General features: G+C 67.1%; 111 protein-coding genes, 2 pseudogenes and 1 riboswitch (2 of these 114 cut by a window edge). Of the genes and pseudogenes, 46 read left to right on the top strand and 67 right to left on the bottom strand.

What is annotated here, in order from left to right; all coding sequences use genetic code 11:
- Positions 1–479, top strand: the 3' portion of a protein-coding gene (locus tag K3U94_RS06290; RefSeq protein WP_220695943.1) for a class I SAM-dependent methyltransferase. It extends 343 nt beyond the left edge of the window; the window shows 479 of its 822 coding nt (coding positions 344–822); its start codon lies beyond the left edge, outside the window; it ends in the stop codon at positions 477–479.
- Here K3U94_RS06290 and K3U94_RS06285 read toward each other — a convergent pair.
- A complete protein-coding gene (locus K3U94_RS06285; protein WP_220695942.1) occupies positions 476–859 on the bottom strand; it encodes an Rv1152 family transcriptional regulator in 384 nt (127 codons plus the stop codon). The genes K3U94_RS06290 and K3U94_RS06285 overlap by 4 nt on opposite strands.
- A gap of 28 nt (positions 860–887) precedes the next feature.
- Here K3U94_RS06285 and K3U94_RS06280 point away from each other — a divergent pair, with 28 nt between their 5' ends.
- Positions 888–1,604: an SIR2 family NAD-dependent protein deacylase gene (locus K3U94_RS06280; protein WP_220695941.1), complete on the top strand. Its 717-nt coding sequence runs from the start codon at positions 888–890 to the stop codon at positions 1,602–1,604.
- Between the two features lie 6 nt (positions 1,605–1,610).
- On the opposite strand, the gene K3U94_RS06275 is transcribed toward K3U94_RS06280, so the two are convergent.
- Positions 1,611–2,249 (bottom strand): methyltransferase domain-containing protein, encoded by a 639-nt coding sequence (locus K3U94_RS06275; RefSeq protein ID WP_220695940.1) that lies wholly within the window; start codon positions 2,247–2,249, stop codon positions 1,611–1,613.
- A 177-nt stretch (positions 2,250–2,426) separates the two neighbouring features.
- Here K3U94_RS06275 and K3U94_RS24065 point away from each other — a divergent pair, with 177 nt between their 5' ends.
- The gene (locus K3U94_RS24065) at positions 2,427–2,552 is read left to right on the top strand and encodes a hypothetical protein (RefSeq protein WP_096867583.1); all 126 of its coding nucleotides are present in this window, start codon (positions 2,427–2,429) and stop codon (positions 2,550–2,552) included.
- Between the two features lie 52 nt (positions 2,553–2,604).
- On the opposite strand, the gene K3U94_RS06270 is transcribed toward K3U94_RS24065, so the two are convergent.
- Genes K3U94_RS06270 through K3U94_RS06255 form a run of 4 tightly spaced genes read right to left on the bottom strand, consistent with a single transcriptional unit; the run spans position 2,605 to position 7,043 of the window.
- Positions 2,605–3,636, bottom strand: a complete 1,032-nt coding sequence (locus K3U94_RS06270) for an amidohydrolase family protein (protein WP_220695939.1) — start codon at positions 3,634–3,636, stop codon at positions 2,605–2,607.
- Between the two features lie 13 nt (positions 3,637–3,649).
- A complete protein-coding gene (locus tag K3U94_RS06265) occupies positions 3,650–4,666 on the bottom strand; it encodes a VOC family protein (protein WP_220695938.1) in 1,017 nt (338 codons plus the stop codon).
- Positions 4,663–5,517, bottom strand: a complete 855-nt coding sequence (locus tag K3U94_RS06260; RefSeq protein ID WP_220695937.1) for an alpha/beta fold hydrolase — start codon at positions 5,515–5,517, stop codon at positions 4,663–4,665. The genes K3U94_RS06265 and K3U94_RS06260 overlap by 4 nt, the downstream gene beginning before the upstream one ends.
- Complete coding sequence (locus tag K3U94_RS06255) at positions 5,514–7,043, bottom strand: bifunctional 3-(3-hydroxy-phenyl)propionate/3-hydroxycinnamic acid hydroxylase (RefSeq protein ID WP_220695936.1); 1,530 nt, start codon at positions 7,041–7,043, stop codon at positions 5,514–5,516. Before K3U94_RS06255 ends, K3U94_RS06260 begins: the two co-directional genes overlap by 4 nt.
- A 93-nt stretch (positions 7,044–7,136) precedes the next feature.
- Here K3U94_RS06255 and K3U94_RS06250 point away from each other — a divergent pair, with 93 nt between their 5' ends.
- From K3U94_RS06250 to K3U94_RS06240, 3 genes are read left to right on the top strand one after another with little or no spacing between them, the layout of a single operon-like run.
- A complete protein-coding gene (locus K3U94_RS06250) occupies positions 7,137–7,769 on the top strand; it encodes a TetR/AcrR family transcriptional regulator (RefSeq protein WP_220695935.1) in 633 nt (210 codons plus the stop codon).
- A complete protein-coding gene (locus K3U94_RS06245) occupies positions 7,766–8,872 on the top strand; it encodes a VOC family protein (RefSeq protein WP_220695934.1) in 1,107 nt (368 codons plus the stop codon). Before K3U94_RS06250 ends, K3U94_RS06245 begins: the two co-directional genes overlap by 4 nt.
- Entirely contained in the window at positions 8,869–9,819 is a 951-nt protein-coding gene (locus tag K3U94_RS06240) for a fumarylacetoacetate hydrolase family protein (protein WP_220695933.1), read from the top strand. The genes K3U94_RS06245 and K3U94_RS06240 overlap by 4 nt, the downstream gene beginning before the upstream one ends.
- 58 nt (positions 9,820–9,877) lie before the next feature.
- Here K3U94_RS06240 and K3U94_RS06235 read toward each other — a convergent pair whose 3' ends face one another.
- The 3 genes from K3U94_RS06235 to K3U94_RS06225 are packed head-to-tail and all read right to left on the bottom strand — an operon-like array spanning position 9,878 to position 12,765.
- Positions 9,878–10,876 (bottom strand): NAD(P)H-dependent flavin oxidoreductase, encoded by a 999-nt coding sequence (locus K3U94_RS06235; RefSeq protein ID WP_220695932.1) that lies wholly within the window; start codon positions 10,874–10,876, stop codon positions 9,878–9,880.
- A gap of 8 nt (positions 10,877–10,884) precedes the next feature.
- Positions 10,885–11,637 carry a 3-hydroxyacyl-CoA dehydrogenase gene (locus tag K3U94_RS06230; protein ID WP_220695931.1) on the bottom strand — a complete coding sequence of 251 codons (753 nt, stop codon included), beginning with the start codon at positions 11,635–11,637 and terminating at the stop codon, positions 10,885–10,887.
- A 42-nt stretch (positions 11,638–11,679) separates the two neighbouring features.
- Positions 11,680–12,765, bottom strand: coding sequence for a CaiB/BaiF CoA transferase family protein (locus tag K3U94_RS06225; protein ID WP_220695930.1), 1,086 nt, complete (start codon positions 12,763–12,765; stop codon positions 11,680–11,682).
- Positions 12,766–12,816: 51 nt separating this feature from the next.
- On the opposite strand from K3U94_RS06225, the gene K3U94_RS06220 reads away from it, so the two are divergent.
- Positions 12,817–13,626 carry an enoyl-CoA hydratase gene (locus K3U94_RS06220; protein WP_220695929.1) on the top strand — a complete coding sequence of 270 codons (810 nt, stop codon included), beginning with the start codon at positions 12,817–12,819 and terminating at the stop codon, positions 13,624–13,626.
- Between the two features lie 78 nt (positions 13,627–13,704).
- On the opposite strand, the gene K3U94_RS06215 is transcribed toward K3U94_RS06220, so the two are convergent.
- The 4 genes from K3U94_RS06215 to K3U94_RS06200 form a co-directional block, all read right to left on the bottom strand.
- Positions 13,705–14,424 carry a CPBP family intramembrane glutamic endopeptidase gene (locus tag K3U94_RS06215; protein ID WP_047317182.1) on the bottom strand — a complete coding sequence of 240 codons (720 nt, stop codon included), beginning with the start codon at positions 14,422–14,424 and terminating at the stop codon, positions 13,705–13,707.
- 80 nt (positions 14,425–14,504) lie between these two features.
- Positions 14,505–15,023 (bottom strand): gamma carbonic anhydrase family protein, encoded by a 519-nt coding sequence (locus K3U94_RS06210; protein WP_047317638.1) that lies wholly within the window; start codon positions 15,021–15,023, stop codon positions 14,505–14,507.
- 5 nt (positions 15,024–15,028) lie between these two features.
- Complete coding sequence (locus tag K3U94_RS06205) at positions 15,029–15,817, bottom strand: crotonase/enoyl-CoA hydratase family protein (RefSeq protein WP_047317183.1); 789 nt, start codon at positions 15,815–15,817, stop codon at positions 15,029–15,031.
- Between the two features lie 14 nt (positions 15,818–15,831).
- On the bottom strand, positions 15,832–16,977 hold the full coding sequence (locus tag K3U94_RS06200; protein WP_220695928.1) for a thiolase family protein: 1,146 nt from the start codon (positions 16,975–16,977) through the stop codon (positions 15,832–15,834).
- A 106-nt stretch (positions 16,978–17,083) separates the two neighbouring features.
- Between K3U94_RS06200 and K3U94_RS06195 the strand changes: the two genes are divergently transcribed.
- The 4 genes from K3U94_RS06195 (at position 17,084) to K3U94_RS06180 (ending at position 25,617) form a co-directional block, all read left to right on the top strand.
- A complete protein-coding gene (locus K3U94_RS06195) occupies positions 17,084–17,743 on the top strand; it encodes an SDR family oxidoreductase (RefSeq protein WP_220695927.1) in 660 nt (219 codons plus the stop codon).
- A 44-nt stretch (positions 17,744–17,787) separates the two neighbouring features.
- Positions 17,788–17,993: riboswitch (cobalamin riboswitch) on the top strand.
- Positions 17,994–18,127: 134 nt separating this feature from the next.
- A complete protein-coding gene (metE, locus tag K3U94_RS06190) occupies positions 18,128–20,407 on the top strand; it encodes a 5-methyltetrahydropteroyltriglutamate--homocysteine S-methyltransferase (protein ID WP_220695926.1) in 2,280 nt (759 codons plus the stop codon).
- A gap of 75 nt (positions 20,408–20,482) precedes the next feature.
- Positions 20,483–21,373: a mycobacterial-type methylenetetrahydrofolate reductase gene (locus tag K3U94_RS06185; RefSeq protein WP_220695925.1), complete on the top strand. Its 891-nt coding sequence runs from the start codon at positions 20,483–20,485 to the stop codon at positions 21,371–21,373.
- 287 nt (positions 21,374–21,660) lie between these two features.
- A complete protein-coding gene (locus K3U94_RS06180) occupies positions 21,661–25,617 on the top strand; it encodes a cation-translocating P-type ATPase (protein ID WP_220695924.1) in 3,957 nt (1,318 codons plus the stop codon).
- Between the two features lie 8 nt (positions 25,618–25,625).
- Here the strand turns inward: K3U94_RS06180 and K3U94_RS06175 are convergent, their stop codons facing one another.
- From K3U94_RS06175 to K3U94_RS06165, 3 genes are read right to left on the bottom strand one after another with little or no spacing between them, the layout of a single operon-like run.
- Positions 25,626–26,105 (bottom strand): hypothetical protein, encoded by a 480-nt coding sequence (locus K3U94_RS06175; RefSeq protein ID WP_220695923.1) that lies wholly within the window; start codon positions 26,103–26,105, stop codon positions 25,626–25,628.
- A 1-nt stretch (position 26,106) separates the two neighbouring features.
- A complete protein-coding gene (locus K3U94_RS06170) occupies positions 26,107–26,457 on the bottom strand; it encodes a VOC family protein (RefSeq protein WP_220695922.1) in 351 nt (116 codons plus the stop codon).
- Positions 26,458–26,478: 21 nt separating this feature from the next.
- Entirely contained in the window at positions 26,479–27,285 is an 807-nt protein-coding gene (locus K3U94_RS06165; RefSeq protein ID WP_220695921.1) for a MerR family transcriptional regulator, read from the bottom strand.
- Positions 27,286–27,349: 64 nt separating this feature from the next.
- On the opposite strand from K3U94_RS06165, the gene K3U94_RS06160 reads away from it, so the two are divergent.
- Entirely contained in the window at positions 27,350–28,231 is an 882-nt protein-coding gene (locus tag K3U94_RS06160; protein ID WP_220695920.1) for a crotonase/enoyl-CoA hydratase family protein, read from the top strand.
- Here the strand turns inward: K3U94_RS06160 and K3U94_RS06155 are convergent.
- The 7 genes from K3U94_RS06155 to prpD are packed head-to-tail and all read right to left on the bottom strand — an operon-like array spanning position 28,228 to position 36,339.
- Positions 28,228–29,055 carry a sterol desaturase family protein gene (locus tag K3U94_RS06155; RefSeq protein ID WP_047317210.1) on the bottom strand — a complete coding sequence of 276 codons (828 nt, stop codon included), beginning with the start codon at positions 29,053–29,055 and terminating at the stop codon, positions 28,228–28,230. The two genes, K3U94_RS06160 and K3U94_RS06155, sit on opposite strands and share 4 nt — an antisense overlap.
- Positions 29,056–29,059: 4 nt before the next feature.
- Positions 29,060–29,776 carry a FadR/GntR family transcriptional regulator gene (locus tag K3U94_RS06150; protein ID WP_220695919.1) on the bottom strand — a complete coding sequence of 239 codons (717 nt, stop codon included), beginning with the start codon at positions 29,774–29,776 and terminating at the stop codon, positions 29,060–29,062.
- 58 nt (positions 29,777–29,834) lie between these two features.
- Entirely contained in the window at positions 29,835–31,568 is a 1,734-nt protein-coding gene (locus K3U94_RS06145; protein ID WP_220695918.1) for a DUF3556 domain-containing protein, read from the bottom strand.
- 49 nt (positions 31,569–31,617) lie between these two features.
- Positions 31,618–32,778: an acyl-CoA dehydrogenase family protein gene (locus K3U94_RS06140; RefSeq protein WP_064890981.1), complete on the bottom strand. Its 1,161-nt coding sequence runs from the start codon at positions 32,776–32,778 to the stop codon at positions 31,618–31,620.
- Between the two features lie 26 nt (positions 32,779–32,804).
- Positions 32,805–33,923 (bottom strand): bifunctional 2-methylcitrate synthase/citrate synthase, encoded by a 1,119-nt coding sequence (locus K3U94_RS06135; protein ID WP_220695917.1) that lies wholly within the window; start codon positions 33,921–33,923, stop codon positions 32,805–32,807.
- Positions 33,920–34,837 carry a methylisocitrate lyase gene (gene prpB, locus K3U94_RS06130; RefSeq protein WP_220695916.1) on the bottom strand — a complete coding sequence of 306 codons (918 nt, stop codon included), beginning with the start codon at positions 34,835–34,837 and terminating at the stop codon, positions 33,920–33,922. The genes K3U94_RS06135 and prpB overlap by 4 nt, the downstream gene beginning before the upstream one ends.
- Complete coding sequence (prpD, locus tag K3U94_RS06125) at positions 34,834–36,339, bottom strand: 2-methylcitrate dehydratase PrpD (RefSeq protein WP_220695915.1); 1,506 nt, start codon at positions 36,337–36,339, stop codon at positions 34,834–34,836. Before prpD ends, prpB begins: the two co-directional genes overlap by 4 nt.
- 120 nt (positions 36,340–36,459) lie before the next feature.
- On the opposite strand from prpD, the gene K3U94_RS06120 reads away from it, so the two are divergent.
- On the top strand, positions 36,460–37,905 hold the full coding sequence (locus K3U94_RS06120) for a short-chain fatty acyl-CoA regulator family protein (protein WP_220695914.1): 1,446 nt from the start codon (positions 36,460–36,462) through the stop codon (positions 37,903–37,905).
- Here the strand turns inward: K3U94_RS06120 and K3U94_RS06115 are convergent.
- Genes K3U94_RS06115 through K3U94_RS06105 form a run of 3 tightly spaced genes read right to left on the bottom strand, consistent with a single transcriptional unit; the run spans position 37,869 to position 40,546 of the window.
- On the bottom strand, positions 37,869–38,387 hold the full coding sequence (locus K3U94_RS06115; protein ID WP_047317218.1) for a DoxX family protein: 519 nt from the start codon (positions 38,385–38,387) through the stop codon (positions 37,869–37,871). The two genes, K3U94_RS06120 and K3U94_RS06115, sit on opposite strands and share 37 nt — an antisense overlap.
- Positions 38,388–38,396: 9 nt before the next feature.
- Entirely contained in the window at positions 38,397–39,656 is a 1,260-nt protein-coding gene (locus K3U94_RS06110) for a WS/DGAT/MGAT family O-acyltransferase (RefSeq protein WP_434084905.1), read from the bottom strand.
- Positions 39,656–40,546, bottom strand: coding sequence for an alpha/beta fold hydrolase (locus K3U94_RS06105; protein WP_220695913.1), 891 nt, complete (start codon positions 40,544–40,546; stop codon positions 39,656–39,658). The genes K3U94_RS06110 and K3U94_RS06105 overlap by 1 nt, the downstream gene beginning before the upstream one ends.
- A 72-nt stretch (positions 40,547–40,618) precedes the next feature.
- On the opposite strand from K3U94_RS06105, the gene K3U94_RS06100 reads away from it, so the two are divergent.
- Positions 40,619–41,470 carry an alpha/beta fold hydrolase gene (locus tag K3U94_RS06100; RefSeq protein WP_220695912.1) on the top strand — a complete coding sequence of 284 codons (852 nt, stop codon included), beginning with the start codon at positions 40,619–40,621 and terminating at the stop codon, positions 41,468–41,470.
- Positions 41,471–42,298, top strand: coding sequence for an adenylate/guanylate cyclase domain-containing protein (locus K3U94_RS06095; RefSeq protein ID WP_220695911.1), 828 nt, complete (start codon positions 41,471–41,473; stop codon positions 42,296–42,298).
- A 6-nt stretch (positions 42,299–42,304) separates the two neighbouring features.
- On the opposite strand, the gene K3U94_RS06090 is transcribed toward K3U94_RS06095, so the two are convergent.
- Positions 42,305–42,466 carry a hypothetical protein gene (locus K3U94_RS06090; RefSeq protein WP_109519456.1) on the bottom strand — a complete coding sequence of 54 codons (162 nt, stop codon included), beginning with the start codon at positions 42,464–42,466 and terminating at the stop codon, positions 42,305–42,307.
- Between the two features lie 11 nt (positions 42,467–42,477).
- Here K3U94_RS06090 and K3U94_RS06085 point away from each other — a divergent pair, with 11 nt between their 5' ends.
- Positions 42,478–43,182, top strand: a complete 705-nt coding sequence (locus K3U94_RS06085; RefSeq protein ID WP_220695910.1) for a guanylate cyclase — start codon at positions 42,478–42,480, stop codon at positions 43,180–43,182.
- Here the strand turns inward: K3U94_RS06085 and K3U94_RS06080 are convergent.
- Positions 43,179–43,502, bottom strand: a complete 324-nt coding sequence (locus K3U94_RS06080) for a putative quinol monooxygenase (protein WP_220695909.1) — start codon at positions 43,500–43,502, stop codon at positions 43,179–43,181. The two genes, K3U94_RS06085 and K3U94_RS06080, sit on opposite strands and share 4 nt — an antisense overlap.
- Positions 43,503–43,507: 5 nt before the next feature.
- Positions 43,508–44,020: an OsmC family protein gene (locus K3U94_RS06075; protein WP_047317223.1), complete on the bottom strand. Its 513-nt coding sequence runs from the start codon at positions 44,018–44,020 to the stop codon at positions 43,508–43,510.
- 101 nt (positions 44,021–44,121) lie between these two features.
- Here K3U94_RS06075 and K3U94_RS06070 point away from each other — a divergent pair, with 101 nt between their 5' ends.
- Together K3U94_RS06070 and K3U94_RS06065 are read left to right on the top strand one after the other, a co-directional pair.
- Positions 44,122–44,475, top strand: a complete 354-nt coding sequence (locus K3U94_RS06070; protein WP_046283854.1) for a hypothetical protein — start codon at positions 44,122–44,124, stop codon at positions 44,473–44,475.
- A gap of 170 nt (positions 44,476–44,645) precedes the next feature.
- Entirely contained in the window at positions 44,646–45,728 is a 1,083-nt protein-coding gene (locus K3U94_RS06065; RefSeq protein WP_220695908.1) for an IS110 family RNA-guided transposase, read from the top strand.
- 316 nt (positions 45,729–46,044) lie between these two features.
- On the opposite strand, the gene K3U94_RS06060 is transcribed toward K3U94_RS06065, so the two are convergent.
- The gene (locus K3U94_RS06060) at positions 46,045–46,359 is read right to left on the bottom strand and encodes a hypothetical protein (RefSeq protein WP_220695907.1); all 315 of its coding nucleotides are present in this window, start codon (positions 46,357–46,359) and stop codon (positions 46,045–46,047) included.
- 98 nt (positions 46,360–46,457) lie between these two features.
- Here K3U94_RS06060 and arr point away from each other — a divergent pair, with 98 nt between their 5' ends.
- Positions 46,458–46,868: an NAD(+)--rifampin ADP-ribosyltransferase gene (gene arr / locus K3U94_RS06055; protein ID WP_220695906.1), complete on the top strand. Its 411-nt coding sequence runs from the start codon at positions 46,458–46,460 to the stop codon at positions 46,866–46,868.
- Here the strand turns inward: arr and K3U94_RS06050 are convergent.
- From K3U94_RS06050 to K3U94_RS06025, 6 genes are all read right to left on the bottom strand, one after another.
- Positions 46,805–47,116, bottom strand: coding sequence for a hypothetical protein (locus K3U94_RS06050; protein WP_220695905.1), 312 nt, complete (start codon positions 47,114–47,116; stop codon positions 46,805–46,807). The genes arr and K3U94_RS06050 overlap by 64 nt on opposite strands.
- Before the next feature lie 204 nt (positions 47,117–47,320).
- A complete protein-coding gene (locus K3U94_RS06045) occupies positions 47,321–47,641 on the bottom strand; it encodes a HigA family addiction module antitoxin (RefSeq protein WP_220695904.1) in 321 nt (106 codons plus the stop codon).
- A complete protein-coding gene (locus tag K3U94_RS06040; RefSeq protein ID WP_220695903.1) occupies positions 47,616–47,897 on the bottom strand; it encodes a type II toxin-antitoxin system RelE/ParE family toxin in 282 nt (93 codons plus the stop codon). The genes K3U94_RS06045 and K3U94_RS06040 overlap by 26 nt, the downstream gene beginning before the upstream one ends.
- Before the next feature lie 66 nt (positions 47,898–47,963).
- Complete coding sequence (locus K3U94_RS06035) at positions 47,964–48,227, bottom strand: type II toxin-antitoxin system RelE family toxin (protein WP_220695902.1); 264 nt, start codon at positions 48,225–48,227, stop codon at positions 47,964–47,966.
- Positions 48,224–48,508: a type II toxin-antitoxin system Phd/YefM family antitoxin gene (locus K3U94_RS06030; protein ID WP_047317649.1), complete on the bottom strand. Its 285-nt coding sequence runs from the start codon at positions 48,506–48,508 to the stop codon at positions 48,224–48,226. Before K3U94_RS06030 ends, K3U94_RS06035 begins: the two co-directional genes overlap by 4 nt.
- A 250-nt stretch (positions 48,509–48,758) precedes the next feature.
- Positions 48,759–49,766, bottom strand: a complete 1,008-nt coding sequence (locus K3U94_RS06025) for an alpha/beta fold hydrolase (protein ID WP_220695901.1) — start codon at positions 49,764–49,766, stop codon at positions 48,759–48,761.
- 224 nt (positions 49,767–49,990) lie between these two features.
- Between K3U94_RS06025 and K3U94_RS06020 the strand changes: the two genes are divergently transcribed.
- The 5 genes and pseudogenes from K3U94_RS06020 to darG all read left to right on the top strand — a co-directional run bounded on the left by K3U94_RS06020 (position 49,991) and on the right by darG (position 54,190).
- Positions 49,991–50,596 carry a hypothetical protein gene (locus K3U94_RS06020; protein ID WP_220695900.1) on the top strand — a complete coding sequence of 202 codons (606 nt, stop codon included), beginning with the start codon at positions 49,991–49,993 and terminating at the stop codon, positions 50,594–50,596.
- 58 nt (positions 50,597–50,654) lie between these two features.
- A pseudogene (locus K3U94_RS24345) lies at positions 50,655–50,834 on the top strand (helix-turn-helix domain-containing protein); the annotation flags it as partial.
- A gap of 168 nt (positions 50,835–51,002) precedes the next feature.
- Positions 51,003–51,851 (top strand): ImmA/IrrE family metallo-endopeptidase, encoded by an 849-nt coding sequence (locus tag K3U94_RS06015; RefSeq protein ID WP_230987446.1) that lies wholly within the window; start codon positions 51,003–51,005, stop codon positions 51,849–51,851.
- A 529-nt stretch (positions 51,852–52,380) separates the two neighbouring features.
- Positions 52,381–53,073, top strand: a complete 693-nt coding sequence (gene darT, locus K3U94_RS06010; RefSeq protein ID WP_220695898.1) for a type II toxin-antitoxin system toxin DNA ADP-ribosyl transferase DarT — start codon at positions 52,381–52,383, stop codon at positions 53,071–53,073.
- Positions 53,074–53,086: 13 nt separating this feature from the next.
- Positions 53,087–54,190 carry a type II toxin-antitoxin system antitoxin DNA ADP-ribosyl glycohydrolase DarG gene (gene darG / locus K3U94_RS06005; protein ID WP_220695897.1) on the top strand — a complete coding sequence of 368 codons (1,104 nt, stop codon included), beginning with the start codon at positions 53,087–53,089 and terminating at the stop codon, positions 54,188–54,190.
- 700 nt (positions 54,191–54,890) lie between these two features.
- Here the strand turns inward: darG and ychF are convergent.
- The gene (gene ychF / locus K3U94_RS06000) at positions 54,891–55,964 is read right to left on the bottom strand and encodes a redox-regulated ATPase YchF (RefSeq protein ID WP_047317230.1); all 1,074 of its coding nucleotides are present in this window, start codon (positions 55,962–55,964) and stop codon (positions 54,891–54,893) included.
- Positions 55,965–56,035: 71 nt separating this feature from the next.
- Here ychF and K3U94_RS05995 point away from each other — a divergent pair, with 71 nt between their 5' ends.
- Entirely contained in the window at positions 56,036–57,157 is a 1,122-nt protein-coding gene (locus K3U94_RS05995; RefSeq protein WP_220695896.1) for a DUF6542 domain-containing protein, read from the top strand.
- On the opposite strand, the gene K3U94_RS05990 is transcribed toward K3U94_RS05995, so the two are convergent.
- Complete coding sequence (locus K3U94_RS05990; protein WP_047317232.1) at positions 57,154–58,170, bottom strand: 4-hydroxy-3-methylbut-2-enyl diphosphate reductase; 1,017 nt, start codon at positions 58,168–58,170, stop codon at positions 57,154–57,156. The genes K3U94_RS05995 and K3U94_RS05990 overlap by 4 nt on opposite strands.
- Positions 58,171–58,266: 96 nt before the next feature.
- Here K3U94_RS05990 and K3U94_RS05985 point away from each other — a divergent pair, with 96 nt between their 5' ends.
- The 5 genes from K3U94_RS05985 to K3U94_RS05965 all read left to right on the top strand — a co-directional run bounded on the left by K3U94_RS05985 (position 58,267) and on the right by K3U94_RS05965 (position 64,808).
- Positions 58,267–58,869 carry a lipid droplet-associated protein gene (locus K3U94_RS05985; RefSeq protein ID WP_220695895.1) on the top strand — a complete coding sequence of 201 codons (603 nt, stop codon included), beginning with the start codon at positions 58,267–58,269 and terminating at the stop codon, positions 58,867–58,869.
- Positions 58,866–60,122 carry an exodeoxyribonuclease VII large subunit gene (gene xseA, locus K3U94_RS05980; protein WP_220695894.1) on the top strand — a complete coding sequence of 419 codons (1,257 nt, stop codon included), beginning with the start codon at positions 58,866–58,868 and terminating at the stop codon, positions 60,120–60,122. Before K3U94_RS05985 ends, xseA begins: the two co-directional genes overlap by 4 nt.
- Positions 60,112–60,354 carry an exodeoxyribonuclease VII small subunit gene (locus K3U94_RS05975; protein ID WP_047317235.1) on the top strand — a complete coding sequence of 81 codons (243 nt, stop codon included), beginning with the start codon at positions 60,112–60,114 and terminating at the stop codon, positions 60,352–60,354. The genes xseA and K3U94_RS05975 overlap by 11 nt, the downstream gene beginning before the upstream one ends.
- Before the next feature lie 54 nt (positions 60,355–60,408).
- Positions 60,409–61,518 carry a 3-beta-hydroxysteroid dehydrogenase gene (locus tag K3U94_RS05970; RefSeq protein WP_047317236.1) on the top strand — a complete coding sequence of 370 codons (1,110 nt, stop codon included), beginning with the start codon at positions 60,409–60,411 and terminating at the stop codon, positions 61,516–61,518.
- A gap of 101 nt (positions 61,519–61,619) precedes the next feature.
- On the top strand, positions 61,620–64,808 hold the full coding sequence (locus tag K3U94_RS05965; protein WP_230987576.1) for an adenylate/guanylate cyclase domain-containing protein: 3,189 nt from the start codon (positions 61,620–61,622) through the stop codon (positions 64,806–64,808).
- On the opposite strand, the gene K3U94_RS05960 is transcribed toward K3U94_RS05965, so the two are convergent.
- The 3 genes and pseudogenes from K3U94_RS05960 to K3U94_RS05950 form a co-directional block, all read right to left on the bottom strand.
- Complete coding sequence (locus K3U94_RS05960; RefSeq protein WP_220695893.1) at positions 64,789–66,306, bottom strand: PE-PPE domain-containing protein; 1,518 nt, start codon at positions 66,304–66,306, stop codon at positions 64,789–64,791. The two genes, K3U94_RS05965 and K3U94_RS05960, sit on opposite strands and share 20 nt — an antisense overlap.
- Positions 66,307–66,477: 171 nt before the next feature.
- On the bottom strand, positions 66,478–69,060 hold the full coding sequence (locus K3U94_RS05955) for an ABC transporter permease (RefSeq protein WP_220695892.1): 2,583 nt from the start codon (positions 69,058–69,060) through the stop codon (positions 66,478–66,480).
- Positions 69,060–69,646, bottom strand: a pseudogene (locus tag K3U94_RS05950) (ABC transporter ATP-binding protein). The gene K3U94_RS05955 and the pseudogene K3U94_RS05950 overlap by 1 nt, the downstream one beginning before the upstream one ends.
- Here K3U94_RS05950 and K3U94_RS24290 point away from each other — a divergent pair.
- Positions 69,551–69,892 (top strand): hypothetical protein, encoded by a 342-nt coding sequence (locus K3U94_RS24290; protein WP_275564550.1) that lies wholly within the window; start codon positions 69,551–69,553, stop codon positions 69,890–69,892. The pseudogene K3U94_RS05950 and the gene K3U94_RS24290 sit on opposite strands and share 96 nt — an antisense overlap.
- On the opposite strand, the gene K3U94_RS05945 is transcribed toward K3U94_RS24290, so the two are convergent.
- Positions 69,826–70,011, bottom strand: a complete 186-nt coding sequence (locus tag K3U94_RS05945) for a hypothetical protein (RefSeq protein WP_220695891.1) — start codon at positions 70,009–70,011, stop codon at positions 69,826–69,828. The genes K3U94_RS24290 and K3U94_RS05945 overlap by 67 nt on opposite strands.
- A 183-nt stretch (positions 70,012–70,194) precedes the next feature.
- On the opposite strand from K3U94_RS05945, the gene K3U94_RS05940 reads away from it, so the two are divergent.
- Together K3U94_RS05940 and K3U94_RS05935 are read left to right on the top strand one after the other, a co-directional pair.
- Positions 70,195–71,538 (top strand): cytochrome P450, encoded by a 1,344-nt coding sequence (locus K3U94_RS05940; RefSeq protein ID WP_220695890.1) that lies wholly within the window; start codon positions 70,195–70,197, stop codon positions 71,536–71,538.
- A 6-nt stretch (positions 71,539–71,544) separates the two neighbouring features.
- Positions 71,545–72,828: an acyltransferase gene (locus K3U94_RS05935; RefSeq protein ID WP_220695889.1), complete on the top strand. Its 1,284-nt coding sequence runs from the start codon at positions 71,545–71,547 to the stop codon at positions 72,826–72,828.
- Positions 72,829–72,834: 6 nt separating this feature from the next.
- Here the strand turns inward: K3U94_RS05935 and K3U94_RS05930 are convergent, their stop codons facing one another.
- The 4 genes from K3U94_RS05930 to K3U94_RS05915 all read right to left on the bottom strand — a co-directional run bounded on the left by K3U94_RS05930 (position 72,835) and on the right by K3U94_RS05915 (position 79,444).
- Positions 72,835–73,371, bottom strand: coding sequence for a hypothetical protein (locus K3U94_RS05930; RefSeq protein WP_220695888.1), 537 nt, complete (start codon positions 73,369–73,371; stop codon positions 72,835–72,837).
- A complete protein-coding gene (locus K3U94_RS05925) occupies positions 73,368–73,565 on the bottom strand; it encodes a hypothetical protein (protein WP_131721448.1) in 198 nt (65 codons plus the stop codon). The genes K3U94_RS05930 and K3U94_RS05925 overlap by 4 nt, the downstream gene beginning before the upstream one ends.
- Positions 73,566–73,685: 120 nt before the next feature.
- On the bottom strand, positions 73,686–76,259 hold the full coding sequence (locus tag K3U94_RS05920) for a helix-turn-helix transcriptional regulator (protein ID WP_220696694.1): 2,574 nt from the start codon (positions 76,257–76,259) through the stop codon (positions 73,686–73,688).
- Positions 76,260–76,309: 50 nt separating this feature from the next.
- Entirely contained in the window at positions 76,310–79,444 is a 3,135-nt protein-coding gene (locus K3U94_RS05915) for an adenylate/guanylate cyclase domain-containing protein (RefSeq protein ID WP_220695887.1), read from the bottom strand.
- A 192-nt stretch (positions 79,445–79,636) separates the two neighbouring features.
- Here K3U94_RS05915 and K3U94_RS05910 point away from each other — a divergent pair, with 192 nt between their 5' ends.
- Positions 79,637–80,764, top strand: coding sequence for an NAD-dependent epimerase/dehydratase family protein (locus tag K3U94_RS05910; protein WP_220695886.1), 1,128 nt, complete (start codon positions 79,637–79,639; stop codon positions 80,762–80,764).
- Entirely contained in the window at positions 80,761–81,954 is a 1,194-nt protein-coding gene (locus K3U94_RS05905) for an AI-2E family transporter (protein ID WP_220695885.1), read from the top strand. The genes K3U94_RS05910 and K3U94_RS05905 overlap by 4 nt, the downstream gene beginning before the upstream one ends.
- Here the strand turns inward: K3U94_RS05905 and K3U94_RS24340 are convergent.
- Entirely contained in the window at positions 81,879–82,070 is a 192-nt protein-coding gene (locus K3U94_RS24340; protein ID WP_350355355.1) for a hypothetical protein, read from the bottom strand. The two genes, K3U94_RS05905 and K3U94_RS24340, sit on opposite strands and share 76 nt — an antisense overlap.
- 736 nt (positions 82,071–82,806) lie before the next feature.
- Positions 82,807–82,968, bottom strand: a complete 162-nt coding sequence (locus K3U94_RS05895; RefSeq protein ID WP_157864224.1) for a hypothetical protein — start codon at positions 82,966–82,968, stop codon at positions 82,807–82,809.
- Positions 82,969–82,994: 26 nt separating this feature from the next.
- On the opposite strand from K3U94_RS05895, the gene K3U94_RS05890 reads away from it, so the two are divergent.
- Both K3U94_RS05890 and K3U94_RS05885 read left to right on the top strand, forming a co-directional pair.
- Positions 82,995–83,774, top strand: coding sequence for an ATP-binding protein (locus K3U94_RS05890; RefSeq protein ID WP_220695883.1), 780 nt, complete (start codon positions 82,995–82,997; stop codon positions 83,772–83,774).
- 25 nt (positions 83,775–83,799) lie between these two features.
- Positions 83,800–85,701, top strand: a complete 1,902-nt coding sequence (locus K3U94_RS05885) for a LuxR C-terminal-related transcriptional regulator (protein WP_220695882.1) — start codon at positions 83,800–83,802, stop codon at positions 85,699–85,701.
- On the opposite strand, the gene K3U94_RS05880 is transcribed toward K3U94_RS05885, so the two are convergent.
- Complete coding sequence (locus K3U94_RS05880) at positions 85,646–87,004, bottom strand: FAD-dependent oxidoreductase (RefSeq protein WP_220695881.1); 1,359 nt, start codon at positions 87,002–87,004, stop codon at positions 85,646–85,648. The two genes, K3U94_RS05885 and K3U94_RS05880, sit on opposite strands and share 56 nt — an antisense overlap.
- Before the next feature lie 109 nt (positions 87,005–87,113).
- On the bottom strand, positions 87,114–87,743 hold the full coding sequence (locus tag K3U94_RS05875) for a DUF4245 domain-containing protein (protein WP_220695880.1): 630 nt from the start codon (positions 87,741–87,743) through the stop codon (positions 87,114–87,116).
- 65 nt (positions 87,744–87,808) lie between these two features.
- Here K3U94_RS05875 and glpX point away from each other — a divergent pair, with 65 nt between their 5' ends.
- From glpX to K3U94_RS05860, 3 genes are read left to right on the top strand one after another with little or no spacing between them, the layout of a single operon-like run.
- Complete coding sequence (gene glpX, locus K3U94_RS05870; RefSeq protein WP_200900595.1) at positions 87,809–88,840, top strand: class II fructose-bisphosphatase; 1,032 nt, start codon at positions 87,809–87,811, stop codon at positions 88,838–88,840.
- Positions 88,841–88,863: 23 nt separating this feature from the next.
- On the top strand, positions 88,864–90,258 hold the full coding sequence (locus tag K3U94_RS05865) for a class II fumarate hydratase (RefSeq protein ID WP_220695879.1): 1,395 nt from the start codon (positions 88,864–88,866) through the stop codon (positions 90,256–90,258).
- A gap of 15 nt (positions 90,259–90,273) precedes the next feature.
- Positions 90,274–91,620: an MFS transporter gene (locus K3U94_RS05860; RefSeq protein WP_220695878.1), complete on the top strand. Its 1,347-nt coding sequence runs from the start codon at positions 90,274–90,276 to the stop codon at positions 91,618–91,620.
- Here the strand turns inward: K3U94_RS05860 and K3U94_RS05855 are convergent.
- From K3U94_RS05855 to K3U94_RS05825, 7 genes are all read right to left on the bottom strand, one after another.
- Entirely contained in the window at positions 91,577–92,164 is a 588-nt protein-coding gene (locus K3U94_RS05855) for a TetR/AcrR family transcriptional regulator (protein ID WP_220695877.1), read from the bottom strand. The two genes, K3U94_RS05860 and K3U94_RS05855, sit on opposite strands and share 44 nt — an antisense overlap.
- Positions 92,165–92,176: 12 nt before the next feature.
- The gene (locus tag K3U94_RS05850; RefSeq protein WP_220695876.1) at positions 92,177–93,133 is read right to left on the bottom strand and encodes an oxygenase MpaB family protein; all 957 of its coding nucleotides are present in this window, start codon (positions 93,131–93,133) and stop codon (positions 92,177–92,179) included.
- Between the two features lie 168 nt (positions 93,134–93,301).
- Complete coding sequence (locus K3U94_RS05845) at positions 93,302–94,117, bottom strand: polysaccharide deacetylase family protein (protein WP_220696693.1); 816 nt, start codon at positions 94,115–94,117, stop codon at positions 93,302–93,304.
- A gap of 53 nt (positions 94,118–94,170) precedes the next feature.
- Positions 94,171–95,478: an RNA 5'-3' helicase PhoH2 gene (gene phoH2, locus K3U94_RS05840; RefSeq protein ID WP_047317255.1), complete on the bottom strand. Its 1,308-nt coding sequence runs from the start codon at positions 95,476–95,478 to the stop codon at positions 94,171–94,173.
- A 192-nt stretch (positions 95,479–95,670) separates the two neighbouring features.
- A complete protein-coding gene (locus tag K3U94_RS05835) occupies positions 95,671–96,498 on the bottom strand; it encodes an acyl-ACP desaturase (RefSeq protein ID WP_220695875.1) in 828 nt (275 codons plus the stop codon).
- Positions 96,499–96,556: 58 nt separating this feature from the next.
- Positions 96,557–97,831, bottom strand: coding sequence for a serine hydroxymethyltransferase (gene glyA, locus K3U94_RS05830; protein WP_047317257.1), 1,275 nt, complete (start codon positions 97,829–97,831; stop codon positions 96,557–96,559).
- Positions 97,832–98,016: 185 nt separating this feature from the next.
- Positions 98,017–99,216: a DUF885 domain-containing protein gene (locus K3U94_RS05825; RefSeq protein ID WP_220695874.1), complete on the bottom strand. Its 1,200-nt coding sequence runs from the start codon at positions 99,214–99,216 to the stop codon at positions 98,017–98,019.
- A gap of 45 nt (positions 99,217–99,261) precedes the next feature.
- Here K3U94_RS05825 and coaA point away from each other — a divergent pair, with 45 nt between their 5' ends.
- Complete coding sequence (gene coaA / locus K3U94_RS05820; RefSeq protein ID WP_047317659.1) at positions 99,262–100,200, top strand: type I pantothenate kinase; 939 nt, start codon at positions 99,262–99,264, stop codon at positions 100,198–100,200.
- 10 nt (positions 100,201–100,210) lie between these two features.
- On the opposite strand, the gene K3U94_RS05815 is transcribed toward coaA, so the two are convergent.
- The 4 genes from K3U94_RS05815 to K3U94_RS05800 all read right to left on the bottom strand — a co-directional run bounded on the left by K3U94_RS05815 (position 100,211) and on the right by K3U94_RS05800 (position 103,520).
- Positions 100,211–100,783: a DUF732 domain-containing protein gene (locus K3U94_RS05815; protein WP_220695873.1), complete on the bottom strand. Its 573-nt coding sequence runs from the start codon at positions 100,781–100,783 to the stop codon at positions 100,211–100,213.
- Positions 100,784–100,837: 54 nt separating this feature from the next.
- Entirely contained in the window at positions 100,838–101,245 is a 408-nt protein-coding gene (locus K3U94_RS05810; RefSeq protein WP_220695872.1) for a hypothetical protein, read from the bottom strand.
- A gap of 99 nt (positions 101,246–101,344) precedes the next feature.
- A complete protein-coding gene (locus tag K3U94_RS05805; protein ID WP_109519436.1) occupies positions 101,345–102,712 on the bottom strand; it encodes a hypothetical protein in 1,368 nt (455 codons plus the stop codon).
- A 7-nt stretch (positions 102,713–102,719) separates the two neighbouring features.
- The gene (locus K3U94_RS05800; RefSeq protein WP_047317261.1) at positions 102,720–103,520 is read right to left on the bottom strand and encodes a (2Z,6E)-farnesyl diphosphate synthase; all 801 of its coding nucleotides are present in this window, start codon (positions 103,518–103,520) and stop codon (positions 102,720–102,722) included.
- Between the two features lie 75 nt (positions 103,521–103,595).
- On the opposite strand from K3U94_RS05800, the gene trhA reads away from it, so the two are divergent.
- Positions 103,596–104,309 (top strand): PAQR family membrane homeostasis protein TrhA, encoded by a 714-nt coding sequence (gene trhA, locus K3U94_RS05795; RefSeq protein ID WP_047317262.1) that lies wholly within the window; start codon positions 103,596–103,598, stop codon positions 104,307–104,309.
- 21 nt (positions 104,310–104,330) lie between these two features.
- On the opposite strand, the gene K3U94_RS05790 is transcribed toward trhA, so the two are convergent.
- Both K3U94_RS05790 and K3U94_RS05785 read right to left on the bottom strand, forming a co-directional pair.
- The gene (locus K3U94_RS05790) at positions 104,331–104,714 is read right to left on the bottom strand and encodes a nuclear transport factor 2 family protein (protein ID WP_047317661.1); all 384 of its coding nucleotides are present in this window, start codon (positions 104,712–104,714) and stop codon (positions 104,331–104,333) included.
- 10 nt (positions 104,715–104,724) lie between these two features.
- The gene (locus tag K3U94_RS05785) at positions 104,725–106,743 is read right to left on the bottom strand and encodes a thioredoxin domain-containing protein (protein ID WP_220695871.1); all 2,019 of its coding nucleotides are present in this window, start codon (positions 106,741–106,743) and stop codon (positions 104,725–104,727) included.
- 180 nt (positions 106,744–106,923) lie between these two features.
- Between K3U94_RS05785 and pstS the strand changes: the two genes are divergently transcribed.
- Together pstS and K3U94_RS05775 are read left to right on the top strand one after the other, a co-directional pair.
- On the top strand, positions 106,924–108,033 hold the full coding sequence (gene pstS / locus K3U94_RS05780; RefSeq protein WP_220696692.1) for a phosphate ABC transporter substrate-binding protein PstS: 1,110 nt from the start codon (positions 106,924–106,926) through the stop codon (positions 108,031–108,033).
- 29 nt (positions 108,034–108,062) lie between these two features.
- Positions 108,063–109,175 (top strand): PPE family protein, encoded by a 1,113-nt coding sequence (locus tag K3U94_RS05775; protein ID WP_220695870.1) that lies wholly within the window; start codon positions 108,063–108,065, stop codon positions 109,173–109,175.
- Positions 109,176–109,181: 6 nt separating this feature from the next.
- Here the strand turns inward: K3U94_RS05775 and K3U94_RS05770 are convergent, their stop codons facing one another.
- The 3 genes from K3U94_RS05770 to mca all read right to left on the bottom strand — a co-directional run bounded on the left by K3U94_RS05770 (position 109,182) and on the right by mca (position 110,853).
- Positions 109,182–109,550 (bottom strand): DUF732 domain-containing protein, encoded by a 369-nt coding sequence (locus tag K3U94_RS05770; RefSeq protein WP_230987445.1) that lies wholly within the window; start codon positions 109,548–109,550, stop codon positions 109,182–109,184.
- A 116-nt stretch (positions 109,551–109,666) separates the two neighbouring features.
- Entirely contained in the window at positions 109,667–109,954 is a 288-nt protein-coding gene (locus K3U94_RS05765; protein ID WP_047317664.1) for a hypothetical protein, read from the bottom strand.
- Positions 109,955–109,980: 26 nt separating this feature from the next.
- A complete protein-coding gene (gene mca / locus K3U94_RS05760) occupies positions 109,981–110,853 on the bottom strand; it encodes a mycothiol conjugate amidase Mca (protein WP_220695869.1) in 873 nt (290 codons plus the stop codon).
- Between the two features lie 155 nt (positions 110,854–111,008).
- Here mca and K3U94_RS05755 point away from each other — a divergent pair, with 155 nt between their 5' ends.
- On the top strand, positions 111,009–111,431 hold the full coding sequence (locus tag K3U94_RS05755) for a DUF4307 domain-containing protein (protein WP_220695868.1): 423 nt from the start codon (positions 111,009–111,011) through the stop codon (positions 111,429–111,431).
- A 134-nt stretch (positions 111,432–111,565) separates the two neighbouring features.
- Positions 111,566–112,060: a transcription elongation factor GreA gene (gene greA, locus K3U94_RS05750; RefSeq protein ID WP_024441085.1), complete on the top strand. Its 495-nt coding sequence runs from the start codon at positions 111,566–111,568 to the stop codon at positions 112,058–112,060.
- 15 nt (positions 112,061–112,075) lie between these two features.
- On the opposite strand, the gene K3U94_RS05745 is transcribed toward greA, so the two are convergent.
- Positions 112,076–112,801: the 3' portion of a cystathionine gamma-synthase gene (locus K3U94_RS05745; protein WP_220695867.1), read on the bottom strand. 435 nt of this gene lie beyond the right edge of the window; only the last 726 of its 1,161 coding nucleotides appear in the window; its start codon lies beyond the right edge, outside the window — the gene reads right to left on this strand; it ends in the stop codon at positions 112,076–112,078.

The raw sequence follows: 112,801 nt of genomic DNA, 5'->3' as shown, positions 1-112,801 counted from the left end.
CGATCATCGACATCCGCACCCGGCTGCTGCCAGCGTCGCCGCAGGTTTCGGTCTGCGCCCAGTCCGCGCTGGACTACAGCTGGATGGACCAGGTCGACCCGGACAAGGGCGTGTTCGTCAGCGCGGAGGGCCTGCTGATGTACCTGCAGCCCGAGCAGTCGCTGGGACTGATCGCCGAGTGCGCCCGCCGTTTCCCCGGCGGTCGGCTGCTCTTCGACGTGCCGCCTCCCGTGCTGGCCATGCTGATGCGCCGCGGGATTCGGACGTCGCTGCGCTACAGGGTTCCGCCGATGCCGTTCAACCTGTCGGTGAACGCCGCCGCCGATCTGGTGAATACCGTGCCAGGCATCCGGGCCGTCCGTGACCTGCAGCTACCGGCCGGCCGCGGGTGGCTGTTCAACACGCTGCTCTCGAGCGCCTACCGACTGCGCTTCCTGGATCCGGTCCGCCCGTCCCTGACCCTGCTGGAGTTCGGCTAAGATACACCGCTCCCGGCGCTGTCGAAGGCCGCGTCGAGGTAGCGCAGCGCATCGGCCTTGCCCAGCCCGACCGCGCGGGCTGCGGCGGCGAAAGCGCCTGCGGCCTGCGTCATGACGGCGTCAGCCGGGTCGCTGCTGGCCACGAAGGTGCCGAAACGTCCCCGGGTTTCGACGACGCCGCCGGCCTCCAGTTCGCGGTAGGCCCGCGCGACGGTGTTCACCGCCAGGCCAAGCTGATTGGCAAGGTCGCGCACCGTCGGCAGCCGGGTTCCCGCGGGGAGTGACCCGGCCCGGACCGCCTCGATCAAGGCCACTCTGATCTGCTCGAACAGCGGCACGTCTTGATGCACGTCGGTTTTCAGCAGGTCGGAGAAGTTCATTCGGCCAGTATCCCGCTATGTTGGTGGCGTGCGGGTGGTGGTGTTCAGTGGCGCAGGGATCTCGGCGGAGAGCGGGATACCGACCTTCCGCGATGACGAGAAGGGGCTCTGGTCGCAATACGACCCCTACGAGGTGTCGAGCATCGATGGCTGGAACCGGCAGCCAGAACTGGTCTGGGGCTGGTATGTGTGGCGCTGTCAGCTGGCCCGCCGCTATGAGCCGAACCTGGGCCATACCGCGATCGCGGACTGGGAACAGCACGTCGACGACGTTCAGGTCATCACCCAGAACGTCGACAATCTGCACGAGCGCGGCGGCAGCTCCACCGTTCACCATCTGCACGGCCGGATGTTCACCTTCCGCTGCTCGGACTGCGATCAACCGCACGACACGCAGCTTCCAGAGCTGGCAGAGCCCGTCCTCGAAATAATGCCGCCGCAGTGCGAGTGTGGCGGCTTGATCCGCCCGGACGTGGTCTGGTTCGGCGAACAGTTGCCCGACGAGCCGTGGAACGCAGCGGTCGAGGCAATTGACGCCGCCGATGCGCTGATCGTGGTCGGCACGTCCGGGGTGGTCTATCCGGCGGCCAGCCTGCCCGAACGGGCGCTCGAGCTGGGCAAGACCGTCATCCAGGTGAATCCGGAGCCGACGCCGCTGTCGGAGCGGGCCACGGTGTTCCTGCGCACTACCGCCTCAGCTGCACTACCGGGAATGGCGCAGCGGCTGCCGTTCCTGCTGGGCTGACCCGTCTCAGGCCGGGCGGCTGGCCGATCCCAGCGCGAATTCCGACACCGGAACCGGGGCCCACGCCGGGAATTGGTGCCCGCGCCGCGACCTATCGACGACGAAGCCGGCAGCGGTGATCATCTGCTCGGTCTCCCGGTGGGTGTGGCAGTTGCCGAACAAGCGGGGCCAGAAGGTGGCGTCGGCCAGCCGCTGCAGGCCGCCGCGCACCCCGGCGCTGGCGACATGCTCGAAGTAGCGCAGCTCGCCGCCGGGCTTCAGCAATGTGAAGAGCTGGCGCAGCACGTCCTCGGGCTGGCCCACCGAGCACAACACCAGCGAGCACACGATCGCGTCGAAGGGCTCGCCGGAGTCCAGGGCCTCAACGGTGCTCGCCACCACGGCAACCGGGACCGGTGCCGCTGCCGCGGCGTCCTGGGCGGCGTCGCGAAGGTGCGACTCGGGTTCGGCGGCCACCACCTCGGTCACGGTATCTGGATAGAAGCCGAAGTTGCTTCCGGTACCCGCCCCGACCTCCAAGACGCGCCCCGACAAGCCCTCCAGGTTCTCCCGGCGGCGGTCCCGCAGCCAGTCGGTCTCGTGGCTGGACATGAAGGTCCAGATCCGGGCGAACAGCGGGTGGTCCAGGGTGTTCGGTGCGGTCATGGGAGCCACCCTAGCGGCGATCGCAAGCGCGGCGGAGCCGGGCGCTGGTGGGTCGCTGCCGTCAGCACAGCGGAACGCCGGAGCCGGCCCCGCAAACGCTACCCGTCGGTAGTATTGCCACCATTTCCCGAAACGTGACTCAATGATTCCTTAATAGTGACCAATAAGCTCAGGGTCATGTGGATCGACGACTCAAGTGCCGACGTCATCAAAGTCGACTTCGAGGCCCTGTACCACGGCGATTTCCTCGTCGAGGGCGACACCTCGGAGCAGTTCGACGGCCTGCATTCGCTGGCCAGCTGATTGATCGGCGCCGCGACAGCGGCGCCCTTCAATGTGGCGCGGTTTCGCGCAGTCAGCTTTGGCTGATCATGCGTGCCAGGGACCGCACCACGTGGCGACTGGCGCAGTGCCGCAGCCTCTGAATCATCGGTTGGCGGATCTGGGCGGCACCGACGCCGAACCGAGGAAAAAGCCCCACAGCATTTGTCCGGTCAATCGCATCGCGGCCAGCTCGATCCAGACCGGCATACGTCTCCAGACCAGCAGCGAACAATCTCCCGGCGGCGCTCGGCGCGAACGGCCAGTCCGAGCCGAAGGTGAGATGCCCAGGCCGCGCGAAAGCCAACAGACTCGGCAACGCAGCGGCACTGGATGACAACGCGGTATCAAAGTAGAAGCCGGCGAAATCATCGAGGCTGTCGGCGGGACTCCGTCCGGTCTCGGCCATGATCGCGACCGCCATCCGATGGCTCGCATACGGCACGAATCCCCCGGCGTGGCTCAACAGGAAGCGAATCCTCGGATAGCGGCGCCGAATACCGTTGCGCACCAACAGGTAAGCGGCCCGTGTGGTATCCAACAGGAAATCGGTGGCGAACGGGGCAACCCCGGGTACGGCCGGTCCCGGCAGGTCGGCGGGGTGAATGAACACCACTGCCGCGCGCTCATTCAGTGCGCTGAACAGCTCGTCCTGCCCGTCTTGACCCAGGTACACCCCGGCACTGTTGGCCAGCAGCACCACGCCGTCGGCCGCGAGTTCGTCCAGTGCGCGGATGGCTTCGGCTACTGATTCATCCAGGTGCGGCATCGGGATGGTGGCGAAGAAGCCGAACCGGTCGGGATGGGCGGCGGCCAGCGCCGCCGCGTAGTCGTTGAGGTCGCGTGCCCACGCCGCCGCATCGGCCGGGCCACGCACGAAGGTGGTGCCCGGAGTCGACACCGACAGGATCGCGGTGCCCACATCCAGTTCGGCCATGGCCTGCAACGACGCGTCCGCGCTCCACTCCGGGAGCGCCCGTCCACCCGCTTCGTCGATCCCGGCTTTCCGCAGGGCTTTGCGGTAGTCGGGTGGGATCAGGTGGTGATGGGTGTCGATTCGCAGCATCGAGCTCCTTGGGTCAGTGGTCGGGAATGCCTGTTCCCGACAGGGCGGCGACCATGTCTTCGCGGTGGAGCAGCGACGCCGCGCCCGCCCCGAATTGCCTGAGCTTGTTGATGACGGTCTGGCCTTCGGGAGTGTGGCCCCAGATGCTGATGCCCTGATACGTGCTGGGCTCCCAGGTGGTTTCGTCGACGACCAGGGGGTTCCAACCGACCTCCCATTCGAAGCCGGACGGCGTCTTGGCGTAGAACGACAACTGCCGGTCATTGGGGTGCTGCCCGACGGCCAGCGCCATGCCGAAGCCCAGCTGCTTGACCCGCTGATAGGACGCGATCATGTCGTCCAACTCCGCGACCTGGATGTTGACGTGCTGCACGCGAGTGCGAATCGGGTTGATCGGCAGGCGGTTCACGGCGACGATCGCCACCGAATGGTGGCGTTGGTTGACCCGCAGGAACCGGATCTTGACCTTGACACCGCTGATCGTCTCGTCGATGAAATCGGAGAGCCGCGCGTCAAACACCGTGGCGTAGTAGCCACGCATCTGATGCGGTCGTTTGGTGCTGATCGCGACGTGGCCGATTCCGCCCTCACCGGTGACAAATCCGCCGCCCACCGCGACTTGCAACGGCACGTCTGCGGCCCGGGGCCGGGCGAAGATCTCCTGCACCAGGCCATTGGGGCCGGGGAATCGCGCCAGCCGCTCCACCCCGCGCAGTGCGGCCTCCTCCGCGGTTACCTCGGCAACCGGCACACCGTGCCCGGCGACCCGAGCGACGACCTCGTCGAAACTGCTGTGGTCATCCAGTTGCCAACCGAGCGCGGTGACGTCTTCGGCCGGCCCGCGCTGCAGCAGGAATCGGCAGGCGTTGTCGTCGAGCCGAAACCGCATCACGTCGGGCAGTGTGTCGTCGACGTGCATGCCGATGGCGTCGCGGCCGAATCGTCGCCAATCGGCGAACCGTTGCGTCTCGACGGCGACGTACCCCAGCCGGACGTTGCCGAATATCGAGGGCGCCGCGTTGGTGGTCATGACGCGAGGAATTCGGTGACGATGCGGTTGAACAGTTCGGCACGTTCCCACTGCATCCAGTGCCCGGTGCGGGCAGTCATCACCAGATCGGCGTTGGGCATCAGGTTCACCAGCAGCGGGCCGCCGGTGGGCCTGTTGACCTTGTCGTCTCGTCCCCACAGCACCAGAGTCGGGGTGGGCAATTCCTTCAGCCGCGTATCGCGGGTCAGGTCCATCCGCCACAGCGTCCGCAACGCCGTCGGTCCCGAGGGCCGGCGAAGCGGCGGATTGGCCAACACCTCTGGATCGACGGAGGCGGCGTAGCGCAGGTCGATCAGATCGTCGGGGACCGAGTCGCCGTCGTAGACCAGATAGGTACGGATGAAGGCCTCCAGTTTGGCGCGGCTGGGACCGTCGCCGCCGTAGTAGGCCAGCAGGCTTCGTAATCCCGGAGTCGGAAGGCCGCGGGTGGTCCCGATGCCGCCCGGGCCCATCAGGACGAGCTTGCCGACCCGTGCCGGGTTGTCCAGGGCCAGCCGCAGCGCGCATGACCCGCCGTAGGAGTTGCCGACCAGGTGCGCGGTGTCCACGCCGAGTTCGTCGAGCAGGCCGAGGATCGCGGTGGCGAGGTAACCGAACGGATCGGCCTGGTCGACGTATTTCGCCGAGCGGCCGTAGCCGGGCATGTCGGGCACGATGACGCGGAAGTGCTGCGCCAGTGCGTCGATGTTGCGCGAATAGTTGGACACCCCGCTGGCGCCCGGTCCCCCACCGTGCAGGAGCACAACCGCGGGGCCGCTGCCGGCCTCGGTGACGAATATCGGTCGGCCGCCCACGGTCAACGTGCGCTCGACTATCTCGGTGGCGGTCATGCGGCTACCTCATTTCGTACGGCGACGGTGTAGCCGTCCGGAGGCCCGGGCAGCGGTTTTCCGGATCCGGCCGCGGCATAGATGAATCCGTCCGGGCGAAGCACCACCGTGGTTGCGTTTCGGCTCCGCAGCCAACGCACCAACCCGGGTTCGGAGATCCGGTGTGCGCAGACCCCCAGTTCCCTCCAAGCGTCCGCGCCCGGTGGCAGCTGGCCGGTGTGCAGGATGGCCCAGCCTCCGCCCAGCAGGTCGTCGAGGCGCATGCTGCCGCCGTCACTGGCGGTGATCCACGGTTGCGGGATCTGCCATCCGACGGCTCGATGCCGGCTCTCGGAGAAGAAGCCCTCCGCATAGCGAGCCTCGGGAACCCACATCAGCCGTTGCGAGGCGGCCCGCGCAGCGGGCACCCACGTCACCATGCGCATCACGTGATTGCGTATAGCGGCGATCGCCCGGTTGCGTTCCGTGATGATTCGGCCAACCATGCGGGCGCGCCGGGTGGTTTCGGTGACGTGCGGCTTGCGCTCAACTTGGTAGGAGTCCAGCAACCCTTCCGGCGCCAGCCCGTGGAGCACCGCTGCGAGCTTCCAGCACAGGTTGGCCACGTCACGCACGCCGGCGGACATGCCCTGCCCGATCCACGGCGGCATGGCATGCGCGGCGTCGCCGGCCAGAAAGACCCGGCCCACCCGCCAGCGATCGGCAACGCGGACATGGTGGCTGTAGATGACCGCCCGCAGGATCTTGACGTGCTCGTCAGTGATGCCCTGGCTGCCGAGGACTTTCCAGATCTCCTCCTCGCACAGCAGCTTCTGCTCGTCTTCCCCGGCTCGGGCGGGAAACTCCCAGCGGTGGTGGCCCAGCGGGGTCGGGCAGTCGACCACCGGCCGGGCGGGATTGCAGTGGAAGCGCAACCGGTCGTGGGCGTCCCACTCCTGCAGGACTTTGGTGTCTATGACCACCCAGCGCTCACCGTAGGTGCGGCCCGAATAGCCGATCCCCAACTGCCCCCGGGTCGGCGATGCTCCCCCGTCGGCGGCGATCACGTAGCGGGCACGAAGCCGATTGAGGGTGTCCTGGCTCAGATCGGCACAGAGCAGTTCGACGCCGTCGTCCTGAGGCAACACCCGCAGACATTCGTGCTCCAGCAACACCTCAACGCCCGGGTAGCGTTGCACGCCCTCGCGCAGGACGCGATCAACGGCCGGCTGGTACAGGAACTGCTGCGGCGGATGGCCGAAGCCGCGTGATGTGATCTTCAGGTCGATGAAGGGCACCCCTGCCCGGTCGACGAAATTCAAGGGCCGATCCGGCAGCATGTCCTGCTGCAGCCGCTCGGCCAGACCGACCGACTGCCACACTCGCATGACCTCTTCGTCGGTGGAAATCGCGCGGGCGCGTCCATATACGTCCGGATCGCGCTCGACCACAATCACTTTCAGACCGAGCCGGCCCAAGAGGTTGGCGGCTGTGGCCCCGGTGGGCCCGTAGCCGATCACCGCCACGTCGTAGGTATCTGTAGTCACGATGCCCGCTCTCGCCTGCGAGAAATTTGTTCTGTAGTGATCGATACGGTAATGTAGCGATCACTACAGAGTCAAGACCCGAGGAGGGCCGCGATGACGAAGACGAGCCATCCGACACGGCGCAAACGGGTTGACGGCGAGCTGTCTCGCGAGCGCATCCTCGATGCCGCCTCCGAGATCGCCGCCGAGCGCGGCTACGAAGGCACCAGCATCGCCCTGGTCAGCGCCAAGTGCGAGCTTCCGGCGAGCTCGATCTATTGGCACTTCAAGAACAAGGACGACCTGATCGCCGCCGTCATCGAACGCAGTTTCGCCAGCTGGCTCAGCGCCTGGCAGGTCCCCGACGAAGGCACGGCACGCGAGCGAGTTCAGGGGCTGGCGATGCAGATCGCCAGGGCCCTGCTGGAATCACCGGACTTCATCCGGCTCGGGCTGATGCTGGCACTGGAACGCCGGCCCGTCGAAGCACGGGCACGGGCGATGTTCATCCAGGCCCGAACTCAGACGGCCATTGCGCTGACCCAGACCCTGGGCGAACTCACCCCGGGACTCACCGAAGCTCAGATGCGTCAGCTGGTCACCTATGCCATCGCCGGCGCCGACGGCCTGTTCATCGCCAACGAAGTCGACCACGAGGCGCTGGATCTGATCGAGATGTTCGACATGCACGCCAACGCCCTCTACAGCACGGCACTGCGCCTGCTCTCCGAGAACGCCGGACAATGACCCTGCACAGCACGCAGGGCGCGCACCGAGGTGAACACGTCGGCAGGTCGACCAAGCCGATCATCAAGGTCGAGGACCTGGCGTGGCTGGAGTTCGACAAGCCCGACCTGGCGCGGGCCGAGGAATTTGCCCACGCATTCGGGTTCGCCACCGCGCTGCGGACCGAGCACGAACTGCATCTGCGCGGCGCAGACGCCGCCGAACCGTGCGTGATCATCCGGCAAGGAAGTCGGAACCGTTTTCACGGCATGGCTTTTCGCGCCCAAGACACCGCGGACCTGGCCCGGCTGGCATCCGCGACCGACAGCCGCATGACCCCGCTGCCGGAATCGCTCGGCGGGGTGAGCGTCGACCTGCGCGATCCCAACGGCATGGCGGTTCGGGTCATATCGTCCACGCACGAGCTCGACGCCCTACCGGCGCAAATCCCGCAGAGCTTGAACGTCGGTCACGCGGTGCGCAGGTCCAACGCCACCCAGCGCCCGACGCGCACACCGGCGATCGTGCAACGCCTCGGCCACCTGGTGCTGCAGAGCACCCGATACCTTCAGACTCTCGACTGGTACCTGGACACCCTCGGGATGATCGTCAGCGACTTTCTGTACTTCCCCGGGCAGCGCGATCGCGGACCGACAATGAGCTTCATCCGCTGCGATCGCGGCACCACCCCGGCCGACCATCACACCCTGGCACTGGCGCTGGGCCCGGCTAACCGCTATGTTCATTCGGCATATCAGGTCTGCGACCTCGACGCCCTGGCCGCCGGCGGCGAGTACCTCAAAGACCGCGGATACCAACGATCTTGGGGCGTGGGCCGCCATATCCAGGGCAGTCAGATCTTCGACTACTGGCGCGATCCCGACGGCTTTCTGGTGGAACACTTCACCGACGGTGACATGTTCGACAACACCGTGGAGCCGGGCTGGGCGCCCTTCACCGCGTCCGGGCTGGCCCAGTGGGGGCCGCCGGCCAGCAAGAATTTCCTCGGCACCGAGGTGCGGACGGCGCCCCACGAGGCGCGCACGATCCTGGCCGCACTGCGCGCCGACAACGATTTCGACGTCCGGCGCCTGGCCGGCCTACTGAAAGTTGCCTATTCATGACGGTTTCGGTACTCCGCACCGCGGACGGCTGGTGGGTGCGCACGCCGTCCGGAGCGGCCCGGATCGATACGCACGCCACGACCACCGGAGAGCTGTTGGCCGATCGGGCCGCGATCGCAGGCGCTGCCGGCAGTCACGACACCGTGCCCGTGGACGATCTCGCCCTGCTTTCCCCGGTGACAGCGCCGTGTCGGGTGATAGCTCAGATGACCAACTTCGTCTCGCATATCAAAGACGCCGGCATGAACCCTGCCTCGGTGCCGCTGACCTTCTTCCGCAAGGCCTCCGCGTCGATCACCGGCCCGTTCGATGACGTGGTCAAGCCCAGCCATGTCCGCCTGCTCGATTACGAAGTCGAGATCGGCCTCGTCATAGGCCGTGACATCCCGGTCGGTGCAACGATTCCCGAGGCCGACCTGCCCCAGCTGATCGCCGGCCTGGTCGTCACCAACGATGTGTCGGCCCGCGACGTCCAACTGCCCCAGACCCAGTTCTACGAAGCCAAGTCGTACCCTGGTTTCACCCCGGTCGGCCCGGCCCTGGTGCTGCTCGACGCCGCAGACTGGGCACGCTTCGGGGAATTGCGGTTGCGCCTGGCGGTCAACGGCGAGATCCGTCAGGACATGACTGTGGATGGCGACATGCTGTATCGGCCGCTGCGGGCCGTGCAGAGTCTGACCCGGTTCCAGAACCTCTCCGCCGGTGATCTGATCCTGACCGGCACTCCGGCCGGCACCGCGCTCAGCGCCCCGCCCAAGCCGATCGAGATACTCGGCTCCCTGCTGCCGCCGCCAGTGAAGTGGAAGGTCTTCTTCAAGCGGCAGGCCGGCAATCCCCGCTATCTGCACGACGGCGACATCGTCGAAGCCGGCGTGGCGACCGACGACGGTGCGATCGACTTGGGCACCCAACGCAACACCGTGCGATATGCCGCATCCACCGGATAACGCAAAGGGCTGCGACCCGAATCGGATCGCAGCCCTTGACGCAAACTCAGGCGGCCGATTAGGCGACGTTCTCCTCGTCGTCGTCCTCGACCATGTTGCCCAGGCGCCCGAGGATGATCTCTTCGGCCTCCGAAACGATCCGTGACACCAGCTCGTCGACGGTCGGGATGTCGTTGATCAGCCCCATTGCCGTGCCCACCGTCCAGATTCCGGCGTCGACGTCGCCTTCGTCGAAGACGCGGCGGCCGCGCACGCCCGCCACCAGCTCCTGCACGTCCGGGAACTGACCGCCCTTGTTGAGGATCTCGACCACCTCGCGGGACACCGCGTTGCTGGCGACCCGAGCGGTGTTGTGCAACGACCGGAAGATCAGCTCGGTGCCGCGCTCGTCACCGGCCACGATCGCTTCCTTGACGTTCTGGTGGATGCACGACTCCACGGTGCACATGAACCGCGATCCCATGTTGATGCCGTCGGCGCCCAGCGCCAGCGCCGCGACCAGGCCGCGGGCATCGGCGAAACCGCCGGAGGCGATCATCGGGATCTCGATCTTGGCGGCAGCGGCCGGGATCAGCACCAGGCCGGGGACATCGTCTTCGCCGGGGTGCCCGGCGCACTCGAAACCGTCGATGCTGATGCCATCCACGCCCAGGCTCTGCGCCTTGACGGCGTGGCGCACCGAGGTGCACTTGTGCAGCACCTTGATTCCGTTGTCATGGAACATCGGCAGGTGCGGAGCCGGATTGGATCCGGCCGTCTCCACGATCTTGATGCCGGCGTCGACGATGACCTGCCGGTACTCGTCGTAGGGCGGTGGGTTGATCGCGGGCAGGATGGTCAGGTTCACCCCGAACGGCTTGTCGGTCAGATCCCGCGTCTTGGCGATCTCGTTGGCCAGGTCGGCCGGCGTCGGCTGGGTGAGCGCGGTGAGGAAACCCAGCGCCCCGGCGTTGGCCACCGCCGCCACCAGCTCCGCGCGACCCACCCACTGCATGCCGCCTTGAGCGATGGGGTGCTCGACCCCGAATACCTCGGTGAACTTCGTTGTAATAGCCATCGTCTCTCCTACCTCGGGGCCATCCGGATCGCACCGTCGAGGCGGATGACCTCGCCGTTGAGCATCGGGTTGTTGATGATGTGCTCGGCCAGTGCGCCGTACTCGTCGGGGTCACCGAGCCGCGACGGGTGGGGCACCTGCGCGCCCAGCGACTTCTGCGCCTCCTCAGGCAGCGAGCCCAGCAGCGGCGTCTTGAACAGGCCCGGAGCGATGGTGCAGACCCGGATCAGTTCACGCGACAGGTCACGGGCGATCGGCAGCGTCATACCGACCACGCCGCCCTTGGACGCCGAGTAGGCGGCCTGCCCGATCTGGCCCTCGAACGCCGCCACCGAGGCGGTGTTGATGATGACGCCACGCTCACCGTTGATCGGCTCGGTCTTGGCGATCCGCTCCGCTGCCAGCCGCAGGACGTTGAACGTGCCGATCAAGTTGACCTGAATGATCTTGGTGAAGGCATCCAGCGGAAACGCGCCATCTTTGCTCAGCGTCTTGATCGCATTGCCGATGCCGGCGCAGTTCACGTTGATCCGCACCGGGCCGAGCGACTCCGCGACGTCCAGGGCCGCGCTGACCGCATCGGGGTCGGCCACGTTGGCCTCCACGAAGCGGGCCCGGTCACCGAGCTCCTTGACGGTGTCCTCGCCCTTGAGGTCGATCACCACGACCTGGCCACCCGCATCCAGCAGGCGTTTGGCCGTCGCCAACCCCAACCCGGAGGCACCGCCGGTGACAACGGCTACCGCGTCCTTGATCTGCACTCCCTTGGCCCCTCTCAGTCCCAACCGTCTGGTTGGTCGGGACTATACCCAGTCGTTCAGGATGGTCTCGTTGTCGGCTCCCAGAACGGCCGGCGGCGTCGGGACGTCGGGAACGCTGCGGGAGAACCGCGGCGCCGGCATCGGCTGCAGATAACCGTCGACGTCATAGAAGGTGTCGCGTTCGGTGATGTGCGAGTCGGCCTGCACCTCGTTGAAGGCCAACACCGGCGCCACGCAGGCATCGGAGGTGGCGAACACCTGAGCCCAGTGGTCACGGTCGTGGGCGGCGAACGCCGCGGTCAGCTTCTCCCGCAGCACGGGCCAGCCGCTGACGTCGTTCTGCGCCGGCAACTCGGCGGGGTCCAGCTCCAGCTTGGCCAGCAGTTCCGCGTAGAACTGCGGCTCGATCGAGCCGACCGACACATACTTCCCATCGGCGCACTCGTAGGTGTCGTAGTAGGGCGCACCGGTGTCGAGCATGTTGACGCCACGCTCGTCACTCCACAGCCCCTGCGAGCGGAAGCTCCACATCATCGCCGAGAGCACACTGGCCCCGTCGACCATCGCCGCGTCGATCACCTGACCCTTGCCGGAACGCTGCAGCTCCCACAGCGCGGCCAGGATGCCGACCAGCAGGAACATCGACCCGCCGCCGAAGTCGCCGGTCAGGTTCAGCGGCGGCACGGGACGTTCGCCCTTGCGGCCGACGGAGTGCAACAGCCCGTTCAGCGAGATGTAGTTGATGTCGTGGCCAGCCTGCTGAGCACGCGGGCCGGTCTGCCCCCAGCCGGTCATGCGGCCATAGATCAGCCGCTCATTGACCTTGGCGCAGTCCTCGGGGCCGAGGCCGAGCCGCTCGGTGACGCCGGGCCGGAAGCCCTCGATCAGCACGTCGGCCTTGGCCACCAGCTGCAGCACCAGGTCGCGGCCTTCCGGCGACTTCAGGTCGGCGGTCACCGAGCGCCGGTTGCGCAGCATGGTGTCCTTGCTGGCCCCGCCACCGAATTTCTGCGGCCGCTCCACGCGGACCACGTCAGCGCCCAGGTCGCCGAGGATCATCGCCGCGTGCGGTCCCGGTCCGATCCCGGCCAGCTCGATGACCCGCAGCCCCGCCAGTGGTCCCGCCATATCTGCCTCCTCGTCGTGTGCCTGTGTGATCTGCATCCTAAGGTGACACCCATGACTGCAATCGACTCCGGCATCGACACCCTCGCCCCGACGGCGGGTGTGTCCGTCACCCTGGCCGACGGGGTCCTCTCGGTGACCATCGACCGCCCGGACAGCCTCAACTCGGTGACCACGCCGGTGCTGGCCGGTATCGCCGACGCGATGGAAGCCGCCGCCCGCGACCCGCGGGTGCGCGCGGTGCGGCTCGGCGGCGCCGGGCGCGGGTTCAGCTCCGGAGCCGGGATCGGCGCCGAGGACGCAGCCGACGAGCTGCCGACCGAGATCATCGTCGAGGCCAACCGCGCGATCCGGGCGATCGTCGCGCTGCCGCGGCCGGTGGTGGCCGTGGTGCAGGGTCCGGCCGCCGGCGTCGGGGTATCCCTGGCCCTGGCCTGCGACCTGGTCGTGGCCTCGGACAAGGCATTTTTCTTGTTGGCGTTCACCAAGATTGGGCTGATGCCCGACGGTGGCGCCTCAGCGCTGGTCGCCGCGGCCGTCGGCCGCACCCGCGCCATGCGGCTGGCGCTGCTGGCCGAACGACTGTCGGCTGCCGAAGCACTGGAGTGGGGGCTGATCAGCGCGGTGTACCCGGCGCAGGAGTTCGACGCCGAGGTGGACAAGCTGCTGGCCACCTTGCTGGCCGGCCCGGCCAAGGCGTTGGCCAAGACCAAGCAGGCCATCAACGCCGCGACCTTGACCGAGCTGAACGCGGCCCTGGACCGTGAGTACGTCGGGCAGTCAATCCTGTTGAACTCCCACGACTTCCGCGAGGGAGCCCGCGCTTTTCAGGAGCGTCGTTCGGCCAATTTCACCGACTTCTGATTTGGCGAGCGTGCGCAGAATGCCACGCGCGACGGCGTGTCGCGGGGCAAACACGCACACTCGCGCGGAATTTGGGGGCTACATCCCGAAAATCGGGGGCAGCGCCAGCACCATCATCAGCCCCCACACCAGGTGGGTCAGCACGGGCGCCAGTATCCCACCGGTGGCTCGACGCTCGATGGCGCAGACGGTGCCGAGCACCAGCGCAGCCAATCCCACCATGAGGTTGCCTGCGGCCATCATCGCCGCAACGTAGAGCAGGGTCGAAAACACCAGCGGGGAGCGGCGACCGAACGCGCTGAACAGCGCGCCGCGGAAGAACAGCTCCTCGGCGATCGCGTTGACCAGGGCGATCAGCACCACCAGCCGCCACGAGACCTCGGTGGTGTAGGCCAGGATCGCGACCACCTGATCGGCCAGCGGCGGAATGTCTTGCACCGCAAGCCCGCCCAGCAGGAACACCCCGCCGAGTACCAGGCCGACGCCGGTGCCGGTGAACACCGGCCGCTCGTTGCGCCCGCGGAACCGCAACACCCCCAGGTGCAGCGGTCCGGCCACCACGGCCCCCACGGTCCAGACCGCGGCCAAGACCAGCGACAGCCAGTAGAACGCCGGGTCGCCTGGAAGCTTGCTGTGCATGGCGACCAGCACCGCGGCACCGATCAGCACCACCACTCCGACGACGACGCGACGCCGCTGCACCACTGCCCGCGGTTCGTGATAGGGCAGGGCGACCCTGGTCATGATGTCGGTGATCTCGCGCAGCAGGCCGGGGCGGGATGGACTGATCTGGGTCATAGGAGGACGTCCCCTCAGCGGCGGGTTGAGCAACGTCCCTAAAACGTAGCGGCGAAACGGCGGCCGGTGGCCCGAATGCGTTAGTTCGCTCGATGGACTTCGATCAGTCGCCGGTACGCCGCGGCGTTGTACCGATTGTTGCGGACCTCGGCCTCGCTCAGGTCTCGTCGTACCCGGCCCGGCACCCCCGACACCAGTGACCGCGGCGGCACCACCATCCCCTGCGGGATGACGGCACCGGCCGCGACCAGCGACCCCTCCCCCACCACGGCGCCATTGAGGACGATCGCTCCCATCCCGATCAGGCAGTCGTCCTCAATTGTGCAGCCGTGCAGCACCGCGTTGTGCCCGACGCTGACGTGCGCCCCGACTCGACAGGGGAACTCCTTGTCGACGTGGACGGTCACGCCGTCCTGGATGTTGGTGTCGATGCCGATCTCGATCGGCTCGACCTCGGCACGTAGCGTCGCCGAGTACCAGACGCTGGCCCGGGCGGCCAGGCTGACCTGGCCGATCAGGCTGGCGTTGGGCGCCACCCAGGCCTCCGGGTGCAGCTGCGGGGCGCGCCCGCGGATGGAGATGAGAAGCGGCTCGGGCACGCCGCTCAACGCGCCTTCCACACTGGTGCGCGCTTCTCGGCGAACGCCCGGGGTCCCTCCTTGGCGTCCTCGGACCGCAGCAGGGCGGAGAACTCTCGGCCGGTTCGGGCCCAACCGTCCACTTCGCCGGGGATGGCCCCGTCATCGACGCCGTAGGCGATCCGCTTGCTGGCCCGCACGGACAGCGGCGCGTTGCCGGTGATCCGTTCGGCCAGCTCCAGGGCTGCCTCCAGCGCCCCGCCGTCCTCGACCACGCGGTTTACCAGTCCCCAGCGGGCCGCGTCGGCCGCCGAGATGGGCTCCCCGGTGTAGAGCAGCTCCAGGGCAACTTTGCGGGGCAGCTGATCGATGATGCGGAACACCCCGCCGGCGCCGGCGATCAGGCCGCGCTTGACCTCGGGCAGCCCGAACTGGGCACGCTGCTCGGCGATCACCAGATCGCTGGCCAGCGCGATCTCGGTGCCGCCTCCCAGCGCGGTGCCGTTGACCGCCGCGATGACGGGTTTGTCGATGAAGTGCTGCACGAAGCCGGCGAAACCCCACTCCGGGTGTTCGGGGTGGTAGATGTTCTCCCGGTTGGCGATCGCCTTGAGGTCGGCTCCGGCACTGAACGATTTGTCGCCGGCTCCGGTGAGAACGACCGCGCGCACCTCGTCGTCGTCTTGAGCCGCCGCCAAGGCGTCGCCGATGCCGGCGCTGACGGCGCCGTTGATCGCATTGCGGGCTTCGGGCCGGTTGATCGTGATCAGCAGGACGTTTCCGCGCCGTTCTACCAGAACGGCCGCGTCACTCACAGCAGCTCCAGCACTCACAGCAGCTCCAGGATGGTCGCGTTGGCCTGGCCGCCGCCTTCACACATGGTCTGCAGTCCGTAGCGAATCCCGTTGGCGCGCATGTGGTAGAGCATGGTGGTCATGATCCGGGCGCCGGAGCCGCCGAGCGGGTGGCCCAGCGCGATCGCACCGCCGTTGGGGTTGAGCTTCTTCGGGTCGGCACCGATGTCGGCCAGCCAGGCCATGGGCACCGGGGCGAACGCCTCGTTGACCTCGAACACCCCGATGTCGTCGACACTCAGACCGGAGCGCTGCAGCGCCTTCTGGGTTGCCGGGATCGGCGCGCTCAGCATCATCACCGGGTCAGCACCGGCCAGCGTCGCGGTGTGCACCCGCGCCAGCGGGGTCAGACCCAGTTCGCGTGCCTTGGCCGCCGACATGAACAGCAGCGCCGCCGAGCCGTCGGAGATCTGGCTGGAGTTACCCGCGTGGATCACGCCGTCCTCTTTGAAGGCGGGCTTGAGCTGTGCCATCTTCTCCAGCGTGGTGCCGCGGCGGATGCCCTCGTCCTCGCTGACGACATTGCCCTCGGAGTCGGTGATCGAGACGATCTCGTCCTTGAAGGCACCGGAGTCCTGTGCGGCACCGGCCTTTTCGTGCGAGGCGAGCGCGAACTCGTCGAGCGCGGTGCGGCTCAGGCCCCACTTGGTGGCCATCATCTCCGCGCCGATGCCCTGGTTGGGGGTCTGGCTGTAGCGCGCCTTGAAGGACTCCCCGTACGGGCGCCCGCCGTTGGCCAGCGAGGAGCCCATCGGGGTACGCGACATCGACTCGACGCCGCCGGCGACCACGACGTCGTAGTGTCCGGCGATCACGCCGGCGGCGGCGAAGTGCACCGACTGCTGGCTGGACCCGCACTGGCGGTCCACGGTCACCGCGGGCACCGTCTCCGGCCAGCCCGCGCTCAGCACGGCGGTACGACCGATGTCGAGGGCCTGCTCCCCGGCCTGCATGACGCAACCCCAGATCACGTCGTCGACCAGCGCCGGGTCCACGCCGGCCCGGTTGACCAGCCCGTTGAGCACCTGGGCGGACAGCTCGGCCGGGTGTACCCCGGACAGTCCGCCGTTGCGCTTGCCGACAGGCGCGCGCACCGCTTCGACGATGACGGCTTCAGCCATGGGTGCTCCTTAAGTTCGTTTGGGGTCTTGTTGCCTCGATTGTCGACCGGCGCGCTCGGCCGGCGTCAGCGGGGGTCACTCCGGGCTTCCGCGTACCGTCGATTCCATGGCACGCACCGTGATCATCGGCGGCCACGGCAAGGTCGCCCTGCTGCTCGCCCGCCTCCTCGCCGGGAGCGGCGACCAGGTCACTTCGGTGTTCCGCAACCCCGACCACGCCGAAGAGGTCGCGATCACCGGCGCGGTCCCGGTGGTGGCCGACATCGAGCAGCTCGACACCGACGGCCTGGCCCGGCTCGTGGCCGACCATGACGCGGTGGTGTTCTCCGCCGGCGCCGGCGGTGGCAACCCGGCACGCACCTACGCCGTGGACCGCGACGCGGCGATCCGCAGCATCGACGCCGCCGCGAAAGCCGGTGTCCGGCGGTTCGTGATGGTGTCCTATTTCGGCGCCGGCCCCGACCATGGTGTTCCCGAAGAGGATCCGTTCTTCCCGTACGCGCAGGCCAAGGCCGCCGCCGACGCCCACCTGCGGGCCACGGATCTGGACTGGACGGTGCTGGGGCCGAGCCGACTCACCGACGATCCTGCGACCGGCCGGATCGCCGTCGGCCCGGACGCCAACAAAGGACAGGTGTCACGCGGCAACGTCGCGTTAGCGATCGCGGCCTGCCTGTCCAACGACTCGACGGTCGGGCGCACCATCGAGTTCAACGACGGCCGGACGCCCATCCCGGAGGCACTTGCGGCCGGTCGGCCAGGGTAATCTCGATCACGCAACTGGTTTGCCGTCGTCGCCGCAAGGCGGTTTCGGCATCGAGCGCAACGCGGTTTTCCGCGGAGCGCGAGAGGGAACCCGGTGAGAATCCGGGACTGTCCCGCAGCGGTATGCAGGAACGACCGCCGTCACAAAGCACTGGTCACGGGTTCGCCCACCGGCTGGGAAGCGACGGCCACTAGGAGCACCTCGGTGCGCGCCTGCGAGTCCGAATACCTGCCCGTTGTGCCGGGCGCGCCGCGCCCGGCGGATCAACGCCTCGCGGAATGGGCGTCTGGTTTTGAGGGTTATAGTGCTTTATATAGGCACGGGACCGGATCAGCTGGGCGGCTGCTGGCGTTGACCCACCCTCGTCAATTGAAGGACCACATCGTGACCGTTCAACCTTTTACCGCAACCGTTCTCGGCTCGCCGCGAATCGGGCCTCGACGTGAACTCAAGCGCGCCACCGAAAGCTACTGGGCCGGCCGGATCGGCCAGGACGAACTGAAGAAGGTGGCCGCCGGCCTGCGCCGCGACACCTGGGCTCAGCTGACCGCCGCCGGGCTGGACTCGGTGCCGGTGAACACGTTCTCCTACTACGACCAGATGCTCGACACCGCGGTGCTGCTGGGTGCTCTCCCGGCCCGGGTGGCCGGCGTCGCCGACGAGCTGGACCGTTACTTCGCCGCGGCCCGGGGCAACAAGGAGATCGCCCCGCTGGAGATGACGAAGTGGTTCGACACCAACTACCACTACATCGTTCCCGAGATCGCCCCGGACACGACGTTCACGCTGAACCCCGCCAAGGTGCTCTCCGAGCTCTCCGAGGCCCAGGGACAGGGCTTCGGCGGAAACGTGGCCCGTCCGGTGATCATCGGACCGGTCACGTTCCTGCTGCTCAGCAAGGCCGTCGACGGTGCGCCTGCGCCGATCTCCCGCCTCGACGAGCTGACCGATGTCTACGCCGAGCTGCTGGGCAAGCTGGCCGACGCCGGCGCCGAGTGGGTACAGATCGACGAGCCGGTGCTGGTGACCGACATCTCTGCCGACGCCCCCGCGCTGTCCGAGCAGGTGTACAACCGCCTCGGCGGGCTGAGCAAGCGGCCGTCGATCTTCGTGGCCACCTACTTCGGCGACCCCGGCGCCGGGCTGCCGGCCCTGGCCCGCACCCCGGTCGAGGCGATCGGCGTCGACCTGGTCTACGGCCCCAACACCGCCATCGCCGCAGTGCCGGAGTTGGCCTCCAAGACGCTGGTCGCCGGTGTCGTCGACGGCCGCAACATCTGGCGCACCGACCTGCAGGCCGCGCTGGCCAAGCTGGCGGCGCTGCTGGGTCCAGCCGGTGCCGTAGCTGTGTCTACGTCGTGCTCGACGTTGCACGTGCCCTACTCGCTGGAGCCCGAGACCGGTCTGGACGACGCGCTGCGCAGCTGGCTGGCGTTCGGCGCCGAGAAGGTGACGGAGGTGGCCACCTTGGCCCGCGCGCTGCGTGAGGGCCGCGAAGCGGTGGTCGACGAGATCGCCGCGTCCAACGCCGCGGTCGCCTCCCGCAAGTCCGACCCGCGGCTGAACAACGCGGCGCTGCGCTCCCAGATCGCCAAGATCAAGGAGGCCGGGATCCAGCGCGGTTCGGCCGAGGCGCGCCGCGCCGCGCAGGACGAGCGGCTGCACCTGCCGCCGTTGCCGACCACCACGATCGGCTCGTTTCCGCAGACCGTGGAGATCCGCAAGGCCCGTGCCGCGCTGGTGGCCGGAGAGATCGACGACGCGGAGTACACCAACCGGATGAAGGCCGAGATCGCGGCCGTCATCAAGCTGCAGGAGGAGCTGGGCCTGGACGTGCTGGTGCACGGCGAGCCGGAGCGCAACGACATGGTGCAGTACTTCGCCGAGCAGCTGGACGGCTTCTTCGCCACCAGCAACGGCTGGGTGCAGTCCTACGGCAGCCGCTGCGTGCGCCCGCCGGTGCTGTTCGGCGACGTCACGCGGCCGCACCCGATGACGGTCGACTGGGCCACCTACGCCCAGTCGCTGACCGACAAGCCGGTCAAGGGCATGCTCACCGGTCCGGTCACCATCCTGGCCTGGTCGTTCGTCCGTGACGACCAGCCGCTGGCCGACACCGCCTACCAGGTGGCGCTGGCCATCCGCGAAGAGACGGTGGACCTGGAGAAGGCCGGCATCGCGGTGATCCAGGTCGACGAGCCCGCGCTGCGCGAGCTGCTGCCGGTGCGCGACGCCGACAAGGCGGCCTACCTGGACTGGGCGGTCGGCTCGTTCCGGATGTCCACCTCGGGGGTCTCCGATGCGACGCAGATCCACACCCACCTGTGCTACTCGGAGTTCGGTGAGGTGATCGGTGCGATCGCAGACCTGGACGCCGACGTCACCTCGATCGAGGCGGCACGCTCGCACATGGAGGTGCTCGACGACCTCAACGCGATCGGTTTCTCCAACGGGGTGGGCCCGGGTGTCTACGACATCCACTCGCCGCGGGTGCCGAGCACCGACGAGATGGCTACGTCGTTGCGCGAGGCGCTGGATGCTGTTCCGGCACAACGGCTCTGGGTCAACCCGGACTGCGGCCTGAAGACCCGCAAGACCGACGAGGTGAACGCGTCGTTGGCCAACCTGGTCGCCGCTGCGAAGGAAGCTCGCGCCAGCCTGTGACCGTCTGACATGTTGCGCCCCAGAGCTGTCTCTGGGGCGCAACATGTCCGTTCTAATGAGATACGGAGTCCCCTGGTGCCGTTGAACACCATCGCACTGGAATTGGTGCCGCCCAACACCGATCGCGGAGTCGAGCACGCCCGCGAAGAGGCCCACAAGGTCCTGCAGTTATCCGAGCAAGCGGGTATCGCGGGCCGGATCGGTCATGTCATGATCCCCGGGTTGATCCCCGAGGATGACGACCGGCCGGTCGAGATCCAACCCAAACTCGATGTCTCCGACTTCTGGTCGGTCATTCACCCCGAACTGCCCGGCGTACACGGGCTGTGCACGCAGGTCACCGCCTTCCTCGACGAGACGGCACTGCGGACGCGACTGTCGGGTCTGCGCCAGGCCGGGTTCGACGGAATCATCTTCGTCGGCGTCCCGCGCACGCTGAACGACGGTGAGGGCAGCGGCGTCGCACCCACCGATGCCCTGTCGAAATTCGACGATCTGGTCGACAACCGGGGTGTCATCCTCATCCCGACACGAGACTCAGAGCAGGAACGCTTCGCCTTCAAATGCGACCGGGGCGCCACCTTCGGGATGACACAGCTGCTCTACTCCGATGCGATTGTGGGATTCCTCCGCGACTTCAAGCACGCCAGTGACCACCGGCCGGAGGTCCTGTTGTCGTTCGGCTTCGTGCCGAAGATGGAGTCCAAAGTCGGGCTGATCGATTGGCTGATCCAGGACCCGGGCAACGAAGCCGTCGCCGCCGAGCAGGCCTTCGTGCGGACTCTGGCCGCAGGCGAACCCGACGTCAAACGCCGCCTGTTGCTCGATCTGTATAAGCGGGTGATCGACGGGGTGGCCGAATTGGGCTTCCCGTTGAGCCTGCACTTCGAGGCTCCCTACGGCATTTCGAAACCGGCATTCGACACCTTCGCCGAGATGCTCGCCTATTGGTCGCCGGGCGCCTGAACCTGGAACCGTCTGCGACGCAGAGCATTCACCGGCATTTCAAGTCGGGTCTCGCCGGCGTTCAGCTGTCCGCTGCCTGCCGGCCCTAGGTTCGATCGGGAAGGGGAGTAGTTCCTACCCGCCACACCGGTGGCGGATGTGAATGGTCGTCAATACGGCGGTTCGACCCGCCCGGTCATTCAGCGGACCCAGGACTTTCGCGAGCGAGACCTTCGGACGATTCACCATGTCGACCGAAGGTCCCGCGGGCTATCTCCAAGGATTCGGTCGCCGAGCGAAGGAGACCGATGCCCCCCTCGATAGCCGCTCTGATCGACGATGCCGAACCGGGCTATGACGTGGTTGCCGACCCGCCGGCGGAGGTCGAGCACCCACGGCGACACCTTCGCCCGGCCCCCGAACCCGGCGATGGTCTGATAGCGGTCAGCAGCGCCGCGATGGCCGGCATCAACGCCGTCGGCCTGGGTCTCGCAGTTGCCAGTCGCGTTCTGCGGTTTCGCCGGTTGCCCTCCAGTCTCCAGGGCGCTGTCATCACCCTGGACCACCAGCCACAACTGCGCCGTCTGCTGGAGGAACGAATCGGCAAGCGCGCCACCGCCACTGCGTTGGGGATGGCGACCACCGCCGTCAACGCACTCGGGGCGGCGCCGTCGATGTTGGCCGTGGACCTGGCGATCAACACCATCAGGGCCGCCGAAGCGCGCGCCGACGCCCGGGCCTGGGCGCGGCGCGAGCCGGAGCTGGCCCGTCCGGTTGCCGGGTCGGCCCAGCGCACGGCGGAATCCCCGGAGAGCCCGGTCGACCAAAACCTGCAACGCGGGACCTGGATTCAGGCGATCGGCGCAGCCGTCGTCGCCGCGACCAGTCGCGACCCCGAACTGGCCGGCAATGCCGCACTGGTCGCGGTGCCCAAAGCGACCCGAGCCACTCACGAATCGTTCGCAGCCACGTTGGGCCGCGGGCTGGCGAACCGGGACGAGGCACTGCAGATCGACCCTGACAGCCTGCGCCGGCTGGACCGCGTCGACGTGGTGATCTTCGATCCGCGGGTGCTGCGGACCGAGTCGTTGCGCTTGGCGCGACTTCGCGGCGCCGACGAGAAGGATCTGACCGCCTGGGAGAGCGCCCGGGCGATGCTCGAGGAAGGTGACCTGCGGCCAGGTTGGCATCCCGTCACCGGCCGCCCCGGCACCGAGGCACTGTTTGCTCCGGCCCCGCATCCGCTGGCGGCAGCGACACTCGCTGAGACACAGCGCGCCCAGGTGCAGACAGTGACCGCGGACGACGCCATCGGCCTGGGTGTACTTCGGCCCGCGTTCGACGAAATCGCTCCAATGACAGGCGATTCGATCGACGAAGCGCTGCTCGACGCGGTGCGGGCCTACCAACAGGAAGGCCACACCGTCGCGGTGATCTCCTCGACGGCTACCCAGGCGCTGTCGGCGGCCGACCTCGGCGTCGGCATCCTGCCCGACGCCAGCGAGCCGGTGGCGGACCTGATCGTCGATGACTTGTCCGGGGTATGGCGGGTACTGCATGCCCTGCCCGCAGCCCAGGCGGCCACCCGCCTTGGTATCGCCTTATCCACCGGCGCTTCGGCATTGGGTTCGATGCTGCTCATTCCCACGGTGCGAGGACGCGGTCCCGAACCGGTCGCGCTGGGCGCGGCCGTGGGTCTGGTGTCCGGCTACTGGTCGGCCCGCCAGGTGATCACGGCGCCGCTGCCCCGGCCGGTCCCCGTCGACGAATGGCATGCGATGTCGGTCGAACAGGTGCGTGCCGCCTTGTCCTCGCCGTCGCAGCCCGACTTCGCGCCGGACGCCGGCACCGCCAAGCGGCACGTGGTCTGGCAGTTCCTCGATGCGGTGCGTGACGAACTGTCCGACCCGCTGACGCCCGTCCTCGGACTGGGTGCCGCTGCCACCGCGCTGCTGGGCGCGCCAATCGACGCGCTCATGGTCGGCTCTGTCCTGGTCAGCAACGCCGTCCTGGCGGCCGGCCAACGGTTGAGTGCCGAGCTGCGGCTGGATCGGCTACTGGCCGAGCAGATCCCGCCCGCCTGGAAGGTGACGATCCGGCCCGATGGCGCACGCGACCGTGTTCAAGTGCTCCCCGAGCAGCTGCAGCGTGGGGATCTGATCGAGGTGGGTCCCGACGATGTGGTGCCCGCGGACGCCCGTGTGATCGAACAGGAGAAGTTGGAGGTCGACGAGGCCTCACTGACCGGTGAGTCGTTGCCGGTGACCAAGCAGATCGACGCCACCCCGGGCGCCGAGCTGGCCGAGCGGCGCTGCATGCTGTTCGCGGGCACCACCGTGGCCTCCGGGACCGGTCTGGCGTTGGTGACCGCGGTGGGCCCCGACACCGAGGTGCGGCGCGCCGCCGACCTTGTCACCAGCCGGCACGGGGATATCGGCCTGACCCATCAGCTCGGACAGATCACCAGCCGGACCTGGCCGCTGAGTCTGATGGCCGGCGGTCTGGTCAGCGTGCTCGGGGTGTTGCGGGCCACCCGGCTGCAGCAGGCGGTGGCCAACGGAGTGTCGGTGGCCGTCGCCGCTGTCCCCGAGGGCCTGCCGGTGGTGGCGACGCTGGCTCAGCACGCCTCAGCGCAGCGCCTCACCAAATCCGGTGTGCTGGTACGGGTCCCCCGCTCCGTTGAGGCCCTGGGCCGCGTCGACGTGGTGTGCTTCGACAAGACCGGTACGTTGAGCGAGAACCGGTTGCGGGTCACCGAGGTGCGGACGGCAGCCGGTCATTCCCATGACGAGGTGCTGCGTTGCGCGGTACGTGCGACACCGTCGGCCAAGGGACCGAGCCACGTCGACGCCACCGACGCCGCGATCGTGGCGGCGGCCGAATCCGTGCCCGGCGCCGTCGCGCCGGGGGCCGCCGACGCCCATCTGCCGTTCCGTTCCGGGCGGCCCTTCGCGGCATCGGTGTTCGGCACCGAATTGACCATCAAGGGGGCACCCGAGGTGATACTGGCTGCCTGCGACGATGTCGCGGCCGACATCCACGATGTGGTGGAGCAACTGGCCGACGAAGGACTGCGGGTGCTCGCGGTAGCACGGCGTGAGCTCAGTCCCGCTCAGGTGCAGTCGCTTTCGGCCGATCCCGACGACCCCGAAGCCCAGCTCGCGGCCATGGCCCAGCAGTGCGCCGAGGGCTTGACCCTGGTCGGCTTCGTCGGCATCGCCGACACCCCCCGCGCCGGGTCTGCCGGCCTGCTCGCCGAGCTGCACCGCCGCCAGGTGCCCATTCGGATGGTCACCGGCGATCACCCGACCACCGGCCGAGCCATCGCCCGCAAGATGGGCGTTCAGCTGTCTCCCGATCAGGTCATCACCGGCTCGGAATGGGAAACCCTCTCGGGCAAGGAGCAGGAACGTGCGGTGGCCGAGCGGGTGGTGTTCGCCCGCATGTCGCCGGCGAACAAGGTGCAGGTGGTGCAGGCGCTGGAACGCAGCGGCAAGGTGTCGGCGATGGTCGGGGACGGCGCCAACGACGCCTCCGCAATCCGGGCCGCCACGGTCGGCATCGGGATCGTCGCCCAGGGCAGCGACGCCGCCCACACGGCCGCCGACGTGGTGCTGCTCGACGGCAAGATCGAGACCCTGCTGGACGCCCTCAACGAGGGCAGCCAACTGTGGCAGCGGGTGCAGGCGGCGGTGGCGGTGCTGCTGGGCGGTAACGCCAGCGGCGCACTGTTCGCGATCATCGGCAGCGCGCTGACCGGTCAGTCACCGTTGAGCACCCGGCAACTGCTGCTGGTCAACATCGTGACCGACGCGTTCCCGGCCACCGCGCTCGCGATCAGCCAACCCCGGCGGCCCATGCCCTTCGGGGGTCGCGGGCCCGACGAGAAGGCGCTGTTGCGCGCGGTGGCGCTGCGTGGCACGACCACGGCCAGTGCAACCCTTGCGGCCTGGTTCATGGCGCGGCTCACCGGTTTTCCCCGACGCGCATCCACCGTGGCGCTGGTCGCCCTGGTGACCACCCAGCTGGGCCAGACACTGTTGGAGTCACGCTCGCCGGTGCTGCTGGCGACCGCGGGCGGGTCGTTCGCGGCAATGGCACTGTTGATCAGCATCCCCGGTATCAGCCAGTTCATGGGCTGCACGCCGCTGGGTCCGATCGGCTGGGCTCAGGCGCTGGGATCGGCGGCGGTCGCGACCACCGCGGCGGGCATCGCGCCCCGCTTCTTGCCGAGCGCCAGTGCGAAGGACGCTGTTAGCGCGTGACACCGGATTCAGCGGCGACGGGCGAGATACTCCTGCTTGAGCACCCAGGTGCGCCCGTCGTCGCTGCGTTCGTCTCGCCAGCGAAAGGAGTCCGGGCCGATGTCGCGGAAGCTCCATCGGATCGCGGAGCCGTCCGGCAGGGTGCCGTCCTGCACGATCCCCTCCGCGTCGGTTCTGCCCAGTTGGTGCAGCTGAAGTCCCAGTTGCGGTTCGGTCCACTGGATGTGCCAGGCGTCGATAGCCGCGTCGTAGACGCGCAGCGTCGTCCCATGAAAGAGGCCCTCGGCATGCCAGACGTCCTGGACGGCCCGTCCGTCGAGCACCCAGTCTGCGACCATCCAGCCGGAGACTTGGCGGGTGCCGTCGTCGCCGAACCAGGTGATGTCCAGATCCCAGCGGCCGCCCACCAACCATCCGTACAGCGCCATCGCGTCACGATGTTCGGCGACGGGCCCGGTGGCCACCAATGCATCTGCCAGCAATGACATCTCAGGCCGCCACGATGTCGAACTCGTTGCCCTCGGGGTCCGCCAGAGTGCTCCACCGGTAGCCGTCGTCGGCGTGGTCGGCCAATCGGGCGGCGCCGAGTTCCAGGGCCCGCTCGACCGCGGCGGCCAGATCGGCCGCGACGAGGTCGACGTGCACCCGGTTCTTGACCTGCTTGGCTTCTGGCACCCGCACGAACGCCAGGTGCGGTGCCGTGTGCGCTGATACACCGATGGACGCGAATTCGGCGGTGGCACCGTCGTCGAGCGGTCGCTCCAGCAGTTGCGACCAGAACCGCGCCAGCTTGTCGGCGTCGGCGCAGTCGAAAGTGACCGTGTGCAGTGTGATCTCCATGGGTGAACTCCTTGTCGTGGGTCAGGATTTGGTGCGGAAGATCGGCCAGCACACCTCGGTGCGATGCGCTGCCTCGTCGTCGGTGTCGTAACCGGACACCCGGTAGTACTCGCGGATCGGTCCGTCGACACCCAGTTCGCGTTCGGCAACGTGGGTGCCCAGCGCGGCGTAGGTGCGATCCAGCTCGCCGAACTCCCCGCGGTGCACCGCGACCGCCAGTTCCGCCGCGGGAATCTCCAGCGGTCGAACTCTGCCCCGGGCCGTCGCGACACCCACCGGCCGGAACGCGATCACCTCTCCCCCGCCGGCCTCGAAGAACTCCGCCGAGTACAGCGCAGCGCGAACCCCCGCAGCGTCACCGGCCACCGCGGCGTCGACCTCGGTGAACGCCTGCGTCCACCAGTCATCGATGTCTGCCATCGCGACCTGGTCGACGACCGCGGCCGCCAGCGTCGCCGGCACCGACCGGTAGGCGACGTCGCAGGCGTCGCCGGAGTCTTCGAGCAGCGCCCGCAGCGACTCCACGCTGGCCTGCGTTTGCGCCAGGCGGTCCTGGAGTCGTTGCAGGTGAGCCACGATGGCCCGGTTGCGGTCGGTGACCTGCTCGGCGCGGACCACTTCGGTCAGCTCGTCCAGCGGCATGCCCAGATCGCGCAGCCGGCGGATGACTTGGGCGAGTGGCACCTGGTCCGGGCTGTAGTAGCGGTAGCCCGACGACGGGTCCACTCGCACGGGCGCCAGCAGGCCGCGTTCGTGATAGAGCCGCAACGCCTTGACGGTCAGATAGGTCATCCGGGAGAAGTCCCCGATGGGCAACAGTGTCGGCATGCAGTCCAGTCTCGAATCTCCCCCGGGGGCAGAGTCAACAGATCGGTGCAACTAGCCTCGGCGCATGGAGTTCAACACGCTGCGTCACGAGGTCGAAGACGGCATTCTCACCGTGTACCTGGACCGACCGGACAATCTCAACGCGTTCACCGTCGAAATGGCCGAGGAGCTGGAGCGCACCTTCGTCGAGGTCAACAACAACGACGCCGTCCGCGCGGTGATCGTCACCGGCTCCGGGCGCGCGTTCTGTGCGGGCATGGACCTGTCCAGCTCGGGCAACGTGTTCGGGCTCGATGAGTCCAAGTCGCCATCACTGGCCGACATGGCCGACCTCGACGACCCGGAGCTGGCCCGGGTGCGCGACACCGGCGGACGGGTGACGCTGGCGATCTACGGCTGTCGCAAGCCGGTGATCGCCGCGGTCAATGGCGCCGCGGTCGGCATCGGCGCCACCATGATGCTGGCGATGGACGCCCGGCTGTTCTCGACCAAGGCACGCTTCGGCCTGGTGTTCGGGAAGCTGGGGATCACCCCGGAGGCCTGCTCCACGTGGTTCCTGCCCCGCATCGTCGGTGTGCCAACGGCTTTGGACCTGCTCTACCGTGCTGACATCCTCGACGCCGAGGGCGCGCGCGCCTGCGGGATCGCCCAGTCCGTCCACGAACCAGAGACACTCCTGGCCGAGGCACGGGCGATCGCCGACGCCTGGACCAAGGGCCGCTCGCCGGTGTCTTTCGCGTTGATCCGCCAGATGCTCTACCGCAACTCCGCGCAGCCCGACCCGGTCGAGGCGCACCGGGTGGACTCGTTGGCGATGTTCTACACCAGCATCGGTGACGGCGCCGACGGGGTGCGCGCGTTTCTGGAGAAGCGCGACCCGCAGTTCACCTCCCGGGCCTCGGCGATGCCGCCGTTCTACGATGAGTGGGTCAAGCCCAACTCCTAGCCGGCCGGTGCCCATCCCGGGCCGCGAAACAGGTGGCCCCACACCGCACGCCAACTACGCGCCGCGCGGATGTCGCGCCAGATAGCGACGTACTCGTGGGTGGCCACCCGCACCGGATTGAACGTGTCGATGTTCTTGGTCAACCCGTAGACCGCGCGCTCGTCCTCGGGCTCAAACGTGCCGAACAGCCGGTCCCACACGATGAGGATTCCGCCGTAGTTCTTGTCGAGGTATTGCGGGTTCGCCCCGTGGTGCACCCGATGGTGTGACGGGGTGTTGAAGACGAACTCGATTGGCCGCCAGAGCTTGCCGACCCGCTCAGTGTGGATGAAGAACTGGTAGAGCAGGCTGACCGACTGCTGCAGCAGGATCATCCACGGGGCGAAACCGGCGAACGCCAACAGGATCCAGAACGGGACCGCGGTGAACGGCGTCCAGGTCTGACGCAGGGCGGTGGACAGGTTGTAGTGCTGGCTGGAGTGGTGCACCACGTGGCTGGCCCAGAACACCCGGATGGTGTGGTGGGTGCGGTGATACCAGTAGTAGGCGAAGTCGTCGGCGACAAACAGCGCGATCCAGGTCAGCGGGTTGGCGGCCGGAAGGTGAACCGGCGCCAGCAGATAGACCCCGCTGAAGACCGCCAGTACCACCAGCTTCCAGCCGATGTTGATGATCACGTTGCCGATGCCCATCGTCAGACTGGTGCCGGTATCGCGCAGTTCGTAGCCGCGCTCGTCGTCGTCGGGCCGCACGGCGAACGACACGACTTCCAGCAGCAGGCAGAGTACGAAGACCGGGATGGCGTGCGCGATCAGGTCAAACATGCGGCTATCCCTCCCCCTCGGCGCCGGCCTGGCAGGCCGTGACGAACCGGGTCAGCAACTCGTCGGCGAGGCGGTACGCCGCGTCCTCGTCGGCTCCGGCGATCGCGGCGGCGAGATCGATGTGGGAGCTGCGGTCGGCAAACTCGGCGGCACCCAGCGCGTAGATGGCGTCGCGGCCGATCTCGTCGTAGGCCGCGACCAAGGTGTTGAGAGCCAGCCGATAGGCGATATTGCCGGATCCGTCAATTACGGCGATCCAGAACGCCAAGTCGGCGTCGCTGACCGCGGTGAGGTCCCCGGAGGTCGGATACTCCGCGGCAGCCGCGGTGATCGCGGCCCGCTGTTCTCCCGAAGCGTTCCGCGCGCAGAGCCGCGCGGCGTCCGCGGCGATCGAGCGTCGCATCACCGCGACGTCGCCGATGATCTGGCGCGCCGGGATCGCCCCGGCGACGGCCAACCCGGTCAGGGCATCCAGGCCGGCGCTTTCCCGCCAGTCCAGCACCCGGGTCTTTCCGCCGTGACTGATACGGACCAGTCCCGCCTGTTGCAGCCGCTTGAGTGCTTCGCGGACCGCATGCCGGTTGACCTGCAGAGTCAGCGCCAGTTCGCGCTCCGACGGAAGCGGCTCACCGGCCAGCAGGCGTCCGGTCAGAATCTCTTCGACAAGCCGCACGAAGATCGCGTCGGAGAGTGCGGTGCGGGAGATGGGCGCCAGGTCCATGGTCTACATGCTCAGGCACCCGGCCCCACTGGTCAACTGGTTGTACCAGTTATCTGGGTCACACCGCGGCGGCGCGATCGACGTATATGGGCAGGTCGTCCTGCCAGGGCTGGCGCTCCACCATGTCCACCACCTTGACGTGGCCGCGTTCGAACTCACCGGTGGCGGCGTCCACCAGCCGGTAGGCCTGGGTCTGCCGATGGATCGGCTGCGCGTCGAGGATCACCACGCGCACCTCCCCCGGCTCGAATCCGCAGCGCTGCTGCAGCGCCTCGATCAGCTGCTCATTGGTCATGTGTCCGTCACCGAAGTTCCAGCCGACCGCCGTCGAACAGATCCGCTCCCCATCGGTCAGCGAGTAGTCGCTCTCGTCACCGTCGGCCATCGCCCGGTGCGCCAGGCTGAACAGCGCCCGGCCGTGGGTGTTGAAGCCGCGGAACGCATAGCCCATGTAGATCGGGATCTGCGCGGCTTCCGCACTGCCGTAGAAGCGTTCCAGCTGCGCGGCGGGCATGCTGGCGATCGCGACGATGCCGCGCGCGATCTTCTCTTCGGCTGACGGCTTCAGGCACCACAGCGTGGTGTCCCAGTTCCCGGCGTAGTACCGCATCCCGGGCAGGAACGAAACCTTGTGCGGGAACAGGTTCCCCACCACCACCGTGCCCGCGCTGACCGCGAACAACAGCGCGACCGCCAGCGGGTTGTTGAGGTCGGACAGCCCGAGATCGGCGTGCGCGACGAACAGCGACAGCACCCCGAAGATCATGAATACGTTCCACTCCAGCGGCACCCCCATCGGGATCGCCGCCAGGATGCCCAGGTGGAAACAGACCATCACGAAAGCGGCGATCGCGGTGGGCAGGCCCCCGTGGCAGAAGAACAGCGGTAGCGGCACCAGCATCTCGATCGCCGTGCTCACGTGCGCCAGCGCCTTCGACGGGCCGCCGGGGCGTAGATCTTCGGGGAAGTTCTTGAAGAATGCGCGTTTGAGCGCCTTGGGCCGGATCAGCGGGTTGTTGCTCATCATGGTCGAGATCACGAACGGGAAATGCCGGTTGAGCTTTGACGTCGCCGCGCCCATCCAGATCACCATGAAGATCGCTTTGGCCGCGACGATCATGTCGACCCCGGTGAACAGGAACGCCGCTGCCAGCGGGGCGTAGACCTCGCCGCGCGCGGCCAGGAAGATCACCTTGTCCCGCAGGCCGACCACCGCCAGGATCCCCAGAATCGTCAGGATCTGCCAGTGCGGCAGCACCCCGACTTCGGTGTGTAGCGCGGCGATGGGCCCGGTCCCGTCGGAGACCAGCGCGACCAGCAGCATCCCCAGCAGTGCCGCGTACAAGGCGGCGTCCACCGGCGTGCGGCCGGTTCCAGCGGTCAGCGGAATGCGCCGCGGCCAGGGTGGCAGCCGGATGGTGCCCGGCCGCAGCCAGTACAGGATCGACCCCATCGGCGGGAAGAAGCGGTTGTTGAGTGGACCGAAGCCGCAGCCCAGGCCGATCACCTCAAACAACATCGTGTAGAGCACGACCTTCTCGAAGACGATCGGCTCGCTCCACCACTGCCGCACTTGCCCGAAGCCATCGATACCGGCGGTGCTCAACGCGAACAGCCAGGCGCCCAGGATGTAGAGGCCGATCTTGAGCACGTAGAACAGGTGCAGCACCACCGGCGTGCCGAAACCCACCTCGGCCCAGTGCCGGGCCATCGGCCGGATCTTCTCGCTGCGCGTGCCCTTGCTCCATTCGGCGAAGTCGACAACGGGCAGTTCAGGTTTGAGAAATCCCATGACGGTCAGACTAGAACGTGTTCTAGGTCTGCGCGGCGAAACCGGGAGCTCACAGCGATCGGCTGATGATCTCCTTCATGATCTCGCTGGTGCCACCGTAGATCCGGTTCACCCGCGACCCGGTGTACATGTTGGCGATCGGGTACTCGGCCATGTAGCCGTAGCCGCCGAAGATCTGCAGGCACTTGTCGACGATCTGGTCAGATTTCTCCGCCGCGAACAGTTTGGCCATCGAGGCGGTCATCGGGTCGTTCTTGCCGCCGACGTACTGGCTGATCGCGTAGTCGACCAGCGTCTTGATCGCGAGCGTCTCCGTCTTGCATTCGGCCAGCACGAATTTGGTGTGCTGGAAGTTGCCGATGGGCCGGCCGAACGCCTCGCGTTCCTTGGAGTAGCGGATGGCCTCCAGTACGGCCGCCTCGGCCAGTGCCGCGCACAGCGTCCCGATGATCAGCCGCTCCCGGGCCAGCTGGTCCATCAGCTGGTAGAAGCCCAGACCCTCCTTCTCACCGAGCAGGTTGGCGACCGGCACCCGCATATCGGTGAAGAACAGTTCCCGGGTGTCCTGGCCGTGCTGGCCGATCTTCTGCAGCACCCGGCCGCGTTCGAAGCCGGCCAGTCCGTTGGTCTCGGCGACGATCAGCGACACCCCGGCGGCCCCCTGGGACGGGTCGGTCTTGGCGACGATCACCAGCAGGTCGCAGTGGGTTCCGTTGGAGATGAACGTCTTCGAGCCGTTGATGACGTAGTGGTCGCCGTCGCGCACCGCGGTGGTGCGCACCGACTGCAGATCCGAGCCGGTACCCGGCTCGGTCATCGCGATGGCCAGCACCGCCTCGCCGCTGATGACCTTGGGCAGCCAGCGTTTGCGTTGCTCGTCGTTGCCGTAGGCGTACAGGTAATGCGCCACGATCGGCGAATGCACCGAGAAGCCGAAGCATTGGTCGTGGGCGTAGACGAGTTCTTCCTGGACCACCGAGTGCATGGCGTAGTCGCCGCCGGCTCCGCCGAATTCCTCGGGCAGATCCAGTCCCAGCAGGCCGGCGTCGCCGGCCTTGTTCCAGAACTCGCGGTCTACGCCGTGTTGGGCGACCCAGCGCTCCTGGTGGGGAGTGGCCTCCTTGCGCAGGAATTCCGCGGCGTGCTTGCGCAGTTCGCGATGCTGGTCGGTCTCCCAGAGCGGGCGGTAATCGGGGAACAGTTGCGACATTCCCGGATGGTAGCTCCGAGTCGGCCTCAGACCGCCTTGAGGGCGCGCTGCGGACTTCCCGAGTAGGCACTCAGCGGGCGGATCAGCGCGTTGGACGCAGTCTGCTCGATGATGTGAGCGGTCCACCCGGTGATCCGGCTCATCACGAACAGCGGGGTGAACATCGGGATGTCAAAGCCCATCAGGTAGTAGGCCGGCCCGGTCGGGAAGTCCAGGTTGGGCTTGATCCCGGTCGCGGCGAACATCTCGGCTTCCAGGATCTGGTAGATGTCCAACCAGCGCTGGCCGCCGCGGGCCGCCGCGACGCGTTCCAGCGCCGCTTTCATGGTCGGCACCCGGGAGTCACCGTGCTTGTACACGCGGTGACCGAAGCCCATCACCTTGTCCTTGCGGGATAGCTTGCCGTGCAGCCACTCCGCGGCGTTGGCCGGCTCACCGATCTCGATCATGTCGTGCATGACCGCCTCGTTCGCCCCGCCGTGCAGCGAGCCCTTGAGCGCGCCGATCGCGGCGGTGACCGCGCTGTAGATGTCGGACTGAGTGGAGGTGACCACCCGTGCGGCGAAGGTGGACGCGTTGAAGCTGTGCTCGGCGTAGAGGGTCATGGACTGCTCGAACGCCTGCACGATCACCGGCTCGGGCACCTCACCGAAGCACATCCGCAGGAAGTTCTCGGCGTAGCCGAGGTGGCTGTGCGGCGCGATCGGGGCCAGACCGCGCCTGCGGCGCATGTCCGCGGCCACGATCGTCGGCAGCACTGCGAACATCCGCAGCGCCTTGGCGAAGTTCGCCGACTCACTAGGGTCGTCCTCTTCGGCGTCCTCGGCACCCAGGTAGCTGATCGCGGTGCGCACCACGTCCATCGGGTGGCAGTTCTCCGGGAGCTTTTCCACCAGCGACAGCAGCGACCGGTCCGCCCGCCGGGCCGCCCGCTCACGCTGGCAGAACAGCGCCAGCTCGGCGTCGGTCGGCAGCTCACCGTGCCAGAGCAGGTAGGCGACCTGCTCGAAGCTCACACGCGCGGCCAGATCCTGAACCGGGTAGCCACGGTAGGTCAGCGAGTTGGTCTCCGGCACCACCTTGGAGATAGCGGTGGTGTCGACGACAACACCTGCGAGTCCCTTGCGGATTTCTGCGGTGGTCACCGTTGGCCTCCCTGGATGGTGAAGTTGAAGATCTCAGAGTCGAACTGGTTGTACTCGGCGTAACGCAGCAGCTCGTAGAGCCGACTGCGGTGCTGCATCTGATCCAGTAGCCCGGATTGTGTTCCAGCCGTGTCGATCTCCCGCAGCCCGACTTCGACGGCGAACATCGCCAGCCGCAGTGTGGTGACGGGATAGATCACGGCGTTGTAGCCGAGGTCGGAGAGTTGAGCAGCGGTGAGCAGCTCGGATTTGCCGAACTCGGTCATGTTGGCCAACAGCGGGACATCGACTGCGGCGCGGAACTGTTCGAAATCGGCCGGCCCGCGTAGGGCTTCGGTGAAGATCAGGTCCGCTCCGGCGTCGGCATAGGCCTTCGCCCGGTCGATGGCGGCCGAAAGCCCTTCGATGCCGGCGGCATCGGTGCGGGCGCAGATGATGAAGTTCGGGTCCCGACGTGCCGCGACCGCGGCCCGCAGTCGCTTGACCATCTCACTTGTCGGCACCACGGCCTTGCCGTCGAGGTGCCCGCACCGCTTGGGGTTGACCTGGTCCTCGAGGTGGCAGCCGGCCAACCCGGAGTCTTCGAGCACCGTGATGGTGCGGGCGGCGCTCATCGGCTCGCCGAAGCCGGTGTCGGCGTCGATAAACGTCGGTAGCTCGGTGGCGGCCGCGATCTGCGCGCCGCGCCCGGCCACCTCGGTCAGCGTGGTCAGCCCGATGTCCGGCAGCCCCAGATCGGCCGAGAGCACCGCACCGGAGACGTAGACACCCTCGAAGCCGATCTCGGCCACCAGCTTGGCGACCAGGGGCGAGAACGCCCCCGGGAACCGTTGCAGCCGACCGGATTGCAGTCCGGCCCGGAAGTCCGCCCGCTTGTCTGACGGGACCGCGGCGGCCCCGAGCAGCCCACTCACCGGAAGATCCCGTCGGGAGTTGACGGTGCCTGGTCCAGCACCTTGGGCTCGACCACGATGTTGAGCTCACTGAGCTGGCTGCCGCTCAGGCCCGCAAGGCCCTCGGCGGCGGCGAGGAACCGCTCCTGCTCGGCCACCGTCACGACACCCTCGGCGAGCTCGGTGAACTTGCCGATGTACTGCTTGCGTTCGAACGGCCGGGCCCCCAGCGGGTGCGCGTCGGCGATCGCGAGCTCGTCGGTGATGACTTCCCCGCTGGCCAGGGTGATCTCGGCGCGCGCTCCGAATGCCTTCTCACCTGGGTCGGTCGAGTGGTAGCGCCGGGTCCACTCCGGGTCCTCGACGGTGGAGATCTTGCGCCACAACGCGATGGTCTCGGGACGATGCGCACGTTCCGGGGTGTAGGAGCGGACGTGGTGCCAGCTGCCGTCCTCCAGGGCGACGGCGAAGATGTACATCACCGAGTGGTCCAGGGTCTCCCGCGAGGCGTCCGGGTCGAACTTCTGCGGGTCGCCGGAGCCGGTCCCGATCACGTAGTGGGTGTGGTGGCTGGTGTGCAACCTGATCGTGGCCACCTGGCTCAGGTCGCCGACCCGCTCCCGCAGCCGCTTGGCCAGGTCGATCAGCGCCTGGCTCTGGTATTCCGCGGAGTACTCCTTGGTGTAGGTGTCCAAGATGCCGCGCTTGGCCTCGCCGGGGCCGGGCAGCGGCACCTGGTAGGTGTGGTCTTTGCCCGACAGCATCCAGGCGATCACGCCGTCCTCGCCCTCCCAGATCGGGGCGGGTGCGCCCTCACCGCGCATCGCCCGGTCCACGGCCTCGATGCCGACCTTGCCGGCCCAGGCGGGCGCGTAGGCCTTCCAGCTGGAGATCAGTCCCTTGCGGGACTGGCGGGTGGCGGTGGTCAGGTGCAGCGCCTGGCCGATCGCCTGGTAGATGACCTCGGGGTCCAGCCGCAGCATGGTGCCGATTCCGGCGGCCACCGACGGTCCCAGGTGGGCGACGTGGTCGATCTTGTGCTCGTGCAGGCAGATGCCCTTGACCAGGTCGACCTGGATCTCGTAGGCGGTGGCCAGGCCGCGGATCAGGTCGGTGCCGGAGAGCCCGAGCTGCTGAGCGACCGCCACCAGCGGCGGGATGTTGTCGCCGGGGTGCGAGTACTCCGCGGCCAGGAAGGTGTCGTGGAAGTCCAGTTCACGCACCGCGGTGCCGTTGGCCCAGGCGGCCCACTCGGCGGAGTAGGTTCCCTCGATACCGAAGACCGCAGCACCTGGGGTCGATGGGTGCGCCTGAGCCTGTCGGCGGGCGACGGTCACCGGCCGACGCAGTACGGAAGCAGCGCTGACGGCGGCGTTGTCGATGATCCGGTTGATGACCATTGCCGCGGTGTCGTCGGGAACCGCCACCGGGTCGGCGGCCACTTGCGCGATCTTCCAGGCGAGGTGCTCGGAGCGGGGGAAGTCATCGGCACTGCGGCGGGTCTTCACGTCATGTAGCTGCATATTCCACACCCTACGCATCACAGTTCAACCCTGATATGCACGGGAAATGCGTATTAATGCGTCCTATGTTGACCGGAATTGCAAACCTTGCGAACGTATTGGCGGGTTACGCTGCACGACATGGCACCCACCACCACCCGGACCTTCGCTGGGGCGCGGCTGCGACGCCTACGTGAGGAACGCGGCCTGACCCAGGTGGCACTGGCACGCGCGCTGAACCTCTCGACCAGCTATGTCAACCAGCTCGAGAACGACCAGCGGCCGATCACTGTCCCGGTGTTGCTGGCACTGACCGACCGGTTCAGCCTGCCCGCGCAGTACTTCTCCGGGGACGCCGACGCCCGAATGGTGGCCGATCTGCGCGACATGTTCACTGCGACCGCCGGTGAACACGCCGCCAGCGACAGTCAGATCGAGGAACTCGTCGCGCGCATGCCCGATATCGGCAACAGTCTGCTGACCATGCATCGCCAGCTGCGCGGTGCCACCGAGGAATTGGAGTCCTACCGGTCACAGATCTCCGGTGACTCGGCGCAGGCGGTGGCCCGGCCCATGCCGTTCGAGGAGGTCCGTGACTTCTTCTACGACCGCAACAACTACATCGGTGAGCTCGACAACGCTGCCGAGCGACTGTTCGTTGAGACCGGGATGCGCTTCGGCGGCTTGGACATTCAGCTGTCGACGCTGATGGCCGAACGATTCGACATCACCGTCGCGATCGTCGACGACCTACCCACCGGAACCAAACGGGTCTTCGACCCAGCGACCCGGGTGCTGCGCATCGCGCATTGGTTGCTGGCGGGCCAGCGAGCCTTCCAAATCGCCACCCAACTGGCACTACTGACCCAACAGGAGTTGATGTCGGACATCGTGGCGCAGGACCAGTCGTTGAGCCCGGAGTCCCGCGATGTCGCCAAGATCGGGTTGGCCAACTACTTCGCCGGTGCGTTCCTGTTGCCGTATCGGCAGTTTCAGCGTTCCGCAACCGACCTGCGCTACGACATCGACTTGTTGGGACGCCGCTTCGAGGTCGGTTTCGAGACCGTGTGCCATCGGCTCTCAACCCTGCAACAGCCGGGACGACGCGGGGTGCCATTCATCTTCGTGCGCACCGACAAAGCGGGGAACATCTCGAAGCGCCAGTCCGCCACTGCGTTTCACTTCAGCCGGGTCGGCGGCAGCTGTCCGCTGTGGGTGGTGCACGACGCGTTCAGCCAACCGGGGCGGATCGTCACCCAGGTGGCGCAGATGCCCGACGGCCGCAAGTACTTCTGGATCGCCACCACGACACCGCCCGAGGGGCGCGGCTATCTGGGGCAGCACAAGACTTTCGCCGTCGGTTTGGGATGCGACCTGGCGCACGCCGACAAGCTGGTGTACTCGACCGGTGTCGCCCTGAATGACGACGCCACCGTGGTACCGATCGGAGCGGGTTGCAAGATCTGCGAGCGCGAGGCATGCCCGCAGCGCGCGTTCCCCTATCTGGGCCGGCGGGTCGTCGTCGACGAGAACGCCGGCAGCGGGCTGCCCTACTCGCCGGTCGTGTCGGTTCCGCCCGGACGGTAGAACAGTGCCAGCTGGCCGATGGCGCCTGCCAGCCCGAGGCCGAGCGAGATCCACAGGCCCGGCCAGCCGTTCTTCCAGCAATGGCAGAAGATCTGGTGGTCCGCACTGAGGTAGCCCGGCCCGAGCATCGCCACCACGACGGCGCCGGTGGCCAGCACCAGGTTGTACTCCCAGCCGTTGGTCAGCACGAAGAAGCCGTTCGAGCGGTGCACGGTCCACACCGCCACCGCCATCAGGGCCACGAATCCGGCGGCGGCGATCGGGGTCAGCAGCCCCACCGCCAGCCCCAGCCCGGCGGCGATCTCCGCGGTTGCCGCCGTCACCGCCTGGAACTTGCCGTACTTCATCCCGATGCTTTCGAACCACCCCGCCGTGCCCGGGATTCGGCCTCCGCCGAAGAACTTGTTGAACCCGTGCGCCGCCATGGTCAGACCCAGAACCAGACGCAGGAGCAGCAATGCGACATCAGCAGCAGTGACCATCTGCTCAAACTACAACGCGGCGTCCAGCAGTCGCAGATATACCTCGATATCGCCGATCGCTGACTCGGCGGCATGCACGCTAATCACCACGGTGTCGCCGATGCCGTGCACCCCATGGGTCAGCCCCATCGCCGGGGACAGCGCCGGGAACCCCGCGGTCAGCAGCACCGGCGCCGCACCGAAATGCAGGTCCGCGGCGCCGCGGTGCACGCTGGAGACCACGGTGTTGCCGGTGACTCGCTCCGGCCGGGCGTCGGGGTCGAAATTGTCGACGCCCCAGCGCAGCAGCGCCGCGGGTGTCGCGGCGAAGGCCCGATCGGCCGCGACCGACGCAGGGTGGCGACCACGAAGCCGGCCCCCTGCGATATCGGCGGCGATCCGTTCGCAGCGGGCATCGTGGCTCAGCAGCGGGTACAGCCCGACCGGAATATTGCCGAAGTGGTTGTGGGCTTGGCGCTCACCGGCTTTGGCCATTGGCACTTCGGCGCCCAGTTCATCGCAGGGTTCGTCGAGATACTCCGACAGCGCCGCCGACACCGCCGACAGCACCGCCACGGTCACGCTCGGTCCGCTCAGTTCGCTGCGCTGCCGCACCAGGGTGCGCACTGCTCGGCCGTCGGCCGGCCGGTTGTTGGTGGCCAACGGCGGGCGGTCGCCGACCGGGGGCGGCAGCAGTCCCGCCGCAGTGTCGTCGACCCGGCTGCGGTGGGTGCGCGCCGCGACAACGGCGCGCCACGGCAGGAAGCCGCGGGCCGGCGTGTGCACCGGGGCCACCGGTGCGGCACGGCCGAACAGCCAGGCGGCCAACGCTGAAGCCCGCCCGCCGTCTGCCAGCGCATGCGCCACTTGCAGCACCGCCACCGTGCCCGCGCCGCGGTGCCCGGGAATGTCGTGGACCGGTGCGAATACGTGCAAACGCCAGGGCCTCACCCGGACGTCGAGCTGCTCGCCGGCCAGGCCCACCACCGCATCCAGGCAACCGGCCCAGCCGTCGCCCGGGGCGCGACGCCGGCTCGCGGCTACGTCCTCGCTGGGCTCGGTGATCGGCACCCACCGCGGGTAGCGCAGCACACCGGCGTCGGCGACCCGGATGCTCAGGTCCGGGATCGCCCGGGCCCGGTCGAGCACCTCCGCGATGGCGTCGTCGAGGTCGGCCGACACCCCGGCGAAGGCGTACAGCAGGAACTGGTCGCTGGGGATCTTCGCCGACATCCAGTAGAACTGCGCGTCGATCGCGGTCATCAGCCGGCCGCGCGCCGGCGCACGCATCAGGTCAGGAATCGCAGCACCCGATCCGCAACCTCATCGGGCTGTTCGAGTTGCAGGAAGTGGCCGGCGTTCTCGACGATGGCCACGGCGCTCCCGTCGGGCAAGGCCGGTTCCACCCACCGCGTGAACCCCGGCGACATGCAGCCGTCGGTGCGCCCGTGCAGGTACAGGGTCTGCAACCGTGGCAGCTGCAGCCAGTGTCGGTGCAGCTCGGCGTAGCGGTCGGGAACCCGCAGGCTGCGGAGCGCCCGGTACGGCCCAAGCGCGGCGCGCCAACCCTCCGGCGTTCCGATGGCCGCGTCGACGTGCCGCAGATCCTCCTCGGCGGGATACCCCGGCGACCACCGCCGCCACAACAGCGGCAGCACCCACGAGGCGGAGTGGTCCGGCAGCCACGGCAGTTGGAAGTAACTGATGTACCAGCTGCGCAGCAGTTGCGCCGGCAGGTAGCCGGCCAGGGTGAGCCGGTCTGTCCCGCGGACCGCGCGCAGCGCCGCCGGTGGCGGCACCGACATGATCACCGCCTTGGTGAACGGACTGTCCGGCATCGCAGCCAGCCCGGTGGCGGCCATCGCGCCCCAGTCATGCCCGATCACCACGTCGCGACCGGTCCCGCCGACGGCGGCGTGCACGCGCAGTGCGTCGTCCATCAGCGCGCCGATGTGGTAGCTGCCGTCGGCCGGGATCGCGGACGGGGCGTAGCCGCGCATGAACGGCGCCACCACATGCCAGCCGGCCGCGACCAGCCGCGGCGCCAACCGGCGCCAGCCGTAGGCGGTGTCGGGAAACCCGTGCAGGCACAACGCCACCGGGTCACCCGGCGTCCCCCAACTCAAGGCCTTGAGCGCGACCCCGGGCGTAGACACATCGATCCACCGCGGTTCACTCATCACATACCCCTCAGGCCACCCCGGGCAGGCGTTTCTGTCCGCCCTGTCGTCCAAACTATCTACCATCTTGAGATGCGCACAGCCCAGACCGTCGAGTACGACGGCGTCGGCGGAGTAACGCTGGTCGCCGACGAGTGGAACCGGGGTGCCACCGAAGCCGCTGAGCATCCGAGCATCGTGATGCTGCACGGCGGTGGACAGAATCGGCATTCCTGGCACAAGACCGGCCAGATCCTGGCCGACCGGGGCTATCACGTCGTCGCGCTCGACACCCGCGGCCACGGCGACAGCGACCGCGCACCGAACGCCGACTATGCCATCGAGACGCTGACCGCCGATGCAGTCGCGGTGATCACGGCGATCGGCCGGCCGGTGGCACTGATCGGGGCGAGCATGGGCGGGCTGACCGGCATTCTGGTGGCCGATCAGGCCGGGCCGCAGCGGGTGACCAAGCTGGTGTTGGTCGACGTGGTGCCGCGTTACGAGAAGGACGGCAGCGCCCGGATCCGCGACTTCATGTTCGGCCACATCGACGGCTTCGATTCCCTCGAACAGGCCGCCGATGCGGTGGCCGCGTATCTGCCGCACCGGACCAAGCCCCGCAGCCCCGAGGGACTGAAGAAGAATCTGCGGTTCCGCGACGGCCGATGGTACTGGCACTGGGATCCCGCGCTGATGACCAAACCCGGCGACGACCCGGCGCTGCGCACCGAGAAGATCGAGGCGGCCGCCATGGGCCTGCAGATCCCCATCCTGCTGATCCGCGGCAAGCTGTCCGACGTGGTCAGCGCCGAGGGTGTCGCGGACTTCCTCTCCAAGGTCCCGGGCGCGCGGCTCGTCGAATTGTCCGACGCAGGGCACACCGCGGCCGGCGACGACAACGATGCCTTCAGCGCGGCCGTCGTCGAGTTCGTGTCCGGCTGAATGTTCGGGATCGGATGGCTGACGCCGACGCTGCTGGCGGCCGGTGTGCTGGCGGCGGTGGCGCTCACCGAAGCCGTCGCCCTGGCGGTGTTGACCCGTCAGTTGCGGACGGTCCGCGCCGAGAACGAGGCGCTGCGCAGTCAGGTCGACACCCGCAACCTACTGCTGACCGGCGGACGTGAGGCCGTCAAGACCGTCTGGCAGACCGCAAACCTGGTGCGCAAGAAGGGATTCGGCGCGGCCGTTCGCAGTTCGATCGAAGACCTCGCCGACTGGGCGGAGGTGGAACGTCCCGATCTGGCCCGCCTGACCCCGAACGGACACGTGGTGGTGCTGTTCACCGACATCGAAGGATCCACCGCGCTCAACGAGCGGATCGGCGATCGCGCCTGGGTGAAGCTGATCGCCCGGCACGACGAGATGGTGCAGCGTCTGGTCTCGCAGCACTCCGGGCATGTGGTCAAGAGCCAGGGCGACGGCTTCATGATCGCCTTCGCTCAACCCGACCAAGCGGTGCGGTGTGCTATCGACATCCAGCACGCGCTGGCGTCGCGACGCGGGCGTAAACCGCAGCACCCGATCCGGGTCCGGATCGGCGTACACATGGGCCGCTCGGTGCGCCGCGGTGACGACCTGTTCGGACGCAACGTCGCGATGGCCGCACGAGTGGCCGCTGCCGCCGAGGGCGGCCAGATCCTGATCAGTGGACCGGTGCGCGACGCCGTCAAGGAATGCGACGACATCGTCGTCGGCGCCGGCCGCGATGCCGAGCTGAAGGGCTTCGCCGGCACGCACCGCCTCTATGCCGTCGACGTCACCACGGAGTAGTCCGCGCTAGTCTTCGCCGCCGGCCTCGGCCAGCCGCTCATGCAGCCGTGCGCGGATTTCGTCGGGCGTGTAGGCCCGTCGCCGTCGCTGGTCCCGGGCCACCAGCACTCCGCCGGCGGCGACCCCGACCACACCCGCCAGGCCGATCCATTTCCAGATGCTGCGCACGCTCACACTTTATGGTGCTGAGCGTGGACGAACACACAGTGACGTTGGAGCGGGCGCTGGCCGAGACGCGCACCGGCGATATCTGGCTCTTCCGGGGCCGCTCCGGCCCGGACCGCGCCATCCAAACCCTGTCCAATGCCCCGGTGAACCACGTCGGGATGACGGTGGCCCTCGATGACCTGCCGCCGCTGATCTGGCATGCCGAGCTCGGCGACAAGCTGCACGACTTCTGGACCGGCACCAACCACCGCGGTGTACAGCTCAACGACGCCCGGGCCGCGGTCGAACAGTGGATGGGCCGCTATGAGCAGCGCTGCTGGTTCCGTCAGCTCAGCGGGACCATCACCCGCAAGCAGGAGAACCACCTGCTGCAGGCGATCGCGCGGATGGACGGCACCGCCTTCCCCACCACAGCGCGGCTCACGGGCCGGTGGCTGCGGGGGCGGCTGCCGACCGCGCGCGACTGGACGCGCGGCATCCCGTTTCTGGACCGCAAGGTCCACGAGATCACCCAACGGCGCAAGGCCCGCCACAGCCGCGTCGGACTGCAGACCGCGTACTGCGCCGAGACGGTGGCCATCACCTACGAGGAGATGGGATTGCTGTCGACCGACAAGAGCTCCAACTGGTTCGACCCCGGATCGTTCTGGAGCGGCGACATCCTGCCGCTGACCCCCGGTTACCAGCTGGGCCGGGAGATTGTCGTCGTGCGCTAATCGACCGTCAGCTCACCCATCGCCGACCAGTCCGTGGCGTCGATCTGCTGGCTGATGATCTTCGGCGTCGACACCAATGCCTGCGGCATGTCGGCCATGGCCTGCTTGAAGTGGTCGCTGTTGACGTGCGCACTGCCGGCGTCGCCGTCCCGGAAGGCTTCGACGAGCACGTACTCGTTTGGATTCTCCAGGCTGCGCGACCAGTCGAACCACAGGTTGCCCGGCTCGGCGCGAGTGGCCGCGGTGAAGCCGGCCACCAGCTGCGGCCAGCGCTCCGCCCACTCCGGCTTGACCGCGAACTTGACCACGATGAAGATCACGGGCGCTACCCGATCTCCAGCGTGCTGCGCACCGGAGTGACGTTAGTGGTCAAATCCAGTACCGGGCAGTGCTTTTCGACGACCTGGTGCAGTTCCCGGTACCGCTCCTCGGTTTCCGGGCCGGTCACGGTGACAACCACCCGCACCTCCTTGAAGCCGGGGCGGACTGCGTCGTCCAGCCCGAAGAACCCGCGCACGTCCAGGTCTCCCTCGGCGCGCCCGGTGATCTCGTCGACCGCGATACCCAGCTTCTCGGCCCAGTACCGCCAGGTGACCACCTGGCAGGACAGCAGTGACCCCAGGTAGTACTCGACCGGATTGGGGGCGGTGTTCTCACCGCCGAGCGCCGGCGGCTCGTCAACTTCGACCGTGTATTGGCCCAGGGTGATCGTGCTGGCCACCGCATCATGCGCGACGGCCGAGGCGCGGAAGACGACCTGGGAGCCGGCCGGGTCGGCGGCGGCCGGGTCACTGGTGGCGGCGACGACGGCGGCCAGGCGAGTTGTCGAAGAAGTCATGCCGGTAAGGGTAGAGACCCGCCTCAGGTCGGCGAACGACGCGGCCACCAGGTCGTCGGATCGAATACCATTTGCCGCCGCCAGGGGCTAGCCTGAGCGACGTGGAGGTACTACGACACGTAATAGTTCTGCTGCACATCGTCGGATTCGCGGTGACCTTCGGGGCATTGATCGCCGAAGCCGCGGCACGTCGCTTCCAGCTCACCCCGGTGATGGACTACGGCGTGGTGCTGTCGTTGCTGACCGGACTTGCGCTGGCCGCGCCCTGGCCCGCTGGAGTGGTGCTCAACTACCCCAAGATCGAGATCAAGCTGGTGATCCTGATCGCCCTGGGCGCCGTCCTGGGCATCGGCCGGGCCCGGCAACGCAAGTCAGGTGGGGAAGCCCCTCGCCCGCTGTTCTACGCCGCGGGCGCGCTGGCCCTGACGGCCGCCGGGCTCGCCGTCATCTGGTAGCCGTCACGCAACGCTGATTTCGATCAACGTGATCGTGACGACGAACGTCCCCTAGACGCTATGGGGGTGACTTGAGGCCGAAGGCCTCGGGCTGCAATCGGACGTGGGTTGCCGGTGTCGAGTGAACACTCGCACTGGTAGAGCCACAGTTGCAGATCAGGAGGCCTCCGGTGAGTTTCAACGGTACGAGTGTCGGGTTGGACGTGCACGCGCTTTCGGTGGTTGCGCATGCTGTCGATGAAGGAACGGGTCAGGTTGAGCGGGCACGGTTGTGCCCGGACTATGGCGAGATTCTCGATTGGTTGCATCGGCTGCGTGCTCCAGTGCGGGTGGCCTATGAGGCCGGGCCGACGGGGTTCGGGTTGGCGCGGGCGCTGGCTGCCGCCCAGATCGACTGCGTGGTCGCTGCACCGTCGAAGTTGATTCGCCCTGGTGGTGATCGGGTCAAGACCGACGCTCGCGACGCAGCGCACTTGACCCGGCTGCTGCGCCTGGGTGAGATCACCGCGGTCACCGTGCCCGAGGCTGAGGTCGAGGCAGTACGCGATCTAGTGCGTGCCCGCGAAGACGCCCGCGCCGATCTGATGCGGGTTCGGCACCGGTTGTCCAAACTGCTGCTGCGCCAAGGCCGGGTGTACTCCGGCGGGCAGGCCTGGACCGGGACACACGAAACCTGGCTGCGGCGGCAACGCTTCACCGACTGCCACACCGCCGCAGCTTTCGATCACCACTTCGATGCGGTGCTGACCGCCACGGCGGCCCGTGATCGCCTTGACGAGCAGATCATCACAATCGCGGCCTCGCCGCGCTGGGCCGATCCGGTCGATCGGCTGGGATGCTTGCGGGGAATCTCAGCACTGACCGGATTGGCGTTGAGTGTGGAGATCGGTGACTGGACGCGCTTCAGCGGTGCCTCGATCGGCGCCTACGTCGGTTTAGTACCCACCGAGTACTCCTCGGGCGCCTCTCGGGTCCAGGGATCGATCACCAAGGCAGGCAATGCCCACGTCCGCCGGCTGTTGATCGAGGCAGCCTGGCACCACCGCGCTGCCTACCGCAACCCGGGTCCGGCGATGCGGGCCCGCTGGGCCAAGGTCGATCCCGCGCTCAAGGCTCGAGGTCATGCCGGCAACCGGCGTCTGCATCAACAGTGGTGCCGCTTCAACGAACGCAAGAAGCCGCACGTCGTGGCCAACGTCGCGGTTGCCCGCCAACTTGCCGGCTGGTGCTGGTCGCTGGCCACGTTGACCTGAGCGCTGCCCCTCAAGCTTGATCGGAATTAGTCGGTCGGCGGCGAGGTAAGCGAACCGGATCTGCGTTACAGCTATGAGCAGCAACAGGATTCATTGAATGCTGATGTGATGCCCGTCCCTAGAGGGCAGCCACCGTTCGCGCCGAACCATCGTCTTGCGGTAACCAACCCGCGTATATCAGTCTGACACCACCGTCGTTGATCAACGACCGCCGCAGCCGACTGATCCCGATCAAACGAAAGCCGCCCTGGCGCCAAACCAGGGCGGCTTTCACCTGCCTCTTGACAAGAAGTGCCTACATATCAGCTGTAGGTTCTTACGGCTGGTTGTTCAGATCTCGCCGGGACTGGGCCATCGCGCGCCTGACTTCAGCGTTCTCCCGCCTAGCCGCGGCTTGCTGACGGTCCGCTCGGTCGTCGACGCGTTGCAGTCGCTCCCGCTCGCGCTGCGCAGTTGCTCCCTCACGCTCGTCCGCACGCGCCTCTCGATCGTCTGCGTCCTGTTCGCGGGTGTCTGCGATCTGGTCCCGCTGGTCAGCGACGCGATCTCGTTCATCAGCGACTCGCTCGCGCCGCAGCAGCTCCGCCTCGCGCTGCGTGACGGCCTTCTGACGGTCATCGGATGCGACCACAGCTCAACCCTAACGCCGCGACCGGGCCGGCTGCGTTGCTGCCGGCCGAGCCGACGCAGCCACGAATCCGCAGGGCGCGGGTCGATACCCTTTAACCGATGGACGCGATCGACGACGAAGGCCCGTTCTTTCACGGCACCAAGGCTCAACTGGTGGTTGGTGAACTGCTCAGCGCGGGCTTCCGGTCCAACTACCGGCCCGAGATCGTGATGAACCACATCTACTTCACCGCGCTGGTCAGCGGTGCAGGGCTGGCGGCCGAGCTCGCCGCCGGCGACGGGGAGCCGCGGGTGTATCGCGTCGAACCGACCGGGGAATTCGAGAACGACCCCAATGTCACCGACAAGAAGTTCCCCGGCAATCCGACCCGCTCGTATCGCAGCAGTGCACCGCTTGTCGTTGTCGAAGAGATCCTTGACTGGCCGCGACTGACACCCGAGGCCCTTCAGGAATGGCGTGATCGGCTGGCCGCGTTGCGCGCTGACGGGCTCGACGAGATCATCAACTGAGCGACGCTCCCGAAGACGTTGCTTCCGGCAACCATCCGCTGAAGAACAACGGCACCGCCGGCGGCCACTGCCCGGTACGGGACGGTGACGCGCTCGATGGACAGCCGCACGGTGTCGATCAGCCCAGTCACCCGGCGCCGCCTGGCACGAAGCTTCACCAGGTAGTGGCCTCCGATGCACGCCGCAGCCACCACCACGACAATCCAGAGCAGCGCCGCCACCAGATAGATCACCTCAACCACCGACATGAGGATGACCCTCCCCTACCGCCGTCGCGGTGAGGTCACCGGCGAGACACACGTCGGTGACTTCTCGTTCGGCGCTCTCCGCGCTCCTTGGAGAGGTGATCGCGGTGAAGCCGGGCGGTCAGACGCGCGCGTGGCCCGCAATGAGCGAAGCACCACATCTCGTACGAGAATCCGTTGACCCGCAAGACTTTCCGTCATCAGCAGCTACGTACGCTCCAGAGGCGTGATGGCCTCGACCTGATCCATCAGCGCACGACGCTCGGTCCGGAGTTCGTAGTGCGACTGAAGGTTCATCCAGAACTCCTCCGACGTCCCGAAGTACCGCGCCAGACGGATCGCCGTGTCGGCCGTGATTCCACGCTTGCCGTGCACGATCTCGTTGATCCGACGCGGCGGCACACCGATGGACACGGCCAGCTTGTTCTGGGTGATCCCAAAGCCCTCGATGAAGTCCTCCATCAGGATCTCCCCCGGATGGATCGGCTCGATCCGATCATTCTCAGTGGTAGTCGACGAGTTCGACATCTTCTGCACCTCCTTCTCTCCAGACGAAGCAGATCCGCCACTGATCGTTCACCCGGACACTGTGCTGTCCGCGACGATCACCGCCCAGTCGTTCCAAGCGGTTGCCCGGAGGGATTCGAAGATCATCGACGACCTTGGCCGCGTGGATCAGTTCGAGTTTCCGCAACGTCGCCCGCTGGATCGTCCGATCCACACCCGTGACGTACCGCTCCTGCCAGATCCGCTCGGTGTCCTTGTCGCCGAACGATCTGATCACGAGACCATCGCATAACGCATCTCGTCAATAACGTTATACGTTAAACCGAAACTCCACCACGTTCCGTCACCGATACACATCACGACGATGCCGTACGTCGATAACCCGGACAACGACGACGTCCTCGTGGATCTCGTAGACAACCCGAAACTCGCCGCGCCGCGCCGACCAGCGATCAGCCAACTCGTCGCGCAGGTGCTTGCCGACCCTCTGCGGGTTCTCGGCGAGCGGACCGCGAATGAACTCCCAACAAGCCGCGGCGACCACCCCGGGAAGCTCCTCGCACAAACTTCGCCGGGCGCGCCGAGTCAGCTCGACCCGGTACGTCATGAAGTGATGATGCCCCTCGCACGGAGTTCGGCCTCCACCTCGTTAAGCGGGTAGACGCGGCCGGCCGCGATATCGGCGTCCGCCTCGCGAATGGCCTCCATCGCTTCTCGATCACCCAGAATCTCGAGCGTCTCTATGAGAGAGTCGTAGTCGTCGGCGCTGATCAGCACGGCGGCGCGGCGCCCGTTCTTGGTGACCTCCACCCGCTGATGCGTGCGCACGGCCTCATCCACCAATTTGGACAGGTTGGCCCGCACCTCAGCGAGCGGCAGCGTAGTCATGTACAGAATTCTAGCGCGGCGGAAGACGGGCGCGGTGACGCTTGAACGAGGGCACGCATGGAAACTCGCGGGTCAGGGGCCACGATCGACTGCGCCGACCCAGTTCGGATGCCAACATTCTGAGGGCCGCTCCTCGGAATCGAGCCCTCGGACGAGGGCGACGAGGGCGTAGTTCTGGGCAGTCTGGCGCTGCCCGTTTCCCCCCGTTCGGCGCGTTCAGACCATCGGTCATGACGCCAGACCCCGCGGGTCAGGTCGCGCTGCGGACGTCGCTCAACGCGCGCAGCAACTCCTCATCCGGATCCGCCACCGCTGGGTCGGCCGCTCCGTCGGTGAGCAGCCGACGCCACCGTTCCAGGTCGAAATCCAGCGGCACCGTGCTGGTGATGAAGTCGTCGACGAGGTCGGCGAACCGCAGCGGGTCGTCACGGAACGGGAAATGACCGGAATCGACGAAGGTTTCCAGCCGCGAATGCGGCATAGCGGCGTGTGCGAGCTTGGCGTGCGAATACGGCAGCACCAGATCGTGGGTGCCCCAGACGATCATGATCGGGAGCCGTTCGGTGAGATAACTGCGGTCGAGCATGGTGACCATCTGCCCGCGCCAATCCACCACGGCGCGCAGCGTCCGCACGAACGCCGCCCGCTTGTTCGGCGAACTCAAATCACCGAGCACCCGCAGAATCTCGGGCAGATCGACCAGAAGCACCGGCAGGTCCATCTTGTCGATCTGCCCCCGAACCATCCGAAGCGCTGTCTCAAATCCTGGCACTGAAAGTGCGGCCAGCGCCTGCGGTGCGGCCGGCAGCGACGCCAGGCGCAGCGCGGGGTTGACCTCACGCTTTACACCGCCGGCGGCCACCAACACCAGCCGCTCAACCATCTGTGGGTACTGGTAGCAGAACTGCATCGCCACCCCGCCGCCCAAGGAGTGCCCGATGACCGTCACCCGGTCAAAATTCAAGACCGACAGCAGATCTCGCATGCCGTTGGCGAACGCGGCGACGGAATAGTCAGCGCGCGGCTGATCCGAGAGCCCGTGACCGAGCAGATCCGGGGCGATCACCGTGTACTTCTGCGCCAGCAGCGGGATCAGTGGCTTCCAGGTCGACGAATTGTCCCCAATCCCATGGATCAACAGCAGCGGCGGCCCGTCCCCGGCCACCCGATACGCCCGGAGATATCCGTGCACGGTTCGGTATTCGACTCGGGCCGGATCATCCGAAACCGTCCGCAATCGAGGCTTGCGCGTAACCATTCAGCGCTCCCTCCATCCGCAGTTACCCTTCAGCTAACCGCCTACCCGCCCGTTGCGCACCCGATGTTTCAATGATTTAACGCGCGACCCGCCGCCACCACCTGGCCCGCTCGCAGCAAACCCGTTGTAAACACCGTCACGAGCACGACCTTCACTGAGTCGGTGCCTCCACTTCGGCGCGTCGGGTTGACGAAGTGACATTTTCAGGAATATTCTCACTGCTCATGTCACGCCTATCCGGGAAGCTCGTACACCGCCTGACCAAGGTCGCGGAGGAGTTGCAAGAGGTCTTCGCCGAACGCGGCCACCACGTGGACCAGGCCCTCGATGTCGACGAATCATTCGGCTCGCCACAGTCCACCGCATTCCTGATGAGAGATCTCGCGATCGACGCCGTCGCGGTAGCCGCGAGTCGAGTTGGTGTTGAGTTCGGCTCAGTAAACGGTAGCGGCAGGGAACTCCGGTCCTTCGACGAAGGGGTTGAGCGGCGATTCCGTCTGCGGCGAGCGTCACGCGACGAAGGGGGCAGCATTGTGATGACAGCCAACTCCGACGCTCCGGTCCGGGTCGTGGTCGACGAGGGCGATGGGCTTTTTCCCATCGAGGCCTGGACCTTCGGATGGATCCCGGCAAGCGGGTCCGTTCTCGTCGCCGAAGCCTTTGTTGCCCCGATTCTCCGGTTCGAGCCAGGGACTCCAGGACATCTCATTCTCGGGCACGCCATACCGCTGCTCGGTCCCGAAATCCCTTCCGGCGGTTTCCGGCCCACGGATGAGGGTCTTGACGGCTTCGACGATGACGAGATGGGCGGTGAGGCTGACTCCGTGTGATCGCACTGGGGCATAAGGCCGTTGCGTCCTTAGAGCGAGAGTTAGTGGGGTAGAAGCTTTGGATTTCCATCACGCAGGCCAACGAATTCAGAGGCTGCGACTGATCGCTGGCATCGGCCAGGTGGAGTTTGCCGAACGAATTGGCATTGCGAACGGTTCGGTTTCGAAGATCGAGAATGGGCGCATGGCCTTGACGGACGACCTAGCCCAGTCAATATCTTCAGTATTTGATTGCACCCCAGCATATCTCACCGGACCAGATCGAATTGGCCCCACGACGCGCCCCTGGCTGCGCGCATACGCTGACGCCTCAAAGCGAGCAGTGGATCAGCAGCGGGCTGACTGCACAACCGCAGTTGAGGTGGTCGACATCCTTGCGTTGCGGCAAATCCCAGACACTATCCCCGTGTTCGACGGAAACCTCAGTGACGAGGATGCAATCGAGCAGTTCGCCGCCGATGTTCGGGCTGCTGCCGGGCTGGGTGACGGCGAGGTCGTCGGAAACTGCATCCGCGCCGCCGAACGACTCGGGTGCCTCGTGCTGCCGATGCGCGAAGAACTTGGTCGGCATCTCGGGCTATCGGTGAGGGCAAACCAGACGCCGGTTGTATGTGTTGCCCGCACCAATGGCGGCCATGGCATCCCCGGAGACCGCCAGCGGTTCACGGTCGCGCACGAGATTGGTCACCTTGGCTTACACGCCGGCGTAGGCCCGCCAGAATCTGCACACGACGCGACACGCTACGAGAAGCAGGCGCACCGCTTCGCCGGCGCCTTCCTTGCTCCAGGCGACGCACTCCTGGATGACCTTCGCGACGAAGGCAACCGAGTCACTCTGCGCACCCTGTCCGCCCTAAAGCGACGTTGGGGCGTCTCGATCAAGGCATTGGTCGTGCGATTCCAAGGCATGGGTGTCATCGACGATGACCATGCCCGCAGCCTCTATAAGCAGATTTCAGCTCGTGGTTGGAACAAGTCGGAGCCTGTCGAAGTAGGTGGCGAACAAGCAATTTGGCTTCAGAAGGCGCTAGAGAAAGCGCACCCGGGGGCGCCGAACAGTCTTCGGTCAGCTTCCGAGGCTTCCGGCGTGGGAGTCTCCTACTTTGGCCGATGGACCAGCTGGGTCGCTGTGGACCAAGCTGGCGATGCTGACGTCATTGCACTTGGCCCAATCACATCGGGCCGCACCAAAGCGTCGTCGGAGAATCGACATGGCGGAACGGTGCGCCCAATACCACTTCGCAAGACCCACTGAAGCGCGTCCCCTGCGCCGTGCCAGTAGCAGCCCTCATTGTGCGGGCGGGCCCACGCCCGGGACGACCGCCAGGCAGCCCCTCCTGTGAACTGCCCGCGAAAACGTCGATAGAACAATATATTCCCAGTTCATGAGGGTTTTTCGGGTCGCCGATATCGCGCCTTAGCTGTCGCTTTCCGCGCAGGCTCCACGTCTGCTCCACAATCACCGCGAGCTGGTTCGACGCCTCAACCCGCAGCGCCAAGGGCTGATCTGGCCCGCAGCCGGCGTCGAAACGTCGACACAGCACAAGTTCGATACTGACTCCACCGGCGGCGGCACCTCCAGGTCCGGCAGGTCTTCCGCAGACTGCCGGCGGGCGAAGTAGATCAGAACGGTGCGGGGTGGGTCGCCCAGTCGGAACACGGCTCCAGTTGGTCGACAGCGGTAGCCGATGACCTAAAGGCCAGCCGCTGTTCGGTCATACTTTCGAATCAAGTACAATTTTGATTGCCTACCGACGATCTCAACGTAGAGTCGTTCACTACCTATGACCACTGCAATCATCACTGACTCAGGCTTCGTGGCACGTGGTGGTGGGCCACGTCGCGAGGGCCCACGGGACTGGATCGTCTGGCATTTCACCCATATAGACAACCTTCCGGGCATTCTGGGGCAAGGACGATTGCTTCCCGATGCTGCGGTCACGCCGGCAACCAATGTGGCCAATGATGACGTCAAGGAGAGGCGCCGGCATAAGCAAGTGAATCCGGCGCCCGGTTACCCCTCTTCGATGGTCAGCGACCACGTTCCCTTCTACATCGCGGCCAAGTCCCCCATGCTCTTCGTGGTGTGTCGCGGCTACGGCCATTACCAAGGTGGTTCAGGACCTCTTGTCCACCTTGGTATCGGCCTCGCTGACATCATCGACTCAGGCCATACCTGGTGCGCCAGCGACGGCAATGCGGCAGCCGACTTCACTCAGTTCAGCACCGATCTGACCAATCTTGGCAACTTCGTAGACTTCGATTTGCTCTGCCAGAGAGAGTGGTACAACACTCCCGAAGACCCTGATCGGAAGGGACGCCGGTCCGCCGAGGTCCTGATCCTGGGGGATGTCCCAATCGAACTGATCACTCACGTGTGCTGCTCAAATATCGACACGCTGACCCGGGCACAGACCATTTTCAAAAATGTCGGTGGGACGCGCGACTATATCGTTGAACCAGGGTTGTACTACTAGGAAGGGGGTACCCATGATCACTTACGGCAAGGGAGACCTTCTAAAGGCCGACGCCGACGCACTTATTAATACAGTCAACTGCGTCGGCATCATGGGCAAGGGAATTGCCCTGCAATTTAAACGGCGGTACCCCGAGAACTTCAAGGCGTACGAACGGGCATGCAAGCACAACGAGGTCCGCATTGGGACCATGTTCGTGACGGAGACGCTTGAGCTTGAAGGACCCAGGTACATCGTTAATTTTCCCACGAAGCAGCATTGGCGGTCGCCGTCACAGTTGTCATTCATTCAAGCGGGATTGAAAGACCTCATTCACGTCATCCAAGACCTGGGCCTTACCTCGATTGCAATACCGCCTCTGGGTGCGGGCAACGGAGGCCTCGACTGGCGCGACGTGGAACCGCTTCTGCTTGAATCATTTTCGGACCTTCCAGATGTTCGTTTCATCCTCTACGCCCCAACTCCGGGAACGCGGCAGATCGCTCCACCCAAACGCATCCGGATGAGCTGGGGGCGGGCGACGCTCCTCCACCTCATGCGCAGTTACATCGATCAACGGCGCGCTGCCGAGCCTTGGGAAGACACTTCCGGAGTGTCCCACTTAGAAATTCAAAAGTTGATGTACTTCGCCAACGAGGCTGAGCCTAAATTGTCGCTGTCGTATGCGCCAGGCAGATACGGCCCGTATAGCGAGAAGGTCCGCCATCTCCTTACCGATATCGAGGGGGCGTACACATCAGGGTTTGGCGACGGAAGTGCGAAAGCGCTAAACCTAGAACCCGTCTCGCTGACAAATGAAGGCATACGAGCACTCGATGAGTATCTGAGGGCAGGCGCCGAAGCTCCGAAGGTGGAGCAGACGGTCGACACCGTACTCTCAACAATTCGAGGTTTCGAAGGACCATATGGTGTTGAACTCCTCGCTAGCACGCACTGGGTAGTTACCCACCAAGGGGCTACCGACCATGCTGCCGCAGCGAACGCCGTCCGGTCTTGGACCAAGCGTAAGGGCAGACTTTACACCGATGTACGCGTCGGGGTGGCCCTCGATCGAGTTCTTGCGACGGCGGTGGGCACGTACTTTGCACCCGGGCGGGATATCCCGACGAACCAGTGAGCGCTTGGCGCCAGCTCTCGCCGCGCTCGTACAAAGTGTGCCCCGAACGGCATTCGGCATTCGCCCGCCGAGAGCCTTCCCCCCGGCGAGTCCGGAGGCTCCGCTTCTTGTGAAGGCTGGAGTCATGTAAGAAGGTTCTCAGCGTAGGCACCCGGTCGAGTTGCGTTCGCGTGCGGTGCGCATAGTTGCTGAGGTCCGCCTGGAGTATCCATCGGAGTGGGCTGCGATTGAGCTGGCGGCATCCAAGCTGGGGATCGGAACCGCGCAGACACTATTGACCGGGTCCGTAAGGGCCAGGTCAATAAGGGCAAGCGTCCCGGTATCACCTCCCAAATAGCCGACGAGCTGCGGCCGGGCGGAGAATCGGGAGCTCAAGCGTGCCAACGAGATTCTGAAATCGACGTCGACTGTTTCACGGCGAAGCTCGACCGCCGCCCGCGTTGATCCGCACCTGTATCGACCAAAGCAAGGACCGCTTCGGCGAGCCGATCTGCCGGGTGCCGAGCGCGGACGGCGTAGAGATCGCACCGAGCACCTACTACGACACCCGGGCCCGCGGCCGCTCGGCCCGAGCGATACGCGATGACGTTCTCAAGCCCCAGATTCGGCAAGTGTTTGAACGCAACTACGGTGGTGGCCTGCGCCGGACGGGACGTGGCGATCGACGCTTCAGCTGCGGTCGCCATGCTGAGCAGTCCACCTACACGTTGAACCGGAACTCCACCACGTCCCCATCGGCCATGACGTAGTCCTTGCCCTCCATGCGCACCTTGCCGGCGGCCTTGGCGGCGGCCATCGACCCGGCCTCGACCAGGTCGTCGTAGGAGACCACCTCGGCCTTGATGAAGCCCTTCTCGAAGTCGGTGTGGATCACCCCGGCCGCCTTGGGTGCGGTGTCGCCCTGGTGGATGGTCCAGGCCCGCGCCTCCTTCGGCCCGGCGGTCAGGTAGGTCTGCAACTTCAGGGTGTGAAAACCGGCCCGCGCCAAGGCATCCAGGCCGCGCTCGCTCTGCCCGATCGACTCCAGCAGTTCCATCGCCGACTCGTCGTCGAGCTCGGCGAGCTCGGCTTCGATCTTGGCGTCCAGGAACACCGCGTCGGCCGGGGCCACCAGCTCCCGCAGCGAGGCGACCCGTGCGGCATCGGTGAGCACCGACTCGTCGGCGTTGAACACATACAGGAACGGTTTGGTGGTCAGCAGGTTCAGCTCGCGCAGCGGCGCGGTGTCCACCCCGGCGGCGAACAGGGTCTTGCCGGTGTCGAGGATCGCCGCGGCGGCCACTGCGGCCTCGTGCACGGGCTTGCGGTCCTTGTTGTTGCGGGCTTCCTTCTCCAGCCGCGGGATCGCCTTCTCCAGGGTCTGCATGTCGGCCAGGATCAGCTCGGTGGCGATCACCTCGATGTCGGCCTCGGGATCGACCTTGCCGTCCACGTGCACCACGTCGTCGTCGGCGAAGACCCGCACCACCTGGCAGATGGCGTCGCACTCGCGGATGTTGGCCAGGAACTTGTTGCCCAGGCCAGCCCCCTCCGAGGCACCCTTGACGATGCCGGCGATGTCGACGAACGTCACCGGCGCGGGCAGGATCCGCTCGGATCCGAAGATCTCGGCCAGCTTGGCCAGCCGGGGGTCGGGCAGCGGCACCACGCCCTCGTTCGGCTCGATCGTCGCGAACGGGTAGTTGGCGGCCAACACATCGTTGTGTGTCAGCGCGTTGAACAGGGTCGACTTACCGACGTTGGGCAACCCCACGATTCCCAGGCTCAGGCTCACAGGGAGCCAAGTCTAAAGCCCGGGGCGTGCCGCCGTGCGCCCCCGCCGCCGCCAGCCGGTACCGTCAGTGTGTGGCAGTAGCGCGGGAGAAGTCGGCAGTGGCAGCTGACCACCGTTCGATTTTGCCGAGCATCGCCGGTTTGCCGTGGTGGAGCGCCGTGGCGGTGGCGGTGGTCGCGACCGCGATCGGAGTGGCGTTCGACGCCGGTTCCGGAGACAAAGAACTGACCATCGTCTTCTCCGCGCTCTACGCGATGGGGTGTATCGCCGCGGTGCTCATGGTGCAGCAGTCGGCGGTGTTCACCACGGTGGTTCAGCCGCCGCTGATCCTGTTCGTCAGCGTGCCCGGCGCGTACTGGATGTTGCGCGGCGGCGGATTCCCCGGCCTCAAGGCCATCGTCATCAACTGCGGCTATCCCCTGATCGAACGATTCCCGTTGATGGTGTTCACGGCCGCAGCCGTGTTGCTGATCGGGATGGTTCGCTGGTACCTCGGCATGCTGGGCGGAACCGCGAAGCGCACTACCGAGGACGACGGCACCCCGAAGCGGGCCACGCTCAGCGACCGAATCGGCGCCATGCTCACCTCGGCCCTCAACCGCAACCCCGCGCACGCCATCGAGCGGCCGGCGCCGCGTGAGCAGCGCAAGGGTCAGCGTCCCCGCCGCGCCACCGCGGAGGCCCGTCGGGCCGCGCGGGAGTCGTCCGGGGCCGGGTCGCGGACCCGTTCCACCGAGCGCCGCGGTGCGGCCAACGGCTCGGCGCCGACGCGTTCGCGGCACGTCCGGCCAGACATGGACGCCCGCGCCGCGGAGCACCCGCGCCCGCGCCGCCGCCCAACAGCCGACGGACGTGACGAGCCGATGCAGCGCCGCCGGCGCCCGGCCCCCGAGGGGTACGACGAGCGGCAGCCGCGACGCCGGCCGGCACCCGACTGGCAAGACGAGCCGCGGCGGCGACCGCGCCCGCCCCAGGACGCGTCACGCTACCGCCCCACCGAGGCATCCGAATCGCTGCCCCGCCGCCGGCCGGCGCCGACAGCCGCCGAGGGCCGTAGCAACGGAACCGGCACCCGCCACCCCGTTTCCCAGGTGCGCTACCGCAGGTCCGGCGGCGGCGAGGCCGACGCCCAACCCCGCACTCGCTCGCGTCAACCGCGCGACGAAGCCGACTCCTGGGAGTTCGACATCTAACGGCGACTCGGCCGGATCTCGCGGGGCAGGGCAAACACCAAAGTCTCATTGGCGGTGGCCACCGGGAACACCGTGCCGTAGCCGTACTCGGCAAGCCGCTCCAGCACACCGCGAACCAGGATCTCCGGCACCGACGCACCGGAGGTGACGCCGATGGTCTGCACCTGGCCGGCTTCGGGAGCCAGCCACGCCGGGTCGATGTCCTCGGCGTAATCGACCAGGTGGGCGGCGGTGGCACCGGCGCCCAGCGCCACCTCGACCAGTCGGCAGGAGTTCGACGAGTTGCGCGAGCCCACCACGATCACCAGCTCGCACTCCGGGGCCATCGCCTTGACCGCGGTCTGGCGGTTCTGGGTGGCGTAGCAGATGTCGTCGCTGGGCGGGTCCTGCAGATTCGGGAACCGCTCACGCAGCTTGACCACCGTCTGCATCGTCTCGTCGACGCTGAGCGTGGTCTGCGACAGCCACACCACCTTGTTCTCGTCGCGTACCTGTACCGAGTCCACGGCGTCCAGACCGTCGACCAGCTGCACGTCGTTGGGGGCCTCGCCGATGATCCCGACGACCTCTTCATGGCCGGCGTGGCCGATCAGCAGGATGTCGTAGCCGTCCCGGGCGAATCGTTTGGCCTCGTTGTGCACCTTGGTCACCAGCGGGCAGGTCGCGTCGATCACCCGCAAGCTGCGGTCGGCGGCCGATTCGTGCACGGTCGGGGCCACGCCGTGCGCGGAGAACACCACCATCGCGCCTTCGGGGACCTCGTCGGTCTCGTGCACGAAGACCGCACCCTTGTTGGTCAGGGTGTCCACCACATGCTTGTTGTGCACGATCTCGTGCCGCACGTACACCGGGGCGCCGTGCTTCTCCAGCGCCCGCTCGACCGTCTCGACCGCCCGGTCCACGCCCGCGCAGTAGCCGCGTGGCTCCGCCAGCAGCACCCGCTTGCCGGCGGGGGCGCCGCTCACCTGCGCGGCTGAACTGTAGGCGATCTCCACGTCGACGGTTTGGGGCATGGCAACCAGCGTACGGTCTGCCGACACGAGACCGCCAGCTCGCGTCACGCCGGTCAATACTTGGAGATGACCGGCAGGTAAGGCAGGCTGGGGGCCATGGCAACTGCACCCTTTGGAGTCCGGCTTCTGGTCGGCGCGGCCACCGTCGCGGTCGAGGAGACCCTGAAGCTGCCGCAAACCATCCTGACCTACCCGATGACGCTGGCCAGCCAGGCCGCGCACGCGGTGATGCGCTGGCAGCAGGGTGTCGCCGAGCTGGTCAACAAGGGCGACACCACCCTCGAGTCGCTGTTCCCGCCGAAGGACGAGCAGCCGGAGTGGGCGACCTTCGACGATGATCTCGAAGACGGCGTCGACGGCAGCGCCGCGACTTTCGACGACGACGACACCGGCCCGCGCACCGAGGGGCGGTTCGCCCTCTATTCCTTCAGCGACAGCCGCGAGGACGGCGAGGGCGCAGCCACCCCGCCTGTCGAGAACAACGCGCCGAGCGCAGCCGCGGACTCAAACGTGCCCACCCCCGACCTGGTCGACGAGCTCGACTACGGGTCGCTGACCCTGGCCCAGCTGCGGGCCCGGCTGGCCTCGCTCAGCCTCGATGAGCTGGAGACCCTGCTCGCCTACGAAGAGGCCACCAAGGCCCGGGCACCGTTCCAGACGCTGCTGGCCAACAGGATCACCCGCACCACCGCGAAGTGACCGCCCCCGCGCCGGGCGAATCCGCCGAGAACCCGTTCCCGGTCCGCGCGGTTGCCATCCGGGTCAAGGGCTGGATCGACCGGCTGGGATCGGTGTGGGTGGAGGGCCAGCTCACCCAGATCAATCTGCGTCCGGGCGTGCGGACGGTGTTCATGGTGCTACGTGACCCCGCCGCCGACATGTCGCTGACGGTGACGTGCAGCCCCGAACTGGTGGCGTCGGCGCCGGTCAAGCTGACCGAAGGCACCCAGGTGGTGGTCTGCGGCAAACCCAACTTCTACACCGCCCGGGGCACCTTCTCCCTGCGCCTGAGCGAGATCCGCGCCGTGGGCATCGGCGAACTACTGGCTCGCATCGAGCGGCTGCGTCGGCTGCTGGACGCCGAGGGGTTGTTCGACCCGCGACTCAAACGGCCGCTCCCGTTCCTGCCGGGCACGATCGGCCTGATCACCGGGCGTGCCAGCGCCGCCGAGCACGACGTGATGACGGTCGCCGGTAGCCGCTGGCCGGCGGTGCGCTTCGCGGTGCGCAATACCGCCGTCCAGGGGCCGACCGCCGTCCCCCAGATCGTCGAGGCGCTGCGCGACCTGGACGCCGACGCGGCCGTGGAGGTGATCGTGCTGGCCCGCGGCGGCGGCAGCGTCGAGGACCTGCTGCCGTTCTCCGACGAAACCCTGTGCCGGGCGATCGCGGCCTGCCGCACCCCGGTGGTCAGCGCGATCGGCCACGAACCCGACAGCCCGCTGTGCGATTTGGTCGCTGACCTGCGCGCAGCCACCCCCACCGACGCGGCGAAGAGGATCGTCCCGGACGCCGCCGCCGAACAGGCGCTGGTCGACGACCTACGCCGGCGCAGCGCGCAGGCCGTACGCAACTGGGTGATACGCGAGGACCGGGTGCTGAAGCAGTTGCGTAGCCGACCGGTGCTGGCTGACCCGCTGCGCGCGCTGACCGAGCGCGGCGAGGAGGTGCGGCGTGCCCTGGCCGCGGTGCGCCGTGATGTCACTCGGCTGATCACGGTGCAGACCGAACGGGTGGGGCACCTGGCGGCACGGCTGGCTACCCTGGGCCCGGCCGCGACATTGGCGCGCGGCTACGCGGTCGTCCAGACTGTCGGCGCAGCGGGGCCGCACGTACTGCGGTCGGTCGACGATGCACCGGCCGGCACCCGACTGCGAATCCGGGTGGCCGACGGGGCCGTCGCGGCGACGAGTGAGGGGCGACTTCTTGAAGGACCCAGCGATGCCAGCTGAGCAATCCGATCCGGTGACACCCGTTAGTGAACTCGGCTATGAACAATGCCGTGACGAGCTGATCGACGTGGTGCAGCGGCTGGAGCAGGGCGGGATGGATCTCGACGCGTCGCTGAGCCTCTGGGAAAGGGGCGAGCAGCTGGCCAAGCGGTGTGAAGAGCACTTGGCCGGCGCCCGGCGCCGAGTCCAGGAGGCGCTGGATTCCGACCCCGGCGAGAACGGCCGCGCGTGACTTCCCTCTTTACAAGACCACGGGAACTGAAACACGTTCAGTTATGCTCGGCCGATGGGTGATCCATCACTGACTACTGAACTCGGCCGGGTACTGGTCACCGGGGGCTCCGGCTTCGTCGGAACCAATTTCGTCAAGACCCTGCTCGAACGCGGCTACCAGGTACGGTCCTTCGACCGCGCGCCGTCTTCCCTGCCCGACCATCCCAACCTGGAGAAGTTGGAAGGCGACATCTGCGATCCCGAGACGGTGGCCGCGGCGGTCTCCGATATCGACACCGTGTTCCACACCGCCGCGATCATCGATCTGCAGGGCGGTGCGAAAGTCACCGACGAGATCCGCCGGCGCAGCTTCGCGGTCAACGTCGACGGCACCAAGAACCTGGTTCAGGCCGGGCAGCTGGCCGGGGTGAAGCGGTTCGTCTACACCGCATCCAACAGCGTCGTGATGGGCGGCAAAGCCATCTCGGGTGGCAACGAAACCATGGCCTACACCACCAAGTTCAACGACCTCTACACCGAGACGAAGGTGGTCGCCGAGAAGTTCGTGCTGGGCGAAAATGGCGTTGGCGGCATGCTGACCTGTTCCATTCGCCCGTCGGGCATCTGGGGTGACGGTGACCAGACCATGTTCCGCAAGCTGTTTGAAAGCGTGGTCGCCGGTCACGTCAAAGTTCTCATCGGCAGCAAGCGTGCCAAGCTCGACAACTCCTACGTGCACAACCTGATTCACGGCTTCATCCTGGCCGCGGAGCACTTGGTGCCGGGCGGGTCGGCCCCCGGCCAGGCCTACTTCATCAACGACGGCGAACCGATCAACATGTTCGAGTTCGCTCGACCGGTCATGGAGGCATGCGGTGAGCGCTGGCCCCGACTGCGGGTTTCCGGCCGAATGGTGCGTGATGTGATGTTCGCCTGGCAGTGGCTGCACTTCCGGTTCGGTCTGCCCGAACCGCTGTTGGAACCCGGTGCGGTGGAACGGCTTTACCTGAACAACTATTTCTCGATCGACAAAGCCCACCGCGACCTCGGCTACCGGCCGCTGTTCACCACCGAGCAGGCGATGGCCGACTGCATGCCGTACTACAAGGAGCTCTTCGCGAAGGTCAAGGCCGAAGCGCATCCGCACCTGGCGACGGTGGTCGCCGAGCCGCACCCCGAGTAGTCCCGCATCATTACTGGGAAGTTTCTTTCGGAACGCTGTATCCAGCCACGGGTCTGCGGTGACACGATAACGACGTGAACGGCGTTGGGCCGCCATCGGAACTGCCAGCCTTGGTGTGCAGTTCATGCGGCACTGGGCTGCCCGCGACCTTCAGGTTCTGCAACGAGTGCGGAACAGCAGTGGCGACTGCCCGGCCACCGGCCGAGTACAAGCAGGTGACGGTGCTGTTCGCCGACGTGGTGCGCTGGATGGACATCGCCGCAGCGGTGGGCGCCGAGCGTTTACGTGAGATCATGGCCGACCTCGCTGACCGCTGTGCGGCGGTGGTGCAGCGCTACGGCAGCACGGTCACACAGTGGACGGGCGACGGGATCATGGCGGTGTTCGGCGCCCCGGTCGCCCTGGAAGACCACGCGATACGGGCCTGTCGGGCGGCCTTGGACGTCCAAGAGGAGTCGAAGCGGCTTGCTGTCGATGTCGGTGAGCGCGATGGCGTCGAGCTGCGGTTGCGGGTCGGGTTGAACTCCGGTGAGGTGATCGCGGGCGGGATCGGCTCGGGCCCGTTCGGCTACGCCGCCGTGGGTGAGCAGGTCGGGATGGCCCAGCGGATGGAATCGGTCGCGCCGCCGGGTGGAATCATGCTCAGCGTCTCGACCGCCCAACTCGTTGAAGGCACGGCTGCACTGGGTGAAGTCGAGTTGGTTCGGATCAAGGGTGCCCGGGAACCGGTGCCCGCCCGCCGGCTGTTGGGCATGGCCGACCGCCATTCCGCTGTCCGGCGTGCTGAGTCGAGTCTCATCGGCCGGCGCGGGGAGCTGACCACCGTAGAGACGATGCTGGACCGCGCGATCCACGGTCAGGGCGGTGTGGCCACTGTGGTGGGTGCGCCGGGTATCGGAAAGAGCCGGATGGCCCGGGAAGCCGCCGCGACTGCGGCCGGTCGCGGGGCGGAGGTGGTGTGGGCGTTCTGCGAGTCGCATGCCGGCGACGTCCCGTTCCACGCAGTGGCGAGACTGTTGCGGGCAAGTCTCGGCGTGGCCGATCGGCGAGGCGAAGACGCCCGCGCGTGGGTCCGGGGACGCGTTCCCCATTCCGATCCGCAGGATCTGCTGCTGCTCGATGATCTGCTGGGCATCGCCGACCCCGACGTGGCCCTGCCCCAGATCGACCCGGATGTGCGCCGGAGCCGGCTGACCGCGCTGATCAACACCGCATCGTTGGCCCGCACCGAACCAACACTGTTCGTCATCGAAGATGCGCACTGGATCGACATCGCCAGCGAATCGCTGATCGCCGATTTCTTGGCGGTGATCCCGCGCACCCCATCGATGGTGCTGATCACCTATCGCCCCGAATACCGCGGCGCGCTGACGCAGATACCCGGCGCCCAGCGAATAGTCCTTGCGCCACTGGATGATACGGAGATATCGGCGCTGATCGGCGAGCTTTTGGGGTCGCATCCCTCAGTCGGCGAGCTGGCCGCGATCATCGCCGGGCGAGCTGCCGGAAATCCGTTCTTCGCCGAGGAGATGGTGCGCGAGTTGGCCCAGCGCGGGGAGCTGGCCGGCGAACACGGCGACTACATCTGCCACACCAGGGCCGCGGACGTCACGGTGCCGGCCACGGTACAGGCGGCCATCGAGGCGCGCATCGACCAGCTCAGCAGCCAGGCCAAACGAACATTGAACGCGGCGTCGGTGATCGGGGCACGCTTCGGCGCGGAGTTACTGCCCGCACTGGGCGTCGATGCGGAGTTCGACGAGCTGCTCGGCGCGGAGCTGATCGATCAGGTGCGTTTCACCCCGAGCGCCGAATATGCCTTTCGGCATCCGTTGATCCGCGCGGTGGTCTATGAATCACAGCTCAAATCCGATCGCGCCCAGTGGCACCGGAAGCTGGCCGCCGCGATCCAAGAACGTGCTCCCGGATCGCTGGAGGACAACGCGGCGCTGATTGCCGAACATCTGCAGGCCGCGGGCGAGCTGAACGCGGCCTACGCCTGGCACATGCGGGCCGGCGCATGGTCCACCAACCGCGATCTGGTCGCGGCCCGGGGCAGCTGGGAGCGGGCCCGGCGCATCGCCGACGCACTGCCTGCCGACGACCCAGACCAACTGTCGATGCGCATCGCCCCGCGGACCATGTTGTGCGCCACCGACTGGCAAGCCCGAGAGGTCCAGGAAAGCCGTGGCCGCTTCGAGGAGCTGCGGGAACTGTGCAGCGCGGCCGGGGACCAGGTGTCGCTGGCCATCGGGATGACCGCGCTGGCCACCGAGCTGATCTACGCGGGCCGCTCACGTGAAGGCTCGCAGCTGGCATTCCAACAGATGGCGCTGTTCGAGTCGATCGGCGATCCCTCCCCGACCATGGGGTTGGCGTTCATGGCCTTCGTCAACTGGCTCTGCGTCGGGGAATTCGGTGCGATCCTGCGGTGGTCGCAGACCATCGTCGACCTGGCCGCGGGCGACCCTGCCAAAGGTGCCAACTTCGGTGTGGGATCGCCGCTGGCGATCGCGTTGGCATGGCGCGGCACCGCTCGGTGGTGGTTGGGTCGTCCCGGATGGCGTCAAGACATCGATGATGCCGTCGCGATGGCCCGATTAAGCAACGCGGAAACCCTCGGCAGCACCGTCGCCTGGACCTACGGTTTCGCGATGCAGTACGGGGTGCTTCGGCCCAGTGACTCCGCGCAAAGCGCGTGCGAGGAGGCGGTGCAATCGGCCCAACGCGCCAGCAGCGACCGCGCACTGGGTTTGGCCGGCTACGCGTTAGGGGTCGTGCTGCTCAACCGGGACAACGCGGCCGACCGTCATCGCGGGCTGGAATTGATCATGCAGTGCCGCGACATATGGCTGCGCAAGCGCGCACTCTTCCTCATCCCGGTCACCGACATCTGGGCCGCCCGGGAGACGGCCCGCGCCGGCGACCGCGACGGCGCCATTGCGACGATGCGCGAAGCGGTCGACGACTTGCGCCATGCCGGAAACGTCTTCTATGGCATGTGGGGCACCGGCGTCCTGGTGGAGACGCTGCTGGAGCGCGGCACAGCCGACGACCTCGCCGACGCCGAAGAGGCGATCGACTGGTTGGCGAGCCTGCCGACCGGTCAAAGTTCGGCGATGTTCGAGATCACGCTGCTGCGGCTGACCGCGCTGCTCTGCCGTGCGCGCGGCGACGAGGCCGCCTACCTGAAGATGGTGAATCGCTATCGCGCCCTGGCGGAATCGCTCGGCTTCGAACGCCACATCGACTGGGCGGAGGCAATGCTGGCTAGGAGAACAGCTCGATGAAGTTGTCCACGGTGCCCAGGACGGCGAACAGCGCCGGTGCGGCACCGAGAAGCGCGTCGAAGGGGACCAGACCTGAATAAGCCGCCAGTGGAAGCCCCATCGCGTCAAGAAGGTCACCGGCCTGGAGCTGGTCGACAAAGATGTTCGCGGCGTATGTGGGGAGGCTGGTGAACAGCGCACTGACCGCGTCGGCGGCGGGTAGCAGCGCCGAGTAGTCGTAGGCCAGCGTGCTGTTGATCATGGTGATGATGTCGGCCGGCGGTGAGTTGAGCGTCACGTCGGAAACGGGGAAGCCGGCGAGCGTGAGAATCCCCTCTATCACATCGTCGAATGTCGGGTTCTCCGGCGCGAATCCGTGGGTGTAGATCGAGTCCGCGAACGGCAGCCAGGGCGCGAGCTGCTCTTCGTAGCTGACCGGATTCGCAATTGCGTTGAGGGCGTCGTTGATTCCCTGCTGCAAGCCGTTGCCCAGTGCCGTAGAAAGCTGGCTTAGGTCGATCTGCGGGAACAACCCGAACGTCGTGGGGACGTTCGCCGGCCCCTGATTCCATCCTTCGTCGATGCTGCCGTAGCCCAGGTTCACCAGGATCCGAGTGACGGGCTCCAGCAGGTCATACAGGGGCTGGCCGATCCCGGGCAGGAACAGCAGCGGCATCAGCAACGGCAGGCTCGCGCTCGGGATCATGTAGTAGTCGGTGAGGCCTTCGCCGGACAGCGCCTCGGATCCCGGCAGCAGAATCGCACTATCGACCTGCTCCGGCGTGAGGTTCGCATAGATGAAGTGCTGGGTGAAGTTTCCGATCAGGGCGTTGAGGACCGACAACAGATTGAGCGGGTAGTGCGGAAAGTCGGCGCTGGCGTCGTATTCGAGGCTGTAGATGTCGGTCGGATACAGATCCGACGGGGTCGCGGGGCTGAACGGGAAGTTCGCGGCGGTGAAGGCCCAGCTGTTGCCGGCCGGAAAATCGAAGGTGCTCAACAGGCCGCCGTTGGGATTGTTGACATCGCCCACCAGCACGAAGTGCACCAGGTCGCTGGGGACACCCGCGTCGCGAAGTTGCGGCATGATCTGCGAGGCCACCCCCGCGCTCTGCGAGTAGCCGAAAACCACGACGGGATTCTCCGACGTCACCCCACCGGCGGCGATCTGGTTTTGGATGTCGGAGAGCATGATCGGTTGTCCGTGGCTCAGCGACGCCCCGAATCCCATGCTCTTGACACCGGTGATCGGATAGAGCTCGTTGGGCAGCAGCGCGGCCTGCGTCGTGCCGGTGAAGCCGCCCGGCTGCAGATACAGCGTGTTGATCGCATCGAGAAACTGCGGGGGCGGCAGCACCGGGCCACCGCTGCCGTCATAGACCAATGCCGTACCGCCGCCGGTGAGCTGGATGTCGCGGTCCTGGGAGTCTGGCGGTGCCGCCACTGCGGGGACGGCGATCAGGTTGGCGCCGAGTACTGCTGCGGCCGTGATGAAATGCGGTCGCCGTATTGCCTGCATGGCCATCTCCCGTCATGGTCAGGAACGCCCGAATTCGCTTGGCGCTCCGCTGCCAGGATCGTCACCCACGTTGGGGTAAGCCGCGCTCAGTAACGCGCCACTGCAATCTCACGGTCTGCGCGGCCGTACCACTGAGTGGGGAGTTGAGCTGCCCGGCACCCGCATCACACGTCAGGCGGTTCGCAGTACGTCGGCCGTCTCCAACCGCCGCGCATGGATCGCCGGATACACCGCTGCTGCCAACACCAGCACAGTCACCGCGGCCACCCCGGTTCGCAGCGGTAGGCCAAGCACATCACCGTCAATCTTGGTGCCGTAGAACACCGGTGAGCCCATCGACCAGAGATAGGTCAGTCCCACTCCCCCGAGCCCACCGAGTAGCGCCACCAGCAGGCCCAGCAGCCCGGCATGAGCCGCGACGACAGCCTGCTCCTGCCCGGGCCGTGCGCCGATCGCCCGCAACACGGCCCGCTCCCGCTTGCGTTGCACCAGCCCCAGGACGAAGACGTTGAGCACGCTCAGCCCGGCTGCGGCCATCACCACGTATGCGGCGACCGTCAGGGGCTCCAGAAATCGCGTGAGTCCGCCTGTGGCGGCAGTACGCCACTGCTGGTTGTCATACACCGACAGGCCGGCACCCAGCGCCAGAAAGTCAGCGCGATGCGCGGTCGCCTCGGCGGCGGTCGGATAGCGCACGGCGATCTGATCGCGCGCCGCGGCCCAGTCCGAGCGCGCCACGGCTTCCGAGGCCACCACGATGTCGCCCACCGCGGAGTCATCGATCATCTGCGGTGAGATGATCCCGGCCACCCGGTACCGCTTCGATCCCGCCACGGTAGGCAGCTCGACCGTCCCGCCCCTGGCCACGCCGAGCCGGCTGGCGGCGATCTCGCTCAGGCCGATCTGCCCGGCCCGTAGCTCCTCCCAGAATGTGTCTGAGGCACCGGTCGGCTGGTACAGCCCCTGGCTGAACCAGTCGCCCGGCGTAACGCCGATGACGAGGCGCGCCAAGGTGCCCGAGGAGATCATCGACCTCCACCGCGACGACACGCTGTGCCCGTCGGCCGCGTCGGTTACCAGCGCCAGCGTGGCGTCGGGGAGTTGGCCGTCCCGCTGATCGAGTATCGACTGCGCGGTGATGAGCAAGGAGTCGGGCAATCGCTGGGCCTTCTGCGCTGCGACCTGCTCGGTGCCGAGCAACTGCATGCTCTGCGCCGCAATGGCCAAGCTTGCCCCGGTAGCCAGTATCGCCGCGGAGACGGCGAACAGCAGCGCGTAGCGCCGGACGTCGGCTCCCAGCAGACGCCCGACGTCGGGGCGGGCGACGGTCAACAGTTCGATCAGCAGCCGTGCACCACGCGGGGCGAGCCACACCGTCATCATCGCCACCCCGAACTGCCACAACGATATTGCGTTGATACCTACATTTGCAGGCAGCGACCCGTGTTCGAAGATCTTCATGACGACGAAGGCGCCCGCCAGCGCCGCCGTCCCGGCCAGCAGCGGCCAGATCGGGATGGTCCGGGCACGCTGCACCCCGCCGGCGCTCGCCATCGACGCCAGCGGCCCCTCCCGGGCCAGCCGCATGGCCGGTCCGATCATCGCGAGGATTCCGCAGAGCGTCCCCGCCGCCCCGCCCACCACGATCAGGCTCGGTGTGAAGTGCGCTGTCACAGTGCCACCCGAGCCGGACAACATGGACCGCCCGAACCGGTCCACCAAGTAGCACCCCAGCAGAAAGCCGCCGGGAACCCCCGCCAGTCCCCCGAGAAAGCCCACCGCGGCGCCCTCGCCGAGCATTCCGCCAAACAGCCCGACCGGCTTGGCGCCGATCGCTCCGATGGTCCCCAGCACCGCCCGCCGATCCTCCACGGCCAACAGGATGGTGTTCATCGCGATGAGGAAACCGATCAAGACACCGCACAGCGCGGTCAAGTCAAGACTCTGTGTGGCGTTGGCGAACACGGCCGGCTGGTGCGGACGGGGCGGGCCTGCCGTTGCGACGCCGGCGATGACGCGGTCGATACCGGCGGTGATCTCACCGCCCGGTCTCGGCACCACGAACGCGCCGGTAGCGTAACCGCGCGCCGAGAGCAGGTCAGCGGCGATGTCCGCGGAGGGCGCCAACAGGACGTAGCCGCCGTTGATTCCCGACACGCGGTCGAACTCCGAGAACGTCCACCCCACATGCGCCGAGCCCGGGGGCAGACCGGGGATGCGCAGTTCGGCGCCGAGCTGCAGGTGATGGCGCTGCGCGATCACCGTCGGAATCTCCAGTGGCACACCGGGGCCGGCCGCGGGCTTCTCGTCATTGGCCCGCCGCTCGCAGTTGAACGAACCGACCAGCAGCTCGATCTGACACGACCCGCCCAGCAGGAAGAAACCCGGGGGCGACTGAGCGGCACGTGTGCCGCCGCCTCCGTCGATGTCCACCGGTGTCAGATTGGCGACGATCGGGATGACCGCCTGCGCTCCGGTCACCTCGGCGCTCAGCCGGTCCACCGTCTCGATCGGTAACCGGCCGTTGACGTTCGGAGTGACCTCGACCACCCCGTTGCCCGCGGCGTGGGCAAGCGACGGGCCGAACGCGTCGAACGGACGGACCAGCTCGGACTTGAGTACCAAGACCCCGAGAACGACCGTCACCCCCACCGCGACGCCGATCACACTGAGCAGGGTGCGGCGCCAATCGGCTGCCAATGCGGCGAGGTGGATCCGCCGAAAAGACAGCCATCCGAACGACGGTCGCGCCATCATCGCCTCGCGCCGGCTACGCCGGCGACTGCGTAAGCGCGACCGTCGACCAAGTGCACCTCGCGGGATCCGTAGCGGGCTACACCCCGGTCGTGTGTCACCACCACCACCGCGGTGCCGTCCTCATCAGACAGCGAGCGCAGCAGCTCCACGATTTCCATCGACGTACGCCGGTCGAGGTTCCCGGTCGGCTCGTCGGCGAGGATGACGGACGGCCGGGCCACCAGCGCACGCGCCACCGCGACCCGCTGCATCTGTCCACCTGACAGTTCCGCGGCCGGTGTCTGGCTCGGTCGGCGAGCCCCACCCGGTGCAGCAGTTCCTCGGCGCGTGCGTCCGCTGACCGAGCCGACACGCCGTCGAGCACCAACGGCAAAGACACATTCTGGACGGCAGTCAGCATCGGCACCAGGTTGAAGAACTGGAACACGAACCCGAGGTTGCGTCGCCGGAACTCGGCGCGGGCCCGAGCGCTCATCGCCCACACGTCGTGACCGGCCACGGCGACCGTGCCGGTATCCGGCGCATCCAACCCGCCCGCGATGTGCAGCAGGGTCGATTTGCCGGCCCCCGACGGTCCGGTCACGACGACGAATTCTCCGGCGTTGACTCCGAAGTCGAACTCGACAAGCACGCTCACCTGCTCGTCTCCCCGGTGGTAGTGCTTGGCGACTCCCTCGAGCTGCAGTGCTGCCGGCTTCGGATCACCGCGATAGCGGTGTCGGCCGGAGGCACGCTGCTCACCGACCGGCGCGGGTTGGGCCGTCACAGGTGGCGCATCTCTCGCGCCATGGCAGCGTCCTCGAGAAAGAAGTTCAACGGAGATGGATAGTGCGTCCGTTCCGGCCGCCTCGCGGGGTGGATCATCGCCCGCACGGCGTCGACTACATGGAAATGGTTCAAGTGCGGTGTCAGCAACGGATGGACGTGCACCGCGGACAACGTGGACATGATGTGCGCCTTCTTTCTTCTGTCCTGCGATCTTGAAATCGTTGCTCGCGCCTGGCACGGCGAGCGCAGTAGCGGACCACTGCAATCTCGCCGGTTTGCAGTACCGCACTACCGAGCTCGTTCCACGGCACACCAGCGACCATTTCTTCAGGGCGCAGCAGCACATCACCGTTGGAGGGACGCATGACCGCTCTGGCTATGGCCAATCCCGGCGAAGAAACGACGGCATCCAGAAACCCGCCACCGGTGCGCCTACCCAAGCTCGTGCAGGGGGTTGGATTCGCCTTCTTCCGCCGCAAAGCGATGAGGTACTGGATCGCGCGGCACGGACACGTCTTCGAGATCAACGTCCCCTTCTTTGGCCCATCCGTCGTCGTGTCCGAACCTGCCCTGGTGAGGTCGGTGTGTACCGCGAGCACCGATCAGTTGTCCAATGTGCAACCGAACCTCAGCAACTGGTTCGGACCCGGATCCGTCTTCGGGCTCGAAGGCGCTGTGCATCACGCTCGTCGCCGGCTGCTCACGCCGGCACTTCACGGCCGGAGTCTGGAAAACTACGAGAAGGTCATCGAGGAAGAAACCCAGCGCGAATGTGCAAACTGGCCTGAGGGCAAAGAATTTCGGATTCTCGAGCCAATGAGCAGGATCACACTGAACGTGATACTGCGGGCCATCTTCGGTGCTGATGGCGCCGAAGCCTCGGACCTCGACCAACTACGTGAGATCGTCCCGCCCTATATGAAGCTGGGTCAGGTCATGGCCTTCGTGCCGGCGCCACCATTCTGGGCCGGACGCCACGGCCCGTGGGCCAAGCTGGACAAGCTCCGCAAGGCGATCGACCGGATCATGTTCACCCAGATCGCGCAGGCCGATGCCGATCCGGATCTCGGCAAACGGGCGGACATCCTCGCAATGTTGCTGCGCAGCAGGCACGACGACGGAACCCCGATACCGCGACGCGACCTCTGTGACGAGCTGCTGACCTTCATCGGCGCGGGGCACGAAACCACGGCAACGGCATTGAGCTGGACGTTCGAGCGGCTGCGTCGTCACCCAGATCTGCTGGCCGATCTGGTCAGAGAGGTCGATGAGGGGGGCGGTGAGCTTCGCCGGGCCACAATCTTGGAGGTGCTGCGAGTACGCACCGTCGTCGACGTGATCGGCCGCCAGGTTACGGCGTCGAACTTCGACCTCGGCCAGTGGCGGATTCCGCGGGGACGCACAGTGCTCGTGCGTATCGCCGATCTGCACGACAATCCAGAGATCTTCCCGCACCCGGGACGGTTCGACCCGTATCGCTTCCGCTACACCAGGCCCGTTTCACCTGCATGGCTGGCGTTCGGTGGTGGAGCACGCCGCTGCCTCGGCGCTGATTTTGCGATCGCCGAAATAGATGTCGTGCTGCGGACGGTGTTGCGGAATTTCTCGATCCAGTCCGACGACGCCGCCGCCGAGAAGTCGTATTTCCGGGGAGTCGCTCATACCCCGAAACTTGGCGCCCGCATCACAATGCACCGGCGAACGTAGACCATCATGTCGACCCACCTCGTCCGGCCACTGCACCCACGGCGGTTCGAAATCCGCTGCAACGTCGGCGATGCGATTGTCGCGAACCTGGCGGTCCACATGGTCTTCTTCTTCCAACGGCAACTCGATGCCAGGGCGCTCGCCGGCGCATTTGCGCAGGCGCTCACCAATCTTCCAGTCTTCGCGGGACGGATGGGCATGAGCCGCGGCAGGATGCGGATCCGATGCCACGGGCAGGGGGTGCCGTTCAGCACTGCGTCATCGGACCGCACGCTGCATGAGGCGATTCGTTCGGCATCGGACGACACCGGAGGCTGGCTCGTCGACCCGGTGAGCGGCCCGACGGCTCGATGGGGACGAGGTCCGTTGTGCAAGGTGCGTGTCACGCAACTCGCGAACGATGCAACGGCGATCGGCGTCTCCTGGCACCACGCGATCGGCGACATGCAGACAGCGATGCACTTGATGAACTCATGGGTAGCTGCCGCTGCCGGCAAGCCGGTCGCCGAGCCCTTGATCGTGGAAGATCGTGCCGCCTTCCTCGATGACCATCTGCCTGCCGACGGCACTCGGGAGCCCGGGGTGCGTTGTCTCGGGTTCGCCGAACTTGCCCGCAGTGCGCTGTACCTGGCAAAGGATGCCCGAAAGCAGCGGACTCTGAATCTCTACTTCAGCGACGACGAAATCGCCCGCATGCGTGACGCCTACGGCAGCCGGATGCGTTTGTCTGCCAACGACGTTGTATGCGCGCATGTGTCCGAATCGCTCATGAAGTCAGATCCCGCGGTGAATCGACGTAGTCTCGCGATCGCCGTGAATGCACGGAAGCGTTGTGGCCTCGATCCGATGCTTGTCGGCAACATCATCACGACGCTCAACCTGGACCTGCGACGTGGGGAGGCCGCCAGTTCAATCGCCGAACGCATCCGCCACAGTGTGGACCACTTTGCCGACGAACACTGCGACATGCGCATCAACCAGCAGTTTCTGGACGCTGCCGGCGCATGGCGGGCCGCTCGCTGCGTATCCACTGCCTTCAATCCGGCCCGGTGGAATCCGATAATCACCAACTGGAGCGGCTTCGGCGTTTACCGCATCCACTTCGAAGACACCTTGCCGTCGTACTGCACTCCGTTGATGAGGTTGCCCGTAGCGGGACTCGGCGCCCTGATGGAAGGGGCAGACGGCCGTGGGCTGGTCTTTCAGATGTCATTGCCGCCCCGGGAATTCGAGGCCATGTCAAGTCCTGCGATCCGGGAACACCTGCACCGGTTTCAACGTGCCGGCTGACCCGGGTCAGGAGATCAGACTGTCCACAAGTGCCCCAACGTCCTCGATGCCGGGCACGCCGGGATCGAGCACCGGGTTCAGATCTTCGACCAGCGCGGTGATGTCCCCGGTGCCCGAAGCCTCTGCTGAGTAGACATACGGATCGAAACCAAAGAGACCCGCGATCCAGTCCCATGCGGTTTCGAAGAACTGCCCAACGCTGACCACGAGGCCGCCAAAGACGAAAAAGCCGCCGAGAAGGATATCGGTGAGGAGGTTCGCGATGAAGTCCCCGAAATCACCGAGGGGATCGGCAAGGGCCGGTTCGGCACTGAGCACCCAGTTCAATGCCCCGTCATCGGAGGTCAGGTCCTCGATGACCGCAGCCAACGGCGACACGCTCTCGCCGCCGAGACTATTCGCCACCGCATCGACGGGACTCACCAGATCGATGGAATGCTCAGCGGCCGTAAGCGCCACCGCCCGGTACTCGACATTGGGCCCGCCCACCGGGGGGATGACGAGGAGGAAGGCACCTAGCAGGGCGCCAGAGGCATGAGTCATAATTGTTCCTCCTTGATCAGCGCCCACCGTGCCGCTGCCCGGTGCACTTCCTCCGCAGAACCCCTGACCAGCTGGACGACTTCCATGTTCCGGCTGTAATGCGTGGCAACCCAGCCGATGCCGTGTTCGTAGTCGACGCGCAGCAATGTGCCGTCCTTGGCCCAATCGTGACCGCACTCATGTGGAGCGATCATCGTCATCTCCCGCCGATTTCGTTCTGCGATACGAATCGTCAGTGACGTGAGATGGGACGACGTCAGTAGTGCAGCACTGCAGTTTCACTCAGTCTTCGGACGGCGTCACTGAGTAACCGTTCAGCTCCGGCGGCGGGGACGCAGGGCTGCCAGTTCGTCACGGCCCTTGGTGTCCGTCTTCAACATGGCTCGATAGATGTGGCTTTCCACGGTACGAACGGAGACGCTCAGTCGCTCGGCGATCGCTCGGTTGGACAGTCCCGCGCCGATCAACATCACGATCTCTTGTTCGCGATCGGTCAGCGGCAACGGCTCTGCGGCCTGGCGCAGCGCCGGCGTACTGGCACCACCGCACTGATCGGCCAGTGTGGCGGCGCGGGTCGCGCACACCAGCGCTGTTCCCCGCAGGTCTTGGCGGCGGTACTCGATCGCTGCGCGAGCGGCGGCATCGACCGCGGCAACCAGATCCCCGATGCGCTCGAATTCCAGCGACACAGCAGCCATCTCCGCGGCGTCGCCGTCACGCAGCGTGGCGGCGAACCGTGCGGCCAGCCCCACCCGCGGACCCTCGACGACAGCTTCGAGTTCGCGCAATCGGACCGCACCGGTACGATCCCCGAACTGGGCGGCGGTCTGCAGACAGACCACTTCCGCTGCGAATTGCCCTCTCGCCGCGGCTGTCTCGGCCGCCGACCTCACGATCGCGATCGCCTCGCTGACTGCGCCCTGACTGGCGACCACCCACGCCCGGGCCAGGCTCCGGTCACAGTCGAGCAGTCGGAACGGACGCCGCAGCTTGTCGAGCGTGGCAAGAGCAGCGACGGCCTCGTCAGTTGCACCACGCATCGCCAGCGCGGTGATGGCCGGCACGAGATAGCGGTAACCCCAACCGATGGCATGGCTGGCGGACAATCCTGCTGCCGCCTGTTCCAGCAGTCGGCAAGCGGCGTCGAGGCGACCGGCGCCCAGGGCAGCCACGCCTGCCACGGCGGCGCCGAGTGACCCGGCCGCTCCCGGCAGCTCGGCTGCCTGTTGGCTGACCCGCTCGGCCGCCTCGACCGCCTCGTTCACTCGTCCCGCCAACAGCAAAGCGCCGACGTGTGCATCGGCGATGTTGAAACTCATCTGTGGCGCGTCCAGGGAACGGGCGACAATGCCATACCCGGCCTCAGCCGTGGCCAGGGCCTCGGCGGTGCACCCGGCGTCCGCGGCTATGGCGGAGAGCACCCAGGCGATCTCAGCGCCGACAACGGCCGGCAACTCCTCCACGTCAAGTACTTCGGCGGCCCGCCTCGCCGCATCCGGGCGGTCCACGGCAAACCAGTACACCGTGAGGAAGGCATCGATGTAACTGCGAGCCTGCTGCGCTACGGTGCGCGACGCCTCGTCGATGATCTCCTTCGCCCGCGCCGGCTCACCGAGCGCCCAGAGCATGTTGCTGGCTCGCAGAAACGCCAACCGGGCGCGGTCGCTGTCGGCCAGGTCGCCGCCGGCGATCTCGGCGAGCACACTGTCAGCCTCCCCGCCGTGTCCCAGCCATGACAGTGCGTGTGCGCGAACGAAAGTCGGCTCCGGTCCACCGCCGGCCCGGATCGCGGCTCCGGCAAGTCTTTCGGCGAGAGTCAAGTCCGCCAGCCAGACTGCGCCATGGGCTGCCCTGACCAGCAACTCGGCGTCGGGCGCGAGGTCGGAGTCAAGACTTAAGGTGGCACGGCGCACCACCACCTGGATATCGTCTCGATCCTCGGCCGCGGCGAGTTCCGCGGCAACCAGGCCTCGTAACCGCCGCAGCCGGGTGGCCGGCGCGCGGGTGCGCCGCACTTCACCGTAGAGCGGATGCGCGACCCGCACCTGAACACCGCCGACCAGGGACTCCACCGTGATCAGGCCGCGGGTATCGGCTTCCTCGACCGCCGCCGGATCGGTGATCCGGGTCAAGGCAGTCAGATCGATCGGCTCCCCGACCGCCAATGTGTCGATCACATCACTGATCGGCCCGGGCAAGGCGCCGAAACGGGATTCGATGAGATCGACCAGGCCCAGCGGCATGATCGGATCCCCGATCCACCGCCAGTAGCCGCGTTGTTGTTCGATCCGGCCGTCGGCGAACTCCTGCTCGACGATGTGACGCAGGTACAACACATTCCCGTGAGTCAGCTTCCAAAGCCGCTGAACCGCTTGAGGATCCACCGGCCCGTTCAGAGCTGCCGACAGCAGTGTGTCGGTTTCGTCGATCGACAACGGCTGCAGGTCAAGTCGTTCGAACCGGCCGGACACCCAAAGCTCGCGCACCGCGGCGGGAATGGGTTCGCCGTCGCGGACGGTGAGAATCACCTTGGCCAAGCCCCGCTGCACGATCTGCTGCACAACAAATGCCGACAGGTCGTCGAGCAGGTACACGTCATCGACGCCGACCACCACCATGGCGCCGGGCGGGGCCGCGACCAGCGACTCGATCACCCCCCGCAGCAGCTGAACCGTGTCGGTGACGCCCGGCGGCGTCCACGCCGCGAAGGCGCCGAGCGGAATGGCGCGGGCCGCAGATGTGCCTACCGCCCAGCGCGTTTCGCCTCCGCGCGCTTGAGCCGCCGACAATGCCTCACGTGCGATCTGGCTCTTCCCCACACCGGAAGCACCGTGGATGACGATTCCGGCGACATCCGGGGCCGCGATGGCCGCCTCAACAGTCCGCATCTCCGCCGGGCGGGCTGTCAACGGCCACGACACACGCACGATCCCTGCCCTCACTTCATGGCCTCGGCCAACACGATATGCCCTTCGTAGCCAACCTCGGTGGCCCGCTTGAGGTACTGGTCGGCGAGTCCGCGGTAGCCGTCCTGGTCACCGTTCGCGCGTGCAAGCAACGCACGCATCCCGAGGAGCGGGACGTCGAACAACGCGTAGCCCTCGTCGGTGGGCACCGCTGCCAATCGGTCAATGGCGACCTGCGCCTCCGTGAGGTCAGTGCTGTTGCCGCGCTGTAGCAGTGCTTCCACCAACACTCTGGTGGTCTCACCGCGGGTGATCATGTCGCCGGTGTCGTACAGGTAGTCGACGGCGGTGCGGGCCAGCTCGACAGCGTCATCGATCTCGCCGATGCGAGCCTTCTCCCGTGCGAGCTCGGCATCAAAGAATCGCACGGCCCCTTGTGCGTAGCCGTGCCGCAGATAGGCGTCGCGGTACTGAGTCAGCAGCGCCAAGCCGGCTTCACGTTGGGAAGCATCCTGGTTGAGCAGAACGAGACCTCGAGCCAGTCGTGCGGTATCCACCGCGTAGTCGTCACCGGACTGCTCGGCCATCTCCAGCGCCCGAGCGGTCTCGCGCTCGGCCGCCGCGTCGGGCAATACCACCCGGGCGTAGACGGCGAAGCCATATTTGCCCAGCACGACCGTGACATAGGTCCTGGCGTCGACACGGCGGGCCATCGCCATCGCCTGATCGAGGTCTTCTTTCCAGCCGGTGAGCCCAAGGCCATACCGGCAGGAACCGCGGAACATGAGCGCGATCGCCAGCGGTGAGCCGATCAGCAGATTGCCCTTGGCCAGATCTCCGTCGGCCAGGTCGATGACGCGCTGCGCCAAGCGCAGACCTTCGGCGGCCTCGCCGGCCTGAACCTTGATGTTGCACGGCGCGATGGCAAGCGCAACCGTCATGGTCGGGTCGCCGATCAACTCCAGCTGTCGACTGCAGTCCGAGGCGACACGTGATGCCTCGACGTACCGGCTGTGAAAGATCAGCACCGTCATCAGACCGGCCATGCCAATGGCCAGCGAGAGTTTGTCGTCGACGGCGGTGCACAGTTCGCGCAGCTCGGCGAAGCCGGCATCGGCGACGCTGCCGCTGACCCAGCTGGTGCTCGCGCAGAGCATGGTGCGCGGGGCGATCCGCTCGGACTCCCGACCCGGGTGGTCGGCGGGCAATCGGTCGGCGATGGCGCGGGCACGCTCCCAACTGACTCGCGCGGCTCTGATGTCGCGATGCTGTGCCCAGGCCCCGGCCCGCATGCGCCAGCCGTACGCCGCGGGCAGGTCACCGGCGGCCTCCAGATGCTCGGCGATCAGCGCCGCGTTCTCGTCGACCGCGTCGGAGTGACGTTGTTCGATCGCGGTGGCCAGCCGCCGGTGCAGGTCGGCACGCTGCGCCTTGAGTTGTGACTCGTAGGCGACGATCCGAACCAGCGGATGACGGAAGGCGTACTCCGCGTGCGGGGTGAACCGCACCTGCTCCACGAATTCGGCAGCGATCAACCCATCCAGCTGCACACCGCTGTGGAGAACCGCCAATTGCTCTGCGTCGAAACGCAGTCCGATCACCGCAGCGGCATTCAGCGTCTGTTTGGCGACCGGTTCGAGCCGATCGATACGGGCGGCGATGGCGGCCTGCAATGTCGCCGGCACGACGATGTCGGCATCATCGACAGCGCAGACATAGCCACCGCGGGAACCGCTGAGCACCCCGCGCTCGGCCAGGTCCCGCACGATCTCCTCGGCGAAGAACGGATTTCCGGCCGCCCGCTCGACGATCCGCCCGCACAACGTCGACACCGACGGGTGCGAGCCGAGCAATTCGGTTGCCAACGTTAGGGAATGGGCCGCATTCAACGGTGCCAGGGTGATGGTCTGCGAGTTCGGCGTCCGGGCCAGAACGCCGTGGTATTCGGGCCGGTAGGTGATCACCACCAGTGATGCGGTCTGCGGGATCACCGCGAGAAAATCGGCCAGCAACAGTTCGCTGACCTCATCGATCCAATGCACGTCCTCAATGACGTACACGACCGGCTCCTGCCGTTCCATGGAAACCTTGTTGACCAGCCGCGTCAGTCGGCGGCGCCGCGCATCGGGATCGATCACAGCCAGATCGACGCTGTCGCCCCGAATACCGAGTAGATCGTCGAGCAGGAGCAGATCCTGTGGATCGGCGTCCGGCGCGCGCCCCCTGATTCGCGCACGCGCCGCCGCGTCGTCGAGTCCGCTGATCCCGAGCGCGGTGACAAGCAGCCCGGTCACCGCGTGGAACGGGACATCGGCGGCGTGCGACTCGCAGTAGGCGGCGAACACCTCCACGCCCCGGCCTTGAGCGACGCCGCTGATCTCGCGGGCAATGCGGCTCTTCCCTATTCCCGGTGGCCCCACAACACCGATCACGCAGCCAGTACCGCTGATCGCCTGCTCGAGAATGCCGGTCAGTGCCCCCATCTCCCAGCCGCGACCCACCAACGAAGGATCCTGTCGAGCGGCATGCCGATGCTCCGGCGACACCCCCAACAACCGATGCGCCCGTACCGGTTCTGTCGCACCCTTGATCTGGACCCACTCCGGGTCCGCCAGTACCACCCAGCCCCCGACCAAGCGCGCCGTCGAATCGCTGAGCAAGACCCCGCCTGCCGGCGCGACCGATTCCATCCGCTGCGCCCGCCCGACCTGCTCACCCATCGCGGTATAGCTGCCTGGCCCCGAACCGATCTCACCCGCAACAACCTCGCCCGAGTTCAGGCCAACTCGTAGTTGCAGCCCACCGTCGCCGGTCGCGGTATTCACCCGCTGAATCTCCAACGCCGCCAGACATGCCCGAAAAGCGTGGTCCTCCAACGCCACCGGCGCACCGAACACCGCCATCACGGCATCTCCGATGAACTTCTCCACCCGCCCGCCATACCGCCGCACCACCTCCGCGCACCGGTTGAACAGCTCGGTCATGATCTCGCGCAACCGCTCCGGGCCCACCGCAGCGGCGATGTCCATCGAATGGACCACGTCGGCGAACAGCACCGTGACTTGCTTGTATTCGGCGGGCGGTGGCGCCGCGACCGGAGCGCCACATTCGAAACAGAACTTGGCGTTCAGCGGCAACTCGGTGGCACACGAAGCGCAGGCGGTCATGTCATCGCCGCCGCACCAGCGCCGACGCGCGCAGCCCCAAGCAGTGCCTGCCGCACGTCCGGCACATGATTGTCGCGCTCATCGCTAGGCCGCCGATCCGGAATTTCATCCGACCGGAAAAGAATAAACTCATCCACCCTGACCAGCTACGTATTGCAAAATCGCGAGAACACTTTCCAATCGAGGGGTCTCATGGACACGGTCCTGGTTACCGGCGCATTCGGGCTGGTCGGTTCGGCGGTGGTGCGCCAGTTGGCCGCCGAGGGCCGTGCCGTGGTCGCGACCGACCTCAACACCCCGGCCAACCGCAAGGCGGTCGCCGCCCTGCCGGCGTCGGTGCAGGTGCGCTACGCCGATCTGACCGATCCTGCCGCGGTCGACGCCCTGGTCGGCGCTGTCCGACCCGCCGCGATCATCCACCTGGCCGCGGTGATCCCGCCGTTCATCTACATGCGCCGTGAGCTGGCGCGACGGGTCAACGTCGAGGCCACCGGGCACCTGTTGGCGGCCGCCGCCGCGCAGCCCGAACCTCCGTCGAGCCTCGCTAAACCGCCGGGTTCATACGGCGGTTCCAGCTTCGGCTCTCCTCCGTCGAGCCTCGCTAAACCGCCGCGATTCGTGCAGGCTTCCAGCATCGCGGTGTACGGGTCACGCAACCCCCACACCGTCTCAGGCGTGCTGACCGCAGACACCCCGACCCATCCCGCCGACGTCTACGGCGACCACAAAGTGCAGGCCGAACAACTGGTCCGCGCCTCGCCGTTGGACTGGGTCATCCTGCGGTTGGGCGGGGTGCTGACCGTCGACCCGGGCTCCTACATGAAGCTCGACAACCTGTACTTCGAGCAGCTGCTCCCCACCGACGGCAGGCTACAGACCGTCGACGTCCGCGATGTCGCATCCGCGTTCGTCGCAGCCACCACCGCGCCCGTCGTCGGGGAAACCCTGCTGATCGGTGGCGACGACTCGCACCGCCAGATCCAGGGCGACGTCGCGTCGGCGATAGCCGGCGCGCTGGGGCTGGTCAACGGCCTGCCCGCCGGACTTCCGGGCAACCCCGACCGCGACGAGGACTGGTTCAACACCGACTGGATGGACTCCAGCCGCGCCCAGGAGGCGCTGGGCTTCCAGCACCACTCCTGGCCGGACATGCTGGCCGAGACGGCCGCCCGAGCCGGCGCACAGCGCTACCTGCTGCGGGCGGTCGCTCCACTGGCCCGCGCCGTGCTGCGCACCCGCTCCCCCTACCACCGCACGGGCCAGCGGTTCGCCGACCCGTGGCGGGCCATCGCCGACAAATGGAGTGACCCACGCCCATGAACCAAGAATTCACTCCCACCCAACGACGGGCGCTGGCGGTCTTCACCGTGATCGCGCTGATGTTCGGCGCCTATTTCCTGCGCATCTACTTCGTGCTGATCGTGGTGGCCGCGGTCGGCGCCTACCTGTTCACCCCGTTGTTCCGGCTGCTCGGCCGGCGGGTGTCCACCGGGTTGGCGGCCACCGGGACACTGCTGGCGGCACTGGTCGCTGTCATCGTGCCGGTCGGGTTAACAGTTTTTCTGGCCGTTGTGCAGATCTCCCGCACCGTCGGCGAGGTCGCCGAATGGGTGCAGGCCACCGACCCCAACGCCCTGGGCGACAAAGTGCTGAAATTCATCAACGGCGCACTGGCCAAGGTGCCGTTCGTGCACGTCGAGCTGACCATGGAATCGCTGCGCGGCGCGATGGTCAACGTCGCGCAGAAGGGCGGCGATCTGCTGCTGCACGTGTTGCAGGGCGCCGTCGGCGGCGTGGTCGGCGCGGTCACCTCGGCGATCATCTTCTTGTACGTATTCCTCGCGCTGCTGACCCACCGCGAGGAACTGCAGACCCTGATTCGCCGGCTCAACCCGCTGGGCGCCGAGGTGACCGATCTGTACCTGGCCAAGATGGGCTCGATGGTGCGCGGCACCGTCGGCGGCCAGTTCGTCATCGCGTTCTGCCAGGGGGTCGCCGGCGCCGCCTCGATCTACATCGCCGGATTCCACCAGGCGTTCTTCATCTTCGCGATCCTGCTGACTGCGCTGTCGATCATCCCACTGGGCGGGGGCATCGTGACCATGCCGTTCGGCATCGGCATGGCGTTGTTCGGCAACGTCGCCGGTGGGCTTTTCGTGTTTTTCTTCCACCTGATCGTGGTGACCAACATCGACAATTTCCTGCGCCCGGTGCTGGTGCCGCGCGACGCCCGGCTCAATTCCGCCCTGATGCTGCTGGCCGTCTTCGCCGGGATCGCCATGTTCGGCTTCTGGGGCATCGTGATCGGCCCGGTGGTGATGATCATCATCGTCACCACCATCGACGTCTACCTGGCGGTATACCACGGTGTGGAATTGCAGACCCACGACGAGGAACCGAAGCAGCGACGAAAATGGTTGCGACGCCGAACAGCTCAGGCCAGCAGCGAGGAGAGTTCCGTGCGGGACACCGAAACTTCCTGCGGGCCATCGACTTGTGAGAGCCACTGACCCCGGAAGTTGCAGGCGTCGACGAGGTATACGGCGCCGCCGGTGTTGACGGTCACGCCGGAGGGATGATCGAGGTCGGTGAACGGCAAGCTGGCCCTGGGCGGTTGTCGGGACATCGACATCGCGGGGAGAACATCCAGCGGCCGACGCCGCCATGGCGATCACCGCATCTTCGGGCCAAATATGGGGTGAACACCTCATGCGTTTCGACGGGTCCGTCGCGCACATTGAGAAGCGTGCGCGGGGCCAGATACCGCGGGTATCGGAATGGGCCGAAAGGAATAGAGAATTGAATTCCTACTTGCTCACGCCCCGGGGCACGTGGGGACCTCCCGGGCCAGGCCCAATCCCGCGCGCAACGACCTATGCCCCTGTTACACCTGGCGCCAGGGAAAAGCTGGTATTACGCGGACGCACCTGGTATGCAAGTCATCGAGGGCATTGCTCCTGCGCGACCTATTCCGCCTTTGTGGATCCCCTAGTCGCGAATGGGAGGAAAAGAATTGAACAGCAGCTATTCGCTGAAACGGGCCATTGCCGGGGCCCTGCTGTGGAGTGTCGGAGCCGCTTCGGCACTAGTCGCGGGCATCGCCCACGCCGAGCCCGGAGCAAGCGACAGTGATTGGGGCCCACCACATCATTGGTGCCCCGGAGAGCAGCCGGTGCCGAAGACCGGCAATCACATCACCGACCCACTGAACTGGGATTGGAATGTGTGTCACACGTATTACTTCGTGTGGCCGGGGATGGGCAACGTTTCCAGCCTGATCTGGGACGGAGAGAATCCACCGCCCAGGCCCCCACCCGCGCCGGCCCTCAACTTCTGCCCGATCCCGCCATGGTGCCCCTGAGTTAGCTCCCGCCAAGAAGATCCCGAGACACATATGCGGCGGCGGCCTCGCCGTCACTGAGCCCGGCCACCAGTTCGAACACGGTGGCGCAACACCGCGAGCCGTTGCCGACCGCGACCGGTGTCAGCTGCGGATCACCCCGGGTCATTTTGACGCCCGCCACGACGATGTGATGACACGATCTTCCTCGTGGGCGACAGCACGGTGCCGCATCTACCGGTGCCGCTGACAAGTTTCATCGGGCGCCAGGGGCAGATCGATGAGCTGCGCTCACTGCTGGCCGTGAGTCGGCTGCTGACGCTGAGCGGCGCGGGTGGTTCGGGAAAGACTCGTTTGGCGATTGAAGTCACCCGTCAGATCGCGCCCCTCTTCACGGCGGGAGCCTGCTACGTCGACTGCGCTCCGCTCGCACACCCGGATCTGGTAGCAGTCGCCTTTGCCCAGGCACTGGGCCTACCGGACCAACCTGGCCGCTCAGCTGCGGACAGCCTGCTGAATTTCATCGGCGACCGGCAGTTGCTCCTGGTTTGCGACAACTGCGAGCACCTGCTGCACCCCATCGCTTCCTTGATCGATGTGCTGTTGACCGGCTGCCGGAATGTGACGGTGATGACCACCAGCAGGGAGCCACTGGGGCTCGCCGGAGAGACCACCTGGCGTGTGCCGTCGCTGTCGTTGGATGACGAAGCGTTGACGTTGTTCACCGACCGAGCTCGCCTGGTGCTCCCGACGTTCACCCTGACCGACGCGAACCGGGCCACGATCGCTGAGATCTGCCGCCGCCTCGACGGCATGCCGTTAGCCCTCGAACTGGCTGCCGCCCGCCTACGGGCCATGTCGCCCACCGAGATTCTTGAGGGGTTGCAGCATCGCTTCGCGCTGCTGACCGGTGGCGCGCGCACGGCTGTTCCGCGTCAGCAGACGTTACGGGCATCGGTGGACTGGTCACACGCTGCTCACCCCGGATGAGCGCGTCCTGTTCCGGCGTCTTGCGGTGTTTGTCGGGGGATTCGATCTGTCCGCTGCTGCCGCGACCGCCTCCGGCGACGGCCTGGGCGCTGACCAGGTCCTCGAACTCCTCACCCAGCTGATCGACAAGTCCCTGGTGATGGTCGTCGACAACCAGGACCGGACCCGGTACCTGCTATTGGAGACGGTGCGTGAGTACGCCTTTGAACGGCTCGAGGAGGCCGGCGAATGCGACGTCGCGCAGTGCCGGCACCGGGACTTCTACGCAGCGACGGCATCCGCCATCGACGCACTCACCGGTACCAGCCTGCAGTGCGGGCTGCAGCAGGCCATCCTGGAACTCGACAACTTCCGCGCTGCGTTCGCCTGGAGCCGCCACTGCGCCGACGACGACACGGCGCTGACAATAGCGTCGTCGCTGCTACCGCTTTGGCTGGCCTCGGGCCGCATTCTGGAGGGGCTGGCCTGGTTTGACGCTGTCCTCACCAACGATCACTCGACAGACCTGGCGCCCGCTACGCGGGCGGCCGCACTGGCCGATCGAGCACTGCTGGTCGGCTGGGTGGCTAGTGCGCACGAGCCCGAACCAGCGGAGCTCGCTGTGGCCCAGTCCCGAACACAGGACAACCCGGCGCTGCTCGCGCGGGCCCTGACCACCCGCGGCATCATTGCTGCCCTGCACGGCGAGCCAGGCGAGCAGTATTTCGCCGAGGCCGCCGAGCTGGCCCGGTCGGTGGACGACCGCTGGCGGCTCTGCCAAATCTTGGGCTGGCGAGCGAATATGGCCTTTCTGGAAGGTGATCCGGTCAGGGTGCGCGCTGCAGCCTCCGAAGGTGTCCAGATTGCCGACAAGATCGGTGATCGGTTCACCTCCCGCCAGTGCCGCACGTGGTCGTCCTGGGCGCAGCTGGTCGCTGGAGATGCGGTCGGCGCGGCAGCGCACTTCGGGGCGATAGCCGACGAAGCCCGCACCGACCGGGACGTGCTCTGGGAAGTGGTGAGCGGGCACTACCGTGCGCAATCCTTCAGCTATCAAGGAGATCCGCGCTCAGCCATGGCCGAGATCGCCCCGACGGTGTCGGCGGCCGAAGAACTTGGGCAGCTATGGATGGGCAACTCGCGCGGCGTACGTGCCATCATGGCGTTGGCCGACGGCCGTATCGACGAAGCCGATCACTGCATCCGAGTGGCCTGGGAATCGCTGTCTGGGGTTCCGCTGCACCAACGGATGTACACCTATGTGCTCGCCGAAGTCGCGCTGGCGCGCGGTGATCTGATCGGGGCGCGTCGCGTGGCCGACGAAGCGGTGTCGTCGACCACCGGGTGGCATCGCATCCTGTCACTGACCACCCGGGCGCGGGTGAAGCTGGCCGAACGCGAGCCGGAGCTCTGCGAACGCGACGCTTACGCTGCTCTCGCCCTCGCCGTGGACCTCGACGCGGGTCTGTCGCTTCCGGACCTGCTCGAATGCCTGGCCGCAACGGCCTGCGTCAACGGAATTCCGCGCCGTTCCGCCCGGCTGCTGGGCGCAGCCGACGGTATGCGCCGACGAATGCACACGGCCCGGTTCACGGTTCACGACGCCGCCAATCGAGCGACAATGCGGACGGTCCGCAATGCTTTGGGCAACAAGGACTTCGACGCCGCATTAGCCGAAGGCGCGACGCTGACCGGTTTCGAAGCGATCGAGTATGCGCAGCGCGGCAAAGGGCAACGCCGGCGGCCCTCCATGGGCTGGGGCTCGCTGACACCGACCGAGCGCGAGGTCGTCCGGCTGGTGTGCGCTGGTCTGGCCAACAAGGAGATCGCCACCCGCCTGTTGGTCTCACCGCGCACCGTGCAGACCCATCTCACCCACGTCTACACCAAGCTCAACCTGACCTCACGGGTACAACTGGTTCAGGAAGCCGGACGCCACGACGACTGAACGCGATCCGACGAATCATGCCGGGACGCAGCAGCCGGCTCGGCTGGTCGACGAGCCACGCAACTTTGATGAACTGCTCGAACACCTCGATGTCATGCTCGGCGGTCGCCAGCACTCGCTCCAGATAGCCATTGAGCACGCGCGTCACAAACGGCGGTGTTCCGGCGATTTCGGGCAGTCTCAAATCACCACCGGCGGCCATCTGCCACGCCTGCCGGATCGGCTTGGCCGCCGCCCGAAAGAACCTCCGCGACAGGTCATCTGTGCCCTGGGCCAGGCAGTCGCGCAGCACGAGTGCTTCCACCGCCGCCACCGTCATGCCCTGCGCATAGATCGGGTTGAAACTGCACACGGCGTCACCGACGACCACCAGTCCCGCCGGTGGGTGAGCCAGCTTGTCATAGCGACGCCACCGGCTGGAAGGAAACCGGTGTTGGGCGACCGGGCTCGCCGGCTCAGCGGAACGCACCGCTGCCAGAATGTGCGGCGGTGTCACGGCGGCCACGAAGTCGCACATGCCCGCCAGGTCGAGTGGTGGATGACGCCCCGCCATGCCGAAGACCGTGAAGAAGACGGTGTCGTTCTCACACTTGGCGAGGGCAACTCCGGTCGGGCGCCCCGGCACCGGCGACACGATCAGACCGTATTCGCGCAAGCCCTCGTCGGGTAGCCGCAGGAGCTGGCTGGCGTACATCAGGTCCACCCGGACCTCGTCTTCGGTGGGCGCGGCGAATCCGGCCCGTTCCAACAGCGCGGGAGTCCGCGAGCCGCGCCCCGTCGCATCTACCACCAGGTCGGCTGCCAACTCGGCGGTGACGTTGTCGGTGCGGTCGACGACGCGTACGCCGCTCACCCGGCCGGTTTCGGTGAGACAAAGCTCCACTGCCTCACGGCCACCGAGGACGCTGACATTGGGCAGGGCCATGACCCGACCGCGGACGTGTCGTTCGAGGAAAGGGCGCGTCATGTTGTAGGCCCGGAATGCCGGGGCGGCACCGGAATGGACGGCCACATGCCCGTTCATGCAGAAGTGCAGCCGGGAAAGGTCCTTGCCGTCATTGAGGACCGCGCCCCGCTCAACGAGTTGATCCAAGAAGCCGGGAAACAGCTCTTCCAGCGCCATTGCGCCGCGCATCAACAGGCCATGGGTGTGCCTGCCCTGCGGCACTCCGCGGCGGACCGCCACCGACTCCGCCACGGTGTCTCGCTCGATCACCGTCACCGCCGTGTAGAAGTCGGCCAGGGTGCGCGCGGCGAGGAGACCGGCCATGCTTCCGCCCAACACGATCGCGTGATTGCCCATCACCGTCCACCTCCTGTTTCAGCTCAGGATGTGGCACCGGCGGGCTCGCACCATCGGTCAAAGCGCGTAGCCGAAATCTGTGGGGTCGTAGTCCCTACCGAGTCGTCCCCTATCGGGTCGCCGGCAGCGGCGCCTGCGACTGCACGGCCGCCGCCAGAGTCCGGAACAACTCGGGACCGCCCGAACTGCTGATCGCGAGCTGGGCTGCCCCGGATTTTCCGGCCAGGCGGGTGGTCCACACCGAATCGCCGTCGCCTTGGTAGACCACCCACCGGGTGCCGTCGACGTCCTCGGTCCCGGTCGGGTGCAGGCCAGGCTGGATCGACGCGACCAGCGGGACCTCGTCGGCGTTGCTCTGCGTCAGGCTCACGTACATCCCGGTCGGGCTGACGTAGCCCACCCGAGAGGTGACCGCGCGCAACCGCTGGCCCGCGGAGTCGGCGCGGCCGTCGGTGATGCTGCCGCGGGTGCCGGAGTTGGGTTGCCAGCCGTCGGGCAGCTGCGGCAGCCGGACCGGGAACCCGAGAGTCTGCGCATCGGCGTTCAGCGCCGCGACGGCGTCATAGGGCGGCACCGGCCCGGCGGTGATGCCCCCCGGCCGAAATGCGCAGGTTCCGGCCAGTCCGGCCAGCGCAACGCACGCCAGGGCCAGGGGCACAAGCGACCAGAACATGTCGCGCCAGTCCTGCAATATGCGTGGTTTCGCGGGCTTGGGCGCCGGCTGGGGCTCTGTGGTCACGGAAGCCAGTATCCCAGCTCAACGGTGCCGATCTGGTTCTGGGAGAATCATCAGCCGTGACTGGCATGACGGGACCAACTCGACGCGAAGCCCCAGACCGCAACCTGGCCTTGGAGCTGGTGCGGGTGACCGAGGCCGGTGCCATGGCATCCGGCCGCTGGGTGGGCCGCGGCGACAAGGAAGGCGGCGACGGCGCGGCCGTCGACGCGATGCGCGAACTGGTGAACTCGGTGTCCATGCGCGGCGTGGTGGTGATCGGCGAGGGCGAGAAGGACCACGCGCCGATGCTCTACAACGGCGAAGAAGTGGGCAACGGTGACGGCCCCGACTGCGACTTCGCCGTCGACCCGGTCGACGGCACCACCCTGATGAGCAAGGGCATGCCCAACGCGATCTCGGTGCTGGCGGTGGCCGAGCGCGGCGCGATGTTCGACCCGTCGGCGGTGTTCTACATGAACAAGATCGCCGTCGGCCCGGAGGCCGCCGACGTGCTGGACATCACCAAGCCGATCGCGGACAACATCGCCGCGGTCGCCAAGGTCAAGGGCCTGTCACCCCGGGATATGACGGTGTGCATCCTGGACCGGCCCCGGCACCGCCAGCTGATTCACGACGTGCGCGCCACCGGTGCGCGCATCCGGCTGATCACCGACGGTGACGTGGCCGGCGCCATTTCGGCGTGCCGCCCCGACTCGGGCACCGACATGCTCGCCGGGATCGGCGGAACCCCCGAGGGCATCATCGCCGCGGCCGCGATCCGCTGTATGGGCGGGGCGATCCAGGCCCAGCTGGCGCCCACCGACGAGGCAGAGCGGCAGAAAGCCCTCGACGCCGGCTACGACCTGGACGCGGTGCTGAGCACCGAGGACCTGGTCTCCGGTGAGAACGTGTTCTTCTGCGCCACCGGGGTCACCGACGGCGACCTGCTCAAGGGCGTGCGCTACTACCCCGGCGGCTGCACCACCCAGTCGATCGTGATGCGTTCCAAGTCCGGCACCGTCCGGATGATCGAGGCCTACCACCGGCTGTCGAAGCTCAACGAGTACTCGGCCGTCGACTTCACCGGCGACTCCCGCGCCGCCTATCCCCTGCCCTGACCGTCAAGCGAGGACCCAAAGCTATGAGCGAGATCGAATACCGCATCGAACACGACACCATGGGCGAGGTCCGGGTGCCGGTGACCGCGCTGTGGCGCGCGCAGACCCAGCGCGCGGTGGAGAACTTCCCGATCTCCGGGCGCGGCCTGGAGCGCACCCAGATCCGGGCGCTCGGGCTGCTCAAGAGCGCGTGCGCGCAGGTGAACGCCGACCTTGGCCTGCTGGCCCCGGAGAAGGCCGCCGCCATCAAGGCCGCCGCCGCCGAGATCGCCGACGGCAAGCACGACGACCAGTTCCCCATCGACGTGTTCCAGACCGGCTCGGGCACCAGCTCGAACATGAACACCAACGAGGTGATCGCATCGATCGCCGCTGCCAACGGCGTCACGGTGCACCCCAACGACGACGTGAACATGTCGCAGTCGTCCAACGACACCTTCCCGACCGCCACCCACATCGCGGCCACCGAAGCCGCGGTACGCCACCTGATTCCGGCCCTGCAGGTGCTACACGACGCACTGGCCGCCAAGGCCGTCGAGTGGCGCACCGTGGTCAAGTCGGGCCGCACCCACCTGATGGACGCCGTCCCGGTGACCCTGGGCCAGGAGTTCTCCGGTTACGCCCGCCAGATCGCCGCAGGGATCGAGCGGGTGCAGTCGACGCTGCCCCGGCTGGGTGAGCTGGCCATCGGCGGCACCGCCGTCGGCACCGGGTTGAACGCCCCGGAGGGTTTCGGCGCCAAGGTGGTCGAGGTGCTGGTCGCCGAGACCGGGATCACCGAGCTGCGTACCGCGGCGAACTCGTTCGAGGCCCAGGCGGCGCGCGACGGCCTGGTCGAGGCTTCCGGGGCGCTGCGCACCATCGCGGTGTCGCTGACCAAGATCGCCAACGACATCCGCTGGATGGGTTCGGGGCCGCTGACCGGCCTGGCCGAAATTCAGCTGCCGGACCTGCAGCCCGGTAGCTCGATCATGCCGGGCAAGGTGAATCCCGTTCTGCCCGAAGCGGTTACCCAGGTGGCGGCGCAGGTGATCGGCAACGACGCGGCGATCGCCTGGGGCGGCGGTAACGGCGCCTTCGAGCTGAACGTCTACATCCCGATGATGGCCCGCAACATGCTGGAGTCGTTCAAGCTGCTGACCAACGTCTCGAAGCTGTTCGCCGAGCGCTGCATCGTCGGACTGGTCGCCAATGAGGAGCACCTGCGGGAGCTGGCCGAGTCCAGCCCGTCGATCGTGACGCCGCTGAACTCCGCTATCGGCTACGAGGAGGCCGCCGCGGTGGCCAAGCAGGCCCTCAAGGAGCGCAAGACCATCCGTCAGACGGTGATCGACCGCGGCCTGATCGGCGAGAAGCTGTCGGAGGCCGAGCTGGACAAGCGCCTCGACGTGCTGGCGATGGCCAAGGTGAAGGACTAGTCCGCCAGGCCGCGGATGAACGCTGACCCCGCCGGGGCTGAGCTGGGCCGGGCGACGCTGGCGAAAGTCTCTCGTCGGCTCATCCCTTTCCTGGCGCTGTTGTTCGTCGTCAACTACCTGGACCGGGTCAATATCGGCTTCGCCGCGCCCAACGGGATGAACGCCGAGCTCGGCCTGACCGCCACCACCTTCGGGTTCGCGTCGGGGATCTTCTTCTTCGGCTACCTGTTGCTGGAGATACCCAGCAATATCGCGCTGCACAGGTTCGGCGGCCGACGCTGGCTGGCCCGGATCATGCTGACCTGGGGAATCGTCAGCACCGCAATCGCTTTCGTGCCCAACGCAGCGACGCTCGTCGCGCTGCGGTTCCTGCTGGGCGTGGCCGAGGCCGGCTTCTTCCCGGGCATCATCCTCTACCTCACGTTCTGGTTCCCGGAGAAGCAGCGATCCCGGGCGATCTCGCTGTTCATGGTGTCGGTGCCGGTGTCCACAGCCATCGGCGCCACCCTGTCCGCACTCGTCATCGACTGGGGCCATGGCGTTTTCGGACTGGCCGGGTGGCGGTTCATGTTCCTCGTCGAGGGGTTGCCGGCCATTGCGTTGGCGTTCGCCTGCTGGCTCTACCTGACCGATCGCCCGGCGGCGGCCGACTGGCTCAACGCCGACGAACGGCAGTGGCTGGAAACCACGTTGGCCGACGAACGTGCTGCCGCCGAGGCCGGTCAGCACTGGCCGCTGCGCAAAGCGCTCAGCCACCCCAGGATCCTGGCCCTGGCGTTCGTATACTTCGGGATCGTCTACGGGCTGTACGCCGTTGGGTTCTTCCTGCCGACCATCGTCTCGGGATTTCAGCAGCAGTACGGCAGCCACCTGAGCATCATCGGACGCGGCCTGGTGACCGCCATCCCCTACGCGATCGCGGCGATCGTGATGGTGCCCTGGGCCCGCCACGCCGACCGGACGGGCGAGCGCGTCTGGCATGTGGCGATCCCCGCGATCGTCGGCGGGGTGTGCATCCCGGCGGCGCTGTATATGGCCAACCCGTACCTGGCGATGGTCGCGATCACGTTGACGACGTGTTCGATCATGTGCGCCATGCCGGTGTTCTGGGCGCTGCCCTCGACGTTCCTCACCGGAACCGCGGCGGCCGGCGGCATCGCCTTGATCAACTCGCTGGGCAACATCAGCGGCTTCGGTGGTCCCTACGTCACGGGTTGGCTGACGGATCTGACCGGCGACGGCAAGGCCGCACTATGGGTGGTGGGAGCATTCTCGCTGGCTTCGGCCGCCGTCGTGATCGTTCTCGGCTCGGCCCCGTCTACCAGACCAGCGGCGCCAGATACTTCTTCGCGTAGGCGCTGACCGCCTCGTCGTCACTCGGGTCGAGCACCGGCGTCGACACCTGGGCGATCGATGCGGCCAAGCGCACATGCAGTTCGGCGGCGGCCACCAAGTCGGCGTCGGGCATGGTGGCTCCGGCGGCTCGTAGCGCCTTGGCCATCGCGCTCGACGCGCTTTCCAGGAATGCCTCGGCCTCCTGGTACATCCCGGCCATCATCGGCACACCGGCGTCAAGCCGGAGCAGCTTTCGCACCACCGGATCGGTGGTGAGCAGCCGCAACCCAGCACGAAACGCCGCCACCGCCGCGTTCTTCGGCCCGGAGTCCACCGCGACGGTGCGCAGCTGAACCATCGCATTGTCGAAGGCCCGGCGACCGAGCTCGGTGATCAGGGCGTCCCGCGTCGGGAAGCGCCGGTACAAGGTACTGCGGCTGACCCCCGCCTGGCGGGCGATGACATCAAGGCTGGCGCGGCCCACCCCGACCAGGCCGACTTCTTCGGCGGCCGCTTTGAGGATGGCCGCCTCTTGCTCGGCTGGGCTCGCGGTACTGCGTCGCGATGTCATCGGCACAGTGTGTCATCCCATCGGGCAGCCGCCGGGCGGCGCAAAGGAATCCAGCGCGACTGAGCGGTGCATCTTCACCAGCTTCTCGTACTGCAGCCGGTTGTAGGCCAGCGGCACCAGCACCACGCGATCGGGCAAAACCCGCCACGCCATCTGCAGCAGCTGGGTGTAGACGTTGAATTCGACGTCGTGGTGTGGCTGCCACCGGAAGCCGGTCAGCTCCCGTACGCCGGGATGCATGATCCCGAACGAACAGATCTTGACCACCCGGCCGGCCCCCGCGCTGACCACAGACCACAGCGGAGCAGCCGCGGTACGAACCGGTGCCGGCAGCGCTGACGGCAGCGGCAACTTGCCCAGGCCGGCAGTGACCCGATCCAAGAACGGGTTGGCCGCCAAGTCGGTCTGCACCATCTGGTCGTAGTATTCGGCGGCCTCGGCGTAGGTTGCAGGGAACTTGCCGGCCTTGCCGGGCAACTCGAGCGCACGGAACGCCTCAACCAGTTGCTGGTAGGCCGCCTCTCGCTCGGCGTCATTCCATTTGATACCGGTGACCGGAGCGAACGAATTGAGGGTCACGAACATGCCGCTGACGGCAATCCAGTTCCACAGGCGCGGGTTCAGCGCGCTGTAGCGGACATCGGCGAAGTCCCCCTTGCCGCGGCCGTGAACGTCGCGGTGCATCCGCTTGAGTCGCTCACCCTCGGCGGCACGATCCTCGGCGTCGCCCCAGATGGCAAGCAGCGCAGAGAATCCGCTGCGGATGGCGCGGTCGGTGAAGTTGCGTTCGAAGCGTCCGGTCTTGTCCACTGCGGCGGCCACCGGCACCAACGCCACCTCATCGAACGCCGCGGCGCCGAACAGGCCCGACAACACGCTGCCGGAGTGCCTGCGGAACTGGGCCATCACCTCAGGCCGAATCCGAGTGGCGGGATCGATGCTGGTGATTGGACGGGTCGCTGCCGTCATCTGTGGCCTCCTCGGCTCGCTTGACACAAAGAATAGTTTTTTGTGTCAAGGTGTCAAGGGTCGAGAGCCGAGGATCCCCGGACCCAAGCCGCGAGATCGCAACCATGCAGGAAAAGTTCGAGTAGCCACCTGCGTGAGCGCAATCTCGCGAACAAGCACCTAGCAGCGTCACGCCCCGTTGTTGGGTCCCCCCGAATTCGCCCCGGCAATGTCGGTGATCGGGAAATTCGGCATCGGCGGCGGCGACGGCGTCGCCGGCAGACCAGGGATGTCCGCGGGCGGGATGTCCTTCAGCTCGTTGACCGGCGGGCCGTTCTCCCGGCTCCCGTACACGCTGCCCGGCGCGCGCGGGCCGAGCAGCTGGCTGACCGTAACCACGTGGTAGCCATTGGCTTTGAGCACTGGCAGGAACTGGTAGACCAGATCCACCGTGGACGAGTACGTGTCGTGGAACAACACCACCGACCCCGGCTTGATCTGGGTCATCAGCATGTAGCGGGTGGCATTGGTGTCGGCGTCGTTGATCCAGTCGAACGGGATGACATCCCACAGGATCGCGGCCTGTCCGGCCTCGGCGGCCCGAGCGTTGACCGCCGCGTCGGTGAGCCCGCCGGGTGGGCGCCACAGTGTCGGCGTGACGCCGGTGGCGGAGCGGATCGCGTCGGTGGCCTTGGCGAACTGCGCGGGCACGTCCGCGGCCGGGATCGTGGTCATGTTCGGGTGTTCCCAGGTATGACTGCCGATCTCCATGCCAGCGTCGGCGATCCGCTTGGCGCCTGCCGGGTCGGCCGCCACCTTGTTGCCGATCAGGAAGAACGTGGAGCGCGCACCGGCGTCGTTCAAGATCCCCAACAGCCGGTCGGTGTAGGGCGAGGGACCGTCGTCGAATGTCAGCGCCACACACTTGTCCACGGCGCAGTCCACCGGTTCGGCCGACGCCTCGTGGACATGGCTGGTGCAGGCGCCGAGCACCGCAACGGCCATCGCAACAACACCGACATGCCAGGGTTTTGCCACCCCGGCAGCCTACCGGGGGCTCAGCTCAAGTCGGGTCCGCTGATCTCCTCGAGCATCTCGGTGACCAGTGCGGCAATCGGCGAGCGTTCGCTGCGCAGCAGGGTGATGTGCGCGAACAACGGGTGACCTTTGAGCTTCTCGATCACCGCGGCGATGCCGTCGTGCCGGCCGACCCGCAGGTTGTCCCGCTGCGCGACGTCGTGGGTGAGCACCACCCGCGAGCCGGTGCCCAGCCGCGACAGCACGGTCAGCAGCACGTTGCGCTCCAGCGATTGCGCTTCGTCGACGATTACGAACGAGTCGTGCAGCGAGCGGCCCCGAATATGCGTCAGTGGCAGCACTTCGAGCATGCCGCGCGACAGCACCTCCTCGAGCACCGCCGGGCTGGCCAGGCCCTCAAGGGTGTCGAACACCGCCTGAGCCCACGGCCCCATCTTCTCGTTCTCACTACCCGGCAGGTAGCCCAGTTCCTGTCCGCCGACGGCGTAGAGCGGGCGGAACACCACCACCTTGCGCTGGGTGCGCCGCTCCAAGACGGCTTCCAAGCCGGCGCACAGCGCCAGCGCGGACTTGCCGGTACCGGCCTTGCCGCCCAGCGAGACGATGCCCACCGATTCGTCGAGCAGCAGATCCAGCGCCACCCGCTGCTCGGCGGACCGACCGCGCAGGCCGAACGCCTCCCGGTCGCCGCGGACCAGCTGCACCCGCTTAGCCGCGTTCACCCGGCCCAATGCGTGCGAGCTGCCGGCGAGAAGACGGATTCCAGTGTGGCACGGCAGATCCCGGGCGACGGCCAGGTCGATCTCGCCCTCGTCGAACAGCGCGTCGACGTCCTCGACAGACGCCTCGACCTCGTCCATTCCTGTCCAGCCGGAGACGATGACGTCCTGGGCGTGGTACTCGTCGGCGGCCAGCCCCAGGGCGGCGGCCTTGACCCGCAGCGGAATATCCTTGCTCACCAACGTGACCCGGCGCCCTTCGGCAGCCAGGTTGGCCGCACAGGTCAAGATCCGAGAGTCGTTGCTGTCGGTGCGGAACCCGGTCGGCAACACCGCGGGGTCGCTGTGGTTGAGCTCGACGTGCAACGTACCGCCCTGCGTCCCAACGGGAATGGGCTGGTCAAGCCGTCCGTGCTCTAGTCGCATATCGTCGAAGATGCGCAGCGCCTGGCGGGCGAACCAGCCGAGCTCGTGATGGTGGCGTTTAGCCTCCAACTCGCTGATAACCACCAGTGGGACGACAACCTCGTGTTCGGCGAACCGGGTGCAAGCCCACGGGTCCGACAGCAGCACGGAGGTGTCGAGCACGTACGTCCGGATTTCAGGCACTAAGCGCTCCAGCGGTGAGGGCACGCGCGACCCCGCGCGAACATTTCGACGGGGGGCACGGCACAGGACCGGGGCCGGTCCTGTCGTAATCACGACCGGTGGTGCCGATGAGACAGCGAAGCGTGTGGCTAGCCATCGATTGCGACGGTACCCCCGTCGCCGCGTGCGCGCTGCGCAGGCGCGCCGGAGTTTTCAGCCGATGACGAACGGCTTCAGATCGGGGTTGGCAGCCAAGCCCCAAGCGCTGATTCGGTCGGAGATCACCCGGCGCAACTGGTCGGGCCCGAAGATGCCCGCTTCGGCGATTCCGGCCTGCCGGTCGGCGTAGCCATCGATGTCGGCGCCGACGATCTTGAGCTCGGCGGCGCGGGCTGCGATCGCGGCCACCGTCTCGTCATGCACGTAGTCCAGGCAGTGCGCGACCAGGTTGGAGAAGAACTCCTCGTGGCGTTCCTCGTCGGCTGCGATCCGACCGATCAGCCCCTTGAGCACCGGCTCGTCGGTCTTGTCGGCCAGATTGCGGCAGAACTCGGCGCAGGCGCGCTCGTAGAAGGCCATGAACACCAGCGTCTCGACCTGGCTGTAATGGTTGGCGCGGTAGCCCTTCTGGACGTGCTCCATGCGAACACGCTCGTTCTCGTCGGGGTCGATCTCCCGGGTCACGATCAGGTACTCGCGCAACGCGATGGCGTGCAGGTGCTCTTCGGCGGTCCACCTGCCGATCCAGCGTCCCCACTTGTCCTCGAGGATGAAGTGCTCGACCAGCTCACGGTGGTAGCCGGCCAGGCTGTCCTTCTCGACGAGCAGGATCTCGCAGGCGTCGGTGATCGCCTTGGGCAAGCTGACCTGCGACGGGTCCCAGTCCGTGCCACCGAGGAAGGCGAAGTTCTGGCCCTGCTCGAACGGCACGAAGTCGTGCGCGAACCACGGGTCCACCGTGTCGATGTGCCGGACCAGGTTCGCGTCGACCACCGGCTCCAGCTCGCGGATCAGTGCATTAGCAACGGGACGTTCAGCCATGAAAGTAACTGTAACCCGAATTCACACTATCTTGTCAACCCGGGTGCGGCGTGTCCCGTCAGGCGAGCTTCCAGTCCTCCAGGCCGTCGTAGAGCGGGAAGTCCTGCGCCAGCTTGGCGACCCGGGCCCGCAGCGCCGGCACGTCAGCGGCCGAACCGGCCGCCAGCGCCGTGGCGATGACATCGGCGACCTCGGTGAACTCGGCGTCGCCGAAGCCACGGGCAGCCAGCGCGGGGGTGCCCACCCGAAGCCCGGAGGTGACCATCGGCGGTCGCGGGTCGTTCGGGACGGCGTTGCGGTTGACGGTGATGCCGACCTCGTGCAGCAGGTCCTCGGCCATCTGGCCGTCCAGCGGCGAGTCCCGCAGGTCGACCAGCACCAGGTGCACATCGGTGCCGCCACTGACCACCGACACCCCGGCCTTGGCCACGTCGGCGGCCAGCAGCCGCTCGGCGAGGATCTTCGCGCCCGACAGCACCCGCTGCTGACGCTCGGCGAACTCCGGCGTGCCGGCGATCTTCAGCGCGACGGCCTTGGCGGCGATCACGTGCATCAGCGGACCGCCCTGCTGGCCGGGGAAGACCGCCGAATTGATCTGCTTGGCGAATTCCTTCTGGCCGACGATCAGACCGGAGCGGGGGCCGCCGAGGGTCTTGTGCACGGTGGTGGAGACCACCTGGGCGTGCGGCACCGGCGACGGGTGCAGCCCGGCGGCCACCAGCCCGGCGAAGTGGGCCATGTCCACCCACAGCGTCGCGTCGACCTCGTCGGCGATCGAGCGGAACGCCGCAAAGTCAACGATGCGCGGGTAGGCCGACCAGCCGGCAATGATCACCTTCGGCTTGAACTCGAGTGCCTGCGACCGGACCACGTCCATGTCGATGCGGTGGGTGACGGGGTCGACGCCGTAGAAGGCGTTCTCATAAAGCTTGCCGGAGAAGTTCAGCCGCATCCCGTGGGTCAGGTGTCCCCCGTTGGCCAGGTCGAGGCCCAGCAGTCGGTCACCGGGCTCCATCAGCGCCTGCAGCACCGCGGCGTTGGCCTGCGCGCCCGAGTGCGGCTGGACGTTGGCGAAGTCGGCGCCGAACAACTCCTTGGCGCGGTCACGGGCGATGTTCTCCACCACGTCGACGTGCTCGCACCCGCCGTAGTAGCGCCGGCCCGGCAGGCCCTCGGCGTACTTGTTCGTCAACACGCTGCCCTGCGCCTGCAGCACCGCCCGCGGCACGAAGTTCTCCGAGGCGATCATCTCCAGCGTGTCGCGCTGACGCCCCAGTTCCTTGCCGAGCAGCTCGGCGATGTCGGGGTCGAGGTCGGCCAGCGGAGTCGACATGGTGGATGCGGGGCGGGTGTTCGGTGCGGCAGTCACGCCCTCCAGTCTGGCACGGTGACGTTCACTCGATCGCCGCAGGCCAGCGATCGCTCCCGTTGCGCCGAATGTGCGGATTTATCCGCAAATTACGAGGTCCGGTGTGTAAATCCGCACACTCACCCGGCCGGGCCGGTGCTGTGGGGGCGTTACTGGGCCCGCAACGCCGACGGGGTGAGCGGCTCGTCGAGCAGCCGACGGAACCGCTCGGTGAGGCTCACCCCGGGCGGCGCGGCGTCCAGCCAGCCGCGCAGCAGCCGGTAGCCCTCCACATACGTGGAGGTGTAGGCCCGCCACAGCGGCGAGGACAGGAACCGCAGCGTCTGGCGGGCCCGGTCGTCGGTGATCAGCAGCCAGCGGCGCAGGTAGTCGGCCACCTCGTCGGCGTCGCGGTGCTCGTCGTGCAGCATCAGCGCCGCGTCCTGCCGGACGTCGGCCAGCGCCGCGGCGGCCTCGGACACCGCTTCGGCCCGCTCACCGTCGAACTGCAGGCCCAGGTCGGCGTAGATCTCAGCGGCCCAGGCACCCCAGCCCGGCCCGACCGCGGCATACAGCGCCAAGTCGGCCAGGCCCTCGGCCATCAGGCACTGCGGAGTGTTGACCAGGAAGATGGTCTGCTCGGCCTGGCCGAGCTTGGCGACCAGCCCGGCCTCCTTGCGGCAGTGCTCGGTGTGATGACCCGGGTAGGACTCGTGGGCCACCAGCCGCGGCAGATTCGACATCAGCTGTTTGAGGTCGGCGTTGACCGCCACTGTGGAGCGGTAGTCGCCGCGGTAGTAGTTGAACCCCGACCACGGCTTGTCGGTGACCACCTCGTAGGTGATGGTTTCGGTTTCCGGCAGCGGGAAGTCCACCCGTACCCGGTCGCGCAGCGCCGAGGAGAACGCGTGGATGGCCGCTTCGAGCCGCTCCGGCGGAATCTCCTCGGCCCGCCGGTGCGCGGCCATCCGCTCGGCCAGCGGACCAGCGCCGCCCAGCGCTTCGTCGAGCCGGGCATGGGCTTGGCGATAGCGGTCGGGGTCACCCTTGACGATGACCGGCAGGTCAAAATAGTCACTGACCTCGTCGACGAAGCCGACCTGCTCCCCGGCGAACTTGCGCCCGGCGCACGCCAGCGCCCGCAGGTGCACCCGGAGGTACTCGGCGCGCGCCGGATCGAGGCCGCTGGGCAGCGCCGCGACCAGCTTCTCGGCCTGCCGGGCCAGGTCGGACGGGTTGGGCATCGGCTCGTTAGCGACCAGTCGCTGCAGCTCGGGGTCGCCGGTGAAGGCGTCGACATAACCCTGTTCGATGCGGTCGAAGCGCAGACCGAGCAACAGGTATTCACGGATCAAGGCGGCGGGCTCCATACCCGATCAGGCTAACCGTCGCGGCTACTGCAAGACTGTATGGTCATGCGGCGGCTTAGCGAGCCGAGTCCCTACGTGGAGTTCGACCGACGTCAATGGCGGACACTGCGTATGTCGACGCCGATGCCGCTTACCGAGGAAGAAGTCGTGGCGCTGCGCGGCCTCGGCGAGCAGGTCGACCTGTTGGAGGTCGAAGAGGTCTATCTGCCGCTCGCGCGTCTTCTGCACCTGCAGGTCGCCGCCCGCCAGCAGCTCTTCGCCGCGACAGCGGAGTTCCTCGGGGAAAACGATCAGAGCCCCGACCGGCCGGTGCCGTTCATCATCGGCGTGGCCGGCAGCGTGGCCGTCGGTAAGTCGACGACGGCCCGCGTGCTGCAGGCGCTGCTGGCCCGCTGGGATCACCACCCGCGAGTGGACCTGGTCACCACCGACGGCTTCCTCTATCCCAACGATGAGTTGGCGCGCCGGAACCTGATGCACCGCAAAGGGTTTCCGGAAAGCTACAACCGCCGGGCCCTGATGCGGTTTGTCACCTCGGTGAAGTCCGGCGCGGATTATGTGTGCGCGCCGGTGTACTCGCACCTGAGTTACGACATCGTTCCCAGCGCCAAGCAGGTCGTCCGCCACCCCGACATCTTGATCCTCGAAGGCCTTAACGTGCTGCAGACCGGGCCGACGCTGATGATCTCCGACCTGTTCGACTTCTCGCTGTACGTCGACGCCCGGGTGGAAGACATCGAGCACTGGTACATCTCGCGGTTCTTGGCGATGCGCTCCACCTCGTTCGCCAACCCCGACTCGCACTTCCACCACTACGCGGCACTGAACGACCAGCAGGCGGTGGCCGCCGCGCGCGACATCTGGCGATCGATCAACCGGCCCAACCTGATCGAGAACATCCTGCCCACCCGGCCGCGAGCGACCCTGGTACTGCGCAAGGACGCCGATCACTCCATCAACAGGCTGCGGCTGCGCAAGCTTTAGCCCTAGATCGCTAGGGCTGCGTAGCGGTTCCCGGCTGCGGCTGGCCTGGCGGCGGGGGCGCCGGCTCGGGCCCAGGCGGTGGCGGCGGCAGCTCGTCCGCGGGTGCGGGCGCCGGCAGCGGCTCGGGAGGCGGGGGGAAACCCGGCGGCGGCGGAAAGCCCGGGGGCGGCGGGAACAGCGGAGGTGCCGGCTCGGGCGCCGGCGGCGGAATCTCGCCCGCTGGGGGCGGCAGTTCACTTGCGGGCGGCGGCGGCACCGCGGGCGTCGGTGTCGGGTTGGCGGCGGCCGCCAACGTGTCCGGGCACATTTCGCGCTGCGCCCCGTCGATCATGACCTTGGTGACGCCGTCGGCAACCTTCGTGCCGAACCGGTCCTTGGCCGGGCGACCCTTCCGCAGGTTCTCGCAGATGATCTTGCCGAACTGCACCGCCCCGGACGGGGTGGTCAGCCCGGGACTGTTCTGGTATTTGAAGCCGTGCGACTCAAGGTAACTGAGGTAGGTCTTCTCGTCGGCCTGCGCCGGCGCGGCGGCGTAGATCAGGGTTCCGGGGATCAGCGTCATCGCCGCCAGCCGCCACTTCATGGGACAGAACTGTAGACGGTGACGGCCGCGGCGACACGTTGAGTGGGCTGCGTCTCAGCCCAGGCGGCGCAACCCCCGGTACTGCATCCGCGCGAAGAACGCCGTGTAGACGGCGCTCGCCAGCATGGCGACCACGCCGATTCCGGTCAGCGGCAGCAAGCCCGCCGCGACCACCGCAATCGCCGCAACGGTGCACGCCACATTGGCGGCAATCACACCGATGCCCGCGCGGCGCAGGTCCGGCAGCGCGGACAGGAAGTAGACGACGACTCCGTAAAGGATGCAGAAGGCGGCCACGGCGTATTCATGGGTCGCGGTGAGGCCCTCCAGGGCCGCCATGGGGCGGGCGGCGAACACGCCGGCCAGGCCGACGGTTCCAGTGACGGCGGCGTCGGCGCGGAGTGCGAAGCGCAACAGCGAGTCGGTCGAGTCGAACAGGACCGGGGTGGTGATGGCGGTCATGAGGAAACTCCCTTCGAGTGTGGTGGGAACACCCTCGACCTTGCGGCGCAACCGCTGCCACATCGACCCGCGACGCTGCCAAGCACTGCCAAGCGCAGGTCAGAGACCTGACGACACCGTCGTCCGGCCTCGTAGGTCGGCGGCGATCACCCGGGCCCCGGCGTTCTGCCAGTTGTGCAGCGAACGCTGCGGCACCTCGGTGACCAGCCACTGCCACGCCTGCCGGGCGGTGGGATCCAGTCCGGCCGCGGTGGCGTTCTGCGCATAGGCGCGCACTCCGACCACGTAGGGGAAATACAGGGCGTTGTAGTGCCGCCACTGCTCGGTGGTGCCGAACTCGCCGCCGTCGCGCGGTTTGAGCGCGGCGATCCGGTCGGCCAGCAGGGCCTTGAGTTCGTTGGCTCGCTCCAGCGGCGCATCGGGTGCGCCACGGGCGGCCAACCGCTCGTCGATCACCGGCAACGCGGTCAGCGGGCTGGCGACGAGCTTCGACAGGTCGCTGTAGTGCCCCAACGCCCGCCGGGTCAGCCGGACGAAGGTTTCCTCGTCGAGGTCGTCGAGCGGGCTGGTCGAGCGCAGGGCCAGCGCGGCCTCGGTGCCGCGCAGCGCGGCGCGGTCGGCCCGCAGCGCCGGAGAGCGCCAGAACGCCAGCCGGTCCCAGAGTCCGGCCAGCCGGTCGACGAACACCTGGACCTCGATGCCGACCGCGATCGTGGTGAACAGCAGCACCGTCAGTGCGGTCTGGGCCACGGATTCGGTTCGGGTCAGCCACAGCCCGATCAACACCTGCCCGCCCAGCAACGCCGCCATCGCGACGGCGGCAAGAAACGACCGCAGCATGTCCAGCCGCAGCGCCTGCCCCTCGTCGAAGGCGTCCCACAGCGCCACCGCCAGGCCCAGCAGAAGCACGTCGACGCCGGTGCTGGCCAGCGCGAATCCGCTGGGCACCACGCCCAGCGGGATGATCAGGATGGCGTTGGCCAGGGCGAAGAACAACGTCGCGACGGCGGCCACGCCGAGCACCGAACCGGGCTGCGCCGGACGGATCAGCGCCTTGACCATGGCCGCCAACGTCGACACCGAGATCACCGCGAACAGCAGCCAGTGTCCGGCCCGCGGTGGGCCTTCGACACTGCCGGCCCACGTCGCCCCGACCAGCGCGGCGGCCGCGACCGCGCCGATGAACGCCACATCGCGTGCCCGACCAGTCCAGCGGTCACACGGCCGGGTCAGCTCCAAGAGCACGGCGAACCAGGCCACCCCGGGCAGTACCGCCAGGTAGATCTCCACGCGCCCGAGCAGCGCCGGATGCCACACCGCCCGCACCGCGTCGGCGGCCACAACAGCGGCGAAACCGCAGAGCCCGACAGCGGCCAGCACCAGTACCGGTTTGCGCGGGTCGCGGGCCAGCAGGTACATCCCGAGCCACCAACTCAGGGTGAAGACCAGCGCCGACAACACGACCACTCCCTCGCTACCGCCCGAATCTCCGGTGCCGCACGCTGTAGTCGCGCAGCGCTCGCAGGAAGTCGACCCGGCGAAACGCCGGCCAGTGCGCCTCGGTGAACCACATCTCCGAGTAGGCGCTCTGCCACAGCAGGAAACCGGACAACCGCTGCTCCCCGGAGGTGCGGATCACCAGGTCCGGGTCCGGCTGACCCGAGGTGTAGAGGTTCTCCGAGATGCCCTCGACGGTCACCGCGTCGACGAGTTCCTCGGCGGTGGCGCCGTTGGCCAACTGCTTGCTGAGCAGCCCGCGCACCGCATCGACGATCTCCTGCCGGCCGCCGTAGGCGACTGCGACATTGACGTGCAGGTTGGAGGCCCCACCGCCGTTGGCGGTCGTGCTCTCTACCGCCTCACGCAGGCGGCGAGCGGGCTCTTCGCCCAGCAGCTCCAGATCCCCCACGGTGCGCACGCTCCACCGGTTTGCCGGCGCGCAGATCTCCTCCACCACGTCGGTGATGATCTCGATGAGCGCGGCCAGTTCAGCGGGGTCGCGCTGCAGGTTCTCGGTGGACAGCAGGTAGACGGTCGCCATCTCGATGCCCGCGTCGGCGCACCAGCGCAGCATCTCGGCGATCTTGGCCGCGCCCATCCGGTAGCCGTAGCTGACGTCGTCGTAGCCCGCGTCTCGCGCCCACCGCCGGTTACCGTCGCAGAGAACCGCGATGTGGCGCGGCAGATTCGACCGCGACGCCGCCAAGCCCTGCCGGAGACGCAGCTCATAGATCCGGTACAGCGGCTCCTTCAAGCGCGCCGGGATGATCGCCACAAAAACCCAGACTACTGTGATCTGCGAGCATTGACGGGAATCAGTCCGGGATCCGCGTGGAGTTCAGGAAGGCCCATGAGCACCCACACCGAAACCATCGCCGAGCCGAATCCGAACGATCTGCCGGCGGGCATCACCGTGCCGCACGCCAAGCCGCGGGCCCGCGGGTGGATTCACTTCGTGTCCGCCATCGTGGCGCTCGTGGCCGGTATCGCTCTGGTCGCGGTGACCTGGCCGCTGGCCGGGCTCGAGGCCGGCTTGGCGTCGGTGGCGTACTCCATCTCGGTGGTGGGGATGTTCGCGGTCAGCGCGACCTACCACCGGATCACCTGGAAGACGGTCGCCGCCCGGATGCGGATGAAGCGCCTCGACCACGCGATGATCTTCATCTTCATCGCCGGCACCTACACCCCGTTCGCGCTGCTGGCGATGGACCACGGCGCCCAAGAACGGCTGGTGATGACGATCGTGTGGGGTGGCGCGCTGGCCGGCGTGGTGCTCAAGCTGTGCTGGCCGACCGCCCCGAAGTGGGTCGGGGTGCCGCTCTACCTGTTGCTGGGCTGGGTGTCAGCGTTTTTCATCGCGACGATCATGCACAACGCCGGTGTCGCGGCAATGGTGCTGCTGGCCGTGGGAGGCATGCTCTACAGCGTCGGCGCGATCATGTACGCGCTGAAGTGGCCAGACCCCTGGCCCGAAACGTTCGGCTACCACGAGTTCTTCCACGCCTGCACCGCACTGGCCGCGGTCTGCCAGTACATCGCGATCTGGTTCGCGGCGCTCTACTAGGCGGGGGCGCGGCGGTTCCGGCTAGAGCTGGGTGACGTTCTCCGCCGACCAGTAGGCCTTCATCCCGGCGATCTTGCCGTCGCCGTCGAAGACCATCACGTCGATCGGCTCGATGCGCATCCGGTGCTCACCGTTGGTGATTGTCAGCGCAAAGTGCAACGCCGCCTCGTTTCCGGAGACCCTCAGCGTCACCAGTTCACACTGACGGTTCAGCCCGGAGAGGGTCGAGTAGAAGTTGCGAATGGCCTGGTGGCCGATGTGCACCTCGCCGCCGACCGGGTCCTCCAGGGTGGCGTCGGCCGCGTACAGCTGCACCAGATCCTCGACTTCGCCTCCGCCGACCAGTTCGATGTAGCGGTGGACGGTCTCGGTGATGGCCTGTGCCTTTTCCGGTGCGGTCGTCATGTGCCGCACGTTACACGGATGGCGGATTTACGGGCACCTCAAGGGCAACGCCAAGTGCGGAGGCCAACTGCGCCGCGCTACGCACCGGCAAGTCACACACCGGGCCCCGACAGACGTAGGCGGTGTCGGCGCCGTTGACCCGGTCTCGCCCGGTCAGCAGCTCGGACGAGTCGGCCGCCCCGCCGACCACGATCGTCCCGCCGGGAGCCAGGCGGCGCGCCTGCGCCAACAGCTCCGAGTCCGGCCGGTCGCAGGCCACCGCGATCTGCAGCGGACCCCGCACGTAGGCCTCGGCGATGCCGAGCCAGTGCCCGACGGCACGGGGGGTGCGCTCCAACAGCACGGCATGCGCCGCCAGCGCATCGGTGGCCGCCTGGCGGTAGCGCTCGCCACGGTCGGCGGAGACCAGATGGGCCGCGGTCAGCAGCGCCTCGGTGATCAACGCCGCGCCCGACGGGGTGGCGCCGTCCAGCGGGTCGCTGGGCCGCAGCACCAGGGCTTCGGCATCGTCGGCGCTGTCGAACCAGCGCCCAGGTGAGTCCGGGTCGGCGAAATGCTCCAGCGCGGTGTCCAGCAGGCCGGCCGCGGCATCACACAGGTGTTGCTCACCGCTGAGCTGGTACAGGCTGAGCAGGCCGGTGGCCAGCGCGCCGTAGTCCTCCAAGATCGCGACGCTGTCCCCCACCCGGCCGCCCAGGCTGGCCCGGCGCAGCCGGCCGTCCACCAGGTGCAGGTCCAGCAGCGTGCCGGCGCACTCCTGGGCCGCGGCGGCCAGGCTTGGATCTCCCAGGGCCACAGCCGCTTCGGCCAACGCGGTGAGCGTCATGCCGTTCCAGGCGGTGACCACCTTGTCGTCGCGCCCGGGTTGGGGCCGGGACCGCCGAGCCGCCAGCAGCCGCTGCCGCACCCTGACGAACCGCTGCGGGTCGTCAGGATCCACGGGCAGTTGGAGTACGGACGTGCCGGACTCAAATGTGCCGCTCGCCGTGACCCCGAAAACCTCTGCCGCCCAAGCCCCGTCGTCGGCACCGAGAACCTCGGTCAGCTGCTCGGGCGTCCACACATAGGTCAACCCTTCTTGGCCGTCGGCGTCGGCATCCAGCGACGAGATGAACATCCCACCGTCGGACAGCTCGTCGCGCAGGAATCGGGCGGTCTGGGCGGTCACCCGCGCGGCCAGCGGGTCGCCGGTGCGCCGGGCCCAGTGCGCGCAGGCCCGCAGCAGCAAGGCGTTGTCGTAGAGCATCTTCTCGAAATGCGGCACCACCCAGGCGTTGTCGACGCTGTAGCGGGCGAAGCCGCCGGCAAGCTGGTCGTAGATGCCGCCGCGGGCCATCGCCGCCCCGGCGCGTTCCACCGCGTCGAGCGCCGGGCGGGTCGCGGTCCGTTCATGGTGGCGCAGCAGGGTTTCCAGCAGCGCCGACGGCGGGAACTTCGGCGCACCGCCGAATCCGCCGTGGACGACGTCCTCGTCCCGCAGCACCGCGGCGACCGCGGCGTCGCACAGCATCGCATCGACCGGTGGGCCGCCCCCCGGGAGTCCGGCGGCCATCGAGCGCAACTCGGCGGCAATGTTGTCGGACGCCTCCTCGACTTCGTGGCGACGTTCGCTCCAGGTGGCGGTGATCGCCGAAAGCAGGTTCAGGAAGGCGTCTTTGGGGTAATACGTGCCGCAGTAGAACGGTCGGCCATCCGGGGTCAGGAAACAGGTCATCGGCCAGCCACCTCGCCCGGTCAGCGCCTGGGTGGCGGTCATGTAGATCGCGTCGATGTCCGGGCGCTCCTCCCGGTCCACCTTGATGCACACGAAGCCCGCGTTCATGGCCGCGGCGACTTCGGCGTCCTCGAACGAGCCGTGCGCCATCACGTGACACCAGTGGCAAGCCGCGTAGCCGACCGACAGCAGGATCGGCACGTCGCGTTCGGCGGCCTCGGCCAGCGCCTGGGGTGTCCATTCCCACCAGTGCACTGGGTTGTCGGCGTGTTGACGCAGGTAGGGGCTGGCGGACGCTGCGAGACGGTTGGCCATCCATCCACGCTAATCCCGATCACCATCCGCAGCCCCCCGGACCCGCAGGCAGACGCCGTCTGCCCGGCTGGTGACCAGATCGAAAACGGTTGCTGAACTCTTGAATTCGCCTGCAAAGCACCACTGTTGCCGGTCCGCGCCATTGCTAGCATTCGCCGATGAGATGACCCGAGGGATGTGATTGACATCAATCGACGTGCCGTATCGAGCTTGCTGGCCGTGAGCGCTGCGCTGCTGTCCGGGTGCGGCGGCGGCCATGACGCACCACCACCGAGCCACGCGACACGGGCTGCGGCGTCCGGGGTGGACTGTGGCGGAGACCCGAACCTCAAGGCCAGCGGTTCCACCGCTCAGGCCAACGCGATGACCCGGTTCGTCGCGACGTTCAGCCAGGCCTGCCCCGGCCAGAGCCTGACCTACCAGGCGAACGGTTCCGGTGCGGGCATTGACGAATTCATGTCCGACCAAACCGATTTCGGTGGCTCCGACTCGCCGCTGAGCAAGGGGGAATACGACCGGGCCCAGCAGCGCTGCGGCGCGCCGGTATGGAACCTGCCGATGGTGTTCGGCCCTATCGCCATCGCGTTCCGCCTGGGCGGCCTGACATCGCTGAACCTGGACGGCCCCACCGCGGCCAAGATCTTCAACGGCACCATCACCACCTGGAACGATCCCGCGATCGCCGCTCTCAACACCGGCACCGATCTGCCCGACCTGCCGATTCGGGTGGTGTCCCGCAGCGACGAGTCCGGGACCACGGACAACTTTCAGCGCTACCTGGACACCGCATCCGCAGGCACCTGGGGCAAGGGGGCCGGACGAACGTTCAACGGCGCTGCCGGGCAGACCGCGCACGGCAACGAGGGCGTCGCCGCGGCCGCGGCCGATCTCGAGGGATCGGTCACCTACACCGAGTGGTCATTCGCTCAGAGCCACCACCTCGGCATGGCCAACGTCATCACCTCGGCCGGCCCGGACCCGGTCGCGATCAGCGAGGACTCGGTCGGCAAGACGATTTCGTCGGCCTGGTTTATCCGCGAAGGCAACGACCTGGCATTGGACACCATCTCCTTCTACCGGCCGAACCAGCCCGGCGCTTACCCGATCGTGCTGGCCACCTACGAGATCGTCTGCTCGAAGTATCCCGACCCACAGGTCGGAACTGCGGTGCGCGCTTTCCTGCAAAGCGCGATCGGCGACGGCCAGATCGATCTGGCCGACCACGGCTACGTCCCCATCCCCGATGCGTTCAAGCCGCGCTTATCGGCCGCTATCAGCGCGATCGCCTAAATGAGCCCGTACCGCTACCACCACATGGCATGCAATCCATAACCGCGCCCCCCGAGGTCACCTCCGCGCTGGTCCACACCGGTCCCGGCGCGAGATCCCTCGTCGAGGCGTCGAGCGCGTGGCGACAGCTTGGTACGTACCTGGATGAATACGCCGACGACTACGTTGCCGCGCTGTCGTCGTTGGTGGATTCGTGGCGTGGTCACTCCGCGGCTGCCATGGTGCAGGCCGCCGAGCCCTACCTGGTGTGGCTGCGCGCCACCGCGCAGCAGTGCCGGCGGACCGCAGCGTCGATTCAGCGCGCCGCAGCGGCCTTCGAAACGGTCCGTACCGCGGTGACCCCGACCGCGGCAATCAAGGCCAACCGCACCCGCCGGGTGCAACTGCTGGCGACCAATCGGTTCGGGACCAACTCGGCGGCGATCGCGGAGAACGAGAGCCAGTACCTGGGCATGTGGACCACCAACACCGCCGCGATGACCCGCTATCAGGCGGCCTCGGCGCAGGCCACCGCGCTTCCCTCGTTCAGCACACCGACACCGGCGACCGCCGACACCGGAACCACCTCTGCTGATTCGACTTTGGCGTCGTTGGAGTCCTCGCTGACCGCGTTCGACCCCAACAACGGCTGGACCGGCCTGGCGAACACCTATGCCAACCAGTTCGTGTCGTCCGGATTTCCGATCAACCTGCTCAGCTACCTAGCCCAGAACACCTCGGCGCAGGCGTTGCAGAACGTCAACGCCGCGATGGCACAGGGCCTTGCCGAGGGCGAGGCGGCCCTGGCCCCCGCGATCCCACTGAGCGGCCTGGGCGCACTGGGCGCCGCCGGACTTAGCGAAATGCCCTCGGCGGCAATCGGTGTCGGACTGAAGGTGGGGCCGCTGACCGTGCCACCCGCCGCAGCGGGGTTTGGGGCCGCCACGCAGGCGCCGGTTCAGCTGGCGTCGTCGGCGGCACCGCTGCCCGCAAGCCAGTCCACGACGTTCGCCGGCGTCCCGCCGATCATGCCGCCGATGGTGCCCCCATCGAATTCCGCGGGCAGTGGCTGGCGCAAGCGCAAACAGCAGAAGTACGAGGACCTGGAAGTCGGTTTGGAGCTACGCGGCCCGGTCATGCCGAAGCCGCCATCTGCCGGCTGAGCAGCACTAACCGTGATGCCTCGGGCAGAACGCACTGACGCTGACCCCGACGAAGAACCCGGCGTGGTAGCCGTCGAGCTGACTGCTTTGCATCACTTCGGACACCACGTCGTTCTTCTGCCGACCGCTGTCGAGCTCGTCGCAGACCTCATGGCCGGCGATGACCGCAGACTGCCCATTGGCGAAGTCGATGCCCTTGGAGTTGAGGGCGCCGAGGAAAGTCGTGTCGACCGCATCGGCGTGCACAGCCGGAACCTTGATGAGGCCGGCCAGTAGCACCGTCAAGATGACCGGCGATACCGCCAACCCGGGTGAGCGATCTGCGAGCATGGCCAACCCCGAACCTTTCTCCCAAGCCGCGGTCAGGGCAATCATCGCACGCTGCACTAGCGTCGGCGATATGCACGCCGCCGACGAAACCCTAAGGGGCAAAGGTTAATCCGGCAGTCGCGTTCCCGAAACCCGGTGTTGGGTAACTGTTGGTTCGACGACTACTTGGGCGCTGATCCCGGCCCGTCGTCGCCCGGGAGATCTCCGGACGAAGCGGACCCGACGGTCCCCTCGTCGGCGGCTTGGTCCGGGTCGGGGTGATCCGGGTCGAAGGTTTCCGGCAGCTTCTTGAGCTGCCGGTTCATCGACCACACCAGCCCGAACGTGCCGAGCATCAACAGCACGATGACCAACAGCCCGAACGGGCTGGCCTTGCCGAAATCCGGCCCGGTATCGCGCGGCACACCGTCCGCCAAGAAGTTGTCGGCCAAGATGTCGTCGGCCGCCATCCACAGCGCAGTCAACACAGCGTGGTTCATCCGTTGTCCTCGATCCCGGCGAACAGGTCCGTCTCCGGCAGAGTAACCGGCACCCGAGAGCGGGCCAGCTCGAACTCCTCGGTCGGCCAGAGTCGCTGCTGCCACTCGATCGGCGCGGCGAAGAAGTCGCCGTTGGGGTCGATCTGGGTAGCGTGCGCGCGCAGCGCGTCGTCACGCTGGCCGAAGTAGTCGGCGCATTCGACGCGGGTGGTCACCCGGTCGGCGAACACGTCATGATCCGGCTGCCAGTGTTCCAGCCATTTGACGAACGGACCGACCTCGCCGTTGCGGGCGAACTCGTCCTGCAGCAGCTGCATCCGTTGCCGCAGGAACCCGTGGTTGTAGTAGAGCTTGGCGACCGTCCAGGGCTGACCGGCGTCGGGAAAAAGTCGATGGTCGCCGGCCGCCTCGAATGCGGCCACCGACACCTGATGGCAGCGGATGTGGTCGGGGTGCGGGTAGCCGCCGTTCTCGTCGTACGTCGTCATCACATGCGGCCGGAAATCGCGCACCGCGCGCACCAGGGCTTCGGTGGACACCTCCAGCGGTACCAGCGCAAAGCAGTCCTCGGGCAGCGGCGGCAGTGGGTCGCCCTTGGGCAGGCCGGAGTCGACGAAACCCAGCCAGTGGTGTTCGACCCCGAGGATCTCGGCGGCCTTGGCCATCTCGTCACGCCGGACCTCGGCGATGCGACCGTGCACATCGGGCAGGTCCATCGCGGGGTTGAGGATGTCGCCGCGCTCGCCACCGGTCAGCGTCACCACCATCACGCGGTGCCCGGCGGAGGTGTAGCGGGCCAGCGTGGCCGCGCCCTTGCTGGACTCGTCGTCGGGGTGGGCGTGCACCGCCATCAACCGCAGTCCACTCATGCGCACATTCCCCGTTCCCTCCAGGTTCCTCCTGCCGGAACCCCGGACCGGACGCCTATAGTTCCAGATGGTTTCCAGCCACCATCGTTACACCACCTACGGCGGGTGCGGTAACCGCTCCCGACTCCACCGGCGACCATGGGACACACCTCACGATGACCGACTCCAAGCCGGCCCGTTACGGGGATACCCAGGGCAGTGCCCTGCCCCGTCGGCTGCTGGCGATCGCACTGGGCGCGCTGGCGATCGCCACCGTCGCCGCCCTCGCGGTGGTGGGCTACCAGCGCTTTGCGACTGCCGAGGTCAAAGGCGAGCTGTACGGCTACGAGGTGCTCGACAACCAGACGGTCTCGGTTAAGTTCAGCGTGACTCGATCGGACCCGTCCCGCCCTGCGGCGTGCATCGTGCGGGTCCGCTCCAGCGACGGCAGCGAGACTGGCCGGCGTGAAGTGCTGATTCCGCCGTCGGAGTCGGCCACCGTACAGGTGACGACGACCGTCAAATCTTCCCAGCCACCTGTCATGGGCGATGTCTACGGTTGCGGCAGCGACGTCCCCGATTACCTACGATCGGCCTGATGCCGCGGTGGTACCCTGTACGGATACACGGTTCCAGCTGGGACCGTGTATTGCTGCATTAGAACGATGCACGAGAACGATGTCGCCCCGCTGCCCGATGGCGCCGGATCCGACGACACAAGGAGCACAGTGAGATGACGGACACCCAGGTGACCTGGTTGACGCAGGAGTCACACGACCGGCTCAAGGCGGAGCTCGACCAGCTGATCGCGAACCGTCCGGTGATCGCCGCGGAGATCAACGACCGCCGCGAAGAGGGCGACCTGCGCGAGAACGGCGGCTACCACGCCGCGCGTGAGGAGCAGGGCCAGCAGGAGGCCCGCATCCGGCAGCTGCAGGAGTTGCTCAACAACGCCAAGGTCGGTGAGGCTCCGACGCAGTCCGGCGTGGCACTGCCGGGTTCGGTGGTCAAGGTCTTCTACGACGGCGACAAGTCCGACACCGAGACCTTCCTGATCGCCACTCGCCAGGAGGGCGTCAACGACGACAAGCTCGAGGTGTATTCACCGAACTCGCCGCTCGGCCACGCCCTGCTCGGCGCCAAGGTGGACGAGGAGCGCAGTTACACCGTGCCCAGCGGCAAGACCGTCAAGGTGACCCTGGTCAGCGCGGAGCCCTACCACTCCTGAGCCCCATCTCGCGGCTCAGTCCAGCGCCTGTTTGAGGTCGGCGATCAAATCGTCGATGTCCTCGATGCCCACCGACAGGCGCACCAGGTCGTCGGGAACCTCGAGTTGCGAACCCGCCGTCGACGCGTGCGTCATGGCGCCCGGTAGTTCGATCAGCGACTCCACCCCGCCCAGCGACTCGGCCAGGATGAAGATCTCGGTTCCGGCGCACAGCTTCTCAGCGGCCGCCCGGCCGCCACGCATCCGGACCGACACCATGCCGCCGAACCCGCGCATCTGCGCCGCGGCGACATCGTGGCCGGGATGCTCCGGCAGCCCCGGGTAAAGCACTCGGCTCACCGCGGAATGCCCGTTGAGGAATTCGGCAACCGCGGCGGCGTTCTCGCTGTGCCGCTGCATCCGCAGCACCAACGTCTTCAGGCCGCGCATGGTCAGGTAGGCGTCGAAGGGGCCCGGCACCGCCCCCGCTCCGTTCTGCAGAAAGGCGAAAGCCGCGTCGAGCTCTTCGTCGTCGGTGATCAGCGCACCGCCCACCACATCGGAGTGGCCGCCGATGTACTTGGTGGTCGAATGCAGCACCACATCGGCGCCCAGCGTCAACGGCTGCTGCAGCGCGGGCGAGGCGAAGGTGTTGTCCACCAGCACCTTCGCGCCGGCTTCCTTGCCGATGGCGGCGATACTCGCGATGTCGGCGATCGACAGCAGCGGGTTGGTGGGGGTCTCCACCCAGATCAGCCGGGT

This window comes from Mycolicibacter heraklionensis (assembly GCF_019645815.1).
Lineage (GTDB): Bacteria > Actinomycetota > Actinomycetes > Mycobacteriales > Mycobacteriaceae > Mycobacterium > Mycobacterium heraklionense.
This window is presented reverse-complemented; position numbering and strand designations above follow the sequence as displayed.

Bases quoted from the DNA above. Each gene is read 5' to 3' on its own strand.
- K3U94_RS06285 (WP_220695942.1), bottom strand. From the start codon at position 859: ATGAACTTCTCCGACCTGCTGAAAACCGACGTGCATCAAGACGTGCCG.
- K3U94_RS06275 (WP_220695940.1), bottom strand. From the start codon at position 2,249: ATGACCGCACCGAACACCCTGGACCACCCGCTGTTCGCCCGGATCTGG.
- K3U94_RS24065 (WP_096867583.1), top strand. From the start codon at position 2,427: ATGTGGATCGACGACTCAAGTGCCGACGTCATCAAAGTCGACTTCGAG.
- K3U94_RS06270 (WP_220695939.1), bottom strand. From the start codon at position 3,636: ATGCTGCGAATCGACACCCATCACCACCTGATCCCACCCGACTACCGC.
- K3U94_RS06265 (WP_220695938.1), bottom strand. From the start codon at position 4,666: ATGACCACCAACGCGGCGCCCTCGATATTCGGCAACGTCCGGCTGGGG.
- K3U94_RS06260 (WP_220695937.1), bottom strand. From the start codon at position 5,517: ATGACCGCCACCGAGATAGTCGAGCGCACGTTGACCGTGGGCGGCCGA.
- K3U94_RS06250 (WP_220695935.1), top strand. From the start codon at position 7,137: ATGACGAAGACGAGCCATCCGACACGGCGCAAACGGGTTGACGGCGAG.
- K3U94_RS06245 (WP_220695934.1), top strand. From the start codon at position 7,766: ATGACCCTGCACAGCACGCAGGGCGCGCACCGAGGTGAACACGTCGGC.
- K3U94_RS06240 (WP_220695933.1), top strand. From the start codon at position 8,869: ATGACGGTTTCGGTACTCCGCACCGCGGACGGCTGGTGGGTGCGCACG.
- K3U94_RS06235 (WP_220695932.1), bottom strand. From the start codon at position 10,876: ATGGCTATTACAACGAAGTTCACCGAGGTATTCGGGGTCGAGCACCCC.
- K3U94_RS06225 (WP_220695930.1), bottom strand. From the start codon at position 12,765: ATGGCGGGACCACTGGCGGGGCTGCGGGTCATCGAGCTGGCCGGGATC.
- K3U94_RS06220 (WP_220695929.1), top strand. From the start codon at position 12,817: ATGACTGCAATCGACTCCGGCATCGACACCCTCGCCCCGACGGCGGGT.
- K3U94_RS06215 (WP_047317182.1), bottom strand. From the start codon at position 14,424: ATGACCCAGATCAGTCCATCCCGCCCCGGCCTGCTGCGCGAGATCACC.
- K3U94_RS06200 (WP_220695928.1), bottom strand. From the start codon at position 16,977: ATGGCTGAAGCCGTCATCGTCGAAGCGGTGCGCGCGCCTGTCGGCAAG.
- K3U94_RS06195 (WP_220695927.1), top strand. From the start codon at position 17,084: ATGGCACGCACCGTGATCATCGGCGGCCACGGCAAGGTCGCCCTGCTG.
- K3U94_RS06180 (WP_220695924.1), top strand. From the start codon at position 21,661: ATGCCCCCCTCGATAGCCGCTCTGATCGACGATGCCGAACCGGGCTAT.
- K3U94_RS06175 (WP_220695923.1), bottom strand. From the start codon at position 26,105: ATGTCATTGCTGGCAGATGCATTGGTGGCCACCGGGCCCGTCGCCGAA.
- K3U94_RS06170 (WP_220695922.1), bottom strand. From the start codon at position 26,457: ATGGAGATCACACTGCACACGGTCACTTTCGACTGCGCCGACGCCGAC.
- K3U94_RS06165 (WP_220695921.1), bottom strand. From the start codon at position 27,285: ATGCCGACACTGTTGCCCATCGGGGACTTCTCCCGGATGACCTATCTG.
- K3U94_RS06160 (WP_220695920.1), top strand. From the start codon at position 27,350: ATGGAGTTCAACACGCTGCGTCACGAGGTCGAAGACGGCATTCTCACC.
- K3U94_RS06155 (WP_047317210.1), bottom strand. From the start codon at position 29,055: ATGTTTGACCTGATCGCGCACGCCATCCCGGTCTTCGTACTCTGCCTG.
- K3U94_RS06150 (WP_220695919.1), bottom strand. From the start codon at position 29,776: ATGGACCTGGCGCCCATCTCCCGCACCGCACTCTCCGACGCGATCTTC.
- K3U94_RS06145 (WP_220695918.1), bottom strand. From the start codon at position 31,568: ATGGGATTTCTCAAACCTGAACTGCCCGTTGTCGACTTCGCCGAATGG.
- K3U94_RS06140 (WP_064890981.1), bottom strand. From the start codon at position 32,778: ATGTCGCAACTGTTCCCCGATTACCGCCCGCTCTGGGAGACCGACCAG.
- prpD (WP_220695915.1), bottom strand. From the start codon at position 36,339: ATGCAGCTACATGACGTGAAGACCCGCCGCAGTGCCGATGACTTCCCC.
- K3U94_RS06120 (WP_220695914.1), top strand. From the start codon at position 36,460: ATGGCACCCACCACCACCCGGACCTTCGCTGGGGCGCGGCTGCGACGC.
- K3U94_RS06115 (WP_047317218.1), bottom strand. From the start codon at position 38,387: ATGGTCACTGCTGCTGATGTCGCATTGCTGCTCCTGCGTCTGGTTCTG.
- K3U94_RS06110 (WP_434084905.1), bottom strand. From the start codon at position 39,656: ATGCGTGCGCCGGCGCGCGGCCGGCTGATGACCGCGATCGACGCGCAG.
- K3U94_RS06105 (WP_220695913.1), bottom strand. From the start codon at position 40,546: ATGAGTGAACCGCGGTGGATCGATGTGTCTACGCCCGGGGTCGCGCTC.
- K3U94_RS06100 (WP_220695912.1), top strand. From the start codon at position 40,619: ATGCGCACAGCCCAGACCGTCGAGTACGACGGCGTCGGCGGAGTAACG.
- K3U94_RS06095 (WP_220695911.1), top strand. From the start codon at position 41,471: ATGTTCGGGATCGGATGGCTGACGCCGACGCTGCTGGCGGCCGGTGTG.
- K3U94_RS06085 (WP_220695910.1), top strand. From the start codon at position 42,478: ATGGTGCTGAGCGTGGACGAACACACAGTGACGTTGGAGCGGGCGCTG.
- K3U94_RS06075 (WP_047317223.1), bottom strand. From the start codon at position 44,020: ATGACTTCTTCGACAACTCGCCTGGCCGCCGTCGTCGCCGCCACCAGT.
- arr (WP_220695906.1), top strand. From the start codon at position 46,458: ATGGACGCGATCGACGACGAAGGCCCGTTCTTTCACGGCACCAAGGCT.
- K3U94_RS06050 (WP_220695905.1), bottom strand. From the start codon at position 47,116: ATGTCGGTGGTTGAGGTGATCTATCTGGTGGCGGCGCTGCTCTGGATT.
- K3U94_RS06045 (WP_220695904.1), bottom strand. From the start codon at position 47,641: ATGTCGAACTCGTCGACTACCACTGAGAATGATCGGATCGAGCCGATC.
- K3U94_RS06035 (WP_220695902.1), bottom strand. From the start codon at position 48,227: ATGACGTACCGGGTCGAGCTGACTCGGCGCGCCCGGCGAAGTTTGTGC.
- K3U94_RS06030 (WP_047317649.1), bottom strand. From the start codon at position 48,508: ATGACTACGCTGCCGCTCGCTGAGGTGCGGGCCAACCTGTCCAAATTG.
- K3U94_RS06025 (WP_220695901.1), bottom strand. From the start codon at position 49,766: ATGGTTACGCGCAAGCCTCGATTGCGGACGGTTTCGGATGATCCGGCC.
- K3U94_RS06020 (WP_220695900.1), top strand. From the start codon at position 49,991: ATGTCACGCCTATCCGGGAAGCTCGTACACCGCCTGACCAAGGTCGCG.
- darT (WP_220695898.1), top strand. From the start codon at position 52,381: ATGACCACTGCAATCATCACTGACTCAGGCTTCGTGGCACGTGGTGGT.
- darG (WP_220695897.1), top strand. From the start codon at position 53,087: ATGATCACTTACGGCAAGGGAGACCTTCTAAAGGCCGACGCCGACGCA.
- K3U94_RS05990 (WP_047317232.1), bottom strand. From the start codon at position 58,170: ATGCCCCAAACCGTCGACGTGGAGATCGCCTACAGTTCAGCCGCGCAG.
- K3U94_RS05985 (WP_220695895.1), top strand. From the start codon at position 58,267: ATGGCAACTGCACCCTTTGGAGTCCGGCTTCTGGTCGGCGCGGCCACC.
- K3U94_RS05975 (WP_047317235.1), top strand. From the start codon at position 60,112: ATGCCAGCTGAGCAATCCGATCCGGTGACACCCGTTAGTGAACTCGGC.
- K3U94_RS05970 (WP_047317236.1), top strand. From the start codon at position 60,409: ATGGGTGATCCATCACTGACTACTGAACTCGGCCGGGTACTGGTCACC.
- K3U94_RS05960 (WP_220695893.1), bottom strand. From the start codon at position 66,306: ATGCAGGCAATACGGCGACCGCATTTCATCACGGCCGCAGCAGTACTC.
- K3U94_RS05955 (WP_220695892.1), bottom strand. From the start codon at position 69,060: ATGGCGCGACCGTCGTTCGGATGGCTGTCTTTTCGGCGGATCCACCTC.
- K3U94_RS05945 (WP_220695891.1), bottom strand. From the start codon at position 70,011: ATGTCCACGTTGTCCGCGGTGCACGTCCATCCGTTGCTGACACCGCAC.
- K3U94_RS05940 (WP_220695890.1), top strand. From the start codon at position 70,195: ATGACCGCTCTGGCTATGGCCAATCCCGGCGAAGAAACGACGGCATCC.
- K3U94_RS05935 (WP_220695889.1), top strand. From the start codon at position 71,545: ATGTCGACCCACCTCGTCCGGCCACTGCACCCACGGCGGTTCGAAATC.
- K3U94_RS05930 (WP_220695888.1), bottom strand. From the start codon at position 73,371: ATGACTCATGCCTCTGGCGCCCTGCTAGGTGCCTTCCTCCTCGTCATC.
- K3U94_RS05925 (WP_131721448.1), bottom strand. From the start codon at position 73,565: ATGATCGCTCCACATGAGTGCGGTCACGATTGGGCCAAGGACGGCACA.
- K3U94_RS05920 (WP_220696694.1), bottom strand. From the start codon at position 76,259: ATGCGGACTGTTGAGGCGGCCATCGCGGCCCCGGATGTCGCCGGAATC.
- K3U94_RS05915 (WP_220695887.1), bottom strand. From the start codon at position 79,444: ATGACCGCCTGCGCTTCGTGTGCCACCGAGTTGCCGCTGAACGCCAAG.
- K3U94_RS05910 (WP_220695886.1), top strand. From the start codon at position 79,637: ATGGACACGGTCCTGGTTACCGGCGCATTCGGGCTGGTCGGTTCGGCG.
- K3U94_RS05905 (WP_220695885.1), top strand. From the start codon at position 80,761: ATGAACCAAGAATTCACTCCCACCCAACGACGGGCGCTGGCGGTCTTC.
- K3U94_RS24340 (WP_350355355.1), bottom strand. From the start codon at position 82,070: ATGTCCCGACAACCGCCCAGGGCCAGCTTGCCGTTCACCGACCTCGAT.
- K3U94_RS05880 (WP_220695881.1), bottom strand. From the start codon at position 87,004: ATGGGCAATCACGCGATCGTGTTGGGCGGAAGCATGGCCGGTCTCCTC.
- glpX (WP_200900595.1), top strand. From the start codon at position 87,809: ATGACGGGACCAACTCGACGCGAAGCCCCAGACCGCAACCTGGCCTTG.
- K3U94_RS05865 (WP_220695879.1), top strand. From the start codon at position 88,864: ATGAGCGAGATCGAATACCGCATCGAACACGACACCATGGGCGAGGTC.
- K3U94_RS05860 (WP_220695878.1), top strand. From the start codon at position 90,274: ATGAACGCTGACCCCGCCGGGGCTGAGCTGGGCCGGGCGACGCTGGCG.
- K3U94_RS05855 (WP_220695877.1), bottom strand. From the start codon at position 92,164: ATGACATCGCGACGCAGTACCGCGAGCCCAGCCGAGCAAGAGGCGGCC.
- K3U94_RS05850 (WP_220695876.1), bottom strand. From the start codon at position 93,133: ATGACGGCAGCGACCCGTCCAATCACCAGCATCGATCCCGCCACTCGG.
- K3U94_RS05845 (WP_220696693.1), bottom strand. From the start codon at position 94,117: ATGGCCGTTGCGGTGCTCGGCGCCTGCACCAGCCATGTCCACGAGGCG.
- K3U94_RS05835 (WP_220695875.1), bottom strand. From the start codon at position 96,498: ATGGCTGAACGTCCCGTTGCTAATGCACTGATCCGCGAGCTGGAGCCG.
- glyA (WP_047317257.1), bottom strand. From the start codon at position 97,831: ATGTCGACTCCGCTGGCCGACCTCGACCCCGACATCGCCGAGCTGCTC.
- K3U94_RS05825 (WP_220695874.1), bottom strand. From the start codon at position 99,216: ATGGAGCCCGCCGCCTTGATCCGTGAATACCTGTTGCTCGGTCTGCGC.
- coaA (WP_047317659.1), top strand. From the start codon at position 99,262: ATGCGGCGGCTTAGCGAGCCGAGTCCCTACGTGGAGTTCGACCGACGT.
- K3U94_RS05815 (WP_220695873.1), bottom strand. From the start codon at position 100,783: ATGAAGTGGCGGCTGGCGGCGATGACGCTGATCCCCGGAACCCTGATC.
- K3U94_RS05810 (WP_220695872.1), bottom strand. From the start codon at position 101,245: ATGACCGCCATCACCACCCCGGTCCTGTTCGACTCGACCGACTCGCTG.
- trhA (WP_047317262.1), top strand. From the start codon at position 103,596: ATGAGCACCCACACCGAAACCATCGCCGAGCCGAATCCGAACGATCTG.
- K3U94_RS05790 (WP_047317661.1), bottom strand. From the start codon at position 104,714: ATGACGACCGCACCGGAAAAGGCACAGGCCATCACCGAGACCGTCCAC.
- K3U94_RS05785 (WP_220695871.1), bottom strand. From the start codon at position 106,743: ATGGCCAACCGTCTCGCAGCGTCCGCCAGCCCCTACCTGCGTCAACAC.
- K3U94_RS05775 (WP_220695870.1), top strand. From the start codon at position 108,063: ATGCAATCCATAACCGCGCCCCCCGAGGTCACCTCCGCGCTGGTCCAC.
- K3U94_RS05770 (WP_230987445.1), bottom strand. From the start codon at position 109,550: ATGATTGCCCTGACCGCGGCTTGGGAGAAAGGTTCGGGGTTGGCCATG.
- K3U94_RS05765 (WP_047317664.1), bottom strand. From the start codon at position 109,954: ATGGCGGCCGACGACATCTTGGCCGACAACTTCTTGGCGGACGGTGTG.
- mca (WP_220695869.1), bottom strand. From the start codon at position 110,853: ATGAGTGGACTGCGGTTGATGGCGGTGCACGCCCACCCCGACGACGAG.
- K3U94_RS05755 (WP_220695868.1), top strand. From the start codon at position 111,009: ATGACCGACTCCAAGCCGGCCCGTTACGGGGATACCCAGGGCAGTGCC.
- greA (WP_024441085.1), top strand. From the start codon at position 111,566: ATGACGGACACCCAGGTGACCTGGTTGACGCAGGAGTCACACGACCGG.